This is a genomic window from Microbacterium sp. ZW T6_19, assembly GCF_044987465.1.
GTDB lineage: Bacteria > Actinomycetota > Actinomycetes > Actinomycetales > Microbacteriaceae > Microbacterium > Microbacterium natoriense_A.
Window position 1 is genome coordinate 112952 of record NZ_JBJDRH010000003.1, and the last position, 111130, is coordinate 224081.

111 protein-coding genes (1 of these 111 only partly in view) are annotated in these 111130 nt (G+C 67.9%); 51 read left to right on the forward strand and 60 right to left on the reverse strand.

Annotation, left to right across the window (positions count from 1 at the left end; translation table 11 throughout):
* The 6 genes from ACI3KT_RS05555 to ACI3KT_RS05580 form a co-directional block, all read right to left on the reverse strand.
* Positions 1-1665 carry the 5' portion of a glycoside hydrolase family 3 N-terminal domain-containing protein gene (locus ACI3KT_RS05555; RefSeq protein WP_404902971.1) on the reverse strand. The gene continues 564 nt to the left of window position 1, outside the view, so only the first 1665 of its 2229 coding nucleotides appear in the window; its start codon is at positions 1663-1665; its stop codon lies beyond the left edge, outside the window.
* Positions 1662-2735: an ABC transporter permease gene (locus ACI3KT_RS05560; RefSeq protein WP_404902973.1), complete on the reverse strand. Its 1074-nt coding sequence runs from the start codon at positions 2733-2735 to the stop codon at positions 1662-1664. Before ACI3KT_RS05560 ends, ACI3KT_RS05555 begins: the two co-directional genes overlap by 4 nt.
* A gap of 2 nt (positions 2736-2737) precedes the next feature.
* On the reverse strand, positions 2738-3808 hold the full coding sequence (locus ACI3KT_RS05565) for an ABC transporter permease (RefSeq protein WP_373426317.1): 1071 nt from the start codon (positions 3806-3808) through the stop codon (positions 2738-2740).
* Positions 3809-3813: 5 nt separating this feature from the next.
* On the reverse strand, positions 3814-4665 hold the full coding sequence (locus ACI3KT_RS05570) for an ABC transporter ATP-binding protein (RefSeq protein ID WP_404902975.1): 852 nt from the start codon (positions 4663-4665) through the stop codon (positions 3814-3816).
* Positions 4662-5486 (reverse strand): ABC transporter ATP-binding protein, encoded by an 825-nt coding sequence (locus tag ACI3KT_RS05575; RefSeq protein ID WP_404902977.1) that lies wholly within the window; start codon positions 5484-5486, stop codon positions 4662-4664. The genes ACI3KT_RS05570 and ACI3KT_RS05575 overlap by 4 nt, the downstream gene beginning before the upstream one ends.
* A gap of 117 nt (positions 5487-5603) precedes the next feature.
* On the reverse strand, positions 5604-7265 hold the full coding sequence (locus tag ACI3KT_RS05580) for an ABC transporter substrate-binding protein (RefSeq protein ID WP_292910689.1): 1662 nt from the start codon (positions 7263-7265) through the stop codon (positions 5604-5606).
* A 142-nt stretch (positions 7266-7407) separates the two neighbouring features.
* Here ACI3KT_RS05580 and ACI3KT_RS05585 point away from each other — a divergent pair, with 142 nt between their 5' ends.
* Positions 7408-8067 carry a TetR/AcrR family transcriptional regulator gene (locus ACI3KT_RS05585; protein ID WP_292910687.1) on the forward strand — a complete coding sequence of 220 codons (660 nt, stop codon included), beginning with the start codon at positions 7408-7410 and terminating at the stop codon, positions 8065-8067.
* A 33-nt stretch (positions 8068-8100) separates the two neighbouring features.
* Complete coding sequence (locus tag ACI3KT_RS05590) at positions 8101-9333, forward strand: amidohydrolase (RefSeq protein WP_404902978.1); 1233 nt, start codon at positions 8101-8103, stop codon at positions 9331-9333.
* A 6-nt stretch (positions 9334-9339) separates the two neighbouring features.
* Here the strand turns inward: ACI3KT_RS05590 and ACI3KT_RS05595 are convergent, their stop codons facing one another.
* Positions 9340-10038: a GTP pyrophosphokinase family protein gene (locus ACI3KT_RS05595; RefSeq protein WP_292910683.1), complete on the reverse strand. Its 699-nt coding sequence runs from the start codon at positions 10036-10038 to the stop codon at positions 9340-9342.
* Positions 10039-10096: 58 nt separating this feature from the next.
* Positions 10097-11170, reverse strand: a complete 1074-nt coding sequence (locus ACI3KT_RS05600; RefSeq protein WP_404902979.1) for a VanZ family protein — start codon at positions 11168-11170, stop codon at positions 10097-10099.
* 229 nt (positions 11171-11399) lie between these two features.
* On the opposite strand from ACI3KT_RS05600, the gene ACI3KT_RS05605 reads away from it, so the two are divergent.
* Positions 11400-13367, forward strand: coding sequence for an APC family permease (locus ACI3KT_RS05605; protein WP_307299356.1), 1968 nt, complete (start codon positions 11400-11402; stop codon positions 13365-13367).
* A gap of 98 nt (positions 13368-13465) precedes the next feature.
* On the opposite strand, the gene ACI3KT_RS05610 is transcribed toward ACI3KT_RS05605, so the two are convergent.
* Entirely contained in the window at positions 13466-14872 is a 1407-nt protein-coding gene (locus tag ACI3KT_RS05610; protein ID WP_404902981.1) for a PLP-dependent aminotransferase family protein, read from the reverse strand.
* Between ACI3KT_RS05610 and ACI3KT_RS05615 the strand changes: the two genes are divergently transcribed.
* The 9 genes from ACI3KT_RS05615 (at position 14871) to ACI3KT_RS05655 (ending at position 24725) form a co-directional block, all read left to right on the forward strand.
* Complete coding sequence (locus tag ACI3KT_RS05615; protein WP_404902983.1) at positions 14871-15836, forward strand: DMT family transporter; 966 nt, start codon at positions 14871-14873, stop codon at positions 15834-15836. The genes ACI3KT_RS05610 and ACI3KT_RS05615 overlap by 2 nt on opposite strands.
* Positions 15836-16435 (forward strand): FMN-binding negative transcriptional regulator, encoded by a 600-nt coding sequence (locus ACI3KT_RS05620; protein WP_404902985.1) that lies wholly within the window; start codon positions 15836-15838, stop codon positions 16433-16435. Before ACI3KT_RS05615 ends, ACI3KT_RS05620 begins: the two co-directional genes overlap by 1 nt.
* A 56-nt stretch (positions 16436-16491) precedes the next feature.
* Positions 16492-16659 (forward strand): hypothetical protein, encoded by a 168-nt coding sequence (locus ACI3KT_RS05625; RefSeq protein WP_292910673.1) that lies wholly within the window; start codon positions 16492-16494, stop codon positions 16657-16659.
* A 259-nt stretch (positions 16660-16918) separates the two neighbouring features.
* The gene (locus tag ACI3KT_RS05630) at positions 16919-17005 is read left to right on the forward strand and encodes a potassium-transporting ATPase subunit F (protein WP_292910737.1); all 87 of its coding nucleotides are present in this window, start codon (positions 16919-16921) and stop codon (positions 17003-17005) included.
* Positions 17005-18684, forward strand: a complete 1680-nt coding sequence (gene kdpA, locus ACI3KT_RS05635) for a potassium-transporting ATPase subunit KdpA (RefSeq protein ID WP_404902987.1) — start codon at positions 17005-17007, stop codon at positions 18682-18684. The genes ACI3KT_RS05630 and kdpA overlap by 1 nt, the downstream gene beginning before the upstream one ends.
* Before the next feature lies 1 nt (position 18685).
* Positions 18686-20845 (forward strand): potassium-transporting ATPase subunit KdpB, encoded by a 2160-nt coding sequence (gene kdpB / locus ACI3KT_RS05640; RefSeq protein ID WP_404902989.1) that lies wholly within the window; start codon positions 18686-18688, stop codon positions 20843-20845.
* Between the two features lie 39 nt (positions 20846-20884).
* Complete coding sequence (gene kdpC / locus ACI3KT_RS05645; protein WP_404902991.1) at positions 20885-21487, forward strand: potassium-transporting ATPase subunit KdpC; 603 nt, start codon at positions 20885-20887, stop codon at positions 21485-21487.
* Entirely contained in the window at positions 21484-24057 is a 2574-nt protein-coding gene (locus ACI3KT_RS05650; RefSeq protein ID WP_404902993.1) for an ATP-binding protein, read from the forward strand. The genes kdpC and ACI3KT_RS05650 overlap by 4 nt, the downstream gene beginning before the upstream one ends.
* The gene (locus tag ACI3KT_RS05655; RefSeq protein ID WP_292910665.1) at positions 24054-24725 is read left to right on the forward strand and encodes a response regulator; all 672 of its coding nucleotides are present in this window, start codon (positions 24054-24056) and stop codon (positions 24723-24725) included. Before ACI3KT_RS05650 ends, ACI3KT_RS05655 begins: the two co-directional genes overlap by 4 nt.
* Before the next feature lie 135 nt (positions 24726-24860).
* Here the strand turns inward: ACI3KT_RS05655 and ACI3KT_RS05660 are convergent, their stop codons facing one another.
* Positions 24861-25421, reverse strand: a complete 561-nt coding sequence (locus ACI3KT_RS05660) for a TetR/AcrR family transcriptional regulator (protein ID WP_404902995.1) — start codon at positions 25419-25421, stop codon at positions 24861-24863.
* Between the two features lie 96 nt (positions 25422-25517).
* Between ACI3KT_RS05660 and ACI3KT_RS05665 the strand changes: the two genes are divergently transcribed.
* The gene (locus ACI3KT_RS05665) at positions 25518-26360 is read left to right on the forward strand and encodes an alpha/beta fold hydrolase (protein WP_404902996.1); all 843 of its coding nucleotides are present in this window, start codon (positions 25518-25520) and stop codon (positions 26358-26360) included.
* Between the two features lie 168 nt (positions 26361-26528).
* On the opposite strand, the gene ACI3KT_RS05670 is transcribed toward ACI3KT_RS05665, so the two are convergent.
* The 9 genes from ACI3KT_RS05670 to ACI3KT_RS05710 form a co-directional block, all read right to left on the reverse strand.
* Positions 26529-27482 (reverse strand): siderophore-interacting protein, encoded by a 954-nt coding sequence (locus tag ACI3KT_RS05670; RefSeq protein WP_404902997.1) that lies wholly within the window; start codon positions 27480-27482, stop codon positions 26529-26531.
* Positions 27472-28272 (reverse strand): ABC transporter ATP-binding protein, encoded by an 801-nt coding sequence (locus tag ACI3KT_RS05675; RefSeq protein ID WP_404902999.1) that lies wholly within the window; start codon positions 28270-28272, stop codon positions 27472-27474. The genes ACI3KT_RS05670 and ACI3KT_RS05675 overlap by 11 nt, the downstream gene beginning before the upstream one ends.
* A complete protein-coding gene (locus tag ACI3KT_RS05680) occupies positions 28269-29279 on the reverse strand; it encodes a FecCD family ABC transporter permease (RefSeq protein WP_404903321.1) in 1011 nt (336 codons plus the stop codon). Before ACI3KT_RS05680 ends, ACI3KT_RS05675 begins: the two co-directional genes overlap by 4 nt.
* A 140-nt stretch (positions 29280-29419) precedes the next feature.
* Positions 29420-30463: a FecCD family ABC transporter permease gene (locus tag ACI3KT_RS05685; protein WP_404903001.1), complete on the reverse strand. Its 1044-nt coding sequence runs from the start codon at positions 30461-30463 to the stop codon at positions 29420-29422.
* 8 nt (positions 30464-30471) lie between these two features.
* Positions 30472-31518 carry an ABC transporter substrate-binding protein gene (locus ACI3KT_RS05690; RefSeq protein WP_292910653.1) on the reverse strand — a complete coding sequence of 349 codons (1047 nt, stop codon included), beginning with the start codon at positions 31516-31518 and terminating at the stop codon, positions 30472-30474.
* A 255-nt stretch (positions 31519-31773) separates the two neighbouring features.
* Positions 31774-31977, reverse strand: coding sequence for a cold-shock protein (locus ACI3KT_RS05695; RefSeq protein ID WP_017831237.1), 204 nt, complete (start codon positions 31975-31977; stop codon positions 31774-31776).
* A gap of 116 nt (positions 31978-32093) precedes the next feature.
* Positions 32094-35162: an AAA family ATPase gene (locus ACI3KT_RS05700; protein WP_404903002.1), complete on the reverse strand. Its 3069-nt coding sequence runs from the start codon at positions 35160-35162 to the stop codon at positions 32094-32096.
* An 11-nt stretch (positions 35163-35173) separates the two neighbouring features.
* Positions 35174-35395, reverse strand: coding sequence for a hypothetical protein (locus ACI3KT_RS05705; protein ID WP_404903003.1), 222 nt, complete (start codon positions 35393-35395; stop codon positions 35174-35176).
* Between the two features lie 201 nt (positions 35396-35596).
* Positions 35597-36661 carry a DUF998 domain-containing protein gene (locus ACI3KT_RS05710; RefSeq protein WP_404903005.1) on the reverse strand — a complete coding sequence of 355 codons (1065 nt, stop codon included), beginning with the start codon at positions 36659-36661 and terminating at the stop codon, positions 35597-35599.
* A gap of 173 nt (positions 36662-36834) precedes the next feature.
* On the opposite strand from ACI3KT_RS05710, the gene ACI3KT_RS05715 reads away from it, so the two are divergent.
* A complete protein-coding gene (locus tag ACI3KT_RS05715; RefSeq protein ID WP_404903006.1) occupies positions 36835-37869 on the forward strand; it encodes an FUSC family protein in 1035 nt (344 codons plus the stop codon).
* 12 nt (positions 37870-37881) lie between these two features.
* Here the strand turns inward: ACI3KT_RS05715 and ACI3KT_RS05720 are convergent, their stop codons facing one another.
* A complete protein-coding gene (locus ACI3KT_RS05720; RefSeq protein WP_292910533.1) occupies positions 37882-38886 on the reverse strand; it encodes a diguanylate cyclase in 1005 nt (334 codons plus the stop codon).
* A gap of 72 nt (positions 38887-38958) precedes the next feature.
* Between ACI3KT_RS05720 and ACI3KT_RS05725 the strand changes: the two genes are divergently transcribed.
* Positions 38959-39708 carry an EAL domain-containing protein gene (locus ACI3KT_RS05725; protein WP_404903008.1) on the forward strand — a complete coding sequence of 250 codons (750 nt, stop codon included), beginning with the start codon at positions 38959-38961 and terminating at the stop codon, positions 39706-39708.
* Here ACI3KT_RS05725 and ACI3KT_RS05730 read toward each other — a convergent pair.
* Together ACI3KT_RS05730 and ACI3KT_RS05735 are read right to left on the reverse strand one after the other, a co-directional pair.
* Entirely contained in the window at positions 39670-39879 is a 210-nt protein-coding gene (locus ACI3KT_RS05730) for a hypothetical protein (protein ID WP_292910537.1), read from the reverse strand. The two genes, ACI3KT_RS05725 and ACI3KT_RS05730, sit on opposite strands and share 39 nt — an antisense overlap.
* Complete coding sequence (locus tag ACI3KT_RS05735) at positions 39876-41321, reverse strand: glycosyltransferase (RefSeq protein WP_404903009.1); 1446 nt, start codon at positions 41319-41321, stop codon at positions 39876-39878. Before ACI3KT_RS05735 ends, ACI3KT_RS05730 begins: the two co-directional genes overlap by 4 nt.
* Positions 41322-41469: 148 nt before the next feature.
* Here ACI3KT_RS05735 and ACI3KT_RS05740 point away from each other — a divergent pair, with 148 nt between their 5' ends.
* On the forward strand, positions 41470-42126 hold the full coding sequence (locus tag ACI3KT_RS05740) for a DNA alkylation repair protein (protein ID WP_404903011.1): 657 nt from the start codon (positions 41470-41472) through the stop codon (positions 42124-42126).
* Positions 42127-42136: 10 nt separating this feature from the next.
* On the opposite strand, the gene putP is transcribed toward ACI3KT_RS05740, so the two are convergent.
* Positions 42137-43651: a sodium/proline symporter PutP gene (gene putP, locus ACI3KT_RS05745; RefSeq protein ID WP_307293877.1), complete on the reverse strand. Its 1515-nt coding sequence runs from the start codon at positions 43649-43651 to the stop codon at positions 42137-42139.
* A 119-nt stretch (positions 43652-43770) separates the two neighbouring features.
* Between putP and deoD the strand changes: the two genes are divergently transcribed.
* From deoD to ACI3KT_RS05760, 3 genes are all read left to right on the forward strand, one after another.
* The gene (gene deoD, locus ACI3KT_RS05750; RefSeq protein WP_292910545.1) at positions 43771-44484 is read left to right on the forward strand and encodes a purine-nucleoside phosphorylase; all 714 of its coding nucleotides are present in this window, start codon (positions 43771-43773) and stop codon (positions 44482-44484) included.
* Between the two features lie 85 nt (positions 44485-44569).
* On the forward strand, positions 44570-47074 hold the full coding sequence (locus ACI3KT_RS05755) for a DEAD/DEAH box helicase (RefSeq protein WP_404903012.1): 2505 nt from the start codon (positions 44570-44572) through the stop codon (positions 47072-47074).
* Positions 47075-47176: 102 nt separating this feature from the next.
* Complete coding sequence (locus tag ACI3KT_RS05760) at positions 47177-47767, forward strand: nucleoside deaminase (protein ID WP_307293871.1); 591 nt, start codon at positions 47177-47179, stop codon at positions 47765-47767.
* A gap of 9 nt (positions 47768-47776) precedes the next feature.
* Here the strand turns inward: ACI3KT_RS05760 and ACI3KT_RS05765 are convergent, their stop codons facing one another.
* From ACI3KT_RS05765 to ACI3KT_RS05800, 8 genes are all read right to left on the reverse strand, one after another.
* Positions 47777-48661, reverse strand: a complete 885-nt coding sequence (locus tag ACI3KT_RS05765) for an ABC transporter permease (protein WP_292910549.1) — start codon at positions 48659-48661, stop codon at positions 47777-47779.
* A complete protein-coding gene (locus tag ACI3KT_RS05770; RefSeq protein ID WP_292910551.1) occupies positions 48658-49539 on the reverse strand; it encodes an ABC transporter permease in 882 nt (293 codons plus the stop codon). Before ACI3KT_RS05770 ends, ACI3KT_RS05765 begins: the two co-directional genes overlap by 4 nt.
* Positions 49526-50368, reverse strand: a complete 843-nt coding sequence (locus ACI3KT_RS05775; RefSeq protein ID WP_292910553.1) for an ABC transporter ATP-binding protein — start codon at positions 50366-50368, stop codon at positions 49526-49528. Before ACI3KT_RS05775 ends, ACI3KT_RS05770 begins: the two co-directional genes overlap by 14 nt.
* A 13-nt stretch (positions 50369-50381) precedes the next feature.
* On the reverse strand, positions 50382-51461 hold the full coding sequence (locus ACI3KT_RS05780) for an ABC transporter substrate-binding protein (RefSeq protein ID WP_404903014.1): 1080 nt from the start codon (positions 51459-51461) through the stop codon (positions 50382-50384).
* A 179-nt stretch (positions 51462-51640) separates the two neighbouring features.
* A complete protein-coding gene (locus ACI3KT_RS05785) occupies positions 51641-52696 on the reverse strand; it encodes an acyltransferase family protein (protein ID WP_404903015.1) in 1056 nt (351 codons plus the stop codon).
* On the reverse strand, positions 52693-53721 hold the full coding sequence (locus ACI3KT_RS05790; RefSeq protein WP_404903017.1) for a D-alanine--D-alanine ligase: 1029 nt from the start codon (positions 53719-53721) through the stop codon (positions 52693-52695). The genes ACI3KT_RS05785 and ACI3KT_RS05790 overlap by 4 nt, the downstream gene beginning before the upstream one ends.
* Positions 53718-54833, reverse strand: a complete 1116-nt coding sequence (gene alr / locus ACI3KT_RS05795; RefSeq protein WP_404903019.1) for an alanine racemase — start codon at positions 54831-54833, stop codon at positions 53718-53720. The genes ACI3KT_RS05790 and alr overlap by 4 nt, the downstream gene beginning before the upstream one ends.
* On the reverse strand, positions 54830-55444 hold the full coding sequence (locus ACI3KT_RS05800; protein WP_404903020.1) for a M15 family metallopeptidase: 615 nt from the start codon (positions 55442-55444) through the stop codon (positions 54830-54832). Before ACI3KT_RS05800 ends, alr begins: the two co-directional genes overlap by 4 nt.
* A gap of 88 nt (positions 55445-55532) precedes the next feature.
* Between ACI3KT_RS05800 and ACI3KT_RS05805 the strand changes: the two genes are divergently transcribed.
* The 3 genes from ACI3KT_RS05805 to arr are packed head-to-tail and all read left to right on the forward strand — an operon-like array spanning position 55533 to position 57747.
* Positions 55533-56204: a response regulator transcription factor gene (locus ACI3KT_RS05805; RefSeq protein ID WP_404903022.1), complete on the forward strand. Its 672-nt coding sequence runs from the start codon at positions 55533-55535 to the stop codon at positions 56202-56204.
* Positions 56205-56214: 10 nt separating this feature from the next.
* On the forward strand, positions 56215-57315 hold the full coding sequence (locus ACI3KT_RS05810; protein ID WP_404903023.1) for a sensor histidine kinase: 1101 nt from the start codon (positions 56215-56217) through the stop codon (positions 57313-57315).
* Between the two features lie 21 nt (positions 57316-57336).
* Complete coding sequence (gene arr / locus ACI3KT_RS05815) at positions 57337-57747, forward strand: NAD(+)--rifampin ADP-ribosyltransferase (protein WP_404903323.1); 411 nt, start codon at positions 57337-57339, stop codon at positions 57745-57747.
* Between the two features lie 22 nt (positions 57748-57769).
* Here arr and ACI3KT_RS05820 read toward each other — a convergent pair whose 3' ends face one another.
* Positions 57770-58426: an FMN-dependent NADH-azoreductase gene (locus tag ACI3KT_RS05820; RefSeq protein WP_292910575.1), complete on the reverse strand. Its 657-nt coding sequence runs from the start codon at positions 58424-58426 to the stop codon at positions 57770-57772.
* A gap of 75 nt (positions 58427-58501) precedes the next feature.
* Here ACI3KT_RS05820 and ACI3KT_RS05825 point away from each other — a divergent pair, with 75 nt between their 5' ends.
* Complete coding sequence (locus ACI3KT_RS05825) at positions 58502-58840, forward strand: helix-turn-helix domain-containing protein (protein WP_292910577.1); 339 nt, start codon at positions 58502-58504, stop codon at positions 58838-58840.
* Complete coding sequence (locus tag ACI3KT_RS05830; RefSeq protein ID WP_404903025.1) at positions 58837-59334, forward strand: hypothetical protein; 498 nt, start codon at positions 58837-58839, stop codon at positions 59332-59334. The genes ACI3KT_RS05825 and ACI3KT_RS05830 overlap by 4 nt, the downstream gene beginning before the upstream one ends.
* A 49-nt stretch (positions 59335-59383) precedes the next feature.
* Here the strand turns inward: ACI3KT_RS05830 and ACI3KT_RS05835 are convergent, their stop codons facing one another.
* Positions 59384-60922: an SDR family NAD(P)-dependent oxidoreductase gene (locus ACI3KT_RS05835; RefSeq protein WP_292910581.1), complete on the reverse strand. Its 1539-nt coding sequence runs from the start codon at positions 60920-60922 to the stop codon at positions 59384-59386.
* A gap of 192 nt (positions 60923-61114) precedes the next feature.
* Between ACI3KT_RS05835 and ACI3KT_RS05840 the strand changes: the two genes are divergently transcribed.
* The gene (locus tag ACI3KT_RS05840) at positions 61115-61552 is read left to right on the forward strand and encodes a hypothetical protein (protein WP_404903027.1); all 438 of its coding nucleotides are present in this window, start codon (positions 61115-61117) and stop codon (positions 61550-61552) included.
* A 269-nt stretch (positions 61553-61821) separates the two neighbouring features.
* Here the strand turns inward: ACI3KT_RS05840 and ACI3KT_RS05845 are convergent, their stop codons facing one another.
* A complete protein-coding gene (locus tag ACI3KT_RS05845; RefSeq protein ID WP_404903028.1) occupies positions 61822-63033 on the reverse strand; it encodes a hypothetical protein in 1212 nt (403 codons plus the stop codon).
* A gap of 57 nt (positions 63034-63090) precedes the next feature.
* Positions 63091-64272, reverse strand: coding sequence for a hypothetical protein (locus ACI3KT_RS05850; RefSeq protein WP_404903030.1), 1182 nt, complete (start codon positions 64270-64272; stop codon positions 63091-63093).
* Between the two features lie 147 nt (positions 64273-64419).
* On the opposite strand from ACI3KT_RS05850, the gene ACI3KT_RS05855 reads away from it, so the two are divergent.
* The 5 genes from ACI3KT_RS05855 (at position 64420) to ACI3KT_RS05875 (ending at position 67667) form a co-directional block, all read left to right on the forward strand.
* Positions 64420-65505 (forward strand): M4 family metallopeptidase, encoded by a 1086-nt coding sequence (locus ACI3KT_RS05855; RefSeq protein WP_404903032.1) that lies wholly within the window; start codon positions 64420-64422, stop codon positions 65503-65505.
* On the forward strand, positions 65474-65788 hold the full coding sequence (locus ACI3KT_RS05860; RefSeq protein ID WP_404903034.1) for a protealysin inhibitor emfourin: 315 nt from the start codon (positions 65474-65476) through the stop codon (positions 65786-65788). Before ACI3KT_RS05855 ends, ACI3KT_RS05860 begins: the two co-directional genes overlap by 32 nt.
* Positions 65789-65840: 52 nt before the next feature.
* Positions 65841-66056 carry a hypothetical protein gene (locus ACI3KT_RS05865; protein WP_292910593.1) on the forward strand — a complete coding sequence of 72 codons (216 nt, stop codon included), beginning with the start codon at positions 65841-65843 and terminating at the stop codon, positions 66054-66056.
* A 10-nt stretch (positions 66057-66066) separates the two neighbouring features.
* Positions 66067-66666 (forward strand): hypothetical protein, encoded by a 600-nt coding sequence (locus ACI3KT_RS05870; RefSeq protein ID WP_404903036.1) that lies wholly within the window; start codon positions 66067-66069, stop codon positions 66664-66666.
* A gap of 173 nt (positions 66667-66839) precedes the next feature.
* On the forward strand, positions 66840-67667 hold the full coding sequence (locus ACI3KT_RS05875; protein ID WP_404903037.1) for a ribonuclease H: 828 nt from the start codon (positions 66840-66842) through the stop codon (positions 67665-67667).
* Between the two features lie 81 nt (positions 67668-67748).
* Here the strand turns inward: ACI3KT_RS05875 and ACI3KT_RS05880 are convergent, their stop codons facing one another.
* The 5 genes from ACI3KT_RS05880 to ACI3KT_RS05900 all read right to left on the reverse strand — a co-directional run bounded on the left by ACI3KT_RS05880 (position 67749) and on the right by ACI3KT_RS05900 (position 72663).
* Entirely contained in the window at positions 67749-68729 is a 981-nt protein-coding gene (locus tag ACI3KT_RS05880; RefSeq protein WP_404903039.1) for an SRPBCC domain-containing protein, read from the reverse strand.
* A 1-nt stretch (position 68730) separates the two neighbouring features.
* A complete protein-coding gene (locus tag ACI3KT_RS05885; protein WP_404903041.1) occupies positions 68731-69111 on the reverse strand; it encodes an ArsR/SmtB family transcription factor in 381 nt (126 codons plus the stop codon).
* A gap of 195 nt (positions 69112-69306) precedes the next feature.
* Entirely contained in the window at positions 69307-69489 is a 183-nt protein-coding gene (locus ACI3KT_RS05890; protein WP_404903043.1) for a hypothetical protein, read from the reverse strand.
* Between the two features lie 31 nt (positions 69490-69520).
* Positions 69521-71989, reverse strand: a complete 2469-nt coding sequence (locus tag ACI3KT_RS05895; RefSeq protein WP_404903044.1) for a carbohydrate-binding protein — start codon at positions 71987-71989, stop codon at positions 69521-69523.
* A 353-nt stretch (positions 71990-72342) separates the two neighbouring features.
* Positions 72343-72663, reverse strand: coding sequence for an L-rhamnose mutarotase (locus ACI3KT_RS05900; RefSeq protein WP_404903046.1), 321 nt, complete (start codon positions 72661-72663; stop codon positions 72343-72345).
* Between the two features lie 76 nt (positions 72664-72739).
* On the opposite strand from ACI3KT_RS05900, the gene ACI3KT_RS05905 reads away from it, so the two are divergent.
* The 7 genes from ACI3KT_RS05905 (at position 72740) to ACI3KT_RS05935 (ending at position 80110) form a co-directional block, all read left to right on the forward strand.
* Positions 72740-73375 (forward strand): GntR family transcriptional regulator, encoded by a 636-nt coding sequence (locus ACI3KT_RS05905; protein WP_404903325.1) that lies wholly within the window; start codon positions 72740-72742, stop codon positions 73373-73375.
* Positions 73376-73450: 75 nt separating this feature from the next.
* Positions 73451-74698: an ABC transporter substrate-binding protein gene (locus ACI3KT_RS05910; protein WP_404903047.1), complete on the forward strand. Its 1248-nt coding sequence runs from the start codon at positions 73451-73453 to the stop codon at positions 74696-74698.
* A gap of 94 nt (positions 74699-74792) precedes the next feature.
* Positions 74793-75635, forward strand: a complete 843-nt coding sequence (locus ACI3KT_RS05915; RefSeq protein WP_404903049.1) for a carbohydrate ABC transporter permease — start codon at positions 74793-74795, stop codon at positions 75633-75635.
* On the forward strand, positions 75632-76462 hold the full coding sequence (locus ACI3KT_RS05920; protein WP_404903051.1) for a carbohydrate ABC transporter permease: 831 nt from the start codon (positions 75632-75634) through the stop codon (positions 76460-76462). The genes ACI3KT_RS05915 and ACI3KT_RS05920 overlap by 4 nt, the downstream gene beginning before the upstream one ends.
* On the forward strand, positions 76459-78384 hold the full coding sequence (locus tag ACI3KT_RS05925; RefSeq protein ID WP_404903053.1) for a hypothetical protein: 1926 nt from the start codon (positions 76459-76461) through the stop codon (positions 78382-78384). Before ACI3KT_RS05920 ends, ACI3KT_RS05925 begins: the two co-directional genes overlap by 4 nt.
* Positions 78381-79172 carry a ribonuclease activity regulator RraA gene (locus ACI3KT_RS05930; RefSeq protein ID WP_404903054.1) on the forward strand — a complete coding sequence of 264 codons (792 nt, stop codon included), beginning with the start codon at positions 78381-78383 and terminating at the stop codon, positions 79170-79172. The genes ACI3KT_RS05925 and ACI3KT_RS05930 overlap by 4 nt, the downstream gene beginning before the upstream one ends.
* Before the next feature lie 59 nt (positions 79173-79231).
* Positions 79232-80110: an aldo/keto reductase gene (locus ACI3KT_RS05935; protein WP_404903055.1), complete on the forward strand. Its 879-nt coding sequence runs from the start codon at positions 79232-79234 to the stop codon at positions 80108-80110.
* A 177-nt stretch (positions 80111-80287) separates the two neighbouring features.
* Here the strand turns inward: ACI3KT_RS05935 and ACI3KT_RS05940 are convergent, their stop codons facing one another.
* On the reverse strand, positions 80288-81043 hold the full coding sequence (locus ACI3KT_RS05940; protein WP_404903057.1) for an SDR family oxidoreductase: 756 nt from the start codon (positions 81041-81043) through the stop codon (positions 80288-80290).
* An 82-nt stretch (positions 81044-81125) separates the two neighbouring features.
* The gene (locus tag ACI3KT_RS05945) at positions 81126-81872 is read right to left on the reverse strand and encodes an SDR family oxidoreductase (protein ID WP_404903059.1); all 747 of its coding nucleotides are present in this window, start codon (positions 81870-81872) and stop codon (positions 81126-81128) included.
* 209 nt (positions 81873-82081) lie between these two features.
* Here ACI3KT_RS05945 and ACI3KT_RS05950 point away from each other — a divergent pair, with 209 nt between their 5' ends.
* From ACI3KT_RS05950 to ACI3KT_RS05960, 3 genes are all read left to right on the forward strand, one after another.
* Complete coding sequence (locus tag ACI3KT_RS05950) at positions 82082-83032, forward strand: alpha/beta hydrolase (protein WP_404903061.1); 951 nt, start codon at positions 82082-82084, stop codon at positions 83030-83032.
* A gap of 59 nt (positions 83033-83091) precedes the next feature.
* Positions 83092-83835 carry an alpha/beta fold hydrolase gene (locus ACI3KT_RS05955; protein WP_404903063.1) on the forward strand — a complete coding sequence of 248 codons (744 nt, stop codon included), beginning with the start codon at positions 83092-83094 and terminating at the stop codon, positions 83833-83835.
* Positions 83836-83903: 68 nt separating this feature from the next.
* A complete protein-coding gene (locus tag ACI3KT_RS05960; RefSeq protein ID WP_404903065.1) occupies positions 83904-84842 on the forward strand; it encodes an alpha/beta fold hydrolase in 939 nt (312 codons plus the stop codon).
* 46 nt (positions 84843-84888) lie between these two features.
* On the opposite strand, the gene ACI3KT_RS05965 is transcribed toward ACI3KT_RS05960, so the two are convergent.
* A complete protein-coding gene (locus ACI3KT_RS05965) occupies positions 84889-85626 on the reverse strand; it encodes an SDR family oxidoreductase (protein ID WP_404903067.1) in 738 nt (245 codons plus the stop codon).
* A gap of 217 nt (positions 85627-85843) precedes the next feature.
* On the opposite strand from ACI3KT_RS05965, the gene ACI3KT_RS05970 reads away from it, so the two are divergent.
* The 7 genes from ACI3KT_RS05970 (at position 85844) to ACI3KT_RS06000 (ending at position 92413) form a co-directional block, all read left to right on the forward strand.
* Positions 85844-86374 carry a carboxymuconolactone decarboxylase family protein gene (locus ACI3KT_RS05970; protein WP_307299352.1) on the forward strand — a complete coding sequence of 177 codons (531 nt, stop codon included), beginning with the start codon at positions 85844-85846 and terminating at the stop codon, positions 86372-86374.
* On the forward strand, positions 86374-86970 hold the full coding sequence (locus ACI3KT_RS05975) for a hypothetical protein (RefSeq protein WP_404903069.1): 597 nt from the start codon (positions 86374-86376) through the stop codon (positions 86968-86970). The genes ACI3KT_RS05970 and ACI3KT_RS05975 overlap by 1 nt, the downstream gene beginning before the upstream one ends.
* Positions 86971-87148: 178 nt before the next feature.
* On the forward strand, positions 87149-88084 hold the full coding sequence (locus ACI3KT_RS05980; RefSeq protein ID WP_404903070.1) for an RNA polymerase sigma-70 factor: 936 nt from the start codon (positions 87149-87151) through the stop codon (positions 88082-88084).
* 80 nt (positions 88085-88164) lie between these two features.
* Positions 88165-88476, forward strand: a complete 312-nt coding sequence (locus ACI3KT_RS05985; RefSeq protein ID WP_404903072.1) for a hypothetical protein — start codon at positions 88165-88167, stop codon at positions 88474-88476.
* Positions 88477-88556: 80 nt separating this feature from the next.
* Positions 88557-89312, forward strand: coding sequence for an SDR family oxidoreductase (locus ACI3KT_RS05990; protein WP_307293793.1), 756 nt, complete (start codon positions 88557-88559; stop codon positions 89310-89312).
* Positions 89313-89439: 127 nt separating this feature from the next.
* Positions 89440-90801, forward strand: coding sequence for an NAD(P)/FAD-dependent oxidoreductase (locus tag ACI3KT_RS05995; RefSeq protein WP_307293792.1), 1362 nt, complete (start codon positions 89440-89442; stop codon positions 90799-90801).
* Positions 90802-90832: 31 nt separating this feature from the next.
* The gene (locus ACI3KT_RS06000; protein WP_404903074.1) at positions 90833-92413 is read left to right on the forward strand and encodes a cytochrome bc complex cytochrome b subunit; all 1581 of its coding nucleotides are present in this window, start codon (positions 90833-90835) and stop codon (positions 92411-92413) included.
* Positions 92414-92545: 132 nt separating this feature from the next.
* Here ACI3KT_RS06000 and ACI3KT_RS06005 read toward each other — a convergent pair whose 3' ends face one another.
* Complete coding sequence (locus ACI3KT_RS06005; protein WP_404903076.1) at positions 92546-92974, reverse strand: cupin domain-containing protein; 429 nt, start codon at positions 92972-92974, stop codon at positions 92546-92548.
* Between the two features lie 164 nt (positions 92975-93138).
* Here ACI3KT_RS06005 and ACI3KT_RS06010 point away from each other — a divergent pair, with 164 nt between their 5' ends.
* Positions 93139-93738, forward strand: a complete 600-nt coding sequence (locus ACI3KT_RS06010) for a TetR/AcrR family transcriptional regulator (RefSeq protein WP_404903078.1) — start codon at positions 93139-93141, stop codon at positions 93736-93738.
* The gene (locus ACI3KT_RS06015; protein ID WP_404903080.1) at positions 93735-95528 is read left to right on the forward strand and encodes an alpha/beta fold hydrolase; all 1794 of its coding nucleotides are present in this window, start codon (positions 93735-93737) and stop codon (positions 95526-95528) included. The genes ACI3KT_RS06010 and ACI3KT_RS06015 overlap by 4 nt, the downstream gene beginning before the upstream one ends.
* A 69-nt stretch (positions 95529-95597) precedes the next feature.
* On the opposite strand, the gene ACI3KT_RS06020 is transcribed toward ACI3KT_RS06015, so the two are convergent.
* From ACI3KT_RS06020 to ACI3KT_RS06090, 15 genes are all read right to left on the reverse strand, one after another.
* The gene (locus ACI3KT_RS06020) at positions 95598-96542 is read right to left on the reverse strand and encodes an FAD-dependent oxidoreductase (protein ID WP_404903082.1); all 945 of its coding nucleotides are present in this window, start codon (positions 96540-96542) and stop codon (positions 95598-95600) included.
* 49 nt (positions 96543-96591) lie between these two features.
* Positions 96592-96783, reverse strand: coding sequence for a hypothetical protein (locus ACI3KT_RS06025; RefSeq protein WP_307293772.1), 192 nt, complete (start codon positions 96781-96783; stop codon positions 96592-96594).
* A gap of 139 nt (positions 96784-96922) precedes the next feature.
* A complete protein-coding gene (locus tag ACI3KT_RS06030; RefSeq protein WP_307293770.1) occupies positions 96923-97147 on the reverse strand; it encodes a DUF4190 domain-containing protein in 225 nt (74 codons plus the stop codon).
* Positions 97148-97226: 79 nt separating this feature from the next.
* Entirely contained in the window at positions 97227-97640 is a 414-nt protein-coding gene (locus ACI3KT_RS06035) for a hypothetical protein (protein ID WP_404903083.1), read from the reverse strand.
* Positions 97641-97909: 269 nt separating this feature from the next.
* Positions 97910-99217: an RNA polymerase sigma factor gene (locus ACI3KT_RS06040; protein WP_404903085.1), complete on the reverse strand. Its 1308-nt coding sequence runs from the start codon at positions 99215-99217 to the stop codon at positions 97910-97912.
* A gap of 101 nt (positions 99218-99318) precedes the next feature.
* On the reverse strand, positions 99319-101013 hold the full coding sequence (locus ACI3KT_RS06045; RefSeq protein WP_404903087.1) for a putative Ig domain-containing protein: 1695 nt from the start codon (positions 101011-101013) through the stop codon (positions 99319-99321).
* A gap of 369 nt (positions 101014-101382) precedes the next feature.
* A complete protein-coding gene (locus ACI3KT_RS06050) occupies positions 101383-101910 on the reverse strand; it encodes an SRPBCC family protein (RefSeq protein WP_404903088.1) in 528 nt (175 codons plus the stop codon).
* Positions 101911-102067: 157 nt separating this feature from the next.
* Positions 102068-102385 carry an ArsR/SmtB family transcription factor gene (locus tag ACI3KT_RS06055; RefSeq protein WP_404903090.1) on the reverse strand — a complete coding sequence of 106 codons (318 nt, stop codon included), beginning with the start codon at positions 102383-102385 and terminating at the stop codon, positions 102068-102070.
* Entirely contained in the window at positions 102382-102864 is a 483-nt protein-coding gene (locus ACI3KT_RS06060; protein WP_404903091.1) for an SRPBCC family protein, read from the reverse strand. Before ACI3KT_RS06060 ends, ACI3KT_RS06055 begins: the two co-directional genes overlap by 4 nt.
* Before the next feature lie 91 nt (positions 102865-102955).
* A complete protein-coding gene (locus tag ACI3KT_RS06065; RefSeq protein ID WP_404903092.1) occupies positions 102956-104686 on the reverse strand; it encodes a histidine-type phosphatase in 1731 nt (576 codons plus the stop codon).
* 70 nt (positions 104687-104756) lie between these two features.
* Positions 104757-106418 (reverse strand): ABC1 kinase family protein, encoded by a 1662-nt coding sequence (locus ACI3KT_RS06070; RefSeq protein ID WP_404903326.1) that lies wholly within the window; start codon positions 106416-106418, stop codon positions 104757-104759.
* 339 nt (positions 106419-106757) lie between these two features.
* The gene (locus tag ACI3KT_RS06075) at positions 106758-107312 is read right to left on the reverse strand and encodes a PadR family transcriptional regulator (protein ID WP_307293732.1); all 555 of its coding nucleotides are present in this window, start codon (positions 107310-107312) and stop codon (positions 106758-106760) included.
* Between the two features lie 68 nt (positions 107313-107380).
* Positions 107381-107863 carry a hypothetical protein gene (locus ACI3KT_RS06080; RefSeq protein WP_404903094.1) on the reverse strand — a complete coding sequence of 161 codons (483 nt, stop codon included), beginning with the start codon at positions 107861-107863 and terminating at the stop codon, positions 107381-107383.
* A 79-nt stretch (positions 107864-107942) separates the two neighbouring features.
* Positions 107943-108713: an SDR family oxidoreductase gene (locus ACI3KT_RS06085; RefSeq protein WP_404903096.1), complete on the reverse strand. Its 771-nt coding sequence runs from the start codon at positions 108711-108713 to the stop codon at positions 107943-107945.
* An 89-nt stretch (positions 108714-108802) separates the two neighbouring features.
* Entirely contained in the window at positions 108803-109141 is a 339-nt protein-coding gene (locus ACI3KT_RS06090) for a nuclear transport factor 2 family protein (RefSeq protein ID WP_404903098.1), read from the reverse strand.
* Between the two features lie 148 nt (positions 109142-109289).
* Between ACI3KT_RS06090 and ACI3KT_RS06095 the strand changes: the two genes are divergently transcribed.
* Positions 109290-109820 (forward strand): MarR family winged helix-turn-helix transcriptional regulator, encoded by a 531-nt coding sequence (locus ACI3KT_RS06095; RefSeq protein WP_404903100.1) that lies wholly within the window; start codon positions 109290-109292, stop codon positions 109818-109820.
* A gap of 64 nt (positions 109821-109884) precedes the next feature.
* Here the strand turns inward: ACI3KT_RS06095 and map are convergent, their stop codons facing one another.
* A complete protein-coding gene (gene map, locus ACI3KT_RS06100) occupies positions 109885-110661 on the reverse strand; it encodes a type I methionyl aminopeptidase (RefSeq protein WP_404903102.1) in 777 nt (258 codons plus the stop codon).
* Positions 110662-110750: 89 nt separating this feature from the next.
* Here map and ACI3KT_RS06105 point away from each other — a divergent pair, with 89 nt between their 5' ends.
* The gene (locus ACI3KT_RS06105; RefSeq protein WP_307299350.1) at positions 110751-111029 is read left to right on the forward strand and encodes a helix-turn-helix transcriptional regulator; all 279 of its coding nucleotides are present in this window, start codon (positions 110751-110753) and stop codon (positions 111027-111029) included.
* Positions 111030-111130 lie beyond the last annotated feature (101 nt).

A 111130-nucleotide genomic window follows, 5' to 3' on the forward strand; every position in this document is an offset into this window, starting at 1 on the left:
GGCCCAGATCACGGCGGCTGCCTTCGAGACGGATGCCGGCAGTACGAGCGGCTTCGAGGCCAGCAGCACCACGACGACGGGCGTGCCGGTCGCGATCACCGCGTCGAGCAGAGCGTTCTGCCCTCCGAGGAGCTCGAGCGTCGCGGTCGAGCGACCCTCGCCGTTGAGCTCGATGCGGTCGCCCACCACGGCCACGACGACGTCGGATGCCGCGGCGAGCGCGACCGCATCGGCGATCTGCTCGGGGTCCGGCTCTGCCGGAACGAACTTCCGATCCCACGGGACGGGGTCGAGGTCGTCGGGGCCGTTCTCGAACGTGAGGATGTCGGCGCCGGCGGCAGAGCGCACCGACCAGCGGTCGACGGCCTTCAGCCCGTCGAGAACGGTCGTGATCATCTCGCGCGGCTGCGCGTCGAGCCACCCGGCCTGACCCGAGCCTCCCGCCCAGTCACCGAGCTGCGTCTGCGCGTCGTCGGCCAGCGGCCCCACGACGGCGATCCGCAGCGGTGCGTCCGGCCGAAGAGGCAATGTCCCGTCGTTCTCGAGCAGCACGATCGATCGCCGCGCGATCTCGAGGTTGAGTTCGGCGTGCGCGGCGCTGCCGACCACGGCATCCACCTGGTCCATCGGCAGCCGAGGATTCTCGAACAGTCCCAGCTCGAACTTCAGGGTGAGGATGCGGGCGACCGCAGCGTCGAAGTCCGCCGACGACAGCATGCCCTTCTCGACCGCGTCCAACGCCCCCTCGAAGAAGAGAGGGGTGTTCATGACCATGTCGTTGCCGGCCCTCACGGCGGCGGCCGCCGCGTGCGTGTAGTCGGGCTGCACGTGCTGCTCCCACACCATGCGGCCGATGTTGTCCCAGTCGGTGATGAGGGTGCCTGTGTACCCCCACTCGCCGCGCAGCACATCGCTGAGCAACCAGTCGTTCACCGTGATCGGCACGCCGTCGGTGGTCTGGTAGCCCAGCATGAAGGTGCGGCATCCCTCGCGGGCGACCCGCTCGAACGGCGGCAGGAACCACGAGCGGAGCTTGCGGCGGGAGATGTCGGCCTCGCTGGCGTCGCGTCCGCCCTGTGTCTCGGAGTAGCCGGCGAAGTGCTTCGCCGTCGCAAGGATCGCGGTGGGGTCGGCGAGGCCGTCGCCCTGATAGCCGCGCACCATCGCCGAGGCGAGCTCTCCGATCAGGAAGGGGTCTTCGCCGAAGGTCTCGCTGATGCGCCCCCAGCGCAGGTCGCGGGCGATGCACAGCACGGGCGAGAAAGTCCAGTGGATGCCGGTGACGGCGACCTCCTCGGCGGTGGCGCGCGCCACCCTCTCGACCAGCTCGGCATCCCACGACGCCGCCATCCCGAGCTGGGTCGGGTAGATCGTCGCGCCGGGCCAGAACGAGTGCCCGTGGATGCAGTCCTCGCCGACGATCAGCGGAATCCGCAGTCGGGTCTGCGCGGTGAGCTCGTTCGCCCTGATCAGCCGCTCGGGAGAGGTGTGCAGGATCGAGCCCACCATGCGCCGCATGACGTGGTCGTCGAGGTCGTCACGGGCGTCGAGCTGCAGCATCTGCCCGACCTTCTCCTCGACGGTCATACGCGAGAGCAGGTCGGCGACCCGCTCGGGGATCGAGAGGGCGGAGTCCTGGAAGGGAAGGGTGGTCGCGAGTGTCATCGTTCCTGGTTCGCTGCGGTGTCGTCGGTGGTCGTGGTGCGGATGCTGCGGACGGCCGTGACCGCGTCGTTCACGTCGAGTCCCTTCTTGCGCATGGCTCGTGCACGCTCGCCGGCCGAACGCAGGCGCGGATTCACGTACTCGTCGATGCCGAAGTTCACGAGGGCGAGAGCGACGCCGATCAGGGCGATGCAGAGCCCAGGGGGCAGATACCACCACCACTGATTCTGCCGGAACGCGCCCTGCGCCGAAGCCCAGTTCAGGATCGTCCCCCAGTTGTAGGTCGTCACCGGGATCACACCGATGTACGACAGCGTGGTGAGGCCGAGGATGGCGGCCGTCACGGTGCCGACGAAGCTCGCGGCGATCAGGGCCATCAGGTTCGGCAGCATCTCGATCGCGATGATCCGCCGCAGCGGCTCGCCGTTGGCCCGGGCCGCCTGGATGAAGTCGCGGTTGCGCAGCGACATCGTCTGGGCGCGTAGCACCCGGGCGCCCCACGCCCAGCCGGTGATGCCGAGGACGGCCGCGATCACCCACAGCGGCGGCTCCTCGAACATCGACGCCACGATGATGATCAGCGGCAGTCCCGGGATCACGAGGAACACGTTCGTCAGCGCCGAGAGCGATTCGCTCTTCCAACCGCGCAGGTACCCGGCGATGACGCCGACCGCGATCGCGATGACGGTCGCGATCGCGGCGGCGAGGAAGCCGACGACGATCACGCCTCGCGTGCCGTGGATCACCTGACTCAGCACGTCCTCGCCGATGTGCGTGGTCCCCAGCCAGTGGTCCGCCGAGGGCGGCTCGAAACGGCGTGTGTTGTCGACCTTGGTCGGCGGGTAGGGAGCGAGGAGATCGGCGAAGATCGCGATCAGCACGAAGACGCCGATGATCACGAGCCCGGTGATGGATTTGCCGTTGCGGAACATCGCGAAGGCGCTTCCCAGCCGGCTCCAGAACGTGGGCGCATGCGCGGATGCCGCGGCCGCGACGCGCGTGCGGACCACGAGCGTCTCGGGAGAGCCGACACCGGACACGGTCGAGGACTCGGGGGCGGGGGTGTTCATGATCAGGCCTCCGTCTGGCGTGTGCGCGGGTCGAGGAATGCGTAGGCGATGTCGGCGATGATGTTCGCCACGAGGACCGACACCGTGAGGATCAGGAACACGCCCTGCATGAGCGCATAATCCTTTGCGTTGGTCGCGTCGAGGAGGAGCTTGCCGACGCCCGGGTAACTGAACACCATCTCCATGACGATCGTGCCGCCCACGATGAAGCCGATCGAGAGCGCGAAGCTCTGGATCTGCGGCAGCACGGCGTTGCGCGCGGCATAACCCCAGAGCACGCGGCGGTTCGGCATGCCCTTCGCCTGCGCGACGGTGATGTAGTCCTCGTCGAGGACTGTGAGCATCATGTTGCGCATGCCCAGCATCCATCCCCCGAGCGAGGCGATGATGATAGTGAGGGCCGGGAGCGTGCCGTGCACGAGGACCTCGCCGACGAACTCGAAGGACCACTCCGGAGTGACGCCGACGCCGTAGGCCTTGCCGATGGGGAACCAGCCGAGGTTCACCGAGAAGACGGCGATCGCGAGCAGGCCCAGCCAGAAATAGGGGATCGTGCCGAGGAACGTCGTGATCGGCACGAGCACGTCGAGCCTGCTGCCGCGTCGCCAGCCGACGACCGCGCCGCCGATGGTGCCGATCGCGAAGGAGACGATGGTCGCGAATCCGACGAGGCCGATCGTCCACGGCAGCGCCTGCGCGATCACCTCGGTGACCGGGCGCAGGCCGTGCAGCAGCGAGATGCCGAGATCGCCTCGGAGCAGCAGGCCCCAGTAGTCGAGGTACTGCTGCAGGAGCGACTTGTCGGTGTCGAGGCCGAGCAGGGCGCGCAGCGCCTCGGCCGCCTCGGGCGTCACGTTGCGATTGCGGGCGAGGTACTGGTCGACCGCGTCGCCCTTCATCATGCGGGGCAGGAAGAAGTTGATCGTGAGCGCCGCCCACAGCGTGAAGAGGTAGAACAGCGCGCGGCTGCCGAGGAACCGCCAGGGCACACGCCCCCGTCCCTTGACCGCGCGGGTCGCCGTCGTGCCTGCCGCGAGGGCGTCGGGCTGCGGTGTGCCGAGCTCTGGAGTCATGACGCTCACAGCGCACCTCCACGTGCGTTCGTGCTCTTCGACTCGCTCGGCCCGCTCGGTGACCAGGCGGCGGAGTCGAGTGCGAAGTGCTTCTCTGGATCAGGGGATGCGGCGCGCAACTGCTGCGTGTAGGGATCCTGCGGTCGCAGGATGACGTCGTCCGCGGTTCCGCGTTCGACGATGCGTCCCTGGTTCAGCACGATGATCTCGTCGCTGAAATGTCGAGCGGTGGCGAGGTCGTGCGTGATGTAGAGCACGCCCAGGCCCTCTTCGCGCTGGAGGTCGGCGAGCAGGTTCAGCACCCCGAGACGGATCGAGACGTCGAGCATCGAGACCGGCTCGTCGGCCACCAGCAGACTCGGACGCGATGCCAGCGCACGGGCGATCGCGACGCGCTGACGCTGCCCTCCGGAGAGCTCATGCGGACGGCGATCGATCACGGCATCCGCCTTCAGCTGCACCCGTTCGAGCAGGCGGCGCACCTCTGCGTTGATCTCGTCTTTGGGCACCACGCCGTCCAGGCGCAGCGGTCGTTCGACGTGGTAGCCGATCGAGTGGTACGGGTTGAGCGAGGCGAACGGGTCCTGGAACACCATGCGCAGGCGTTGACGGTAATCGCGAAGCCCCCGACCGCGGCGCGGGACGGGCTTGCCGTCGAGCAGCACCTCGCCCGTCGTGGGGCTCTCGAGCTGCGTGAGGATCTTCGCGATCGTCGATTTTCCGCTGCCGGACTGGCCGACGAGGCCGATCGTCTGCCCCGACTCGAGCGTGAAGTCGACGTCGTCGAGCGCCTTGATCTGACCTGCGCCGCGGACGTTGTAGATCTTGGTGACGTGGGAGAAGTCGAGAACGGTCATCGCGTCACCACCCCCTTCTCTCCGGTGAGGCGCGGGAACGACGACAGCAGGGTGCGGGTGTAGTCGTTCTGCGGGCGGGTCCAGATGCCCTCCGCCGAGTCGAGCTCCACGATCTCCCCCTCGCGCATGATCGCGATGCGGTCGCTGATCTCGAGCAGCAGCGGAAGGTCATGGGTGATGAAGATGACCGAGAAGCCGAACTCGTGACGCAGCTGCGAGATCTGCTTGAGGATCTCGCGCTGCACGAGCACGTCGAGCGCCGTGGTCGGCTCGTCCATCACCATGAGCTGCGGCCGCAGGGCGAGCGCCATCGCGATCATCACGCGCTGCCGCATGCCGCCCGAAAGCTCGTGCGGGTACGACCGGGCGCGATCGGCGCCGACCTTGACGATCTCGAGCAGATCGTCCACTTCTGCCCGCCGACGGCGGCGACCGAAATCGGGGCGGTGGATCTCGAAGACGTCTTCGAGCTGCGAGCCGATGGTCGCGACCGGGTTGAGAGCGTTCATCGCACCTTGGAACACCATCGAGATCTTGTCCCAGCGGAAGCGCCGCATCTGCTCGGCGTCGAGGACGTTGATGTCGATGTCGGTCCCGCCGGCGTCGTGAAAGGTCACGTCGCCGCTCGTGATCACCGCGGGAGCTTTGAGCAGGCGCTGGATGCCGTAGGCGAGCGTGGTCTTGCCGCATCCCGATTCGCCGGCGAGTCCGAGGATCTCGCCGCGTGCGAGTTCGAGGCTGACGTTCTTCACCGCCTCGACGGGAGGATCGACGTCGTACACGACAGAGAAGTCGCGCACGCTGAGGAGAGGAACAGGCATGGGGTGTCTTTCGTATGGGGCGTTTCGTCTCGTCGCTCCGCTCCTCGCTCAACGACCGGGCAGGTCGTACCCGGTCGTTGAGCGAGCGAAGCGAGACGAAACGCCCTCGGATGCGGACTACTTGGCCTTCAGCTGCGACAGGATCTGCACGACGCCGGGCTGGGTCGGGTCTGCGGACGCGTACTGGTCGTCCTCGGTCGGGAAGCCGGTGTAGCTGCGGGTGTTGTACTCGCCCAGCAGCGGATGCGCGCCGAGAGGGATCGCCGGCACGTTCTCGACGAACGCGGTCTCGAGCACTGCGGCGGCGGCGTCGCGCTCATCCTGCGATGCGGCGTTCTGATACGTGCGCAGCGCCTCGGTCACCTTCGGGTCGTCGAAACGGCCGAAGTTGAACTGAGCCTTGCCGTCGACGATCCACTTCGGGTCCATGGTCGAGGTGTACAGGCCGTAGGCGTTGCCGGTGTCCTCGAGCCAGTGGATGATGGCCTGGAACGACCCTTCCTGACGCGCGGCGTCCCAGCCGCCCCAGTCGGGCTGATCGACCTTGACCTCGATGCCCAGGCCCTCATCGAGCTCTTCGGCCAGAAGGGCCTGCTCGGTGTTCCAGTCGCTCCAGCCGGCAGGGACCGAGATCGAGAAGGTCACCTGCTCGCCGTCGGGGTCGGTGAGCTTCTCGTCCTTCCAGGTGTACCCGGCCTCCGTGAGGATGCTGCGCGCCTTGTCGATGTCGACCGAGTAGACGTCGTCCTGGTATTCGGGGATGATCTCGTCGGCGAGCAGCTCGCTGAGCCCGGTCTTGTTCCAGATCGGCTCGCTCGCGCCCTCGCGGGCGATGTCGACGTACGCCTGACGGTCGATCGTCCAGGCCAGCGCCTCGCGCAGAGCCACGTCGTTGAACGGCTTGGTCTGCAGGTTCATGAACAGCGTTCCCGACCCCGCGGTGGGCGAGACGAGGAAGTGGTTGTCCTCATCGGCGGCGAGGTAGCTGTCCTCGATCTGCGGGATGAACGCCTGTGCCCAGTCGGCCTCGCCTGAGACGAGTGCCGTGGTCAGGGCCGCGTTGTCTCCGTAGGAGACGTAATGCAGTTCGGGTACCGCGAGCTCGCCGCCCCAGTAGTCGTCGTTCGCCGTCAGAGTGACCGACTCGGTGGTCCAGCTGTCGAGAACGTAGGGTCCGGTGCCGACGGCGAGGCCGTCGTCGGTGAGCGGGTCGGTGTTGGGGTCGGCGATGCCCTCCCAGACGTGCTTCGGGACGATCGGGGTGTGCAGCACTCGGGCCTGCGCGGTGTACTTCGAGTCGCCGAACTTCAGGGTGATCGCGTCGCCGTCGACGGTCGCGCCCTGGTAGTTGAGTCCAGAGGTGTCGCTGAGCTTGCCGCTCAGGTACTGGTCGAACGTGAAGACGATGTCGTCGCCCGTGAAGTCTTCGCCGTCGCTCCACTTCACGCCCTTGCGGGGCACGACGGTCACCTCGGTGTAGTCGTCGTTCCACTCGACCGATTCGGCCAGCCACGGTGTGGTCTTCAGGTCGCCGGTCGGGTTCACGAGCGCGAGAGGCTCGAAGATGACCTTGCCGTAGCCGTACTTCGAGGCGGAGGAGTCGCCGAGGTAGGGGTTGTGCGACTCGGTCGTGATCGCGCCGTCTGGCTTGGCGATCGTGAGGGCCGCACCGGCGGCGGGCTTGTCGCCGCCGGAACCACCGGCGGAGCATCCGGCGAGCGCCGAGATTCCGAGGGCGGTGATCGCGGTGAACGCGATCAGTGATCTGTTGAGCTTCATTGCTTCTCCTTGAACACAGGACGTTGTGCGAGGGCGATTGCTTTACTTACTGTCGAGAAAGTAAGTTGTTGGTGAGGTTACCGACTGGTAAGCGTGATCGCAAGTACGATCAAGTCACGATCGAGTAAACGAAGGAAGCGCGATGAGCAACGGCGCAGGCTCCGCACCAGAGTCGTCCCGCGTGCGTCCGGCGACCCGCGCGAAGCGCGAGCAGATCCTCAAGGCCGCGGTCGAGATCTTCGGCAACAAGGGATTCGCCAACGGCACGCTCGCCGACGTCGCCGAACAGGTCGGCATCACCCACGCGGGGGTGCTCCACCATTTCGGCTCCAAACAGAAGCTGCTGCTCGAAGTCCTCGACTACCGCGATCAGGCCGACGTCCAGGATCTCGAAAGCAAACGAATCCCGTACGGCCCCGAACTCTTCGTCCATCTGGTGAAGACCGCGTTCGTGAACGAGAAGCGGCCGGGCATCGTGCAGGCGTACACCGTGCTGTCGGCCGAGTCGGTCACCGACGATCATCCCGGGCGCGCGTACTTCGAGCACCGCTACACGGTGCTGCGCAAAGACGTGTCGGACGCCTTCGCCGATCTCTGCGCGCAGGAGGGCGTGACCGAACCCGCGACCGTCGCCGCGGCATCCGCCGCCATCCTTGCGGTGATGGACGGCCTGCAGCTGCAGTGGCTGCTGCACCCCGACGTCGTCGAGCTGGCGCACGCCAGCGAATTCGCGATCCGTGCGATCGTGAACGCCGTGCTGCACCCGGGCCCCGAGCTCGCATCATACGTGCACGATTCCTGATTCCGCGCCCGCTCCCGCGGGTAGGCTCAGGCCATGACGATCGATCTCGAAGCGCTCTACATCGACCTGCACCAGCATCCCGAGCTGTCATTCCAGGAGCACCGCACGGCCGCGATCGCCGCCGGCCACCTCCGGGATCTCGGGCTCGAGGTCGAGGAGGGCGTTGGAGGCACAGGAGTCGTCGCTCTGCTCTCCAACCCGTCGACCGACTCAGGGACTCAGGGTCCTGTCGTCTGGCTGCGCGCAGACATGGACGGCCTGCCCGTCGAGGAGGCGACCGGCCTGCCGTACGCCAGCACCGCCCGCGGCGTCGATCCGGCAGGGCACGACGTGCCGGTGATGCACGCATGCGGCCACGACATGCACGTGACCGCGATGATCGGCGCCGTCGAGAGGCTGCTCGCGACGCGCGACGAGTGGTCGGGAACGGTCGTGGTGCTGATCCAGCCCGCTGAGGAGTTCGGCGCCGGAGCCAGAGCGATGCTCGACGCCGGCATCCTCGACCGCTACCCCCGGCCCGACATCGTGCTCGGGCAGCACGTCACCCCCTTCCCCGCCGGGATCATCGGCGTACGCAGCGGCACGCAGATGTCGGCATCCGACGGGCTGACCGTGACCATGCACGGTCGCGGCGGGCATGGTTCGCGCCCCCACACGACCATCGACCCCGTCGTGATGGCGGCCGCCACGGTGATGCGGCTGCAGACGATCACCTCGCGCGAGATCGACCCGAAGGACGTCGCGGTCGTCACGGTCGGCTCGATCCACGCTGGTCTCAAGAACAACATCATCCCCACCGAGGCCACGCTCGAGCTCAGCCTGCGCTACCCCACCGACACGATGCGCGACAAGGTGCTCGCGAGCGTCGAGCGGATCGTGAAGGCCGAGGCTCTCGCGTCAGGGGCCGAGCGCGAGCCCGACATCGAGACCCTGCACACGCTGCCCGCGACCATCAACGACGAGGAGGCGACCACCCGCGTGGCCGCCGCGCTGCGTGCGAAGCTCGGCGACGAGGCCGTGATCGACCCCGGCCTGTTCACCGGCAGCGAGGACGTCTCGTGGTTCGCTCGGGATGCGGGAGCGCCTCTGGTGTTCTGGTTCTGGGGCGGCTTCGATCCCGCGGTTTTCGCGGAGGCCGTGGCGAAGGGCCGCGTCGAGAGCGACATCCCGACGAACCACTCGCCTTACTTCGCGCCAGAGATCCACCCGACCATCGAGGTCGGCGTGACCGCGATGGAGACGGCTGCGCGGGAGTTCCTCGCCTGAGCGTTCCTACACTCCGATGATGTGCGGAGGGGGCGGGGGCGCGAGCTCGCGCTGCGGAACCCCGTGCGCCTCGCGGTGCAATCGCTCCATGCGCAGGTCGAGCTCGGCGGCGGCCTCGGCCGCATCCGTCAGACTGTCGACGAGGTGCGCCGGCACCTGATTGGCGAACTTGTAGTAGATCTTGTGCTCGAGACTCGCCCAGAAGTCCATCGCGATCGTGCGGAACTGCACCTCGACCGGCACCGAGAGCGCTCCGGTCGACAGGAACACAGGCACCTCGAGGATCGCGTGCAGGCTCTTGTAGCCGTTGGGCTTCGGGTTCTTGATGTAGTCCTTCACGACCCGCACGGTGATGTCATCCTGCGCGGTGAGCAGATCAAACAGCCGGTACACGTCGGCGGTGAAGCTGCAGGTCACGCGGACGCCCGCGATGTCGGTGATCTCCTCGCGGATGCGATCGAAGTCGGGATCCTCGATGCCCTTGCGAGCGATCTTCTCGACGATGCTGTCCGGCGACTTCACCCGACTCTTCACGTGCTCGATCGGGTTGTACGCGTGGTGGTGAGTGAACTCGTCCTTCAGGATCGAGATCTTCGTCTCGACCTCGCGCATGCCGAACTCGTACTCGTGCAGGAATCGCTGGAACCGATCGCGGAGCTCCTTCGCCTCGCTGATCGCGTTCTCATCGACCGACACCGTGCTCATGACTTCGACGCTATCGATTCGCGATCTGAATCGCCTGTGCATCTCCGATGGACGATGCTCAGACGCGGCGCCCCGCCGCAGCATCCGCTCTGGCGTCGACCAGCTCCTGACCCGTGACGAGTCCGGGCAGGCCTCGTCCGAGCCTGGTCGTGAACAGCAGCACGACCGACGCCAGGATCAGCAACGAGGAGATCCCGTCGAACACCTCGCCGAGCAGCGGCAGGGCGCCGATTCCCCCGATGCCGGCGGCCCAGCGCAGCACGCGCACGACGGGAACCGGCATCCGCGCCCCGGCGTAGCGCAGCTGCACCGCGATATCGCCTACCGAGCGACCGGTGAGAAGCACGATCAGCAGCCACAGGCCGGATGCCGTCGCGATGCCGACCACCTCGGCGAGCCGCCCGTCGAGCACGACCTCACGCTCGCGCACGACGTACTCGAACCACAGCTGCGTGACGATGCCCGCGCCGTACATCACGAAACCGTAGGCCAGAGCGTCGCAGACCATCGCGACAGCACGCCGTCCCCTGGTCACGGGTCGCGGCTCGTCGGCATCCGTCCGCGCGGCCATACCGCGCTTCGCGCGCGGAACGACGAGGCCGAAGACCGACCCCAGCACGGCGCCGGTCGTGTTGGTCATGAGGTCGCCGACGTCGAAGAAGCGATAGGCGCAGGGATACAGACCCCACACGCCGGTGAGCTGAGTGGTCTCGATCAGGAGCGAGAGGCCGAAGCCCACCACGAGCGCCGTGACGATTCCGCGGGCGCCGAGCACCCGCAGGAACACGCCGAGCGGCACGAACAGCAGGACGTTGAAGACGAGCTGCAGGAGCGCGGGGTGGCGGAGCGGGTTCCCCGACTCGGAGAACGCCTTCTGCAGATCGCGGACGATCTCGGTCGGATCGGTGATCACGCCCACGCAGCGTATGCTGTCGGGATCGGGCAGCGGCAGGAGCGTGTACGTCCAGATCGCCCAGAAGTACACGAGGGCGGCAAACCACAGCAGAGCTCGGCCGAGGCTCAGCCCGCCACGACGGCGATAGCTGACGGCGACGAACGGGACGAACAGCAGGATGCCGGCACCGATGCCGATCGCGATCGCGATGAACGCCAGAATGACCTGTTCCCCCACGGGATCCCAGTTTATTCCTTCGCGGCCGTAAGGATTCCGTTAGGGCGGTGCGAGGCGGGTGTAGGGATTCCGTGAGGATGTTGTGAGGAGCGCTCCCGCGGGCGTAGGCTCGCGGCTCGTGTCAGACCAATACGGGGACAGTCCCGACGCACCGCAGATCGCCAAGCGCATCCTCATCGGCGACCCGCTGACCAGCGAGCAGGTCGAGGATCAATTGCTCCCGAAGAAGATGGCGTTGCCCATCTTCGCCTCGGACGCGCTGAGCTCGGTGGCGTACGCACCGCAGGAGCTGGTGATGATCCTCCTGATCGGCGGGCTCACCTTCCTGTCCTTCACCCCCATGGTCGCGGTAGCGGTGGTCGTGCTGCTCATCGTGGTGGTGCTCAGCTATCGACAGCTCATCAAGGCGTATCCGTCCGGTGGCGGCGACTATGAGGTTGCCTTCAAGAATCTCGGCGAGATACCTGGCGTCATCGTGGCCGCTGCGCTCCTCGTCGACTACGTCCTCACGGTCGCAGTGTCAGTCGCCTCCGGCGTGGACAACATCATCTCCGCGGTACCAGGACTCGATCCGTTCCGGGTCGAGCTCGCGGTGGGCTTCGTGATCCTCATCATCATCGTGAACCTCCGCGGCGTGCGCGAGGCCTCCCTCGTCTTCGCCATCCCGACCTACGTCTTCATCGGTTCGGTCGGGTTCATGATCGTGACCGGCCTCATCCGGACGTTCCTCGGCGACGCGCCGGTCGCCTCGAGCGCCGAGTTCGCCGTGCACGCTGAAGATCTCGGACAGGCCGCCGTCATCCTTCTCGTGCTGCGTGCCTTCTCCAGCGGATGCTCCGCCCTCACCGGCGTCGAAGCCGTCTCGAACGGCGTGCCCGCGTTCCGCACCCCGAAGATCCGTAACGCCCAATCGACCCTCGTGCTGATGGGCTCGATAGCGATCTGCCTGTTCGCCGGCCTCACTGCGCTCGCCCTCATCACCGGGGTGCACTACGCCGAGAACCCCTGCGATCTCGTCGGCTTCGACTGCACGAACCCGCAACCGAGCCTCATGGCCCAGGTGGCCGCCGCGACCTTCGGCGGCGGCAGCATCCTGTTCTTCATCGTGCAGGCAGCAACCGCCTGCGTGCTGTTGCTCGCTGCGAACACGGCCTTCAACGGCTTTCCGCTGCTCGGCTCGGTGCTCGCCCGCGACGGCTACGCGCCGAAGTCGCTCAACACACGCGGGGATCGTCTCGTGTTCTCCAACGGGATGATCGCGCTGGGCATCGCCGCGATCATCGTGCTGGTCGTGTTCCAGGCCAAACTGACAACACTCATCCAGCTCTACATCATCGGCGTCTTCGTGTCGTTCTCGCTCGGCCAGATCGGCATGGTCCGGCACTGGAGGCGAGTTCTTCGCGGGCCCGCCGAGAACAGCGCGGATGCCGGGATCGACGGCGCCTCGGCATCCGACCGCCGTTCGGCCAAGGTGGGTCTGATCATCAACGCCATCGGCGCGGTCTTCACCGTGCTGGTGCTGCTGATCGTGACGATCACGAAGTTCACGCACGGGGCCTATCTCGTGTTCTTCGCGATCCCGGTCCTTGCGTTCCTGATGATGGGTGTGAAGCGGTACTACCGCGATGTCGAGCACGAGATCGCAATCGACGACACCACGCACTTCGGCGCGAAGGGCGACATCGCCCTGGTGCTCGTGAACCGGCTGCAGAAGCCGGTCGTGAAGGCTGTCGAGTACGCCGTCGCGGCGAAGCACGGAAAAACCTTGGCGGTGCATGTCGGCGTCTCAGCCGAGGAAGCCGAGGACCTGCAGAAAGAATGGGCCGATCATCTGATGCCGATCCCCTTGGTGATCATCGAATCGCCATACCGGTCCTTCGCGCAGCCGGTGGCGCAGTTCATCAAGCAGTACCGCGAGAAGCACGGTTCGTCGGTCGTCACCGTCTACCTGCCGCAGTACATCGTCGGACACTGGTGGGAGACCTTCCTGCACAACCGTCGCGCCCGCCGGATGGCGAACCAGCTCATGCTCGTGCACGGAGTGTCGATCACGCTCGTGCCGTGGCTGCTCGATTCGTCGGAGCTCATCTACGGCCGCCGCTCGCGCCCGCTGCCCGGTCAGGAGCGCGCCGGCCGCCCCGTCGTCGTGAACGGACGCCGCGCGCACCGTCCCGAGGGCCCGCCGACCGAGGACTGAACCGCGCCGGCGGGCGTGACCTCCTCGCGCCGGAATACGCGGCCGAAAGTGACACCAGGTGCCACACGAAGGCCGGATGCCGGGTTGCGGAGCGGCGGTCAGGATGCCTCCAGCACGCTGCCCAGGATGCCTGCGGCCTCGGCGAAGCGCGACGGATCGGCGCTCGCGTAGTTGAGTCGCAGGTACGGGCCAGACGGCTCCGCAGGGAACCACTCCGAGCCCGGCGCGACGATCAGCCCTCTCAGTTCGCAGTCCCGGACCACCTGCACGACGTCGGCCCCCTCGGGGAGGCGCACCCACAGGTTCAGGCCACCGACCGGCATGGTCTCGAGCGTCGTGAGCGGGGCGCTCCGCGCCAGGCACGACACCATGAGGTCGCGGCGAGATCGCAGCTGCTCGCGGAATCCGCGCAGATGCGTTCGCCACCCTGGTTGGGTCACCACGTCGAGCGCAGCCGCCTGCAGCAGGCCGCTCACGTACATCGACTCCGCGGCGCGATCGGCGAGGATCCGCTCACGGGCCGGACCCCTGGCGATCACCGCGGCGACCCGCAGCGCCGGCGACACGCTCTTGGTCAGCGAGCGCAGATACACCACGTGCCCGTCGTCGTCGACGGCGGCGATCGGATGCGGTTCTCCGTCGATCCCGAGATCGTGCGCCCAGTCGTCCTCGATCAGGAAGGCGCCGTGGCGGCGCACGGTCTCGAGTACGGCGTGCGAGGTGGATGCGGGCCACTGCGCCCCAGTCGGGTTCGCGAAGGTCGGCTGCGCGTAGAACGCGCGGGCTCCGGTCTGCGCGAAGGCGCGCTCGACATCGTCGGGGTCGGGCCCTCGCGGGCCCGAGGGGATCGGCACGAGCACGACCCCCGCTTGCTCCGCGGCCAGCATCGCGCCCCAGTAGGTCGGCGACTCGATGAGCAGCGGACGCCCCTGCCCGACGACGGCGCGGAAGATCGAGCTCAGCCCGCTCTGACTTCCGGAGATGATCAGGGCGTCCCTCGCGCTCGCGGGAACCACGCCGGCAGGGGATGACGCCCCGAGCTCGGCGGCGAACCAGGCCTGCAGCTCCGGCATCCCCGCCGCCGGCGCCCTGGTCAACGCGATCTCCGTGCGGGCGGCGCGAGCGAGCGCCTGCCGCACGAGCCGCTCGGGCAGCAACTCGACGGCGGGATAGCCGGAGTGCAGTCCGATGGCGTCGGGCGCCACGGTGCGCTGAGTCGAGGAGAGCACCGAGGTGCGGGTCGGCGGCGCCCCCAGCGCCCCGGTCTGCCATCCGTAGTCGACGGGGCCGGCCACGCGCACGGCGCGGACGAACGTGCCGACTCCGGGGCGGGACTCGATGAGGCCCAAGGCGACGAGTCGGCGCATGGCCTTCTGCACGGTGACCGGACTCGCACCGTACTCGGCGGTCAGCGCGCGATTCGAGGGCACGCGGGCTCCGGCAGGAGCGGATGCGATCCACCCGCGCAGTCCCGCGATGATCCGCTCAGTGCTATCCTGACTCATGAAAGAACAGAGTAGCGTTATCCTCGAAGGATCGAAAGCGCTATCCCCTCGTGCGGGGCTCTGGTGGGGCCTGCTGGGCATCGTCGCATTCTCGTTCACGGTTCCGTTCACCCGTATCGCGGTCAGCGGACTCTCGCCTCTCTTCATCGGCGCCGGGCGCGCGGTCATCGCCGCGGCACTCGCGACAATCGCCCTCACGGCGACCCGCCAGCATCCGCCCTCCCGCGCGCAGTGGGTCCGCCTGGCGGTCGTCGCCGCCGGTGTCGTCGCCGGCTTCCCCCTGCTCACCTCCTTCGCACTGACCACGGCGCCCGCCGGGCACAGCGCGGTCGTGATCGGGCTGCTCCCCGCAGCGACCGCCGTCGAGGTCGTCCTGCGCACGAGGGAGAGGCCCGCGGCATCGTTCTGGGTGTTCGCCGGTCTCGGAGCCGCCGCGGCGATCATGTTCGCGGCGCTGCAGAACGGCGGCCTCGCCACGCTGCACTGGTCAGATCTGCTGCTGTTCTGCGCCGTGCTCGCCGCAGCCGTCGGCTATGCCGAGGGAGGACTGCTCGCACGCGAGCTCGGAGCATGGCAGACCGTCTCGTGGGCACTTGTCGTCGCGGCCCCCGTCATGCTCGCGCTGACCCTGGTGTCGGTGTCGATCGAGCCGCCCACGGCGTCGCCCGTCGAGTGGCTGGCCTTCGGTTACCTCGCCGTGGTCAGCATGTTCCTCGGCTTCTTCGCCTGGTATCGAGGACTCGCCATCGGCCCGATGGCCCAGGTCAGTCAGGTCCAGCTCGTGCAGCCGGTGATCACGATCCTCTGGGCCGGCCTCCTGCTGCACGAGCAGATCGGGGTCCCGACCGTTCTCGGCGGCCTCGCCGTGATCGCCTGCGCGACCCTCGCCGTACGCACTCGCCTGACCCGCACGATCACCGCCCCGAAGACCACGACCCCCATCCGCACCCCCGAGGAGCCCTGATGCGACACACGCCCCGTTACCTGATGACCGACGCCGACGAGGTCAAGCGCCTCATCCGGCAGAACCCCTGGGCGACGTTCGTGTCCCCCGCGAACACGGGGCTCGTCGCCTCGCACTATCCGGTGTTGCTCGAGGAGGACGACGACGGCATCGTCATCGTGAGCCACTTCGGCAGGCCCGACGAGCAGCTGCACGAACTCGGCGCTCATGAGGTCCTCGTGATCATCCAGGGCCCGCACGACTACGTCTCGCCGTCGCTGTACGCGCCCGGCGATCTCGTGCCGACCTGGAACCACGTCACGGCTCACCTGTACGGTACCCCCGAGATACTCGACGAGCAGGAGAACTACGCCATGCTCTCGCGACTCACCGACCACTTCGAAGCGCATCAGGAGCACGGTCGCAGCCTCGCAGAAGACGAGGAGGGCACCCGTCGCGCCGCGAAGGGGACGGTCGGCCTGCGCATCCGCATCGCCCGCTTCGACGCCAGAGCGAAGCTCAGCCAGAACAAGACGCCCGAGGTGCGCGAGGCGATCACGCACCGGTTCGCGCAGACCAACGCGCCGCTGGCCGAGGAGATGCGCCGTGTGGAGGGATGAGGCGCGCCCCCACCGCCACGCTAAAGGAGGCCTCTTCGAGGGTGTACGTTCTGGCCATGGTGAAGAAGGAGACGTTCAGGCCCGGCGACGAAGTCCAGACCACCCGCACCCGCGGGGTGATCATCGACATCGCCGCCACGCCCTCGGGGCAGTTCATCTTCGGTGTCGAGGACGCGGACGGCGAGGTGACCTACTTCACGCCGAAGGCACTGCGGCATGTGTGAACCATAGGCCGGACGCAGCGGCCTCGCGATCGGATCCGCACCGGTCCGGTGCGGATCCGTACGAGAACGCCTCCTCGGTCCGCGTCCGTGAGCATCGCGCATGTGTCGCGGTCCCCGCCGTAGGGGAACCGTGAGGATCACCATCGGACGGTGATGACCGGAGTTTGATCGACTCCGTGCTCGACATCATCTACATCGCGCTGACTCTCGCGCTCTTCGCCCTGGTCTCCTTCGTGGCCAAGGGGGTGGAACGGCTTTGATGGTCTTCGAGATCGCCGCCGCAGCTCTCGCCGTGGCGGCCGTCGTCTACCTCGTCGTCGCCCTCGTCGCCCCGGAGAAGTTCTGATGGGCGCCGAGATCTGGTTCGGCGTCCTGCAGGCGGTCTCCGTGATCGTCGTCCTCGTGCTCGTGTACCGACCGCTCGGCGACTACATGGCGCACGTGTTCAGCACGCCCAAGGACCTGCGCGCCGAACGCGCCCTCTACCGCGTCATCGGGGTCGACCCCGCATCCGAGCAGACTTCACGCGCCTACGCCCGCAGCATCCTCGCGTTCTCGGTCGTCGGGCTCCTGCTCGTCTACGGCCTGCAGCGCCTGCAGGCTTTCCTGCCCGAGTCGCTCGGCCTGCCCGCGGTCCCGGAGGGCCTGGCGTTCAACACCGCCGCCTCGTTCGTGGCGAACACGAACTGGCAGTCGTACTCGCCCGAGCAGACCATGGGCTACACCGTGCAGCTCGCCGGCCTCACCGTGCAGAACTTCGTCTCCGCAGCGGTCGGTCTCGCCGTGGCCGTCGCCCTCATCCGCGGCTTCGCGCGCCGCGGGTCGACGACGCTCGGCAACTTCTGGGTCGACCTGATCCGCGGGCTCGGCCGCATCCTGCTGCCGATCGCCGCACTCAGCGCTATCGCCCTGATCGCCGGCGGCGTCATTCAGAACTTCGCCGGCTTCACCGACATCACCACCGTGGCTGGCGGCACCCAGTCGATCCCGGGCGGCCCCGTCGCCTCGCAGGAGGCGATCAAGCTCCTCGGAACGAACGGCGGCGGCTTCTTCAACGCGAACTCCGCGCACCCGTTCGAGAACCCGACCGGATGGACGAATCTGCTGCAGATCCTGCTCATCCTCGCCATCCCGTTCGCCCTTCCCCGCACCTTCGGCCGGCTCGTCGGCGACGATCGCCAGGGCTACGCGATCGTCGCCGTCATGGGCACGATCTTCCTCGTCTCGCTCTTCGCTCTCTCGGCACTGGAGCTGGCCGGCCAGGGCACGGCGCCACAGCTCGCGGGCGGCGCCATGGAGGGCAAGGAGCAGCGGTTCGGCATCCTCGGATCCACCTTGTTCGCAACCTCGAGCACCCTCACGTCGACCGGCGCCGTCAATTCGATGCACGACTCGTACACGGCTCTCGGCGGCATGATGCCGATGCTCAACATGATGCTGGGCGAGGTCGCACCAGGCGGGGTCGGCTCCGGATTGTACGGAATGCTCGTGCTCGCCATCATCGCCGTGTTCGTCGGCGGGCTGCTCGTCGGCCGCACCCCGGAGTACCTCGGCAAGCGGATCGGCCCCAGGGAGATCAAGCTCGCCAGCCTGTACATCCTGGTCACCCCGATCCTGGTGCTGACCGGCACGGCGCTGAGCTTCGCGATCCCCGGCGTACGCGAGGACGTGGAGTCGACCAGCATCCTGAACCCCGGTGTGCACGGCATGAGCGAGGTGCTCTACGCCTTCACTTCGGCCGCGAACAACAACGGCTCGGCGTTCGCCGGACTCACCGCGAACACCCCATGGTTCAACACGGCACTGGGCATCGCGATGCTGCTCGGCCGGTTCCTGCCGATCGTGCTCGTGCTGGCTCTGGCCGGTTCGTTCGCCGCGCAGCAGCACGTACCGCAGACCTCGGGCACCCTGCCCACCCACCGTCCGCAGTTCGTCGGCCTCCTCATCGCCGTGACGGTCGTCGTCACCGCGCTCACCTACTTCCCGGTGCTCACCCTGGGCCCGCTCGCCGAAGGACTCTTCTGACATGACCATCACGACCACTCGCACTTCTGACCCCTCGGTCCCCGAGCCCGTCGAAGGGTCCTCGTTGTCTCCGTCGCCGCGTTCCTTCGGCTGGTCGCAGCTCGTGGGGGCGATGCCGGGCGCTCTGCGCAAGCTGAACCCCGCGACCCTCGTCCGCAATCCCGTGATGCTGCTCGTCTGGGTCGGCGCGGCGTTCACGACCGCGCTGGCGATCGCCGAGCCGTTCCTCGGCGGCCCCGCCGAGTCCGGCGGCACGGCTGTCCCGCCGATCTTCACGTGGGGCATCGCCATCTGGCTGTGGTTCACCGTGCTTTTCGCGAACGTCGCGGAATCGATCGCGGAGGGACGCGGCAAGGCACAGGCCGCCAGCCTGCGCAAGACCCGCACGAGCACGATGGCCCGCAAGGTGGTCGGCTACGACCAGACGGCGGATGCCGCGGCCGAGCGCGCCGAGACCGTCGACGTGTCGTCTGCCGGGCTGCAGCGCGACGACGTCGTCATCGTCACGGCCGGAGAGCTCATCCCCGGCGACGGAGACATCGTCGCCGGCATCGCGACCGTGGACGAGTCGGCCATCACCGGTGAGAGCGCCCCCGTCATCCGCGAATCGGGGGGCGACCGCAGCGCCGTCACCGGCGGCACGCGCGTGCTCTCGGACCGCATCGTGGTGCGCATCACGTCGAAGCCGGGCGAGACCTTCGTCGACCGCATGATCGCGCTCGTCGAGGGCGCCAGCCGCCAGCGCACGCCTAACGAGATCGCCCTGAACATCCTGCTCGCGAGCCTGTCGATCGTGTTCGTCGTGGTCGTGCTGGCACTCAACCCGATCGCCTCGTACGCGGCGTCGCCCGTCAGCATCCCGGTGCTGATCGCCCTGTTGGTCTGCCTCATCCCGACCACGATCGGCGCCCTGCTCTCGGCGATCGGCATCGCGGGCATGGACCGCCTGGTGCAGCGAAACGTGCTGGCGATGTCGGGGCGCGCGGTCGAGGCCGCCGGAGATGTCACGACCCTGCTGCTCGACAAGACCGGCACCATCACCTACGGCAACCGCCGTGCGCACGAAGTGCTGCCTCTGCCGGGTGTCGACGGCGACGAGCTGCTGCGCATCGCGGCGCTCTCCTCTCTCGCCGACCCCACACCCGAGGGCGCATCGATCGTCGAGCTGGCGGCTGTGGCCGGCATCCGCGTCGCGGAACCGGCGGATGCCGTGGTCGTGCCGTTCACGGCGCAGACGCGCATGTCGGGGCTCGACCTCGCCGACGGCTCGCAGATCCGCAAGGGAGCGGGCTCCGCCGTGAGCGCGTGGCTCGCGCTCGGACCCTCGGATGCCGAACTCACCACCCGCACGGACGCGGTCGCCCGCAGCGGCGGCACGCCCCTCGTGGTCGCGGTCAAGGACGTCGCCGGCGCCGGCGCCGGCCGCATCCTCGGCGTCGTGCATCTGAAGGACATCGTGAAGGACGGACTCCGCGAGCGCTTCGACGAACTGCGCAGCATGGGAATCCGCACGGTCATGATCACTGGAGACAACCCGCTCACCGCGGCGGCCATCGCGGAGGAGGCGGGCGTCGACGACTTCCTCGCCGAGGCCACGCCCGAGGACAAGCTCGAACTCATCCGCAAGGAGCAGGAGGGCGGACGCCTCGTCGCCATGACCGGCGACGGCACCAACGATGCTCCCGCGCTCGCACAGGCGGACGTCGGCGTCGCGATGAACACGGGCACCTCGGCTGCGAAGGAGGCCGGCAACATGGTCGACCTCGACTCGGATCCGACCAAGCTCATCGACATCGTGCGCATCGGCAAGCAGCTGCTCATCACTCGAGGAGCGCTCACGACCTTCTCGCTCGCGAACGACATCGCGAAGTACTTCGCCATCATTCCGGCGATGTTCATGGGCGTCTTCCCCGGACTCGCGGTCCTCAACGTCATGCAGCTGCACTCGCCGGCCTCGGCCGTGACCAGCGCGATCGTGTTCAACGCCATCGTGATCGTGTTCCTCATCCCGCTCGCCCTCCGCGGCGTGACGTACCGACCGGCGAGCGCGTCGCAGATACTGCAGCGCAACCTGCTGATCTACGGTCTCGGCGGAGTGATCGCGCCGTTCATCGGCATCAAGATCATCGATCTCGTCGTCACCCTCATCCCGGGCTTCTGACGCTTCGACGAGCTCAGCGACCCAGAAAGAAGAATCACGATGTCCTCCACCCGCACCACACTTCGCACCACGGGTGTCGCGATCCGCGCGATGCTCGTGCTCACGCTCGTCCTGGGGGTCGGCTACACGCTGCTCGTCACCGGTATCGGCCAGCTGCTGCTGCCGTGGCAGGCGAACGGATCGCCTCTGGCCGACGAGAAGGGAAGCTCTCTTATCGGGCAGTCGTTCACGGATGCCGACGGGCACGCGTTGCCGCAGTACTTCCAGTCCCGCCCGTCGGCGGCCGGAGACGGCTACGACGGTACGAGCTCGGGCGGCAGCAATCTGGGACCCGAGAACCCTGACCTCACCACCGCGATCCAGGAGCGCACGGCGGCCATCGCCGAGCGAGAGGGCGTCGACCCCTCGCAGGTGCCTGCCGATGCCGTGACGGCATCCGCCTCCGGCCTCGACCCGCACATCAGCGTCGCCTACGCGCTGCTGCAGGTGCCGCGCGTCGCCGAGGCCCGAGGCCTGTCGGAGCAGGAGGTGCGCGACCTGGTGGAGTCTAGGATTCAAGGGCGGGATCTGGGATTCCTCGGCGAGGAGCGCATCAACGTCGCCGAACTCAACCTCGCACTCGATGACCGGGAGGGCGAATGACCCCAGAGCGGACGGGCCAGGAGCAGACCCTCCGATCGGCTCAGGGACCCAGGCGCCGCGGGCGCCTGCGTGTGCTGCTCGGGGCGGCGCCGGGAGTCGGCAAGACCTTCGAGATGCTCGCAGAGGGCCGCCGACTGCTGCAGGAGGGCCGCGACGTCGTGATCGCCGTCGTCGAGACGCACGGCCGCGCCGCGACCCTGGCTCAGACGATCGGCGTTCCCGAGGTCCCTCGACGCCTCTCCGTGCACAGGGGCGTCGAGTTGAGCGAGCTCGACCCGGACGCCGTGCTCGAGCGATCGCCCGAGATCGCCCTCGTCGACGAGCTCGCCCACACCAACATCCCCGGCTCACGGCATCCGAAGCGCTGGCAGGACGTCGACGAGCTCCTCGAGGCGGGCATCGACGTCATCACGACCGTGAACGTGCAGCACATCGAGTCGCTGCACGCCGTCGTCGAGAAGATCACCGGCATCGCACAGCAGGAGACGCTGCCGGATGCCGTGGTCAGAGGCGCCGACGAGATCGAGGTGGTCGATCTCGCTCCGCAGTCGCTCAGAGACCGCCTCTCCGCGGGTCTCGTGTACCCGGCCGAGCGCATCGACGCGGCGCTGTCGAACTACTTCCGTCTGGGAAACCTCACCGCCCTCCGCGAGCTCGCCCTGCTCTGGCTCGCCGACGAGGTCGACAGCGCCCTGCGCACCTACCGGGCGGAACAGGGCATCGAAGGAACCTGGCAGGCGCGCGAGCGCGTGGTCGTCGCGCTCACCGGCGGTCCGGAGGGCGAGACGCTGCTGCGCCGCGGAGCCCGGATCGCCGCACGATCGGCGGGCGGCGAACTGCTCGCCGTGCACGTCAGCGCGCAGGACGGTCTGCGCGATGAGACACCGGGAGCCCTCGCGGCTCAGCGATCGCTCGTCGAATCGCTCGGCGGCAGTTTCCACCAGATCATCGGCGACGACATCCCGGGCACCCTGGTCGAGTTCGCGCAGGGGGCAGACGCCACCCAGCTCGTGATCGGAGTGAGCCGCCGCAGCCGCCTCACCGCCGCCCTCACCGGTCCCGGCATCGGCTCGGAGATCATCCGACGCTCCGGCGACATCGACGTGCACATCGTGACGCACGCGGCCGCAGGCGGACGCGTCGTCCTACCCCGCCTCAAGGGGGGCGCGCTCGGATGGCGGCGCGAAGTCCTCGGGTTCGCGACCGCGCTGATCTTCGGGCCGCTCCTGTCGTGGCTGATGTTCACATACCGCAGTCCGGAGTCCATCACCGCAGAGGTGCTCGCGTACCAGCTGCTCGTGGTCGTCGTGTCGCTGGTCGGCGGACTGCGCCCTGCCGTGTTCGCCGCGGTGCTCTCGGGCATCACGCTGGATTTCCTCTTCGTCGCTCCGCTGTTCACGATCACCGTGGCTCACCCGCTGCACGCCCTCGCGCTCGCACTCTACGTCGTCATCGCGATCCTCGTGAGCCTCATCGTCGACCAGGCGGCCCGCAGGGCCCGCACAGCGCAGAGAGCGGCGGCGGAGGCCGAGCTGCTGGCCGCGGTGGCCGGCAACGTTCTGCGAGGCGACAACGCCGTGCTGGCCCTGGTCAGTCGCACGCGCGAGGCGTTCAGCCTCAGCGGCGTCCGCCTGCTGTCGCCGGAAGGAGAGATGCTCGCGAGCGACGGCGAACCCGTCGCCGACGGGCGCGCCACCACTGTGCCGGTCGGCGTCTCGCTCACCGGCGCTCCCCGCGCCCTGCTCGAGCTGAACGGCGAACCTCTCGACGGCCCGGAACGCCGCCTGCTCGACGCGATCGTCGCGCAGCTCTCCGCCGCGCTGGAGCACACCGATCTGCGCGCGACGGCGCTGGAAGCCGAAGCGCTGGCCGAGACCGATCAGGTGCGCAGCGCCCTCCTCTCGGCTGTCAGCCACGACCTGCGTCGCCCTCTGGCCTCGGCCGTCGCGGCGATCGGCGGGCTGCGCGCCGCGCACGGGCTGTCGGCATCCGACCGCGACGAACTCCTCGCGACCGCCGACGAGAGCCTGGCCACCCTGTCGACCCTGGTCACGGATCTGCTCGACGTCAGTCGCGTGCAGGCCGGCGTGCTCGCGGTGTCGGCCGTGCGGATGGATGCCGCGGGCACGATCCTCGCAGCCGTCGACGAGCTGGGTCTCGGCCCGGCGGACGTCGATCTCGTGTTCGATCCCGATCTGCCCTCCGTCCACGCCGACCCGGTCCTGCTGCAGCGGGTGATCGTGAACGTGCTGGCCAACGCCCACCGGCACGCGCCTGAAGGATCGCGCGTGATCATCTCGACGAGCGCGCTCGGCGACCACGCGGAGATCAGGATCATCGACCGAGGCGAAGGCGTTCCTGTGGAGCGGCACGACGAGATGTTCCAGCCCTTCCAGCGGTACGGCGACACCGACAACACGACCGGTCTGGGACTGGGGCTGGCTCTGTCGCGCGGGTTCACCGTCGGCATGGGCGGTAGCCTGACACCCGAGGACACGCCTGGCGGCGGACTCACGATGGTCATATCCCTGCCCCTTGCCACAGGGTCCACCGAGCCGGAGGCGGAATGAAGCTCCTGATCGCCGACGACGATCCTCAGATGGTGCGCGCCCTGCGCATCACCCTGTCGGCGCACGGCTACGACGTCGTGGTCGCGCCGGATGGCGCGGCGGCCATCGCGACAGCCGCGCAGACCCATCCCGACATCATCATGCTCGACCTCGGAATGCCCCGACTCGACGGCATCGAGGTGATCCAGGCCCTGCGCGGATGGACCACCGTGCCGATCATCGTGGTCTCCGGTCGCACGGGGTCGGCAGACAAGGTCGAAGCGCTGGATGCCGGCGCCGACGACTTCGTCACGAAGCCCTTCCAGGTCGACGAGCTGCTCGCACGCCTTCGCGCCCTGTCGCGTCGTTCCGTGCCGGCGGGAGGAGAGTCGACCGTCGCCTTCGGCGACGTGCTCGTCGATCTGGCCGCGAAGACCGTGACGCGCGGCGGATCCCGGGTTCATCTGACTCCGACGGAGTGGCGCATGCTCGAGCATCTCTCACGGCATCCCGGCGCCCTGGTCACCCGACAGGACCTGCTGAAGGAGATCTGGGGCAGCGAGCAGGTGTCGGACTCGGGTTACCTGCGGCTGTACATGTCGCAGCTGCGGAAGAAGCTCGAACAGTCGCCGAGCGAACCGGTTCACCTGCTCACCGAGTCGGGGATGGGCTACCGGCTCGTCCTCTGAGCCGTTCCGCCCTCCTCGCGATAGGTCAACCACGCGAGAGCAGGAGGGAATCCGCCGAATCGTCCTCACCTGGCGCGGTTGACCTGTTCTCGTGCTGAGAGGGAGCGGGGCGGAGGCCGCGAGCGGATGCCTCGGCTACGCCATCGCAGCGTCGATGAGCACCTCGGCGGCGCTGCGCGCCTGCACCGCGACCTGCGGGTCGGCGGAGATGGCTGCTGTGCTCTGCGCTCCCTCCGCGAGGATCGAGAGTTGCGCGGCGAGCGACGTCGGCGCTCCGATCTCGGCGACGAGGCCCGCCATGTACTTCTGGAAAGACGCCTTGTGCTCGCGCACGATCGCCGCGACCTCGGGGTTCGTGCCGCCGAGCTCGCCGAACGCGTTGATGAAGGCGCAGCCGCGGAAGTCGCCGGCGCAGAACCAGTCCTCGAGGTAGCGGTACACGGCCAGCAGCCGGTCGCGGGGATCGGCTCCGGCATCCGCCACCGCTGCCGACAGTGCAGACTCCCACTGCTGGTGCCTGCGCTGCAGCACGGCAGCCACGATGTCGTTCTTCGCGGGGAACAGGGCGTACAGCCTGCGCAGCGACACGCCGGCGGCCGTCCGCAGCTCATCCATGCCCACGGCCGCGAAACCCTTGCGGTAGTAGAGCTCCTCGGCGGCGGCGAGCACCCGCTCCCGTGCATCTTCCTCGGTCATGTCATCAGTGTACTTGACATGAGAACGATCGTTCTCTAGATTGGGATTCATCGCAGCGAGAACGATCGTTCTCGCCGAATCGAGAGGATCGGTATCATGGGTTACATCACCGTCGGAAACGAGAACAGCACCGCCATCGAGCTGTACTACGAAGACCAGGGCGCCGGCCAGCCCGTCGTGCTGATCCACGGCTACCCGCTCAACGGCCACAGCTGGGAGCGCCAGACCCGCGAGCTGCTCGCCCAGGGTTATCGCGTCATCACGTACGACCGCCGCGGGTTCGGCCAGTCCTCGAAGGTGAACGGCGGATACGACTACGACACCTTCGCCGCCGACCTGAACACGGTGCTCGAGACGCTCGACCTGCGCGACGTCGTGCTCGTCGGATTCTCGATGGGCACGGGCGAGCTCGCCCGCTACGTCGCCCGCTACGGCCACGACCGGGTCGCGAAGCTCGCCTTCCTCGCGTCGCTCGAGCCGTTCCTCGTACAGCGCGACGACAACCCCGAGGGGGTTCCCCAGGAGGTCTTCGACGGCATCGAAGCAGCCGCGAAGGGCGATCGCTATGCCTGGTTCACGCAGTTCTACAAGGACTTCTACAACCTCGACGAGAACCTCGGAACGCGCATCAGCCCGGAGGTCGTCGCCGCGAACTGGAACCTCTCGGTCACCAGCGCGCCGGTCGCCGCCTACGCCGTCGTCCCCTCCTGGATCGAAGACTTCCGCGGCGACGTCGAGGCCGTGCGCGCCGCCGGCAAGCCGACCCTCATCCTGCACGGCACGAAGGACAACATCCTGCCGATCGACGCGACCGCCCGCCGGTTCCACCAGGCGGTTCCGGAGGCCGAGTACGTCGAGGTCGAGGGCGCGCCGCACGGTCTCCTCTGGACGCACGCCGACGAGGTCAACGCCGCGCTGACGGGGTTCCTCGCACGCTGACACGCTGACATCCCGTCGCGAGAACAGGTCAACCGCGCGAGATCAGGATGAATCTGCGGATTCCGTCCTGATCTCGTGCGGTTGACCTGTTTTCAGGTCGGGAGGCGCGGGGCCGGAGGCGTCAACAGCTGCGACGCGAGCGAGCGCGCCCGTCGAGATCGCCGACGTTCAGCCGCGCATGGCGACGCCGCGGCGCCAGTACCCCATGAACGCGACCTGCGCGCGGTCGATGCCGAGATCCTTCACGAGGTGCCGACGCAGAGTCGTCACGACGCCGCTCTCCCCCGCGATCCAGAAGTACCGCTCCACCGACGCCGATGCGGGCGCGATCTCCTCGCCGAGTCCCGAGTAGTCGGGAGTCTCCCAGAGCAGATCCTCGCCCTCGAGATCGCGCACCTCGATCGCCGCATCGACGTCACCGAGGTAGGCGAGCACGGCCGGGATGAGTGCGGAGCCGTGCGGGGCACCGGCGAGGCGCGGCAGCCAGGTCACCTCGACTCCGGCGGGCGCCTCGATGTCGAGGACGTCGGATGCTGTCGGCACCTCGATGAACGCGGTGCCGCGCAGGTCGCGCGGAGCATCTTCGAGGATGCGAGCGATGGCCGGAGCCGCCGTCTCATCTCCCGCCAGCAGCACCGATCGGGCCGCGCCCGGTGCGTACTCGGCGCCTCCGTGCTCAGCGGCGGGGACTCCTCGGCGAGGTCCCACGATGAACACGGGCTGGCCGACCTGGGCGGTGCTCGCCCACAGCGACGCGGGTCCGGTGAGGCCCGGCTGCAGGTGCAGCACGAAGTCGACGACCAGTTCGGTGCCGGCATCCACCGTTCTGAGCTCGCGCACCGAGTAGGTGCGCATCGATCCGCGCTCCTCCTCGGGCACCGCGAGATACGAGCCCCACCAGTCGTCGGACTCCCGATCGATCGCGGGGATCGCGTAGGGCTCGGGCGGGAAGACGATCTTGATGCGGGCGTCGAAGACGTCGCCGACAGTGCCGAACTCGTCGAGGTCTTCTCCGCCGAAAGTGACGCGGACGAAGTTCGGCGACAGCCTCTCGACGGCCCGGACCTCGGTGAGCGCGAGCACGTAGGTCGGGCGGGCCTTGGTGGTGGTCTCAGCGGACATGGTGCCTCCCGATAGGTGTGACCAGCGGCTTTCCTGAGACCGGGTCTGTGGTGACGTGGTTGGCGAGGCCGAAGACCTCCTCGACCAGTTCTGCGGTGACGACGTCGCTCGGGGCGCCGGCGGCGTGCACCCGGCCGTTCTTCATCGCGACGATCTCGTCGGCATAGCGCGCGGCCAGGTTCAGATCGTGCAGCACCATCACGATCGTGGTGCCGCGGGCGACGCTGAGGTCGGTGAGAAGATCGAGGACCTCGACCTGGTGTGCGACGTCGAGGAACGTGGTCGGTTCGTCGAGCAGCAGGATGTCGGTCTCCTGCGCCAGGGCCATCGCGATCCAGACCCGCTGACGCTGCCCTCCCGAGAGCTCGTCGACGCTGCGATCGGCCAGATCCGTCGTGCCGGTCGCGGCGAGTGCGTCGGCGACCACCTCGTAGTCGTGCGCCGTCCAGCGCGAGAGCATCTTCTGGTGCGGATGCCGCCCCCGGCCCACCAGATCGGCGACCGCGATGCCCTCCGGGGCGACCGGCGACTGCGGCAGCAGGCCGAGCACGCGCGCGACCTCCTTGCTCGGACGCGCATGCACCGACTTGCCGTCGAGCACGATCTGACCGGCGGTCGGCGACAGCAGGCGAGCCAGCGACCTCAGCAGCGTCGACTTGCCGCATCCGTTCGCGCCCACGATCGTCGTGATGCGGCCGGGCGCGATCTTCAGGTCGAGCCCGTCGATGACCGTGCGGTCGCCGTAGGCGAGAGTGACGGCCTCGGCCGTCAGAGTATGCGCCTCGGTCACAGAGAGCCTCCCGAGCGATTGGTGCGGATGAGCAGGTAGATGAGATACGGGGCGCCGAGCACCCCGGTGATGACGCCGACCGGGTAGCGCTCACCGAACGCGAACTGGCCGATCAGGTCGCCCCCGAGCACGAGCACCGCGCCGACGAGGGCGCTCGGCAGCAGCAGGTTCGCGCCGGGGCCGGTGAGGCGGGCGGCGATGGGCCCCGCCATGAAGGCGACGAACGCGATCGGTCCGGTCGCGGCGGTCGCGAAGGCGAGCAGCGCGACGGCGCCCAGGATGAACAGGATGCGGGTGAGGTTCACCCTCACCCCGAGACCGGATGCCGAGTCGTCGCCGAGCTGCATGGCTCCGAGCCCTCGCCCCTGCAGCAGCATCACGGGCACGACGACCCCGGCCGCGATCGCGAGAGGGATCACCCGCTCCCATGACGCGTTGTTGAGGCTTCCGGTGAGCCACTGCATCGCCGTCTGGATGTCCCAGTTCGCGGCGCGGGAGAGCACGTAGGAGATCACGCTCTGCAGCATCGCCGCGATCCCGATGCCGATCAGGATCAGACGCGTGCCGGCGAAACCGTTCTTGCTCGAGAGGATGTAAATGAGGGCGGCCGTCACCAGCGCGCCGACCAGGGCGAGCGCAGAGACGACGGGGCCGTTCAGCGACAGCACGACGATGCCGATCACGGCCGCGGCGCCCGCGCCGTCGGATATCCCGATGATGTCAGGCGAGGCCAGCGGGTTGCGCAGCAGCGTCTGGAAGCAGACACCCGCGATGCCGAACGCGAGGCCTGCGAGCACGGCGAGCACGGCTCGCGGCAGTCGCAGCTCGCCGACGGTGAAGGAGGCCCCGGGAACGGTCTGGCCTGCGATCACGCGGAACACCTCGTCGGGTGCGTAGAAGGTGTTGCCGAACATGAGCGCACGGAGGAAGAGGATCACCAGCACGACGCCGAGCATGATCGAGGCGATCGCGTGACGGCGGTGCCGTGCCCTGCGACCGGCGATGATGGCCGCGACGCGGTCACGGTCACGGACGCCGCCGGTGCCCTGGGCCTCTCGACCCCTGGGTCCCTGAGTCGGGCCCACGCGCCCCGGAGGCTCCGGGTAGCGCGGAGCGATGCCTGGAGTGGTGCGCGGGGAGCGAAGGGTCACAGCTCACGCACCTTCTGCCGACGCACGATCCAGATGAAGAACGGAGCGCCGATCACCGCGGTCACGATGCCGACCTGGATCTCCTCGGAGGACGGCGCGATGGTCCGGCCCACGATGTCGCTCGCCAACAGCAGCGCGGCGCCTGCGAGAGCCGAGAAGGGCAGCAGCCAGCGGTGATCGGTTCCGATCAGCATCCGGCATACGTGCGGGATGACGAGTCCGACGAACCCGATCGGTCCGGCGACGGCGGTCGCGGCGCCCGCCAGGATGACCGCTCCGAGCGCGGAGACGAGACGGGTGCGGAACACATGCTCGCCGAGGCCGGCGGCCATGTCGTCGCCGAGGGCGAGGGAGTTCATGCCGCGAGCGCTCGCGAAGCAGATGAGCGCGCCGATCGCGAGAACCGGTGCGGTGACGGCGATGCGCGGCCATTCCGCGCCACCCACCCCGCCGACCTGCCACGACTGGAACGACTGCAGCAGATCGACTCGAGGCAGCATGATCGCGCTGATGAGAGAGGCGAAGGCGGCGGAGGTCGCCGCCCCCGCGAGCGCCAGCTTCAGCGGAGTCGCACCCCCGCGTCCGAGAGAGCCGACCGTGTAGACGAAGGTGGCGGCGAGCGCGGCGCCGCCGATGGCGAGCGCCATCTGCCCGTAGGCGTCGGTGAGGCCCAGGAAGGCGATGCCGGCGGCCACCGCGAGAGCGGCGCCGCTGGAGACACCGAGGATTCCGGGGTCGGCGATGGGGTTGCGGGTGACCGCCTGCATGGTCGCACCGGCGAGAGCGAGCGCCGAGCCGACGAGGATCGCGAGCACCGTGCGGGGGACGCGCTTGATGATCGCCGCCTGCGCGATCGTGTCGTCATGCCCGGAGAGCGCCGAGACGATGTCGGCGAGCGACACGGCGCGCACGCCGAAGGACACCGAGAGGATGCTCAGCAGGGCGATCAGGCCGACCCCTGCGAGAAGCCAGAGGGTGCGCACCGCGACCGGGCGCCGCAGACGTGCGACGCCCGGTGCGAATGCTGTCGCAGCGGTCACTGCCCGGTTCAGCCGGCGAGCGGAGCGGCCAGCGCAGCCAGGTAGTCGTCGAGGCCCCAGCCGATCGACAGCGGCGAAGGGTTGGCGGAGGCCGCGAGCGGGGTGGCTTCGCCCAGTGTCGCGATGCGGCCCTCGGCGATCGCGGGGATCTTCGACAGCAGCGGGTCGGCCTGCAGCACGGGGATGACCGACTCGTCGCCGTACACCACGAAGACGTCGACGTCGCTGAACTTGTCGGCCTCCTCCGAGCTCACCGCCTGGTAGAACTCGGTGCTGTCGGCGCTCTCCTCCACGATCGCGGGGAAAGGCAGGCCGAGGTTGTCGTGCAGGTAACCGGGACGGGTGTCGATCGCGTTGTAGAAGCCGATCTGGCTGAGGTCGGACGGGTCGATGTACGAGAACAGCAGCTTCTTGTCGGCCAGCACGCTGTGCGCGGCGAGCGCGGCATCCGCCTCTGCCTGCAGGTCGTCGATCAGCTTCTCACCCGACGTCGACAGGCCGATCGCCTTCGAGTTCATCGCGATCATGTCGTCGATCGACGTTCCCCACTTGACATCTGGATAGGCCACGACCGGTGCGATCTTGGACAGCGTGTCGTACTCCTCCTGCGAGAGGCCGGAGTAGGAGGCGAGGATCACGTCGGGCTTGGTGTCGGCGACGGCCTCGAAGTCGATTCCGTCGGTCTCATCGAACAGCACTGGAGTGTCACCGCCGAGTTCGTCGAGCTTGTCCTCGACCCAGGGCAGGATTCCGTCGCCGTCGTCGTCTCCCCAGGTGACCTTCGCCATGCCGACCGGCACGATCCCGAGAGCGAGCGGCACTTCCTGGTTGGACCAGGCGACGGTCGCGACCCGCTCGGGCTGCTTCTGGATCGTGGTCTCGCCGTAGACGTGCTCGATCGTGACGGGGAAGGTGCCGTCGGGCACGACGCCTGCGGTCTCGGAGGCCGATGCCGCACCGGCTGCATCGCTGTCGGCGGACGGGGTCGCGCAGGCGCTGAGGCTGAGGGCGAGAGCTGCGGCTGCGCCGAGCGCGAGGACACGGGAGATACGCACGAGCGTTCCCTTCGGGTTCTTGAGTCAGGGGGACGTGGCGCGACGCTGCACCGAGGCTTTGGTAAGCCTGGCCTAACCTAACACATCGCCTTAGGCGACCCTAACCCAGTTGCTCGACCCTCTGGAGATCGCGGGCGGATGGCGCCCGAGCCGACCGGGCGTTCGCACACGATTCGGATCGTGCGACATCCCTCCCGGAAACGCAGAACCGGCCGGACCCCGAAGGGTCCGGCCGGTCAGGAAGTCAGCGCGCGCTCAGAGAGCGCGGATGTTCGCCGCCTGCATGCCCTTGGGGCCACGCTCAGCGTCGAATTCGACCTTCTGGTTCTCGCGGAGCTCCTTGAAACCGGAGCCGGCGATTGCCGAGTAGTGGGCGAAGAGGTCGTCCGAGCCGTCATCAGGAGCGATGAAGCCGAAGCCCTTCTCCGCGTTGAACCATTTCACAGTGCCAGTGGCCATGTGTTTCTACTTTCTGTTGAAATGACCGCTTTCGCGATCTGCACCGTGTCGGAACTTTCGACACGCGTACTCGGTCACCGTACCACGGCTGGCTGACAACGAGAACATCGGTGTCCTCATCCGACGAGACGAACGCCGTCGTCGGCCCGAGGAGCACTCCGCTCGACAGCTGTTCGCTGCGCCGCGACGGCGGCTTCGGTGCGCGTGCTGACACCGAGTTTGCGCAGCACGGCGGAGACGTGCACGCTCACGGTCTTCACGCTGATGAACAGCCGCTCGCCGATCTGCCGATTGCTGAGGCCCTCGGCGATCAGATCCAGCACCTGGCGTTCGCGGGCGGTGAGCGCATCGGCATCCGACGATTCGTGCGCGCCGAGCCCGGCGGATGCCATGAACCCGCTGACTTCGCGACGGAGCTGCTCGTGACCGATGCGCTCCGCGTGCGCGGCAGCCTCTGCCAGCAGCCGACCCGCCGTCGCCCTGTCGCCCTCCCGCACCCGCAAACGGGCGAGTTCCAGGCGCAGGACCGAGCGGAACGTGACCGGTACGTCGTCGCCGTCGGCGACGGACAGCGCCGCTTCGAGCCGCTGCGCGGTCGGGTCGAGCAGTGCGAAGAGGATGCCCTCCCAAGCGTCGCCCTGAAGCTGCGGATGCTGGGCCCGCCATGCGGCGCGGATCGCCTCGACCGCCTGAGCGACCTCGACCCCCTGCGCGCGCAGCTGGGCGATGATCCATCCCGACTGCAGCAGCAGCCGGCGCTGGTGGAGCAGCCGCGGGCCTTCGTCGGCGAGCATCTGCACGATCGCTGCGAGCGCGCCCTCGAGATCGCCACTGCTCTCGGCCACCGCCACCGTCATCACGACGATGTCGTACCAGATCTGACGTTCGACGGTCCCCGTCTCACGGAATGCCGGCAGCGATTCCCGCAGGAGCTCGGCGGCCTCCTCGTGCCTCCCGCGCCACGACAGCAGCCGCACGCGCGTCATGGTCGTGTACATGCGGAACACCCGCAGCGTGTTCTGCGAGAGCTCGCGTGCGAGCATCTCCTCCACGCGCTCGATCTCGCCGAGTTCGAGCAGCGGGACCGCCATGTTCTGAGTCATCACCGACCCCGAGGTGCGCTCGACGCCGAAACGACGCGAGCGCGCCAGCCCGTCTTCCGCGAGCGCGACGGCCTCGCGGTAGCGGCCGAGCAGGGTCAGCAGGTCGGAGTAGTTGACGCGATACCGCAGATCGGCCGTCGACCCTCTGGCGAGTGCGCGCGCCTGCTCATACTCTCGGATGCCCTCGGCGAGGTCTCCCCGGTGCGCGCGAGAGGCCGCACGCACGTTGGCCGCGATGGACGACTCGTCGTCCGAACCGGCGCGAGCGGCGAAGGCACCTGCTTCGACGCCCAGCTCATAGGACCGATCGAGCTCGCCGGCGATCATGTATCGGCTTGCGAGGTTGTTGAGAACAGTGGCGCGCAGGCGGTCGTCGTCGACGCGTTCGTCGAGGATCGCCAGAGACTCGTGCAGCAGCGGGATGGCGCCTGGACGGCCGAGGTTCATCGTGTAGTAGGCCTTGTCGCGCAGCAGGCGGGCGTGCAGGCGCGGGTCGACGGTCGTCGGGTCGAGTTCGGACAGAGCGAGAGTCACCACGGCGAGCGCACGTTCGCCGTCGCCGGCGTTGCGCAGAATCGACCCCAGGACGAGCAGCAGATCGAGTCGGGCGATGCCGGCGGACTGCTCGGGATCGGACACCTGCGACCACACTCCGAGCGCAAGTTCGCCGAAGCGCGCGGCGCTGGCGAACGCGAAGCGCGCCTTCGCATGGAGCATCGCGTCGACCGCCGCGGACAGGGCCTTGCGGTCGTCCTGTGCGAGCTGCCAGTGATAGGCGAGGGCTGCCGCGTCGGCGGAGTCGCTGCCGTCGCATTGCGCTTCGAGGGTCTCGGCGTACGTGCGGTGCAGGCGAGAGCGCTCGCCTGGCAGCAGGTCGTCGTGAACCGCCTCTCGCAGCAGCGCGTGCCGGAACCGGTAGCCGTCGTCGATGACGACAAGGATGCCGCTGCGCGTAGCCTCACGCACGGCTTCGTCGAGCCGCTCATCCGCGAAGCCGACGAGCCGCTCGAGCAGCGGATGCGTGAGCGGACGCTCTGCGCCCGACGCGACCTGCACGACCCTTCGGGCGTCGTCGCCGAGTCGATCGAACCGGGCGAGCAGGAGATCGCGGAGCCCGTCGGGGATCGGAGCCGTGGAGCAGCAGGCGATCTCCTCGACGAAGAACGGCACCCCTTCGGCACGGTCGTAGATGCGCTCGAGCGCGCCCTGGCTGAGGGCGTGCCCGGTCACCTGCTCGGCGATCTCGCGCACGGCGTCGATGTCGAGCCGCTCGAGGGCCTCGCGCTCGAGCAGGCGCGCCCGAGTGGCCTCGCCGATGAAGCGGCTCACGGCGTCGCCGCGGCGCACATCGTCGGATCGAGAGGTCAGCAGCAGCATGATGCGCCCCCGGCCCAGTGCACGGAGCAGGAAAGACAGGATGGCCAGCGTGGACTCGTCGGCCCAGTGCAGGTCTTCGACCACGAGGACCTGCGGAGCACGCTCGGCGGCGCACTCGATCAGGCTCGCAATCGCGTCGCGCAGGCGCTCGGGACTGGTGCTCGCACGATCGGCCTGAGGGGCGAGATCGGGAAGCAGCATGGCCAGCGCATCGACACCCGAACCGACGGCGTCGCGGACTCTATCGTCGCCGAGGGTCTGCACGATCGAGCGCAGGATGCCGGTGAGGGGACCGTAGGGCGAACGAGCCGCGCCGAGGTCGAGGCACCAGCCGACATGGATGTCGGCGCGAGTCGCGATGTCGTCGGCGAACTCGCGCAGCAATCGGGACTTGCCGATGCCCGCCTCGCCCTCGATCAACAGCGCAGTGGGCGTTCCTTCGCTCGCACGCTCGAACAGCGCGTGCGCGCGAGCGAGGTCGGAGTCGCGACCGACCATCGGAGCGCTGGGCGCGAACGGAGGCATGCTCTCATCGTGCCACCCCGCGCCGACATCGGGGGTCTGCGGCGTGGTCGGTCCCGTGGCGACGGATGCTGCGGCTCGCGTCGACCGCGCGACAGCGGTCCCGCGAACGGCGTCGGTCGCGGGAACGATGTCGGTCGCGGGAACGATGTCGGTCGCGGGAACGACCCCGTTCGCGGGCAAGGCAGCCAGGGTCAACGGGCGACGGCCGGTTCGCACGGTGTCTGCCGCTGCGCGGCACGACCGCTGCGGCGTCCGAACGCGGCGCCGATGCGGCGCAGCATCCGTCCGATCGGACCCTCCGGCCTGGCCACGATCTGATCCGAGTGCTCGGCGATGAAGCGGTGCAGCTCGGCTCGGCGCGCCAGCTCTTCCTGCTCGAAACGGGTGTACTGGTAATACGGGTGCTCGTACATGGGGTTCTCCTTCTCCGGTACCCCTACATTCCGCTCTGAGGCGGCCCGCCGGCATCCGACACCTTCCCTATCTCTCGCGCGCTGGCTCCCTATCTGCGCGTCGACTGCACGTGAACTCGCCGAGTGCACGGCAGATCGGTGCCGACGTGTCGTGCACTCGGCGACAGGCCGTGCACTCGACCCCGCACGCTGGTGCAGCGATCAGAGACGCAGGACATTCATGCGGGCGGAGGGACGCGATTGCGACGGCGCGAGCACCGCGAGCACGCGCACGAGCGTCAGCATCCACAGCATCCCGAGTCCGATCACGATCGCCTCGAGCGCCGTGACCCCGAACAGCCCGATGGCGAAGCACAGCATGACCGAGACTCCGACGAGGGCGATCAGCCCGATCGTCGTGATCACCAGCGCTCGGGGCGAACCGGGGAACACCCGTGCCGTCGTGACGGCCGCCAGCACGAAGAGCGCGAGCGCGCCGAGGGCGACGATGTTGTGCGCGACAGGCACCCGCTCGAGCGGCAGGAGGCCGATCGCGGCGAGCGCTGCGCCCGTGAGCGCCCAGAGCACGACGATCGGCGCGATACGGGGCAGAGCGTCGTCGCCCAGCATCCGGTGCAGATCTCGGCCGACGTACGAGCCCACGGTGGCGATGATGAGACCGGCGACGACGAGCGTGCCGTTGAACGCCCACGCGCCCGCTCCTCCACCGAGTGTCGAGAAGTTGTGCTCCCACCAACGGGGGTCGGCGGCCGTCGACATCGCGAACAGCGTGCCGAGGGCGAGGAATCCGAACAGGATGCCGGCGAGATCCGCCGTACGCAGGCCGATCCCTGCACCGTATGCGAAGCGCCCTCCCACGGCGGCGACGACCCCCGCCAACACGCCGCCGCCCACCGCTCCCAGCTGCAACCCCTGCAGACCGATGGCGAGGATCTGCAGGGCGAGCAGCGCTCCCATCGCGGTGATCGCGGCGAACACGACCGTCAGAGCGATCGCCGACAGGTTCGAGATCACGCTCTGCCACCGGGGCATCGGCACGGTCTCGCCCCTGTGATGCCGCACGGTGCTGACGACGAAGGCGGATGCCGCGACCACCCCACCCACGGCGGCCACCGGGATGGCGAGCGACTGCGGCCCCGTCAGCGGGCGCGGGTCGCCGATGAGCAGCACGATGCCGGTCACTGCACCCAGGACGAACGACCCGACCGTCGCCCAGACGGCCTCGGTCTCGTTCTGCAGCCGCCACTGCTGCTCCCGGTCGTCCATGCCTCCCATCGAAGCATGCCCGGAGTCCTCCGACCAGCGCGCTCTCTCCGTCCCGCCTGCAGGCTCAGATCCCGTCCGCAGGTCGAAAGCCGGCTTCTGGGCGTGCAGACGGAATCTGAGCCGACGGACGGGACGCGCCAGAGCGGATGCCGCCGCCCGAGTACCGTTGAGCCATGCGCATCCCCGCCGCGATCCGCGCCACCAGGCGCTCTCCGCTGCTCCAGGTCGTGAAGTCGGCTGCAGCGACGATCGCGGCCTGGCTGCTCGCCGGCTGGGTGGTGCCGGGCCAGCTCCCGGTGTTCGCGGCGATCGCCGCCCTGCTCGTGGTGCAGCCGAGCGTGAACCAGTCTCTGTCGAAGGCGCTCGAACGCAGCATCGGCGTGATCGTCGGGGTCGTCATCGCGGTGTCGCTGGGGCTCCTGCTCGGCACGCCGAGCTGGATCGTGCTGCTCGCGATCGTGGTGGCGATGCTCATCGCCTGGGCGTTCCGCGCGACCCCGGGCACCGGCAACCAGGTCGCGATCTCGGCGATGCTGGTGCTGGCGCTGGGCTCGACACCCGACTACGCCTTGGCGCGCATCGTCGAGACCCTGATCGGCGTCGTGATCGGCATCGTCGTGAACGCGCTGATCGTGCCGCCGGTTCTCACCGGCCCCGCCCGGCGCGACCTCGGGCTGCTCGGCGCCGAACTGGCCGCGAGCCTCGATCGTCTCGCCGCCGCGCTCCCCGAACCGCAGACGCCGCAGCGCCTGCAGGAGCTGATGGTCGAGGTGCGTCTGCTGCGCCCGATGAAGGATGCCGCCGCGGCATCCATCGCGGCCGGAGAGGAGTCGCTCACCCTCAACCCTCGGCGCTCGGCGCACCGCGAAGATCTGCGCGAGATGCGCGCGCTCCTCGAGCGGCTGTCGCCGATCGTCACGCAGACGATCGGCATGACCCGCGCCTATTTCGACCACTACGACGACTCGATCGGGCTGGAGCCCGCCGTCACCGCGATCGCCGAGCAGCTTCGCCGCGCCGGCCACGACGTCCGCCTCGCGGTGCAGATCGCCGACGTCGCCCCCGAACCCGACACTCTCACCTCGGTGATCCCGGCCCTGACCGCGCCGCTCGTGGTGAAACCTCCGGCATCCGGTCATTGGATCCTGATCGGATCGCTCATGGAGGATCTGCGGCGCATCCGCGGTGAGCTCGTCGACGAAGACTGAGCCCGACAGCGCTCAGCGGCGCTTGTCGTCGTACATGGCCGCGTCGGCGCGGGCGATGACGGACGCGGCCGTGTCATCCGGGCGCACCTGGGCGACACCCCACGACCACGGATGCGGCGTGAACTCGCGCAGCCTGATCATCAATGCGCGCGCCTCGTCGGCATCCGTCTCGGGCATGAGCATGGCGAACTCGTCGCCGCCCAGCCGCCCGACGAGGTCGGTCGAGCGAGACAGCGACATCCAGTGCGACGACACCGCGCGCAGCACGTAGTCGCCGGCGGCGTGGCCGGCCTCGTCGTTCACGTCCTTGAACTTGTCGAGATCGAGCACCGCGACGCTGAGCGGGCGATCGTGACGCACCGCGCGACGGATCTCGGCCGTGATCTTCGCCTCGAAACCGCGGCGGTTGAGCACACCGGTCAGCTCGTCGGAGTGCGATTCGAGACGGATGCGGTGACGCATGAAGATCCCCGCCTCGAGACACATCCACGTGAACAGTCCGGCGGCGAGCATGTTGACCGGTCCGAGAAGGGCGCCCACACCGGTGAAGGGCCCGAACCAGGTGGCGGCGCCCACCACGACGATGATCGACAGAACACCGACGCGGGCGGTCTTGGCGCCGTAGAACCAGGAGAAGTACATGGCCATGATCGGCAGCTCCTGGAACGCCGCGATCGCGTTCTGCCGCTCATCCGAGAAGCCGAGGTAGTAGACCGAGACGAGAGCGTGAGCGGCGATCAGCGCGACACCGACCCACGGTCGCAGCTCGACACCGAAGAACGCGACCATCGCGAACACCGCGAAGCACGCGAGGGTGGTACCCCCCGACAGCGCTCGTTCGAACAGTGTCAGGTCGTCTTCGAAAATCTCGAAGATTCCGAGCGCTCCGAAGTAGAGCAGCAGAGTCGCCGTGACGACCGAGAACGTCGAAGTCCGCTCCCTGATCGAGCGAAGCCAGCCGAAGCGCAACCAGCGGAGATCCTCCGCGTCGGATGCTCTGATGTCCTGAACGACCATGCATCCTCCCCAGGTGCGCGCCTCTCGTCCAGCCTACTCGGAGCGCTCACACCGCGGGGTATAAGGTGAACCGTGACAAGTCGCGGGCGCGCAGACGCTGCAGGGATCCTCGCCGAGTTCCCCCGCGCGAACATCGTCTTCCAGACGATCGTGAACCTCCGAGAATGGCGCGTCGTGGGGTTCGAGGCGCTCGCCCGCTTCGAAGACGGGGCGCCTCCGCCCCTCCACCTCGACCGGGCCGGATCGATGGGCATCAGAGCAGAGCTCGAGCTTCTCCTGATCGAGCAGGCGATCGAGGCGATGAGCGAGCTTCCCGCCGGGATGTCGGTCACCTTCAACGCCTCCGGGGGGACGATGCTGCGCCCGGAGCTGGCCGACATGCTGCGGGATCTCACCCGCCCGTGGGGGCTGGAGATCTACGAGGGCGCCACGACAGCCGACCTGAGCGCCGTCCGCGAGAGGGTGACCAGCCTCGGCGGCAGCCTTCTCGTCGACGACGCGGGCGCTGTGTGCGCTGACGAGGGACGGATCGCGGTTCTCCAACCGGACGTCGTGAAGATCGATCGCGCACTGTTCTGGCAGGTCGCCGACGACGACGACGCGAAGACCCGGCTCGCCGCCCTTCTGGCCGCGGCCCGCTCCGCCGGAGCGAGCGTGCTGGTCGAGGGTGTGTCCGATGCGGAGCAGGTAGAGCGTGCACGCGAGCTCGGCTCGGACTACGCCCAGGGCTACCATCTCGGCTACCCCGCCTCGGCCTCTCAGATCGGCGAGCTGCTCGCCGATCTACACCGGAGCATCGGGGTGGATGCTCCTGGTCTCTGACCTCCTGCTCGCGCCGCTGTACGAGCGGCGCAGGCGGAACTTCGGGATGATCTTGATCACACCGAGCACGACGTAGATCAGGGTGTTGATCGCGACGAACGTCGCCAGCACGCTGAACCACTCGGTCTGCAGCCATTCCTCGGGCAGCAGGATGCCGGTTCCGACCATCATGAGGAGACCTCCTTCGCGGCGTCGGCTGGCGCCCCGCCGTGATCCACGTGCTTCCAGGTGGCCCTGCGGCCGAAGGCGATCTCGAACACGCCCTTGAGGAATGCGAGGTTCAGGAAGCAGTCGTAGATCAGCTCGGGGAAGATGAGCACGGCGACGAGGCGCGCCCGCCAGCCGCCCTTCCACGCCGTCACGGTGCGCTCGATCGCGAACAGCACACCGATGCCGAGCCAGAACGGGAACCACACCCAGGTGTCCATCGCGAGGATCATGAGCAGGATCAGCGCGAAGTAGCTGAACAGCGCCAGTACGCCGTAGCCGATCGCGATCTGCTGCGCCCAGTACCGCAGCGTCTGCGGGGTCAACCCGTACTCGCCGAGATTCTCGAGAGCGCCCCGCTGCCAGCGCAGGCGCTGAGCCCACAGCATCCGCCACCCCGGCATCAGCTCGGTGACGACCGTGCACGCGACAGGTGAGATCGTCAGGGCCCCGAGCGACTTGAGCGCGATCGTGAGCTCGTTGTCCTCGGTGAGGGCGAAGGTGTCGTACACCTCGCCTTTGATGCCCGGGAGTTGGCTGCCGCGCGCCTCGGCGACCGCGCGCAGGGCTGAGGCGCGGAAGACCGACGCCGTGCCGGTGAGCACGAACACGCGCCCCTTCCTGCGGCGGATCTCCCGCTGGTAGCGGATGTACTCGTTGCGCTGGAACTGACCGAGCAGCCCGTGCCCGTCTTCGCCCTCGAACAGTCCGCCCACGGCCATCAGCGCGCGGTCTTCGGTGAACCGCCGGATCGCCTCGGTGAGGAAGTCGTCGCCGATCTGGCTGTCGGCGTCCATCACCATCACGGTGTCGTTGTCGCCGAGCGTCGGCAGCAGGTTCTGCAGCGCCTGGTTGAGCGCGCCGCCCTTCTTGTGCGTGTTGCCGACCGTCTCGAAGACGTCGACGCCGTGTTCCTTGGCGACCTGCACCGTGCGGTCGGTGCAGTTGTCTGCCACTACGAGGATGCGGTCGGGCGGTGTGCTCTGCTGCATGAGCGAGACGAGGGTCGCGGGGATCGACTTCTCCTCGTTGTGAGCCGGGATCAGGACCGTCACGGTCACCTCTCCCGCGAACACGCCGCGCGTGCGCTCCATCACCGTGCGCGGCGCGAGGGTCAGTTTCGTGACCTCGGTGCCGGCCTTGCGGTAGCGGCTGGCGACCACGCGTTCGCTGATCACCACGAAGAGCACCATCAGCAGCGCAAGCCCGAGGGCTGCCGCCATGACCCCGAGGTTCGGCAGCTCGGCGCTGTACATCAGCTGCCAGATGCCGGCGAGCGTCAGATGCACCGGGTCCCACAGGGCCGGCGGATCGGTGACGACGATGCCCCAGACCAGCAGCCCCGCACCAAGAAGCACGACGAAGATCACCGCCAGTCCGACGGACCTCTGAAAGAACCTGCTCACTGCGAACCCCTCCACATGACGCGTCTGCGCCCTCCCTCACACGCAACCCTCCCACGTCTCGTGCGGGCGGCCGTTCGAATCGCACAGATCGGGCCATTCATGCGCAGGAAACGCCGTCCACGCGACCCGAGGCGAATAGCCTGGACGGATGACGCTCGAAGAAGCCCTGGCCGAGCTCGCCGCGCTCGAGGACCCGAAGGTGCGGGCGGCGAACGAGAAGCGCGGCGACGATCACGGCATGAACCTCGCCAGGCTGCGAACGCTGGCGAAGAAGATCAAGACCTCACCTGAGCTGGCTCGAGAGCTGTGGGCGACCGGCGAGACACCGGCACGGCTGCTGGCTCTGCTGATCTGCTCTCCGCGGCAGTTCGAGGCATCCGATCTCGACGAGATGCTTCGCGAACCGCAGCCGCCCAAGGTCAACGACTGGTTCGTGAACTACGTACTGAAGAAGACGCCGCTCGCCGAAGAGCTGCGCGAGGGATGGATGGGCGATCGGGACGACACCGTCGCCGCGGCGGGCTGGTCGCTGACGTCGGTGCGCGTCGCGAAGTCTCCCACGGGGCTCGACCTCGACGCCCTTCTCGACGAGATCGAGCGGGACATGAAAGATGCTCCATCGCGCAAGCAGTGGGCCATGAACGAGACGCTCGCGACCATCGGCATCCACCACCCGAGCCTGAGAGCCAGGGCTCTCGACATCGGCGAGCGCCTGCAGGTGCTCGCCGACTACCCGACCGCGCCCGGCTGCACCTCGCCGTTCGCACCCGCGTGGATCGGCGAGATCGTGCGTCGCCAGGGCTGAGTCGAGGCGCTCACGGGGTGTCGCCGACCGCGTGCGGCCGGGGCACGGCGAGCATCGCTCCGGTGTCGGTGAACTCCTGCTGGATCTCTTCGTTGTGCTTGTAGGTGAGCAGGCTGACCACGATCGCCGCGACGAACGCGAGCACGAATGCGGGGAGCAGCTCGTACAGCCCGGTGTTCAGCGCCTTCCAGATGAACACCGTCGCAGCGCCCACGAACATGCCGGCGAGCGCGCCCCAGTTGGTGAGCTTGCGCCAGAACAGGCTCAGCAGGATGATCGGGCCGAACGCGGCGCCGAAGCCCGCCCAGGCGAACGACACGAGTCCGAGGATCGAGTCGTTCGGGCTGATCGCGAGGACGATCGCCACGATCGCGACGACGAGCACCGCGAGCCGCCCCATCAGCACGAGCCGCTTCTGCGAGGGAGGCGTCTTGCGCGCCACCTTGTAGAGGTCTTCGACGAGGGCGGACGAGCACACCACGAGCTGGCTCGAGACCGTGCTCATGATCGCCGCGAGCACAGCGGCGAGAACGAGGCCGGCCACGAACGGATGCAGGAGAGTCTGCGACATCAGCAGCACGACCGTCTCGGGATTGTCGAGCTCGATGCCGCGCTGCGCCATGTACGCGATGCCGACGAGGCCCGACACCACGGCGCCCAGCATCGACACCACCATCCACGAGATGCCGATGCGGCGAGCGCTCTTCGCCTCCTGCGGGGTGCGCAACGCCATGAAGCGCACGATGATGTGCGGCTGACCGAAGTAGCCGAGCCCCCAGGCCAGCGCCGACACGATCGCGAGGATCGTCCCGCCGGTGACGGCGGTGCCCCCGAGCAGCGAGAGGTGTCCGGCACCCGCGGTGTCGGCGATGAGCGTGCTCGTCTCGCCCAGTCCGCCGATCGCGATCACGGCCGCGACCGGGACCACGACGAGCGCGATGACCATCATCAGGCCCTGGACGACATCCGTGAGAGACGCACCGAGGAAGCCGCCGAACAGCGTGTACAGCAGCGTGATCGCGCCGACCAGGAGCATCCCGAACATGTAGTCGCCGTTGAAGGAGCTCTCGAAGAAGACACCGGCGGCGACCATGCCCGAGGAGATGTAGAGCGTGAAGAAGACCAGGATGATGAGGCCTGAGGCCACCCGGAGCGAGCGGGTCGAGTCGCGGAGGCGGTTCTCGAAGTAGCTCGGAATCGTGATCGAGTTGCGCGAGACCTCGGTGTACGCCCGCAGGCGGGGCGCGACCAGACGCCAGTTCAGGTAGGCGCCGATCGTGAGACCGATCGCGATCCACGCCTCGATGAGACCTGCGGCGTAGATGGCGCCGGGAAGGCCCATCACCAGCCACCCCGACATGTCGGCCGCACCCGCGCTGATCGCCGCGACCCACGGCGGCAGGTTGCGCCCGCCGAGCATGTAGTCCTCGTGATCGTCCGTGCGCTTGAACGCGATGTAGCCGATGAGGAGCATCCCGGCGAAGTACACGCCGAGCGCCACGTACATGAAGATCTGATCGGACATCGTCGTCCCTCCTGTGCGGCGCAGGTCACCGCATCCGTGCTCCGATGGTGTCAGAGACGGATGCCGGCGCCAACCCTCTGCGCGGCGCGGCGTGCACAGGCGCTGGCTACGCTGAGGCCATGAGCACGCACATCGCCGCAGAGCCCGGCCAGATCGCCCCCATCGTCCTCTTCCCAGGTGACCCGCTGCGGGCCCGGTGGATCGCGGAGACGTTCCTCGAGGACGCCGAGCTGTACACGCAGACACGGGGGATGCTGGGCTTCACCGGCACCTGGAACGGCCACCGGGTCTCGGTGCAGGGCTCTGGCATGGGCCAGCCGTCGATGGCGATCTACGCGAACGAGCTGTTCGACTCCTACGATGTGCAGACCATCGTCAGGGTCGGCTCATGCGGCGCGCTGACGGAGAAGCTGAAGGTGCGCGACATCATCATCGCCAACGGCGCATGCACCGACTCGGGCATCAACCGCGTGCGGTTCCACGGACTCGACTACGCCCCCGTCGCCGACTTCCCGCTGCTGCGGGCCGCGGTCGAGGCGAGCGAGTCCGAACCGCTCGAGTCCGCCGTGCACGTGGGACTGCTGTTCTCGAGCGACCAGTTCTACAGCACACGACCCGAGCTGACCGAGCCGTTCGTGCAGCACGGGGTGCTCGGCGTCGAGATGGAGACGAGCGGGCTCTACACACTCGCGGCGTACTACGGCCGACGGGCGCTGAGCATCTGCACCGTCTCCGATCACATCATCACCGGCGAGGAGACGACCGCGCAGGAGCGCGAGCAGACCTTCGGCGACATGATCCGCATCGCCCTGCAGGCGGCGACAGCGGTCTGAGCGGCACACCCCTTCCGCTCTCGCGGTTCACGCCGAGGTCAGGACGGATGCCGGCACGGAACCGGGCATAAGGGATGATCGAAGGATGCTCCTCGACCACACCTCCCTGCCTGACGGCTCCGATGCGGATGCCGTCTATCTGGCGTTCGTCGAGTGGGCGGAGGCCACGGGCATCAGCCTGTACCCGGCACAGGACGAAGCGGTCATCGAGATCGTCTCGGGCAACAACCTCATCCTGTCGACCCCCACCGGCACCGGAAAGTCGCTGGTCGCGGTCGCCGCGCACTTCGCCGCGATGATCGACGGCCGCCGCAGCTACTACACCGCTCCGATCAAGGCGCTCGTGAGCGAGAAGTTCTTCGCGCTCGTCGACATCTTCGGAGCGGCGAACGTGGGCATGATCACGGGGGATTCGTCCGTGAACGCCGACGCTCCGATCATCTGCTGCACCGCCGAGATCCTCGCGAACCTGGCGCTGCGCAAGGGCGCGGATGCCGAGGTGGGCCAGGTCGTGATGGACGAGTTCCACTTCTACGCCGACCCCGATCGCGGCTGGGCGTGGCAGGTGCCGCTGCTCGAGCTGACGCGGGCGCAGTTCATCCTCATGTCGGCCACACTCGGCGACGTCACCGAACTCGCCGCCGACCTCACGCGGCGCACCGGGCGGGACACGGCATCCGTCACGGGCGTCGAACGCCCGGTGCCGCTGCACTACTTCTACGAGCTCACGCCGATCCACGAGACCGTCGAAGACCTGCTGAGCACCGGCCAGGCGCCGATCTACGTCGTGCACTTCTCGCAGGCCGCCGCCATGGAGCGCGCGCAGGCGCTGTCGAGCACGAAGATCGCCACGCGCGAGCAGCGCGATCAGATCGCGGCGCTGATCGCAGAGTTCCGGTTCACCACCGCCTTCGGCAAGACGCTCTCGCGATTCCTGCGCGCGGGCATCGGCGTGCATCACGCGGGCATGCTGCCGAAGTACCGGCGACTGGTCGAACAGCTCGCCCAGCGCGGGCTGCTGCGGGTCATCTGCGGCACCGACACGCTCGGCGTCGGCATCAACGTGCCGATCCGCACGGTGCTGCTCACGGCGCTGACGAAGTTCGACGGCACGCGGATGCGTCAGCTCAACGCGCGGGAGTTCCACCAGATCGCCGGGCGAGCGGGCCGCGCGGGCTACGACACCGCCGGCACCGTGGTCGCGCAGGCTCCAGAGCACGAGACCGAGAACGCGGCGGCCATCAAGAAGGCCGGCGACGACCCCAAGAAGAAGCGCAAACTGATCCGCAAGAAGGCCCCTGACGGCTTCGTGTCGTGGGGCGAGCCGTCGTTCCGCAAGCTGATCGATGCGGTGCCCGAGACCCTCACCTCGCACATGCAGATCACCAGCGCGATGATGCTCAACGTGATCGCCCGCGGCGGCGACGTGTTCGGCAACATGCGCTCGCTCATCTACGACAACCACGAGCCGCGTGCGCGTCAGCGCGAACTCGCCCTGCGGGCGCTCGGCATCTACCGCACTCTTCTCGAATCCGGGGTCGTGGAGCAGACGGATGCCGGGGACATCCGCCTCACGGTCGACTTGCAGCCGAACTTCGCGCTGAACCAGCCTTTGTCGCCGTTCGCTCTGGCGGCCTTCGATCTGCTCGATCCCGACTCGGCCGGATTCGCTCTCGACATGATCTCGATCGTCGAGTCGACCCTCGACGATCCGCGCGCGGTGCTGGGGCAGCAGGAGTTCCTCGCCCGTGGCGAGGCAGTGGCCGAGATGAAGCGCGAGGGCATCGAGTACGACGAGCGCATGGAGCTGCTCGAGCAGATCACCTATCCGAAACCCCTCGACGAGCTGCTCGGCGCGGCGTTCGAGACCTTCAGCGCCGCCCAGCCCTGGATCCGCGACTTCGAACTGCACCCCAAGTCGGTCGTGCGCGACATGTACGAGCGGGCCATGTCGTTCGGGGAATATGTCGCGTACTACAAGATCGCCCGCTCCGAGGGCGTGGTGCTGCGCTACCTCTCCGACGCGTATCGGGCAGCCTCGCAGACGATCCCTGAAGAACTCAAGAACGACGATCTGCGCGACCTCATCGAATGGTTGGGCGAACTCGTGCGGCAGGTCGACTCGAGCCTCCTCGACGAATGGGAGGAGCTCGTGGCGGGAGCTGGGTCCCTGAGCCTGTCGAAGGGTCATGACGACGAGCCGATCGTCCCGCCCGCCCCCAAGCGCCTCACGTCCAACGTGCGCGCGTTCCGCATCCTGGTGCGCAACGAGCTGTTCCGCCGCGTGCAGCTCGCCGCCCGCGAGGACGTGGATGCTCTCGCCGATCTCGATCCGTCGTTCGGGGCCGCGGGGTGGGATGCCGCGCTCGACGCGTACTTCGCCGAGCACGACGAGATCCTCACAGGTCCCGACGCCCGCAGCTCGCAGCTGCTGCTGATCACCCAGGGCGCCACCGCGTGGACCGTGCATCAGATCATCGACGACCCCGCCGGCGATCACGACTGGCGCATCTCGGCGACCGTCGACCTCGCTGCATCCGATGAGGAGGGTGCCGCGATCGTCACCGTGACGGGAGTCGGGCAGCTGTGACCCTCCGGCTCGCGTAGCGGTCCGGGCCGAGCGAGCGCGTAGCACTGCCGAAACACGGCGGGACTAGCGTGAAGGCCAGCCCCGACCAGGAGGAGTCCGACAATGCAACTCGCCACCGCTTTCGCGGCTTCCTTGCCTGACTGGCTGATCGACGAGCTTCCCGATGTGCCTCGGCGGCTGCCCTCCGTCGAAGAGCGGATGCGGCTCGTCAACGACCTCGCCGATCGCAACTGGCGAGCCGGCAACGGCGGGCCGTTCGCCGCGATCGTCGTCGACGAGGCGAGCGGAGAGCTCGTGTCGGTCGGGGTCAACGTCGTGCTGAGCTCCGGCCTGACCGCCGCTCACGCCGAGGTCACGGCATTGAGCCTGGCGCAGCGGGCGCTCGGCCGCTGGGATCTCGGCGCCGATGGTGCCGACCTCTCGCTGATCGTCAACTGGCGGCCGTGCGTGCAGTGCTACGGCGCGACGATGTGGAGCGGCGTCCGCTCGCTCGTCGTCGCCGGCGAGGGCGCTCTGCTCGAAGAACTCACCGGATTCGACGAGGGACCGGTCGTCGAGGACTGGGCGCAGCAGTTCGAGGACCGCGGCATCCGCGTGACCATCGGCGTCGGTCATGACGATGCCGTCGCGGTGTACCGCGCCTACGGCGCGAGCGATTCCGTCGTCTACAACGCGCGGGGAGCAGTCGAGTAGACGCCCCCTCTACACGCTCTTCTGCGAATGCATGCCCATGCGCGCGAGCACGACGTCTTCAGCGATCTGGACGACGTTGTAGAGGACGAGAGAAGCCGCTGTGACGGCGACGACCGACGCCCAGAGGGCGGTGAACTGCGCCTGCGGCACGAATCCACCGATGGATCCGCCGATGCCGCCGCCGACGGCGAGCCACTCTGCGAGCAGCGCCCCCGTGATGGCGCCGGGAACCGAGATGCGCACGGCGGCGAAGAACGCCGGCAGCGAGGAGGGCATCGCGACCTTGCGGAGCTTCGACCAGGCTCCGCCGCCGTAGACCTCGACGAGGTCGTTCATCTGCGGCGGGGCCGACCTGAACCCCAGGGAGATGTTCACGAGCGCCGGGAACAGCACGACGATGCCTCCGATGACCGCGATCGTCAGCCAGCCGCGCTGAAAGATCATGATGATGACCGGCGCCATCGCGATGAGCGGCACCGACCGCAGCAGCATCGCGAGCGGCATCAGCGCGTGCTCGATCCCCCTGCTGAGCTGGAACACTCCTGCGCCGATGACGGCGACCACCAAGCCTGCGACGAACCCGATGAACGCATGACCGAGAGTCACGGCGAGGTTGCCCGCGATGAGCGCGCGATTGGCCTCCGCGGCCGGCACGGTGACGAAGAAGTTCCACACGTCGACAGGCCCTTTGGCGATGAGCGGCGAGATGCGGAAGATCGCCAGCACACCCACCCAGAGCACGACGACGGTCACGAGAGTGAGCGCGAACGTCAGCAGACTCCCGCCCAGGGCGCTGAGCACCCCGCGCGCAGCCGCGCGGCGGACGTCTCGGCTCAGATCGCTGCGATCCGGCGAGGCCCGCTGCTGTTCCTGAGCTGCGGTCAGCGTGGTCATGCTGCTCCTTTCGACCACGGCGCGACGGCGCGCGCAATGGCTCCGACCAGGGCGAAGCCGACAAGCGCGACAGCCCCGCTGGCGAGCGCGAGAGCCCACACCACGGGGGCGTTCGAACCCTGCTGAGCCAGAGTCATGGCGATGCCGACGCCGGTCTCGATCTTGCCGAAGAACTCCCCGAGCACAGCACCGAGGAAGGCGGCGGGGACGGCGATCTGCAGGGCGCCGAGAATCGCCGGCAGCGCCGCGATGAGACGCACTTTGACCAGCTGCGCGAGACGGCCCCCGCCGTACACTGCGATCAGGTCGAGGCTCGTGCGATCAGCTGATTTCAGTCCCAGAAGCGCACCCACGACCGTGGTGAAGAACACCGAGAGCGCCGCGAGCAGCACGGCCGTACCGCTCGGCTCGCCAGGCTTGGGGAACGGGATCATGACGATGGCCAGCATCCCCACCGCGACGATCGGGATGCAGTAGGTGATGATCGCGAGCTGCATGGCGACGCCCTCGAGGCGGGGGACGACGAGCACGATGCCCGCGAGGATCAACGCGATGCCGTTGCCCCAGAGGTACCCGATCCCGGCCTCTGCCAACGTGACCGAGAAGTTGCGCCAGTAGAACTCCCAGCCGCTCTCGGCGTAGCTCGCCACGACCTCGAACGGTGTGGGGATCGGGCGCGCACCGGTCGGCGCAACGTACACGGCAGCGATCACCCACCACAGGATGACGATCCCGACGCCGCCGATGAGTCCGGCGAGCCAGGCGGGAAGCGCGATGCTCTGCCACCGCACCGGCCGGCCTCGCCGAAGCGCGCCAGGCGCACCCCCGGACTGCGACTCGGGCGAGCCGTCCGCCTGCACCCTCTCAGTGGTGGTCATCCGCGGCGGCTCCTCCCTCGCCGAACAGCAGGTCGGACGCCTCGTCCACATACGCGTGGAACTCGGGGGTCCGCAGCATCTCGGGTGTCCGCGGACGCGGCAGGTCGATCTTGAGCACCTTCTTGACGCGACCGGGTCGCGGGCTCATCACCGCTACGTAGTCCGAGAGGAAGATCGCCTCCGAGATGCCGTGCGTGACGAGTAGGGTCGTCGCGGGCTTCTCGGTCCAGATGCGCAGCAGTTCGAGATTGAGCTTCTGCCTGGTCATGTCGTCCAGCGCGCCGAACGGCTCGTCGAACAGCAGCACCTCCGGCTTGAGGATCAGCGATCGGGCGATCGAGACGCGCTGTCGCATACCGCCCGAGAGCTGCGAGGGCTTGGCCTTCTCGAAGCCCTGAAGACCTACGAGCGCGATCATCTCCGCGACGTAGTCCTTGTCGACCGGGAGCCCCGCGATCTCGAACGGCAACCGGATGTTGCTGACCACGCTGCGCCACGGAAGCAGCGCCGAGTCCTGGAACGCGATGCCGAGCCCGCTCTCGGCGCGGAGCTCCTTCGGGCTCTTGCCGTCGACGCGGGTCGTGCCGCTGGTCGGGGTCTCGAGGCCCGCGAGGATCCGCAGGATCGTGGACTTGCCGCATCCCGACGGTCCCAGCAGCGACAGGAACGAACCCTGCTCGGTGTGCAGATTCGCGTCGGCCAGCGCGGCGACGCTCTTGCGCCCTGAGGCGAACACCTTGTTCAATCCCGAGATCTGCAGTCCGGTTCCCAGGACATCGCCCTGAGAACCGGACTGCACGGCATCCGTCGTGAGGATCGGCTGCGTCATGGTCGAGCTCCGATCAGCCCGCGTATGCGATCAGCTCGGGGTTCTCCTTGTAGACCTCGTCCAGGAGCGAGATGTCGAACAGATCCGACGCCTTCAGCGTGATGCCGGCACCGGCCAGGCTCTTGATCGTCTCCTTCTGGAGGGCGTCCGAGATCGTGAACAGGCCGTTCTCGGCCGTCTCGTCCGAGACCACGAGCTGCTCGGCCTGCACGGTCGCGCCGGCGATGGAGTTGTCGAGGTTGAGGTCGAGGTCCTTGCCGTATTCGCTCACGGCGAGGTTCGCCCCGGCAGCGGGATCGTTCACGGCGTCCGTCCAGCCCTTGATCTCTGCGACCAGGAAGGCCTTGAGCTTCTCGCGGTCGTTCTTGATCGCGTCATCCGTCACCGTCACGGTCTCGGCGACGAACGGCAGGCCGTTGTCGGCGAACGGGAGGTTCGTGACCTCGGTGCCGGAGGCTGCGACCGTGATCGACTCGTTCGTGAGATAGGCGATGAAACCGTCGACCTCGCCGCTGATCAGGGGCGCCGGGTCGTACTGGACCGGCACGATGGTCAGCTCGGACTCGTCGATGCCGTTGGCTGCGAGCAGAGCCTTGAACAGCGCGCTGTTGGAGTCCTGCACGCCGATCTTCTTGCCGATCAGATCCTTCGGCGTGGCGATGTCGGCGCCGCCCGCCAGCGACAGCACGGTGAACGGGTTCTTCTGATAGGTCGTGGCGATGATCTTGAGCGGAGCGCCTTCTGATGCCACGACCGAACCGATCGAGACGGCATCCGAGAGCGCGACATCCGCACTGCCGGAGATGAGCTCCGCCGCGCCGGTCGAAGGTCCGGGCACCAGAGTCACCGTGCCGAGTCCAGCGTCGGTGTAATAGCCCTTCGAGTCCGCGAAGAACTCACCCGAGAACTCCTCGTTCTTCACCCAGCTGAGCTGGACGGTCAGGTCTCCGAGACCGGCATCCGAGTCCGCCGAGGAGCCGGCCGTAGCCGGGTCTGCGCCTGATGCGCACCCCGCGAGCGCAGTGGCGGCGATGGTCGCAGCAAAGGCCGCGGAGAGGACGCGCAACGCGCGCCGAGAGAGAAGTGAGGTCATGTGCTGTGCTCCAGGGTGCAGACGATCGGGTGGACAGGCGCAGCATGATGCCTCGTGAACTGCGCTGTTCCAGACGGTAGGCGATGGAGATTTCGGTCGCAGGGGTCTCGTGTTTCGGCCCGATTACGTTTCTGCCGATGGCCGCTGAGCCTGCCACGCGGGACATCCGTGCCCCGTCGTCACGTCTGGATCGCTCTCACCGCTCGTCGTCGTCCGCGCAGGCGGTCGGCCAGCGGCAGAGGATCGAACAGCACACCGAGGCCGCAACGCCGCAGCACCGCGTGCACGCCCAGGCAGATCGCGATCACGATCGACGTCAGCACCAGCGGCTGCACCGCCTCGATCACCGGTGTCGTGCGGATGCCCGTCGCACGGATACCCGCGTCGATCAGTGCGAGCGGGATCATGTGCAGCACATAGATCGGCAGCGTTCGCCGTCCGACCCACCTCAAGGGTCGGGCGATCGCTCCGGCGCGCCGATCGAGCACGGCGCACGTCGCCACTCCGAAGGCCACTGCGACCACCGACAGCATCGGCCACACGCCCGGCCATTGCCTCATGCCGAGTACGCCGACGGCGGCGGCGCACACGGTATATGCCGCTCCGAGCATGAACGGGTGCAATGGCCGCGAGCTCCTCGCGAACGCCTCGACCGTGCCTCGAAGACGCATCCCCGCGAGGAAGAAGAACAGGTTCTGCACCACCTGCCAGAGGTTGCCGAGGTCGGGCAGGACTCCGGATGCCGCGGCCGCCGACGCGACGAAGGCGATGGGCAGCAGCACCGGCGTCGGCACCTGCCGTGTCAGCCGGGCGATGAGGAGGTACGCGGCGAGGGCGAGGAGGTACCAGAGGTTCGTCGGGCTGACGGTCAGCTGCGCCAGCAGTTCGCCGGCATCCGACGCCCTGGCAGTGTCGAAGTCGGGGGTCAGTGCGAGCACGAAGGTCTGGATGAGCACCCAGATGACGTACACCGAAGCGAGACGCGCTGCTCGGCGCCGCCAGCTCGCTCCGTCGATCGCGGTCACGGCGCGTCCGGCGAACATTCCCGAGATCAGGAAGAACAACGGCATCCGCAACGGAAGCAGCTGCGCGTTCACCGTCGACCAGACATCTGTGACCGCACCGGCGCCCGGCATGTCGATCGCCTGCTTCGTGACGACGTGCCACAGCACCACGAGGATGATGCACACGCCCTTCGCGACGTCGGGCCAGCCCTCGCGAACCTTCGTTGTCACCGCCGCGCACCGGCTGCGTGCGCGCGGGCACCGCGTCTCGTCTCGCTCGCCGGCACCCGCCCGCTCGACGACCGGAGCTCCCCGGTCGTCGAGACCGCCGCGCGCACGAGCCTGTCCATGAGCTCGGGGTACGACACCCCGGCCGCGGCGAACATGCGCGGCGCCTGCGACGCCGCGGTGAGTCCCGGCATCGTGTTGACCTCGTTCAGCACCGGCCCCGCGTCGGCGAGGAAGAAATCCATGCGTGCGACACCGGCGCAGCCGAGGGCATCGAACATCGTCACCGCGGCGCGCGACAGCATCCCGGTCTCGGCCGCCGTCAACGCAGCGGGCACGGTGAAGCGCGCGCTGCCGTCGTACTTCATCGCCGTGTCGAACAGGCCAGCCGCGTGGATCTCCAACGGCGGAGCCGCCCAGCGCACGCCGCCCGCTTCGCGGATCACCGCCACGTCGATCTCCCTCCCCCGCATGACCTCCTCGATCAGGATCCGGTCGTCGAATCGGGCGGCGGTGCGCAGGGCATCGAGAAGTTCTCCCGGCTCGCGCACCAGGCTCACGCCGTAGCTCGATCCTGCCGAGACGGGCTTGACGACGACCGGCGCCTCGAACTCCACGTCGCCGATCGCCGAGGAGGAGATCACGAAGCCCGGCGCAGTCGCGATGCCCGCGTCTCTCGCGACGAGCTTCGTCGCGTGCTTGTCCATCCCGATCGCGCCAGCCCGAGGCCCCGACCCCACCACGGGCACGTCCGCCAATGCGCACAGCGCGGCGAGCGCGCCGTCCTCCCCGAGTGCGCCGTGCACGGCGGGGAACACGACGTCGGCCCAGGCCAGCAGCGGCATCGCCGCAGCCAGCGACCCGGCCGGGGAGGCGTCCGGCGCGGCATCCCACACCCCGTCCCTCCCGATCGTCACCGTCCGCACATCGTGATCGGTTGCACGCAACGCCTCCGAGACAGCCGCGGCCGAGGCGAGAGAGACCTCGTGCTCCGAGTTCCGTCCTCCGCCGATGACCAGCACCCTCATGCTCTGCTCCTCTGCACGCGCGGGCCGATGCCCGTCACGATCGTGTGCGGGATCGTCTGCGCCCAGCGTGCCCATTCCTGCACGCTGGGCACGGCGCCGCCCTCCGGCCCGAACAAGGTCGCGGTCGCTCCCCGCGGGAACGCCCGGTCTCCGGTGTCGACGACGATCTGATCCATCGACACCCTTCCGACGATCGGATGCCGAGACCCCCCGATCTCGACACCCGCCCCCTCCGACAGCTCCCGCGGGATCCCGTCCGCGTAGCCGACGCCGATCACGCTGAGATTGGTCTCATGCCGCGTGACGTATGTTTCCCCGTACCCGACTGAGGTGCCCGCCCGCACCAGCGACGAGTGCACGACGGATGCCGTCAGTCTCGACGCCCCGTCGAGCGAGACCGTGCCGGATGGGTCGATCCCCACGAGCCCCGCCCCCACCCGGACGAGGTCGAAGTGCGTCGACGGGTCGGTGAGCGCGCCGGCGGTCGCCCCCAGATGCACGAGCAGCGGCCCGAAGCCTGCACGCAGCACGGCGTCGCGCGCATGCCGCATCCTCAGCACCGCCGCCGTGTTCGCGCGGGGATCGGCCTCGTCGGCACGGGGCAGATGCCCCATCACTCCGACGGCCTCGATGCGTCCCTGAGCCGCGCGCGCCACCCTCAGCAGCTCGGCCCAGTCTTCGACCGGGCACCCGCCGCGCGACATCCCGGTGTCCATGTGCAGGTGCACGCGGACGGGCGTCATCGCGTCGGCCGCGAGCTGTCGCAGCTCCTCGACCGAACCCACGGCGACGTCGACACGATCGCGGGAGACCTGCACCGCGTCGACACCGGCCGGGTTCAACCAGGCCAGGATCGGCACGTCGAGGCCCGCGTCTCGCAGCTCTGCCGCGTCCGCCGCATCCGTCACCCCCAGCCATTCGGCGCCTGCGGCGACGGCCGCGGTCGCGACGACCACCGCCCCGTGGCCGTAACCGTCGGCTTTCACGACGGCCATGATGCGCGCGTCGGTGGTCGAGCGCACGCGCTCGACGTTGGCCGCGATCGCCGAGGGGAGCGTGGTGAGCGTGGGCGCGTGCAGGCGTGACAGGCGCGGGGCGAGCAGAAGGGTCATCGCTGGGTCCTCGGGTCGGCAGTGGGGTCGTCGTACATGGGCGGACAGCCGTTCGCGGGTGCGCTCGGACGCAGCTCGAAGTGCCAGGGCTCGTTGCCGTAGATCTGGCAGAGGCCGTACTCGGCGCCGTTGCGCGAGAGCCAGTCCTGCCCGGCCACGGGGCCGAGGTCGACCGCGTCTCCCGAGACGTGCTCCGAGCGCTCGGGCGTCGCGACCCAGCGCGACGCCTCCTCCGCCGAGCCGTACCGTTCGACGGCGTCCGCCAGCAGCTCCTCCTGATACTCGGCCGACCGCCAGCCGCTGTTGACGTGCAGGCGCACGCCGTCCTGCTCGGCAGCGGTCGCGGCGTTCCGCACGGCGGCGAGCAGCGCGGGGTCGAGGTTCGAGACCGCCGGGGTGTCGGCGAACACCGAGATCTGGTCGGCTTCGTCGATCTTGCCGTCGTCTTCGCCGACCTGCCCGTCACTGAGCGGGGCTCCGACGGTCGCGGAGGCGGGCGATGACGTCTGCTGGCCGATCAGGATGATCGAAGTGATCACGATCGCGGCGAGCAGCGAGACACCGATCGTGGCGGTGACGCGTCGCTGTCTGAGTGCGCGGCTGTTGTTCATGCTTCCAGTGAAGAAGGGAGCATGTTGCGACGGCGTATGCGCTTTTTCATACACTCCCGATATGCCCGGGTGCGTATGCTCGGAACCCATGAGAGTGCTGATCGTCGAGGACGAGCCTTACCTCGCCGAGGCGGTTCGCGATGGACTGCGTCTCGAGGCGATCGCTGCCGACATCGCCGGCGACGGCGACACCGCCCTGGAGCTGCTGAGCGTCAACTCCTACGATCTCGCGGTGCTAGATCGCGACATCCCCGGCCCCTCCGGCGACGACGTCGCCCGTTGGATCGTCGCCTCCGGCAGCGGCATCCCGATCCTCATGCTCACCGCCGCCGATCGTCTGGATGACAAGGAGACCGGTTTCGAGATCGGCGCCGACGACTACCTCACCAAGCCCTTCGAGCTCCGCGAGCTCGTGCTGCGTCTGAGGGCGCTCGACCGGCGCCGTCAGCATGCACGCCCTCCCGTACTCGAGGTCGCCGGTCTGACCCTCGATCCCTTCCGTCGCGAGGTCTTCCGCGACGGGCGCTACGTCGCGCTGACACGCAAGCAGTTCGCTGTGCTCGAGGTGCTCGTGGGAGCCGACGGCGGAGTCGTCAGCGCCGAGGAGCTGCTCGAGCGCGCCTGGGACGAGAACGCCGACCCGTTCACGAACGCCGTCCGCATCACCGTCTCATCGCTGCGCAAACGTCTCGGCGAGCCCTGGCTGATCCTCACGGTTCCCGGTGTCGGGTACCGCATCGGAACGGATGCCGATGCCTAGGCGCCGCGGCATGACCGCACGCATGAAGCTCACCCTGAGCTATGCGGGCATCGTGGTGGTGTCGGGAGTGCTGCTTCTCGCGGTGGTCGGCTTCTTCCTGTTGCGCTACGTGCCCGACGTCCAGATCCCTCAGCTCCTCCCCGACACGTTCATCCCCAATCGCTCCGACCTGTTGCGGGCGTTCGGACCCGTGGCAGCCATGGTGCTGATCGTGCTCATCGTCATTGGCTGGGCGGGCGGATGGTGGCTCGCGGGGCGGATGCTGGCGCCGCTCAACCGCATCGGCTACGCCGCCCAGCTCGCCGCCCAGGGTTCGCTCTCGCACCGCGTCGCGCTGGAGGGACCACGCGACGAGTTCCGCGACCTCGCCGACGTGTTCGACTCGATGCTCGACCAGCTCGAGCAGAACATGGCCGAGCAGCAGCGGTTCGCGGCGAACGCCTCGCACGAGCTGCGCACACCCCTGGCCATCTCGCAGACCGTGCTCGAGGTCGCCCGCGTCGATCCCGAGCGCGACGTGGACGCGCTGATCGATCGCCTGCAGGAGGTGAACGCCCGGGCGATCGAGCTCACCGAGGCGCTGCTGCTGCTCAGCCGCGCCGATCGCAGGGCGTTCACGCGCGAGAGCGTCGACCTGTCTCTGCTCGCGGAGGAGGCCGTGGAGTCCCTGCTCCCGCTCGCCGACAAGTGGGCGGTGACGATCGACGTCGGCGGAGACGCGGCTCACGCGGTCGGCAACGCATCACTGCTCCAGCAGTTGATCACCAACCTCGTGCACAACGCGATCGTGCACAACGTGTCCGAGGGCGGCGCCGTGACGGTGCGCACCCACTCCCTCGATCAGGCCGTGGCGGTCGTGGTCGAGAACACCGGCCCCACGCTCTCCCCCGCGCTCGTCGCCACCCTCGCCGAGCCCTTCCAGCGGGGTGTCGCCCGCACCCACGACGACGACCACGCCGGCGCCGGGCTGGGCCTCGCGATCGTGCAGCGCATCGCGCAGGCGCACGAGGGGTCGCTCGTGCTCACACCCCGGGTCGGCGGCGGTCTCAACGTCACGGTGTGGCTGCCGCATCCGCACCCGGGTCTGTACGCGCCCGCCGCCTCGGCCTAGGCTGTCGCGGTGAGCGATGCACTGGATGATGCACTGGACGAAGGACCGTTCTTCCACGGCACGAAGGCCGAACTCGCACCGGGCGACCTGCTGACAGCGGGCTTCCGGTCGAACTACCGGCCCGAGGTCGTCATGAACCACATCTACTTCACGGCTCTGCGCGACGGCGCGGGGCTCGCGGCCGAACTCGCCGCCGGCGACGGTGAACCCCGGGTGTATCTCCTGGAGCCGACCGGGCCGTTCGAGAACGATCCGAACGTGACCGACAAGAAGTTCCCCGGTAATCCCACCCGGTCGTATCGCAGCGCCAACCCTCTGCGCATCGTCGAGGAGGTCACCGACTGGACCCGCCTCACGCCGGAGGCGCTGCAGACGTGGCGCGATCGGCTGGCCGCGATCCGCGACGACAAGCACGCCGAGATCATCAACTGAGGCGCGCCGTCCTCGGCTGAGGTCAGGCCACCTGCGAACCGCGCAGGGCCGCGATCTCGCGACCGTAGGCGACGGCGTCGTTCTCGGCGGCCGCCTTGAGCTCCTGTGCGGTGTCGGTGAAGGCGTCGAGAGCCGGGTTCACGCCCACCAGCGTGAACGGTCGCTGCACGACGCGCAGGTCGAGCCCCCAGACGTCTTCGAGGACGCGGCGGAGCCACCCGGTCGAGTGGTCCCACCCTTCTTTCGGCGTGCCCGGGGCGTAGTTGCCGCCGAGCACGGTCACCAGCGTCGCCGGCTTGCCGCGCAACGCGGTGCCGCCTGGGCCGAGACGAGGGTCGGTGGCCGTGAGGTCGAACCAGGTCTTGAAGTGCTGCGAGACGCCGTAGTTGTAGAGCGGCACGGCGAACAGCAGGGCGTCTGCGCCGATGAGCTCATCCGCGAAGGCGGTCGCGAGGGCTCGCGCGTCGTTCTGCGCGGGCGTGCGGTGCTCGGCCTCGACGAAGCCTCCGGTGACGGCATCCGCCCATGCCGTGGCCGGCACCGGGTCGGCGGCGAGGTCGCGGCGGGTGACGGTCGAGTCGGGGTGGGATGCCGTCCACTCGGCCTCGACGAGGTCGGCGAGTGCGCGGCTGGCGGACGACGCGGGAAGGATGCTGGCATCCAGGCGGAACAGGGTCATGTCAACCTTTCGATTTCGTAGTCGCTCTGTTTTTCTTAGCAACAGCGGTTAACGTAGCACAGGTAGAATGGAGGCATGGCCGAGATCGACGAAGAAGTGCATGTGTGCGACGCCGCAGTCACACTCGCCTTCAGCGTGCTCGGCAAACGCTGGAACGGCATGATCATCTCGTCGCTCGGCGGAGGCCCTTCGACCTTCGTCGCGCTGCGCCGCGCGGTCGCCGGAATCAGCGACACCGTGCTGTCTGATCGGCTCGCCGAGCTCGCTGATGCCGGACTCGTGGCCCGCACGGTCGACGCCGGGCCTCCTGTCGCGGTCTCCTACTCCCTCACGGCGAGCGGCCGGGGACTGCTGCCGATCCTCGACCAGCTCGGCACCTGGGCTGCCGAGAACCTCGAGATCCGCGCGCGATGACGATCCCCCGGGCACGACGACCACGCCGCGCCTGGTGGATTCTGCTCGCGCTCGGCGCGCTCGTCCTGCTCAGCGCGGCCGCGGTCGCGTTCAGCCCCGGATTCCGGCTCGCTCCGCCCGCCGCCTTCGGCGAGGATCTCACCGTCGAGCTGACGGAGGGCGACCACGCGATCTACGTCACGCCCTCCGATCAGTGGAGTGAGATCGAGTGCTCCGGAACGTTCCCCGGGGGTGGTGTGCTGCAGCTGAGGCCCGACATGACGCAGCAAGGCCTGGTGCTGCCCGAGGCGTGGGACTCCCAGGGAAGCTTCTCGGTGGGGGTTGCCGGCCCCGGCACGATCACGTGCAACGGGCCCGTCACCGACGGCCGGTTCACGGTCGGACCGGTGGTGACGTTCTTCACGGTCGTCGGCGCCGTCCTCCTCGCGATCCCCGGTCTTCTTCTCGTGATCGCCGGAGTCACCGTGCGCGTCGTGCAGTCACGGCATCCGTAGCTCGTCCCTGGGATGCGCCGCCGGATGCGCCGCGGTTAGACGGCCGGACTCACCAGGGGCTGGGCTCGTAGTCCTTCAGGAACACGCCGTGCACGTCTTCACCGGCCTCGCCGCGCACGATCGGGTCGTACACGCGGGCCGCGCCGTCGACGAGGTCGAGCGGGGCGTGGAAACCCTCCTCGGCCAGGCGCACCTTGGTGAAGTGCGGACGCTCGTCGGTGATCCAGCCGGTGTCGACAGCGGTCATCAGGATGCCGTCGGTCTCGAGCATCTCGCCGGCACTGGTGCGCGTGAGCATGTTCAGCGCGGCCTTCGCCATGTTCGTGTGCGGGTGGCCGGGGCCCTTGTACCGGCGGGAGAACTGCCCCTCCATCGCCGAGACGTTGACCACGTACTTGCGGTGCGATGCGGATGCCGCCATCGACGGACGCAAGCGGCTGATGAGCAGGAAGGGGGCCGTGGTGTTGCACAGCTGCACCTCGAGCATCTCGAGCGGGTCGACCTGGTCGACCGATTGCACCCAGCTGTTCACGCGGTTGACGTCGGGCACGAGACCTCCGGCGTCGATCGCAGTGCCGTCGGCGTGCTTCTCGAGCGACGACGACCCCGGTGCCATGGCGAGCCGGGCGAGGTCTTCGGCCGTGAGCGCCTGCCCGCCCTGCTCGGCGACCGTGCCGCCGAGGGCTGCGACCGACAGCAGCGGATGCGCGTCGACCGACGCCTGCAGCGCCTGCGGATGCTGGTCGTTCGTGTGCCCGAAGGTCTCCATCTCGGGAAGAGGTCCGTCGGGAAGCGGCTGCAGCTCAGCATCCGCCAGCAGCGAGTACGCACCCGGCGAGCGCCGAACGGTCTGCGCGGCGTTGTTGATGAGGATGTCGAGCGGCCCCTGGGCCGCGACGGAGTCGGCGAGGCCGATCACCTGCGCAGGGTCCCGCAGGTCGATGCCGACCACGCGCAGGCGGTGCAGCCAGTCGCCCGAGTCGGGCAGCGCCGAGAAACGGCGGACGGCATCCCGCGGGAAGCGCGTCGTGATCGTGGTGTGCGCGCCGTCACGGAGCAGGCGGAGCGCGATGTGCATGCCGATCTTCGCGCGGCCGCCCGTGAGCAGGGCGCGCTTGCCGGTGAGGTCGGTGCGGGCGTTGCGCTTGCCGTGGCTGAACCGGGCGCAGTCGGGGCAGAGCTGGTGGTAGAACGCGTCGACGAGCGTGTACGGCTGCTTGCAGATGTAGCAGTTGCGCGGTTTGATCAGCTCGCCCGCGATCGGTGCGTCGACGACGCTCGAGGCGAGGTCGTTTCCGCGGGTCTCGTCGTCGATGCGGTCGGGCGCCCCTGTCGCCGTGCGGGCGACGACGGCCTTGTCGGCCTCGGCGATCGCGTCGCGGATCTCCTTGCGACGCACGCGCTTGACAGCCTTGAACATCGCGGCGGTGGCGTGGCGGACGGCGATGAAGTCGGGATGCTCGTTGTCGATCTCGTGCAGTTCGGAGAGGACGCGCAGGGTGGTGGCGAGATCGTCGGGGTCGACGCCGGCACCCAGATCGGCCCCCTCTGGGCCTCTGAGCTCGTCGAAGGGTGCGGTGTCGGTCATTGTGCCGATTTTACGCGAGAGTCCTGAGGGTCGGCCCGCGTCGGCTGCAGGCGCCGTCGCCTGACGCACGCGCTCGGGCGGCGAACGCTCGCTCGGGCTGAGGAATGCCTCGCGAGCCTCCTCCCGAACGCGAGAACTCCTCCCGAACATGCAGGGAGCAGGGTCGCGCGGGCGCGGGTGGACAATGGTCGCATGATCGACCCGCACATCCTCGGCCCGGGGCTTCTGCCGACTCCGTTCACGGCAGCCGAGATCCGCGATGCGACCGGACGAGGCAAGACCATCAGCATCCGCATCGACCTCCCTGATGGAACGGCATCGTCCCGATACAACAGGTTCAGCGAGACGGATGCCGAGGGCGCCACGCTCGAGCGCTGGTCGAACGACGACCGGTCCGACCTGTCGGCGAACCGGGTGACCTGGCTCGAGCTGCAGCAGCACGCAGCCTTCGACGCCGAGACGACCTCGGTCTCGAGCGAGACCCTGTCGACTCCGCTCGGCGAGGTCGAGTGCCTTCGCTACGACACCGAGGGCGGCACCTTCTGGTTCTCGGTCGCCCACCCCGGGATGCCGGTGCAATACGAGTCGGGCGGAGTCCGCACGACCGTGGTCGGTGTCGAGTACGACTGACCCGGCCGCATCCGCGGCCGGCCGCAGGCTCCCGCCCGAGCATCCGCCGTCCCGTTCCGGTTGCAGTTCGCGCTGCCTCCGGCATCCGTCGTTCGCTTCCGGTCGCGATTCGTGCCGCCTCGGATCGATTCCGGCGGCACCAAGTGCGACCGGAACGCCGCGCGCAGCCGCCCACCCGGCACGAACTGCGACCGGAATGCTCGGCGAGCAGCGCCCCCGGCACGTCGAAGGCGGGCCCGGGCAAACCGGACCCGCCTCATGCGCTCGCCTCAGTGCTCGACCGCTCCGACTACGACGAACTCGCCGGGCACCTCGTCGAGCTCCTGCGAGGCGATGATCTCGCCGGAGTGCAGGTCGACGGCGTGGATGCTGTTCGCCGCCGGCTCGCTCACGTACGCGATGTCGCCGACGACCTTCAGCCCAGGGTGCGGGTTCTGCCACTCCACCGGGCTCTCCCACGGCTCGATGACAGGCCAGGAATCCTGCACGGCGCCGGTCTCGTCGAGCGAATACAGCGAGCCGTCGGCGCTGAGCAGCACGATGCCGTCGTGCTCATCGCGGCCGACTCCGCGCCAGGTGTACTCGACGCCCTCGGGGAGCTGGACGACCGACAGGGTCTGCGCCTCGGTGTCGACGAGCGTCAGCGCTGAGAGCAGGTAGCCCTCGGCGTCGGGGTCGGTCTTGTAGTCGCCGACCGCGATGGGGCTCGTGTCGGTCACGTAGGCGTTGCCGGTGCGGCCGAACTCGTCGGGGGCGTCGAGCTTGGTGAACGCTCCGTCCGAGAACAGCAGCACGCCGTCTTCGCAGCCGAACACGACGGCCTCGTCCTTCACCGCGCCCTCGCCGTGCACGGCGGGGCAGGTCTCGTTGCGCGCGACCTCGGTGCCGTCGGCGTCGAGGTGGCGCACACCGCTGCGCGACTCGGAGGTGCCGATGGTCGACAGGCTGGTGCCGTCGGACAGCTCGATCGCGACACCGTGATGCGCTGCGTCAGAGGACAGGGTGTCGAACGGGGGGAGTTCGCCGGTGCCGATCGCGTCGGTGTCGAAGATGCGCACGTCGCCGGTGGCGTCGTCGAAGAGCGCGGTGCGCCCGGCGTGGGGGGTGACGTGTCCGGGCGTCGCAGCGTCGAACACCTCGCCGGTGAACGCGACCTCTCCCGACGCGATACCCGTGTCGAGCACGTGGAATCCGCCGTCGGTGGTGACGAAGACGTGTCCGTCGGCATCGCCCGCAGTGCTCACGCGGAGGTAGCCGGGCAGGTCGGCCTCACCCACCGGCTCGAGGGTCTCGCCGTCGAGCACGAGGACTCCGCCGTCGTAGGCGATCGCGACTCGAGTGCCGCCGTCTAGGGCGGCGCTCTCGGATTCAGGGGCGGGCGCGGATGCCGGGGCGCTGGCGCCCGCGCATCCTGCGAGGGTCACCGCAGTGAGCGCGGCGGCGGCGCCGGCCGCGAGACGATGTCGGACAGGACGGAACATGATGTTCTCTCTTTCTCTTGGTGCTTTCGGGGATGCTTCAGGGGATGCGTGTGTCCGTCAGCCGACGAGCTCGACGGCCCAGGGGCGCAGGTCTGCGAACGTGCGGGTGACCAAGCCGTCGTCGAGGTCGATCTCGTGCACGGACCCCGTGGCGGGATCGGAGACGTAGGCGTGGTCGCCGTCGACGAGCAGCTGCGGCCGCTCGCTCAGCGCGGGATTCGCGAGGGCATCGGCGAGGAGCGGATCGGTGCGGGCGAGCACGGCCCCGTCGGCGGCGAGAATCCGCACGGACCCGTCGGATGCGATCACGGCGGTGCGCGCGTCGTCGTCGCCGATCGCGGCAGCATCGACGAGGGGCACGTCCGAGGGGAGAAGAGTCCAGGTGCGCTCGCGCACATCGAGCCGCCAGGCGCCGCCATCGACCGAGACGCCGGCGAGATCGGGCCGGTCGGGTCTCCCTGACAGCGTGAGCGCAGGGGCGGCGACACCTGCCGGGTAGGGGATCGACTCGGATGACACAGTGCCGTCGACCTCGCGGCTGACGAGCACGGCGCCTTCGGCGCACGCGAACACCGTCCCTACGCGCGTGAGGTCGACGTCGCTCGCCGCCTGGCACGGAACAGCGGAGGCGTCGACCCCTGCGATTCCGGCATCCGTCGCGGTGAGAAGGTGACCGGCGACGACGATCGCCGGTCCCCCGCCGTCGATCGCGGAGCGTGCCGGATCGACGGCGCCCTCGCCCAGCGGCTCGTGCTCGAGGACGGCCGCCTCGTCCTCGAAGCGGATGACGGTCGCATCCGCACCGACCCCGATGAGCGCCTGACCGTCGCCGTCGACCGCCCCGACCGTTCGCGGTTCACCGCGGAAGTAGTGCGAATGATCGCCGTGCGGCATGGTCCACCGCCCCGAGTCGACGACCTCGACGGCGCCCTCACGCACGACGTAGACGAAGCGTCCGGTCCCCTCGACGCCTGCGACCCGCTCGGCCTGCGGTTCGGCGATGACCTGGCGATCTTCGGTGGCGAGGTCGAGGAGGGTGAGCCCGCCACGCTCGTCGGCGATGATCAGCGCTCGCGCCGGCTCGGCGACCTCTGCCGCTCCGCCGCCGTCAACGCCGTCGCCGTCGAGTGCGGTCGCGGCGATCTCCGGCCTTTCGGATGCCGCGCACCCGACGACGGCGCAGGCGAGGAACGTGGTCGCGAGGAGCGCCGCGGCGCGGCGGCGGAAGGTCGTGGTCACAGGACGCCACTTTATTGATAACGATTCTCAATATCAAATCGGAAGAATGTTCTTGCCTCTTTCGCCGGGGTCTGAGGTCGCTGCGCGTCGAGGGATGCCCGCGTGGCCGCAGGCGCGAACGTCGGCGGCCCGGCGTATCGTCGAGGCATGAGCAGCCACGCAGGATCCCCCGGAATCATCCCCTCCTATCTGCTTGCGCGCCTGGCCGAATCGGGAAGGTTCCCGGGAGCCGCGGCCGCCGCTCGGCAGACGCTGACGGCAGGGCGACCGCCGTTCCGCGCGCGCCTCGATCTGTCCATCGACGAGAACGGCGACCTGGTCGCGCAGCTGTCCGACGCGCCCAATCGCACGATCAGCGACGCGGGCAACACACAGAAGCTTCCGGGGATCGTCGTGCGCTCCGAAGACGACGGCCCCGTCGCCGACGACGCGGTGAACCAGGCGTTCGACGGTCTCGGCGCCACGTTCGAGATGCTGCTCTCCGCCTTCCACCGCAACTCCCTCGACGACGCCGGCGCCCCGCTCAACGCCTCCGTGCACTACGGCGTCGACTATGACAACGCCTTCTGGGACGGCGAGCGCATGGTGTTCGGCGATGGCGACGGCGAGGTCTTCACCGGCTTCACCGCCTCGACAACGGTCATCGGGCACGAGCTCGCGCACGGCGTCGTGCAGCACACCGCGAACCTCGAGTATCAGGGCCAGCCCGGCGCTCTGAACGAGTCGATCGCCGACGTGTTCGGCGCGCTCACCGAGCAGTACCTGCTCGGGCAGTCGGCGACCGAGGCGAGCTGGCTGATCGGGGCCGAGATCTTCACGGATGCCGTTCAGGGCGAGGCCCTGCGCTCGATGCTGCATCCGGGCACCGCCTATGACGACGACGAGCTCGGCAAGGATCCGCAGCCCGATCACATGGACGGGTTCGTCCGCACCACGGAAGACAACGGCGGAGTGCACATCAACTCCGGCATCCCGAACCGCGCTTTCGCCCTGTTCGCGACAGACCTCGGCGGCAACGCCTGGGAACGCCCCGGGCTGGTCTGGTACCGCGCTCTCACCGGCGGCCTGTCGAGCACCGCCACGTTCGCGGAGTTCGCCGAGGCGACGATCGTCGCGGCATCCGCTCTCGATCGCGAGACCGACGCGACGGTCGTCGAAGCAGCCGCTCGACGCGCGTGGACGACCGTGGGACTCTTGAAGGATGAGCGAGGCCCGTCCACCCGAACGCGATGATGCGCATGTCGTGATCGCGGTGGTGCGCACCGGCGGCATCGCGGGCATCCGGCGACGCTGGCGGGTCGAGGCACCCCCCGAAGAGGCCGGCGACTGGATCGCGCTGATCGACTCATGCCCGTGGGATGACCCGACGCCCGACGGCACGGGTGCAGACCGATTCGTGTGGAGCATCCGCGCTCGCACTCCCGCAGAGCGCCGAGAGCACGAACTGCCCGACGGCGCCCTCGACGGCCCCTGGCGCGAGCTGGTCGACGCCGTGCGGGCCGCCTCCCGCGCCTGACAGCTTCCGATGAGTCTCGCCCCTGACGCCCCGACCGGCGCACAATGGGGACATGGGACTTTTCCAGCAGCGCTCCGAAGAAGAGGAGAACCAGTGGGTTCTGCCCTCCGAGCCGCTCGCTCGCAGTGAGGCCGACCTTCTCGACGAGGTGCCGAGCGTCGACTCGCTCGATCTCGCCTTCGGCAATCCGGTCACGTCGATCGTGTTCCCGGTCGCGCCGGTGCTGCAGGACGCCGAAGGCACGGAAACCGGCGAGCCCGAAGAGTGATCCGACCCTGATGCCGCTCGTCATCGCGCTCGGCGCGGATGCTGATCACCGCGCCGCCGAACAGGCTCACCTCGCCGCGGGCTGGACTCCGTGCGGGGCGGGCGATTGGGCGATCGCTCTCCGCTCCCCCGACGGGTCGGCGGTCGCGCGGATCAGCCCGTTCGACCCCACCGGCCCGTACACGGCCGAGCTGTACCGTCGCGCCGCACCCACGCGCCAGGTGCCGGTGCTCTTCGCGCACCGGCGTCTCGACGGAGGAGGTGACGTTCTCGTCATGGAGTGGCTGAGTCCGACGCAAGAGACGGATGCCGTGGCCTTCCTCGAGGCGATCGACGCGAGCGCCCCGGAGGTGGCGGTTCTCGCGGAGAGCGTGCGCAGCATCCACACCCGAGCGATCGAGGAGCTGCCGTGGTGCGGCCCTCTCGATGCGAACCCGGCGAATGTGATGCGCGGTTCTGATGGCCGGCTCGTGCTCACCGACCCCTACTACGCCGACGGGCCCAGTCTCTATGCGACTGCCGGCTCGGACCCGGATGCCGTGGTCGCGCGTATTCCCGAAGACCGGCGGCGCTTCATGACCGAGATCCCGCTGGCGTACTCCGGTCCGTGACCCGAGGGGGAGCGCGCGGAGATGCGCCGCGGTCTGGCTGCGGCCGATGCGCGGTTGGCGGGCTGAGCACGGCGCCTTCTCCGTGGATTCTCGCCGAGGGAAGCGCACGTCGCCGAGTTTGAAGCGCGCATGAGGCGACGGATGGCGTCGCTGGCCCCGGCTACGGTGGAGGGATGACGATCACCGCCGCCGCAGACGGCTCCGCCCTGGGCAATCCCGGTCCCAACGGCTGGGCTTGGTACATCGACGACGAGAACTGGGCGGCAGGCGGATCTCCGCACGGCACGAACAACCAAGGAGAGCTGCAGGCCGTGCTCGAGCTGCTGCGGGCGACCGCGGGCACAGACGAGAAGCTCCTGATCGAGTGCGACAGCAAGTACGTGATCGACTCGATCACCAAGTGGATGCCGGGTTGGAAACGCAAGGGCTGGCGCAAGTCCGACGGCGGGCCGGTGCTCAATCGCGACCTCATGGAGGCGCTCGATGAGGCGATGCGAGGGCGCGATGTCGAGTTCTCCTGGGTCAAGGGTCATGCCGGTCACCCGCTCAACGAGGCCGCCGACCAGCGCGCCAACGCCGCCGCGAAGGCGTATCAGGCGAAGCAGGAGCCGCGGCGGGGTCCCGGTTTCACGCAGGCGACGGATGCCGGGGCCGCGGTCGCCGGTTCGGCGCCGATCGCAGCGGGCGCCCGCGGGGACGATGCCTGGGGCGCAGCGCCCGCCGACGGGCCCGGCACTCCCTGGGTCCCTGAGCCTGTCGAAGGGCCCACCGCAGGACGCTTCGACAAGCTCAGCGACCCATCGGCATCCGCCGCGGCGGCATCGCTCGCCGAGCCGCTGTGGGCCGAGGCATCCGACTTGTTCGACGGTCTCGACGACGCACCCGCCGACGACCCGATCGAACTGCGCATCACGCTGAGCGGGGACGAGCATGCGCGTCTCACCGACCTCGCCGAGGCCCAGGGCGTCACCCTCGAAGAGGCTCTGCGTCGCTTGATCTGACGGTCGAGCCCACTTCCCCGATCGACGCAGAACGGGCCGGATCCCGCAGGATCCGGCCCGTTCTTCAGGAGCGGTGAACGCTCAGACCTTGAGCAACGTGCTCTCCATTCGGGCGTACGATGCCTCCATACCCTCGGCCATGCCGGTTGCGAGGATCATGTCGCGGGTCTCCTTGTCGGGGTACTCGATGAGCAGCGTGATGAGGGTCGCGCCGTCCTCCTCGTAGAGGTTGAGGTCGTTCAGCGTCTCCGGGCCCTCGGTGCCGATCATCCGCTCGGTGGTGACGGCGCGGCGCGGCGCATCGACCAGCAGCACCTCACCCTCGAAGCCGAACGGCTCGCCCTCGGTGTCTCCGACCGGCGCCCACGAGGTGCGGTGCGAACCGCCAGGCTCGATGGCTACGACGCACTCGGTCATCTCCCATCCGTCGGGACCGAGCATCCACTGCCGCATCAGCGCCTCCTCGTTGTACGCGCGCCACACAAGCTCGCGCGGGCCGTCGACGAGACGCGTGATGCGCACGTGGATGTCGTCGAGAAGCTCGACCCGCGTGCCCTTGCCCTGCGCGAACTCGCGGAGGTCCTGCAGCACGGCGTCGAGCTGAGCCATCGCCATCTTGGTGCCCTCGACGACGCCCATCGCGACGACCTGTTCGAGCGCCTCAGCAGAGTCGAAGTGGCTCTCGCCGATCATCCGCGTGCCGTCGGCCGTCGGCTCGAACGACAGCTTCATCCGCATCGGTGCAAAGCCCTCGAGCGGCTTGCCCTCGGCGTCGACGAACGAATCGAGCACCTCGAAGCTGTGCGGCCCGTCGATCGAGAGGAACTCCCACGAACCAGAAGAGCTCTCTCCGCGAGGGCCGGTGAGCGTGTAGTACGCCCGCCCGCCGACCGTGTGGTCCCAGGCGGTGAACGTCGCCGGCCACCCGGGAGGACCCCAGAAGCGCTCGAGCTGGCGCGGATCGCTGTACGCGCTCCACACGCGCTCCACGGGTGCGGCGAACTCGGCGACGATGGTCATCGTCAGGTTCTCGGGGTCGGTAGTGACGTCGGTGACGGGCATGTCAGTCTCCCTGTTCGTTCGGTTCGTTGTTCTTGTTCTGGGTGGATGCCGGCTCGGCCAGCAGATCGTCGAGCCGGGCGATGCGCGACCGCCACAGCTCTTCGTATCGGGCGAGGAGCGCCCTGGCGCGGGCGATCATCTCGGGGTTCGCGCGGACGAGCCGCTCGCGTCCCTCGGCGCGCTTGATGATGAGGTCCGCAGCCTCGAGCACTGCCACGTGCTTCTGCACAGCCGCGAACGACATGTCGTATTCGGAGGCGAGGTCCGAGACGGACTGCTCACGCTCGATCGTCCGGCGCAGGATGTCGCGCCGGGTCGACGTCGCCAGTGCGTGAAAGACACGGTCGACCTCCGCTTCGCTGAGTTCTCTTTGTACAACCATTTGGTTGTACGTTATGCCCGATCGGATGCCGTGTCAAGAGGTTCATGCGGGAGCACTGTGAAGCGACACGGACCGGCGCTGCGGCTAGACCTCAACGAGAAAGCTCGGCCCTCGACGATCTACCTCCGTGAGGAGCGTGGATCGTAGAGGGCCGAGCGGCGTCAGGGAGACGGGGTGAGGTGACGTCCCGTCTCGCTACTTGCGGGGCGGGTTGAGCGGCAGCCAGTCCTCGAAGCGCGTCTCGAAGATCTGAGCGCCCTCGACAGGGAGAAGAGTGCGCTCTTCGATCTGCGCGCCGTAGTACGGAGCGCTGTCGTCGCGCACGACGACTCGAGGGTCCTTGCGGAAGGTGAGGCCGCGACGAATGAACTCGTCCATGCCGAAGGACTCGGGTCCCCACGGACGACAATCAGTGCAGCGCGATCCAATCGAGTGAACCGAGTTTTCGCCCTCCCGAAGGGACGAGATACACGTCGTGGACTCCAGAGGTTGCGGTCACCGCGACTGTCTGCGTTTCGAATCGGGCGATCGACCCGGTGGGTGTCACGCTCAGCGTGCCGATCTTCGTCCCGACAGGAGAGCCGAGCCGGATCGCATACTTCGCCTCCGCGGCCTCCGAGGCGAGCGACGCAGCGAACTGGGTGCGCCCGGCCCCGAAGTCGACGGCGCGGAACAGCATCACGTTCGCGCGGTCGATCCGTGTGACTACCGTGCCGCTTCCGCCATCGGCCGTGGACGTCCCGATCTTGAGGGCCGCATCCTCCGCTTCCAGCTGCGTGCCCGTGGTGAGGAATGAGAATGCGTCGAGATCGCCGATTCCCGCCCAGCCGACGGAGCGGATGTACACGTCGTGCACCCCAGCGGTCGGGACGATGCTCGCGTACTGTTCCGAGAAGCGGTCGAACCCGCCTGTCGAGTCGACGCGGAAGTCCGCGATGACCGGACCGTCCGCAGCGTCGATGCGGATTTCGAACGTCTGGTTCTCGTAGGGGTCGTCTGTGGCGACGTTCATGCGCACGAGGTCGCGCCCGGCGCCGAAGTCGATGCCGCTGTATGACACCCAGTCTCCGCCGTCGAAACTTCCGACAACCGTTCCGGTTGCACCTGCCCTGGTCGACGTGCCAGAGGTCGCGGTATAGGACTCAGCCTCCACGGTCTCGCCCACCAGCGTCGCGCCCGAACGCCAGGTCGGAGCGCCGTACTGGTAGGCGCCGACCGTCGGGGTGGCATCGGTGGAGCCGTCCGAGTGAGGCGGACGAGGAGTCGCCGCGTTGCGGGCCGGCGAGCCTTCGCCGACCGTGAAGTCGTGCGTTGCCGGGTTCGTGAAGGCGGCCCCATCATTCGGCAGATTGGTCGTCAGCGTCACGCCCGCCGCGCTGTCGACGTCGCCGAGGTTGTTCGTGACCTCGATGCCCTCGTACGTGCCGCCGAAGAGGCTCAGCGCCTTGCGGTCGGTGCCGCTGGTGTTGTTGATGACTTTCGTGCCTGAGGCGTGGCCGCCGTTGGGGTTGATCAGCACGACGCCGTAGGTGGTGCGGTTCCAGGTGACGTTGTCGGCCACGACCCCGTTGATGGTCTCCAGATCGAGATAGACCCCGGGGGCCGGAGCGACTGTCGACACCGGAGCGGCATCGCGCATGGTGTTGTGGTCGATGAGGGTGTCGCCGAGGTCCACTCGGCAGCAGACGTAGACCGCTCCGACGTCGTGCACCAGCTTCCCGTAGTGGCTCATGTCGTTGTACGCGATGCGGTGGCCGGAAGCGTCATAGCCCGCGACCTTGTTGTCGATGTTGATGCTGCTGCGTCCGGTGCCGGTGATGGTGTTGTGCATGACCGTGTTGTCGGTGCCCAACAGGTTGACGCCGCCTGCGTAGCTGCCCATGTAGTCGGTGTCCGTGATGACGTTGTTCACCACGCTGTTACGCTGCCCGGTCACGAGAACACCGTTGCCGGCGCTGTACGCGATGGATGAGTTGCGCAGGACGTTGTCGGAGCCGTGCAGCTGAATCCCACTGGTCGTCTCGCCAGCCGTCAACACATCGCAGGGGTCGGACGGCGTGACCGTGTTGGGGTCGATCTCTAGGTCAGCGTATTCCGACACGTAGCGGGCGGAAAGACCGTCAAGGACGACGCGCGTCGTGGTGGACGAGGTGAGGATGCTTGCGCCCTTCAGCCCGAGCCCGACAACGTTGATGTGAGAGCGTGCCGAGAGGTCGAAGCCGAACTCACGCTGCTTGGCCTCGATCGTGACGGCTGCGGGGTCTCCCCCGGGGACACGCACGTAGAGTGCGCCGGACTGATCGTCGTAGTGCCATTCGCGGTCTCGGCCGATGAGGGCGAGCTTGCCGGAGAGTGCGTAGTAGTTCGTGGTGTTCGGGCTCAGGCCCACGCAGGAGGGCAGACCGTCCACGGTCACCGATCCGGGTGAGGAGGAGCTCACTCGGCCGGTCTCGCTGACGAACCAGTTGTGAGACAGCAACCGTGCGCCGACCCAGTAGCCCTCGGGCTGCGACAGAGCGTCATCACCGAGCTGCGTCTGCGTGCCCCAGTCGGCATGCGCCTTGGTGGCGTGTGCCGGATCGTCGCCTGCGTGCGGCCAGGCAGCTTCGGGCGCCATGGCATCGTCGACGAAGATCTGCTGACCCGGGAGGGTGTCGGGCAGAGTGACGTCGGCACGGAACACCGTGCCGTCTCCGACGGACTCGGCGAACTCCGATCCGCTGAGTGTCGGATCAGCCGCAGTGAGATCGGCGAGGTCGGTTGCCGTCACCGGCTCCCAGTCGGTGAGCGGGTCGGATCCATCGATCACGACTCGGGCTCCGTCCGCAGCCTGGAAGGTGATGGGCAGAAGCGCGGTGCCGCTCCGTTGTGGGGTCACTGTCTCGCGGTAGGTGCCCGCGTGGATGACGCAGGTGTCGCCGGGACGGGCCACATCGGCGCAGTGCTGGATCGTAAGGAATGGCGAGGACGATGAGCCGCTCCCCGCATCATCGCCCGTTGTAGAGACATGGAGTGAGCTCCCGAGCACCCCAGCGGTGGCTGGAGCCCCTGCTGCGGCGAGGAACGTGCCGGCTGCAACAGCGCCCGCGACCGCAAACGCGGCAAATCTCCGGATCTTCATTGATCATTCCAATCGATAGTCGATTATCGTCGATCGAATGCAACCACTCCAGCACCGCTGACGTCAAGAGCGCAGCGCGATCGGAGGCGGGCCGGAGCCAGCCCGAGCACTCAGTCGAGAATCGAATCCCAGACGAGCGGGAGCGGTGCGGAGCTGCCGGAGGCGTCGTCCACGAACCCGGCTATCGCGGCGTCCCATGCCGCGTCCACCTGGGGAAGTGTGTTCATCCGCTCGACCATTCGCTCACGGCCATCGCGGGTCTCGATCACGTGGAACAAGGTCTCTCCGTCAACCCAGATGCGCCAACGCACGAGGCCGCATCGAGTGAGAGCAGCGTGCAGATCCTCAGGGATCCGGGAATGGGTGCGAGCGTACGCCTCCGCGGCTCCCGGCCGTAGGCGTGTGCGATAGCCCTCCACCACTGTGCTCATCTCTTCCCCTCGAATCGATTATCGCTAGTCTGGCAAGAATCCGCGCACGACGAGAGGGAGCCACATGCCCGACGCAATGATCAGCAGAGGACTGCTGTCCGACCAGGTCTACGAGGTCATCCTCGCCTCGATCCTCGATGGAACTCGCGCCCCGGGGACCCGCGTCGTGGAATCCGAGATCGCGCGACAATTGGGCATCAGCCAAGCGCCGGTGCGCGAAGCCGTCAAGCGGCTCGTGCATGCAGGGCTCGTCGAATCCGTGCCACGCCACGGCAGCTATGTGACGGAGATCTCGCCGGAGGAGTTCGCGGTCGCGCGTACGATGCGCGCCTCGATCGAGCGGGAAGCCGCGAGGATCGCCGCCGAGGAGGCGACGGAATCGAACCTCGAACAGCTCCGCGCCGTCGTCTCTCGCATGCAGAAGGCCATCGACGCCGATGACCGGGCAGCGTTTCGCGCATTGGATGTGGAGTTCCATCGCAGCGTCATCGCCTTGACCGGCAGGGCAGTGCTGGCCCGCCTCTGGGACACGTTGGAGCCGATGCTGGTCAGTCAGCGGGCAATCGGTGACCCCGGATACCTGGGCGATCGCAGCCGCGTCGTCTCGTGGCACAGCGACCTGATTCAGTCCCTGGCCGACGGAGATCCGTACGCCGCAGCCGACGCATTCGCCGAGCACGCGTCCGGCGCACTGGACCACCCCTCGACGTAGTTGCTAATCAGAGGAGTTTCGCGTTACAGTGCAATCGCCTATCGATAGGCGATTGCACTTGATCAAGGAGGATTCATGCGACACAACACCCGACGCGTCGTCGCGGTGATCGCCACCTCAGCTCTCGGAGCGGGGATCTTGGCGGGCTGCTCGACGGGAGGAGGCGAGGAAGGCGCGGAGACCGAGTTGCGCATCCTGGCCAACATCACGCCCGTTCTCACGAAGGAGTACTACGAGGAGCTCGTTCAGCCCTGGGTCGACGACCACGAGGGAGTGACCGTCACCATCGAAGTTCCGAGCGGCGAGAATGTGCAGGCGACGCTGCAGCAGGAGCTGGCCTCCGGCGACATACCCGACATCGTCGCCAGCAACCTCGACCCCGTAGTCGCTCCGCAGTTGCTTGCGTTCCCCGCTGAGTCGTGGGTGCAGGACACTCCGCTCGCGAAGGAGAACGCGCTCGACGGCAAGATCTGGCAGGTCGCGACAGGCGCCCAGATTCAATCACTCGTCTACTACAACAAGGATCTCTTCGCAGCCGCCGGGGTCACCGAGGCACCCACGAGCATCGAGGAGTTCACTGCCGCGCTCGAGGCAGTCAAGGCCGCAGGAGGGGCGGTCCCGTTGGGCACCGCCGGCGAGTGGGTCACCGGCGCGCAGTTCGCCATGATGGCGAATCCCGCCCTGCTGGAATCCGGCGACTTCTACACCGACGTCACCGACGGCAGCGCGTCATTCGCCGACAGCCCCTACGCCGACTACCTCGAGGCGTACGCCGGTTGGATCTCCGACGGCCTGGTCGACCCCGCAGCCCTTGGCCTGAAGTACCAGGACTCGATCGACGCGTTCACGGCCGGAACCTCCGCCTCGATCGTGATGGGCAACTGGCTTGTGCCCTCGATCGACGAGGCCGGCGTCGACTTCGAGGTCGGCGTGTTCGCCACACCATCACTCACGGGAGAGGCGGCACCACAGATGAGCGGCCCGGCGCAACCGTACTCGATTCTTTCAGCATCGAAGAACCAGGACCTCGCGCTCTCACTCGTCGAGTACCTTGTCACCGACAAGAAGGCAGTCACGACCTCGCTCGAGTCGGAAGGCAACTTCCGTCAGGGATATACGTATGAAGGAAGCCCGCTCAATCAGGAAGTGGGTGCAATCCTCGATGCCGCTCCCGGTCTCGTGATCGGAACCTCCGGCCCCGGAATCCCCGGCGGATTCGGTGACGAGCTGAACAAGCAGATCCAGGCGCTGTACGTGGGCACGACACCCGCCGACGCTGCAGCAGCCCTCGACGCGTGGTGGGGCCTCAATGCCGCGCAGTAACGCATTGGCCGGGGTCGACGGGGAACTCTCCTCGTCGGCTTCGGCCGCACGGCGCCGACGCCGAGGGCGCGCGGAGTTCCTCACGGATACCGTGATGATCGGACCGGCCCTCGCACTGGTCGCACTCTTTGTGCTCATTCCGATCGCCATTGCCGCTTACCTGAGCTTCACGAACTGGGACGGCTTCACGATCCCGCCGTCCTGGGTGGGCACCCGGAACTACGAGCGTCTGTTCCAGGATCCAGAGGTGTTCCGCGCCGCGTCCTACACGGGCGTGATCGCGGTGGTCGGCACGTTCGCATGCAACGCGCTGGGCCTCGGCATCGCGCTGCTGCTCAATCGCAACTCGCGAGTGAACACGGTCATGCGCGTCCTTGTCTTCTCGCCCTATGTGATCGGCCCGGTCATCCTCGGGTTTCTCTGGGCCACGATCCTCGGCACGAATGGAGCTGTCAACTCCTTGCTGACATCTCTCGGAGTCGAGCGCGTGCCCTTCCTCGCCGATCCGGCGTGGGCGATGGTCACCACCGTTCTCGTCGTCATCTGGGCGAGCTTCGGACTCAACGTGATCCTGTATCTCGCGGGATTGCAGACGCTTGACGCCTCGCTGCTCGAGGCTGCCAAGATCGACGGGGCCGGCCCCTGGGCGACGTTCTGGCAGGTGAAGCTTCCGGTGCTCGCGCCCACCGTGACGCTCAACATCGTGTTGGCAGCCATCGGTCTCCTGCGCGTCTACGAGATCGTGCTCGCTCTCACCGCCGGCGGTCCCGCCGGGACGACCCAGACCGTCGTGTTCACAATTCTCACGACATCGTTCAGTCGCTCCCAGCTCGGCTACGGCGCAGCGCAGTCCGTCGTGCTCATGATCGTCATCGTCGTGATCACCGTGGCGTTGACGCAGTTGCGGCGACGGAGCGAAGAGGCGGTGTCCGCATGATCGCACGACGTATCGGCTGGTTCGCCGGCATCCTCGCCCTCGTAGCACTCATGGGCGCCCCCCTTTATCTGCTCGTGACGAACGCGTTCAAGACCGAGGACGACATCCTCGGCGCTCCGTTCGCACCTCCGGCGCAGGGTTTCACGCTCGACAACATCATCGCGGCCGCGACATCGACCGACTTCAACGTGATCGCCGCATACGGTACGACCGCGCTCCTCGTCGTGATCGTGAACGTGCTGTCGATCCTCGTCACCGGGCCCGCTGCCTACGCGATCGCGCGCGGAACGCGACGCATCCACCGCGCCGTCATGCTCGTGATGCTCGCGGGGCTCTTCATCCCCAGTCAGACAATCGTGATCCCGGTCATCTATGTCTTGAAGACAGTGGGGCTCATGGGCACGATGCCTGGACTCATCCTTTTCCAGACCGCGCTGACGATCCCTACGACGCTCTTCCTGTTCACGGCATACGTACAGAGCATCCCGCGTGAGCTCGACGAAGCTGCACGGATCGACGGGGCGTCAAGGATCGGGACGTTCTGGCGGGTGATCTTTCCGCTCATGGCACCCGCAATCGCCACGGCGGTCGTGCTCAACGCTGTCGGCGTGTGGGCGGACTTCGTCAACCCGCGCATCATTCTCGGCCCGGGATCAGGGCTGTACACCGTCACGACAGGCGTGTTCGCGGCGATCAGCAAGTACTCCACCGACTACGCCCTCGTGTATTCGAACATGCTGCTTGCCGTGGTGCCGGTCATCGTGTTCTACGTGCTTCTGCAAAAGCGCATCATCGGCGGACTTACATCGGGAGCCGTGAAGGGATGACACGCATCACCGCATCCGTCTCGCTCCGCGACATACCGCGATGGGCGTTGCTCGAGCGCGAGCTCCTGCGGCTGCTCGACCGCGGCTGGCGCCGGTTCGAGGAGCGTTTCTGCCAGCCCGACGGCAGTCTTCGCTACGACGGGCGAATGTACGGCCGGGATGGCGTAGACGACTTCTACGAGCCGTTCTTCAATTGGCCCGCACTGTATCGCCTCGGCGGTGCGGACGACCTTCTGCCGGCGGCCAAACGTCACTGGGAAGGGGTCACCCGGCAGATGACCGCGTTCGGCTTCGTCCACGACGAGTACGAGGTCGGCTACGACTGGTTCCACCAAGGAGAGTCGCTCCCCCTGTTCCTCGGCATCTGCGCCGCCGACCCCGCCGACATGGCGTTTCGAGAGCGCGCGCGTCGGTTCGCTGGGTTCTACCTGGCCGACTCCCCGACGGGCAACTACGACCCCACCTCACGGACCATCGTCGCTCCACACACCGGGTCTCTCGGACCGCGCTGGGGGGTGGGAGAGGACTGGACCGAGTACAGCGCCGACCAGCCCGGCATGGAGATCTACGGGCTGCCGCTGCGCGACATCGATGGCATCGAGACCTGGGACGACCTCCGCGCACCAGGCGCCGCAGCCCGGATGGGTGCCGCCATGCAGGAGCGGATGGGGCGGGGCGACACGGTCGTGAACCTCGCCGCCACGACGCTCGCCACCAACGCGTGGCTCTACGACCATGAGGACCGGTATCGCGACTGGGCGCTCGAGTACATCGATGCGTGGCGTGAGCGCGCAGCGGCGAACGAGGGCGTGCTTCCCGACAACGTCGGGCCGGGCGGGCGAGTCGGCGAGCTCCACGGCGGCGCCTGGTATGGCGGACACTACGGCTGGACCTGGCCACATGGTCTGCACACCATCGCGGCCGCCGCGACCGTGGCCGCGCTCAACAGCGTGGTGCTCACGGGTGGCATCGAACGGCTGGACCTTGCCAGCGGATTGCTGGATGCCGTGCTGGAGCACGCCCAGACGCTCGATCGCATCAGCACCCGCGGCAGCCTCGGCCCGGGATGGGCGGAGCGCCTGGGTGCCGACGAAGACACCGTCGAGCTCCTCGTGCCCTACCGCTTCGGCCCGGACGGGTGGTTCGATCTGCACCCCGTGCCGATCGAACCGGCCATGTGGCTCGACTGGGTCGATCACTCACCCGACGCCCGTGACCTGCTCGGCCGCATCCGCACCGCCTCCAGCACTGATTGGCGCGAGGTTCGATGGTTCCACGACAAGGAAGAACAGGGACACGAGGCCCCCTGGCTCGAGTTCCTCGACGGCCGCAACGACGACTATCCCGAGCGTGCGCTCGACATGGCCATCGGGCAGGTGCTGCGCCGGCTCTCTCTCATGGACGAGGCGGACGACATCCCCGCCGACGGCGACATCCACTTCTGGCAACGGCTGAATCCGGTGGTCACTGAGGTCCTCGCCCAGCTCGTCACCGGCGCCCCGCCTGCTGTCTACTACGGCGGACTCTCGTTCGCCCGGGTGCTCATCGCCGATGCCCTCCGCGGGCGCCCCGGACTCCCCGAGGACGTCGCGGCACTCGTGCGCAGAGCAGACGAGAACGCGGTGTCAGTGGAGCTCGTCAATCTCGGCGACGCTCACCGCGAAGTCGTCATCACAGCCGGATCGTTCAGCGAGGACCGGATCAGGTCCGCGGTGTTCGACCGCGGGACGGGATACCCCGGCAGTCCGCGCGACTATACGATCCCGGCACCCGCGGTCACCTATGACGCTGTCGATGTCGCCGCCCCGAAGGTCACCGTGGCCCTACCGCCACGCACCCGCATCGCGCTCGAACTGGCGATCGAGCGCCGCGCCTACCCCGCCACCCACCAGCTCATCTCATCGACTCAGGAGAACCCATGAACACCGCAACCGAGAGCCTCTCGAACGTCTGGCCGTTGCCTGTGCGCGGAGACGCGTTCGACCGCGCCGATGCGGACATCATCGACCGCATGGACATCATCAGCGCGGCGACCGCCTGCGCCAAGCTCAACGGCATGGGCATCACCCGCACCGCCGTGCAGGGACCCACGCCGCTGGAACGCGGCAGCCGCATCGTGGGTTCTGCGCTGACGCTGCAGTTCATGCCGCAGCGAGAAGACATCGCCAGCGGAGTGAACCAGGAGTACATCGAACGCCACACAGCGCTGTGGGAAGTGCTGGAGACCGTGCAAGAAGGCGATGTCCTCGTCGTTCAGGCCTACGGCAGCGCCTTCACCGGATGCTTCGGCGACATGCTCGTGCGCTACTTCAAGCGCCGCGGCGGCGCGGGAATCGTCGTCGACGGCCGAATCCGCGACGCGGCACGAGTTCGTGAGCTCGGCGTGCCGATCTGGTGCACCGGCACGACACCCCACTACGCGTCGCAGACGGACCTGTTCCCTTGGGCGTACGACGTGCCGGTCGCGGTCGGTGGCGTGCTGGCACTCCCCGGTGACGTCGTCGTGGCCGATGACGACGGCGCGGTCATCGTGCCGCAGGGGAAGGCGCTGGAACTCGTGCAGTCGGCGGAGGACCACGAGAACTGGGAGGTCTTCAGCCGAATGCGTCTGGAGGAAGGCGCCCGTCTCTCCGACTACTACCCGCTGTCCACGAACAGCCGCGCGGAGTACGAGGCGTGGCGTGACGCACAGATCGCTTCGAACGGGTGAGTGCTTCGACAGCCGCGGGTCACGCGAACATCGGCAGGACCGATGTTCGCGTGACGCGGATGGGCCTGGGGACCGCCCAGTTGGGAGACCTCTTCACACCGATCGATCAGGCGGATGCGAACGCCATCGTCGAGGCTGCCTTGGAGCGCGGAGTCCGGCACTTCGACACTGCTCCGCACTATGGCCTTGGTCTTGCCGAACAGCGTCTCGGGATCGCCCTCGGCACGCGTGATCGTGACGACGTCACCATCAGCACCAAGGTCGGACGCATTATCGAAGGAACCGGGGTTGGTGCCCGCCGACGGTGGGACTTCACCCGAGAAGGGGTCGAAGAATCGCTCTCGTCGTCACGGCAGCGACTGGGCACAGAGCGTGTCGACATCGCGTTCATCCACGACCCCGACGAGCACGTGGACGACGCGATAACTCATGCCGCTCCAGCGCTCATGCGGATGCGCGACCAGGGAGACGTCGGTGCTGTCGGCGTTGCCACGCGCGACATCACAGCGCTCCAGCGGTTCGTGGAGGAGGTCGACATCGATGTGGTCATGATCGCGGGACGGTTGACGCTTCTCGACCACACGGCGCTCCGAGAGCTTGTTCCGGCGTGCGTAGCGCGCGGGGTATCGGTCATGAACGCCGGAGTCTTCAACAGCGGTGTGCTCGCGACTGACACCCCTGACCCACAGGGGCATTACGAGTACCGCCCACCGTCTGACGAGATCCTGCGGCGAGCTCGCGAACTCGCCGCAGCAGCCGGCCGGCACGGTTACACCTTGCCGGAAGCAGCCGTCGCGTTCGCGATGAGGCCGGCACCGCCAGTGATCTCGGTCGTGATCGGAGCAGAGTCTCCCGCGCAGGTAGCGCGCAACGCGACGCTGTTCGATGCACATGGAGACGCTATTGGGCTTATCGAAGAAGTCCTCGCAATGGCGTAACCGCTACGAGTGACGTGTAGCACTTGAAGGTTCCTTGCTGCACCGGGGTCCCTTGGATGGATGAGTCCTCGCTCAACGAGAAAGCTCGGCCCTCGACGATCCGCACTCCGTGAGGAGCGTGGATCGTAGAGGGCCGAGCGGCGTCAGGGAGACGGGGTGAGGTGACGTCCCGTCTCGCTACTTGCGGGGCGGGTTGAGCGGCAGCCAGTCCTCGAAGCGCGTCTCGAAGATCTGAGCGCCCTCGACAGGGAGAAGAGTGCGCTCTTCGATCTGCGCGCCGTAGTACGGAGCGCTGTCGTCGCGCACGACGACTCGAGGGTCCTTGCGGAAGGTGAGGCCGCGACGAATGAACTCGTCCATGCCGAAGGACTCGGGTCCCGCGATCTCGATGTCGCCCTGGGGCGCGCCCGCAGCCGTGCGCGCGACGGCCGTCGCGACGTCTTCCGCGGCGATGGGCTGAACCAGGCCGCCGGGAAGCCGGACTGTGTCGTCTTCGGTCGAGATGTCGGCGATGCTGCCGACGAACTCGAAGAACTGCGTGGCGTGGACCAGTGAGTATCCGACTCCCGAGTCGCGGATCAGCTTTTCCTGAGCGACCTTCGCCGCGAAGTACGGGATGCTCTGGGGCCTGTTCGTGCCGACGATCGTGAGAGCGACGTGGTGCCTCACGCCGGCCGCTGCCTCAGCGCGGAGCAGATTGCTCGTCGACGTGGTGAAGAACTCCATGACGTCGTCCGGCGCGAAGGACGGCGAGTTGGACACGTCGACGACCGTGTCGGCGCCCGTGAGGACTTCCGCGACGCCCTCTCCGGTCAGCGTGTTGACGCCGGTGTTCGGTGACGCCGCGATGGCCTCGTGGCCGTGCGCGTTCAGCTTCGAGACGACCTTGGATCCGATGAGGCCTGTGCCTCCGATGACGACGATCTTTGCCATTTCATGCCTTCCTCTCGTAGGCACAGGTAGGTGTGCCCATAAGTAGTGACCAGACAGGGGTGTTGGATGTGACAGACGTTCGTCAGTTGCTCCGCCAGTCGTGGTACCTCGTCGGAGCGATCCTCGCCGTCGCCTCGGGGAGCAGGTCGCGGCTCTGAAGATGTGCCCCGAAATAGGTGCCGAGAGGGTCTGCAGTCACCTCCCGCTCATCCTGGCGGAAACGCAGATCTTGAACCGCCAGCTGCTCGAGGCTGAAGACCTCCGGGCCCGCGAACTCGACCATGCCGTACAGCGGTCGACCGAGGGCGACCTCGGCGACGGCACCGGCGACGTCTGCTGCCGCCATGGGCTGTAGGAGCACGTCCGCGACACGAACTTTCCCGCCGTGCGTGGCGTTGTCGGTGATGTTTCGGATGAACTCGAAGAACTGCGTTGCGTGCACCAGTGAGTACGGCTGCTGAGACTCGATGATCAACCGCTCCTGCTGCTCCTTCGCTGCGAAGTACCCTCCTTCAGCGCGCGCGAGCCTGTCCGTTCCGACGACCGAGAGCGCGACGTGATGCGCGACTCCGACCGCTCGGCCGTAACTGAGCAGATTCATGGTCGAGGTGTAGAAGAAGTCACGGGCGGCCTCTTCGTCGGTGTACGAGGAGTTCGACACGTCGACGAGCACGTCTGCACCGGTCAGCGCCTCCTCCAGCCCTTCGCCGGTGTACGAGTTCACGCCGGTCGCGCGTGCCCCGACGAGAACTTCGTGGCCGGCATCGTCGAGAGCGCGGGTGAGCTTGGCGCCGATCAGTCCGGTTCCACCGATGACCGTGATTTTCATGATGCTCCTTCGTCAGCTGAGGCCGTCGCGTATGGCCGCCCGTACATGAATTGACCGGGCACACACGGAGGTTGTGACGCAAAACGGCGAGAAGACCGCTCATCCGCAGGGTTGTCACAATCACTGATTTCATCTGGTCCTTTCTTGCATGGGCTGCAGAACCGGTGACGGTCGAGAACGGCTCACCGCACATCTGAAAGGACCCTGTCATGACCGACCACGTTCTGGAGCCGGAGGCGCAAGCCTTCGCCGACGCGACTTCGACGCCTCCGTTCCTCGCCGACCTCGGTGTCGAGGGCGCGCGAAAGCTCCTCGACGACGTCCAGGCGGCGCCGGTCGCAGAGTCCGATGTCGTCGACGAGTGGATCACTGTCCCGGCGGAGGTCGGAGACGTGCGGGTCCGCATCGTGAAGCCTGCGGGTTCCAGCGGCGAGCTGCCGGTCGTGCTCTACGTCCACGGTGGCGGCTGGGTGCTGGGTGACGCCGGCACGCACGACCGTCTCGTGCGCGAGCTTGCGGCCGGCGCCGATGCGGCAGTCGTCTTCGTCGAGTACGACCGCTCGCCGGAAGCCCATCACCCCGTGGCTGTCGAACAGGTGTACGCGACGGCACGCTGGATCACGAACGACGGCGCGTCGAAAGGTCTGGACGCTTCTCGTCTCGCCATCGCCGGTGATTCCGTCGGCGGGAACATGGCAGCCGTCGTCGCGATTCTCGCGAAGCGTCGCGGCGACGTCACCTTCGTCCACCAGTCGCTGTACTACCCGGTGACCGACGCCGGTCAGGACACGGAGAGCTACCGGGAGTTCGCAGAAGGGTTCCACCTTCGCGCCGACGCGATGGCCTGGTTCTGGGACAGCTACCTTCCTGACGTCGACGCTCGCACCGATGTCAGCGCGTCCCCGCTCAGAGCGTCGATCGACGAGCTGGCGGGTCTGCCGGAGACGTTCCTCGTCGTCGACGAGAACGACGTCCTTCGCGACGAGGGCGAAGCGTACGGGCGGAAGCTCATCGAAGCAGGCGTGCGCACGACGCTCGTCCGCTACGACGGCACCATCCACGACTTCATGATGCTCAACCCGCTGCGCAGCTCCGCTGCCAGCACTGCCGCGATCGAACAGGCGATCCACATTCTCCGCAAGGCACTCGCAGCCGCGTAGTCGCCCGTCCTCGCATCCGAAGCCCCCCAGCAGCACAACATCTAGAGAGAAGAGACATCATGACCCCCGAGAAACCCACCATCGTCCTCGTCCACGGAGCGTTTGCAGAGTCTGCATCCTGGAATGCCGTCATCGCGCAGCTGCAGACCCACGGTGTGAAGGTGGTCGCCGTCGCCAACCCGCTGCGCAGCCTGACCGGCGATGCCGCGTACGTGCGCGACGTCACCTCCTCCATCGCGGGGCCCGTCGTACTCGTCGGGCACTCCTACGGCGGTCTCGTGATCACGGAGGCAGCGTCCGCCAACACGGCTGTCGTCGGCCTCGTCTACGTATCAGCGTTCGTCCCCGAGACCGGCGAGAGCGCCTTCGATCTGTCGAACAGCGCCCCCGGGAGCACACTCGGCGAGACGCTGCTGGTGCACCCCGTCTCCACAGGCGGAAACGAGTTCGCCATCCGTCCGGACGCATTCCACCACCAGTTCGCTGCGGACGTGACTGAGGAGACCGTCGCCCTCATGGCCGCGACTCAGCGACCGGTCACCGAGGCCGCACTCACAGACGGGCTGCCCACCACGCGGCCGGCGTGGAAGGACATCCCGTCATGGCACGTCTTCGGCGACCATGACCTGAACATCCCGGTGGCGGTGTTCCGCGCGGGCGCAGAGCGCGCCGCTTCCCGCGGAACGCGGGAGATCGAGGGTGCCTCCCACGCCGCCCTGGTGTCGCACCCCGAGGTCGTCGCCGAAGTAATCGCGTCCGCCGGCAAGGCGTACGTCGCCGGCGTCACGTCAACCATGGCCTGACCCAGACCGTGGCGTCCCGCACTGCTCGCGCGGTGCGGGGCGCCACACCATCGACGTGAAGGATCATCATGACCTCTGCATCCTCGCCCTTCCTCACTGCCCAGCAGATCGACGCGGGCGACCTGTCCGTCGCCTACTTCGATCTCGGCGACCCGTCTGCAGACCCCGTCGTGCTCCTGCACGGCTATCCCTACGACGTGCACAGCTACGCCGAGGTCGCGCCGATGCTCGTCGACGCCGGCTATCGAGTCGTCGTGCCGTATCTGCGCGGGCACGGCCCCACGCGGTTCCGGGATGACCGAACCGCTCGCACGGGTCAGCAAGCCGCATTGGGATCGGACCTTCTGACGTTCATCGACGCTCTGGATCTGGACCAGCCGGTCCTCGCCGGATACGACTGGGGCGGGCGGGCGGCATGCGTCGTCGCCGCCCTGTGGCCGGAGCGGATCTCCGGACTCGTCTCGGTCAACGGCTACCTCATCCAGAACATCGCCGACTCGCAATCACCGATACGCCCTGACCTGGAGGCCGGGTTCTGGTACTTCTGGTACTTCGCCACCGACCGAGGTCGTCGCGGCCTCGATGCCAACAGGCGAGACATCGCCGAGGTGATCTGGCGGAGGAACTCGCCGGAATGGGCGTTCAGCGACGCGCAACTGAACCGCGTCGCCCGCGCATTCGACAATCCCGACTACGTCGAGGTCGTCATCCACTCGTACCGTCACCGACTGGGCCTGGCGCCAGGAGCGGAGATCTACGACGAACTCGAGGAGCGTCTGGCTCTTGCCCCGACGATCAGCGTTCCCACGATCACGCTCGACGGCACGGCGGATGGGAACTTCCCGGCGACGGACGGGTCACAGCATGCGCATCTGTTCTCAGGCCCCCGCGAGCATCGTCAGGTCCGCCATGCGGGTCACCATCTGCCGGCCGAGGCACCGCACGCCTTCGCCCAGGCTGTCGCGGATGTCGCGGAACCTCCAGGGGACGGAGCCGGCACGCCGTGACACGGTGGTGCACCGTCGAACACCTCGACGGTGCACCACCGAGCGATCAGTGGACCTGATCGGTCGGGCGAACCAAGAGCTCGTTGATGGAGACGTGCTCCGGCTGGGTGAGCGCGAAGACGATCGCGTCCGCGATGTCCTCCGGCTGCAGTGTGCGCATCGACTGCCCGATCTGATCGGCGGCATCCCTCATGACGGGGTCTGTGGTGTGGTCGGTGAGCTCCGTCTCGACGAAGCCCGGCTCCACCACGACGACTCGGACGCCGCGACTCGTGACCTCCTGTCGGACCGCTTCCGCGAATGCGGTGATCCCGAACTTGGTCGCCGAGTACACGGCGGCGCCCGCAGACGCGATTCGCCCCGAGGTGGATGACACCTGAACGAACGCGCCGTGCGTTTCGACGAGGTGAGGGAGAGCGGCGTGGGCCACGAACATCGATCCCAACAGGTTCGTCTCCACCATGCGCACCCATTCGTCCGTGTTCGCGCCCACGACCATTCCTGCCAACATCAGCCCGGCGTTGTTCACGAGTGCGTCGAGCCGACCGAAACGTTCGACGGCTGCCGCCACCGCCCGGTCCACGGATTCGCGGTCGGTGACATCGAGCTCCACCGCCAGCATCTCGCCGGGAGCTTCCTCGACCAGATCCTGCAGATTCTCCGTTCGGCGTCCCGCGGCGACGACGAGTGCACCAGCTGTGGAGAGGGCCAGAGCGGTGGCGCGTCCGATTCCGGATGACGCTCCGGTGACGAATACGACTTTGCTTTCCAGTTTCCGATTCATGCGCTTTCCCCTGATCATGGCGCCGCGACCGGAGGTGGCTCCACCGGAGCTCGTAGGGCGCCACCAATGTGACAGCGAGAACCGGTGCGGTGTGACAGGCCGATCGAGCGGCAGCCCCCTGTTGCGCCTGACGCTCGTCACAACGGGGGCTTCCTCCCGGTCAACGAAGTGAACGGCGCTGAGAATGTCAGGCGCGCCTCAGATTCGAAAGGTGAACATGTCGACCATCGGGCAGCAGGAAACGATCGCGGATCTCCCGGCCGAGCCCGGGCTCCCTCCCGCGCACCTCGACCACGCCGCACCCGCCGTGTACAAGGCGCTCCTGTCAGCAGGCAAGGAGGCCACTGCTGCGGCAGTGCAGGCGGGCCTCGACCAGCGCATCATCGAGCTGATTCGCGTCCGCGCGTCTCAGCTGAACGGCTGCGCGTTCTGCCTGCGGATGCACACGCGCGACGCTCTCCTCGCGGGGGAGACATCCGACCGCCTCGCCGTTCTGAGCGCGTGGCGGGACACCGACTACTTCACCCCGGTGGAGAAGGCCGCGCTCGCGGTCACCGAGCACGTGACGCTCATCGCCGACGAACAGGCCGGGCGCGCAGCGCAGCGCGACGCAACCGGCGCACTCTCGGTCGAGCAGCACGCCGCGGTGAGGTGGCTGGCCATCATCATCAACGCCTTCAACCGAGTCGCCATCACCAGTCACTACGAGGTGGCCCCGGAGCGTCGAAGCGGAAACGAGGCCCGCTGATGGCCGATGCGGAACCCGGCGCGGCCGCATTGAACAGTGCGATCGGGACCGAGCTGTTCGTGCTGCAATCGGTCGCGAGCTCGACGATCGCAGAGGCGGGAACGCGCAGCACGATCTACCTGTCGACGCTGTCAAGCGGACTGGTGGCCATCGGCTTCGCGGGCAAGTCGCCCGCACTGCTGGCGGTCCTCACGGTCACGGTCTTCCCTACGATCTTCATGCTCGGCTGGTTCACCGTCGTGCGCCTGGTCGACACCAGCGTCGAGAACATCACGGTGCGCCGGCGCATGGTGCGGATCCGGGAGCACTTCGTCAGCCTGCATCCGTCAGGTCCGGATCTGATCTCCCTCGACAACCCGCGCACCGGGGAGCTGGGTGTGCGCTACTCGCGTTCGTCATTCCTGTTCACGATGGCGAGCATGATCGGAACGGTGAACTCGGTGCTCGGGGGAGCGCTCGTCGCGCTCCTCCTGATCTTCGGAGGGGGCGCGCAGCCACTCCTCGCCCAGATCGCCGGGGTGGTCGTCGGAGCGGCGCTGCTGACCGCGACTCTGATGTACGAACGACGCCGCATACGGGCGGCCTACCCGGACTGACGAAGAAGCTGCTCGCCGTCAGACGTCTTCGCCTGGACCCGTCACAGATCGGGCTCCTGCGCGGTCACCCTTAGAGGACGGCATCTGCGTGGACCGAAGTCGTTCAGAACGGAGCGGGCGACGATGCGGATCGTGGTGTCGGATGGGACGGGTCAGGAAGACGGAAGCAGGGTCTCCCGTGGGCGCTGAAGACGTCGACGTGGACGAACGCGAGAAGACCGACGAACATAGTGGTGTGTGCACCGAGCTGGAGGACGCGCTGACGACATTCGACGCGCACCGCCGACGTCTGTTCGGCATCGCCTATCGGATGCTCGGCACCGTTGCCGATGCCGAGGACATCGTCCAGGAGACCTGGATCCGCTGGCAGAACACGGATCGCTCGAAGGTACAGGAACCGATCGCCTTTCTCACCACGATCGTGACGCGGCTGTCGATCAACGTCCTCCAGTCTTCCCGCGTGCGCCGTGAGACGTACATCGGCCCGTGGCTCCCTGAGCCTGTGAACACGGAGGACGACCCCGCTCTCGGAGCGGAGCGCGCCGAAGCTCTGCATTTCGCCATCCTGCTCACGCTGGAGAAGCTGACACCGACCGAGCGGGCGGCGTACATCCTTCGCGAGGCATTCGACTACCCCTACCCGCGCATCGCCGAGGTGGTCTCATCCAGCCCGGCCAGCGCACGACAGCTGGTCAGCCGAGCACGCGCACACCTCGCGTCCGCAAAGCAGGCGACGGTGGATCCCGCAGCGCAAAGACGTCTTCTGGCGGCTTTCCTGACTGCTGCCCAGAAGGGGGATGTCCGCGAGCTCGAGTCGCTCTTCGCTGCCGACGTCGTGAGCTACACGGATGGCAACGGGGTGAAGCAGGCCGCACGCATCCCGGTGAGCGGGCGCGGGCGGGTGGCGAAGTTCGTCTCCGCGTTCGCGCACCACTTCTGGACGAACAAGAGAATCGACTGGGTCGAGGTCAACGGGCAGCCCGCCGCAACCCTCACGGAAGACGGGCAGGTCACCACCGTGGTGACCGTGACACCGTCGAGTGACGGCATCCTGCAACTTCTCTGGGTGATGAGCCCCGAGAAATTGCGGAACGTCGCCGCGGTCAGCGCATGACCTCCAGGCGTTACCCGGCGTGGTCGCGCCGGGCACATCGTGGTGCCGACGAGGAGATCATCGCAGAGCTCTCGAAGGCGATGGCGACGAAGGACGACGAAGCGATTCGTGGCCTCCTTCATCGGGCCGTGACATTGGTCATAGACAGCGGAGGGCACGTGGACACCGCATCGATCCCTCTCAGCGGGCGCTCTGCCGCGTCGTCGGAACTGGTGGCGTTGATGACTGAAGGAACCACCGCGGCGTTGGCCTCTATCAACAGCGTCCCCGGCATCACCCTGGTTCGGGATGACCGGGTCGTCGGAGTCATCACGGCCGACTTCCGCTCAGGACGAATGGCCACCGTGTGGGTGGTGTGCAACCCGGAGAAACTCCGCCACTGGAATCGATGACACCGTCACACCCGACCTCGGTCACCGGTCACCCCTTCGGGACGTCACGTCGACGTCTCAAAGACGGAAGGTATCCGAAAATGGCAAAGATCGTAGTTATCGGCGGCACCGGACATGTCGGCTCCCGCGTCGTGGAGAAGCTCATCGCGCACGGACACGATGCGGTAGCCGCGTCGCGCAAGACCGGCGTCGACACGATGACCGGTGAGGGACTCGCGAAGGCGCTCGTGGGAGCCGACGTGGTCGTCGACACGACACAGGCGCCCTCGTATGCTCCGGACGTGGTGATGGACTTCTTCACGACGTCCACGAAGAACCAGCTCGCTGCGGAGAAGGAAGCGGGAGTCAAGCATCACGTGGCGCTCACCGTGGTCGGAACCAACCGGCCGCAGGACATCAGCTACTTCCACGGCAAGGCTGCTCAGGAGAAACTGATCGCGGATTCCGGTGTGCCCTACACCCTGCTTCACGCCACGCAGTTCTTCGAGTTCGCTCCGGCGATCGTCTTCACTTCCATGCAGGGGGAGGAGATCCGCGTCGCCGACGCCCTGATCCAGCCGATCGCGGCGGAGGATGTCGCGACCGCTGTGGGCCGCGCTGCAGCCGGGGAACCCGCCAACGGCCCCGTCGAGGTCGCCGGGCCGGAGACATTCTCGATCGAGGAGTTCATCAAGCGGACGTTCGCCGCAGCAGGCGATCAGCGCTCGGTGACGACCACCCCCGACGCGCAGTACTTCGGCGCGAAGATCGAGCAGTCGACGCTTCTCCCGGTCGAAGGCGCGCAGCTCGCGTCGACGACGCTCGACGAGTGGCTCGCCTCGCAGGCCAAGAAGTAAGAGTCAGGGTGTGAGGAGTGATCACTCCTCACACCCTCCATTCTCGACGAGGTCGACGAACTCACGACACCTGTCACAATCCACACCGCTACGGGGTCTTATTGGTGAGGGAATGGAGACGGAACTGATGAAGAACATCCTCATCGTCGGTGGCGGTTACGCCGGTTTCTATACGGCGTGGAACCTGGAGAAGCGGCTTCGCGACAAGCAGGCTCGCATCACTCTCGTCGAGCCGCGGCCGTATATGACCTATCAGCCGTTCCTTCCCGAGGTGGTGGCAGGATCTGTCGAAGCGCGGCACGTCGCCGTCTCTCTACGCAGCCATCTGAGGCGGACCACAGTGATTCCGGGCCGTGTCACGTCGATCTCGCACGCCGAGAAGCACGTGCTCGTCGAGATGCCGGATGGCTCCTCACAGAGGCGGGACTACGACATCATCGTGGTGACAGCGGGGGCCGTGTCCCGGGTCTTCCCGATCGACGGCATCTCGGAGCATGCCATCGGATTGAAGACCGTCGAGGAAGCCGTCGCAGTGCGCGACCAGTTGCTGACCGCGTTCGAAGCAGCAGCGGCTCTCCCTCCTGGGCCCGAGCGCCGGCGACTCCTCACGGCTACGGTCGTCGGCGGCGGATTCTCCGGGGTGGAGGCTTTCGGCGAGATGCTGGCTCTCGCGTCGTCGCTGCTGAAGTCCTATCCAGAACTCCGCTTCTCTGAGCTGAGCTTCCATCTGGTCGAAGCCAACGAGCGGATCCTTCCCGAGGTGACGGACGAGCCCGGCCGGTGGGTCGTCGAGCATCTGACGCAGCGCGGTGGGATCGTGCATCTCAACACTCAGCTCGTGTCGGCCACCGGTGGCGAGGTGAGGCTGTCCACCGGTGAGCGGTACGCCTCGAACATCTTGGTCTGGGCTGCCGGCAACGCGTCGAACCCGGTCGTCGCCTCGCACACGGACCTGCCGATCGACGCCCGGGGACTTCTGATCACCCGACCGGATCTCCGGATCGGCACCGCCGACAGGATCGTCGAAGACGCGTGGGCCGCCGGCGACAACGCGGCCATCCCCGACCTGACCTCGCCGATCGCGGGAGCGCGCACGGTACCGAACGCGCAGCATGCCGTCCGGCAGGGTCGCCTGCTCGCCAAGAACATCGCCGCGGCCCTCCGGGGAGAGCTGCCCCGCGAGTATGCGCACCACAGCCTGGGCGTCGTCGCTACCCTCGGTCTCGGACACGGCGTCTTCCAGTACAAGGGCATCGTCATCAAGGGACTCCTGGCGTGGCTGATGCACCGCGGCTATCACGTTCTTGCTGTTCCTACGTGGGAGCGCAAGTCCCGTGTGCTGGCGCTGTGGGTCGTCGCGTTCCTCTTCGGCCGTGACATCGTCTCTCTCCAATCGGTTCAGCAGCCTCGGGCAGCATTCCTCGAGGCCGTTCCGCCGATCATCCGCCTTTCGGATCGTGTACCTGACGAGGCACGGCATGCCAGTTGATCGACGCCGCACGGGATCGTTCACGGATCGCGTGTCGGATCGTCTCCGCAGTACCCGCATGGGTGCTGCGGTGGCGTCCGTGCGGCAAGAACTGCGTGGGCGCTCCATCCCGCTGCACTGGACGAACCTCTTCGGCGTCATCACGATCGCCGGCGTCGCGGTGCTCTTCGTCACCGGCGTCGTGCTCATGGTCGTCTACGTGCCGTCCAGCGAGGCTGTCGTGTACCGCGGCCCGCACGTGCCCTTAGGCGGCGTCACGGTCTCGCGGGCCTTCGATTCCGTCATGCGGGTGTCGTTCGAGGTGCCCGGCGGACTGCTTCTTCGGCAGCTCCATCACTGGGCCGCCTTGATGGTTCCCGCATCTGTCCTGATCCAATTGCTGGTCATGTACTTCACCGGTGGATTCCGCCGTCCACGACGAGGCAGCTGGCTGATGCTTTTCCTCCTGCTCATCGTCGTGCTCGCCGGCGGGTGGAGCGGATACGCACTCCCTGACGACATGCTCTCCGGATCGGGGCTCCGCATCGTGGAGGGCATCACCCTCGGCATCCCCGTGATCGGAACCTGGCTGTCGACGGCCCTCTTCGGAGGCGAGTTCCCGGGAAGGATCATCGAGAATCTCTACCTGGTTCACATCCTCGTGGTCCCTGTCGGAATGCTCGTGCTCATCGCCGGTCGCGCTCGATCCGCCTACAAGAACAAGCCTCCCCAGTTCGCCGCCGGCGGTCGGGAGGAGAACAACATCGTCGGCATTCCGCTGCTCCCTCACGCCGCTGTACGGGCAGGAGGACTGTTCGCCGTCGTCGTCGGTCTTCTGGTTCTCATGTCGACCCTCGTCACCGTGAATCCGATATGGAACTACGGCCCGGCCGATCCTGGCAACGCATCCGCAGGAAGTCAGCCGGACTGGTACACCGGGTTCCTTGACGGTGCGCTGCGTCTGGTACCCCCCGGCTGGGAGTTCGAGTTCCTCGACCGCACGTGGACACTCGCTGTGCTTGTTCCGTTGACGGTCGTCGGCGCGTTCCTCGTCGTTGTCGCCCTCTACCCGTTCCTCGAGGGGTGGATCATGCACGACAGCGTGGATCATCACATCCTCGACCGCCCCCGCAACACGACCATCCGCACGTCGATCGGAGTCGCCGGCGTGATCTTCTACGGCATCCTCTGGACAGCAGGCAGCGCCGACATCATCGCGCTCCTCTTCCACGTGTCGTTCGAGACGGTGATCCTCACGCTGCAGGTGGCGCTTCTCGTCGGACCTCTGGCAGCCTTCTTCGTCACCCAGCGCGTCTGCATCGCGCTGCAGCGCAAGGACCGCGACCTCGTGCTGCACGGATACGAGACAGGGCGCATCGTCCGAATGCCCGGTGGAGAGTACATAGAGGTGCATCAACCGCTCGACGAGTATGAGAGATGGAGGCTCGCCGCCCACAAGCCGGCGCAGGCCGTCGAGGCACGCCCCGATGAAGATGGACGGCTACGACGAGCCGAGCGACTTCGCGGCTGGTTGGCGGTGCGCCTGCTCGGCGATCGAATCTCATCGGCAGGCACGAGGAAAGACGACGGGATGTCACCTACCGCGTCACTTCCGCCACTGGAAGAAGCCTGAACCACACGGCACGAGGACGTGACGCCGACCGGACGTCTCATCGCAGTCGACGCTGATGAGACCCACCGCGGCGCCGGAGATGGCGGACGGCGGGTCTCATTCGACGGCCGGACTTTCAGACGGCCGACGAAGTCACGACGATGCGGGCACGCGGCGGGAGCTTCGGCTGCTCAGCTCCTGCTCCGAAACGAGAGTGAGCATGGGCTCGCCCGGGACGCACAGCATGGTGACCACGAAGGTGGTGGACTCGTCAGCGAGGTTGTTGGCGTCCTGGTAGTGGATCACGTCTCCGCCCGGCTCCCAGAAGGTCTCCCCTGCTTTCACGACCCGCGGGGCTTCACCCTCCAGCTCGAAGAGCAGTTCGCCTTCGAGCACATAGCCGAACGCCGGACCCGAATGGCGGTGCGGCCTCGTTCCCGGGCTCGCCGGGGGCAGGGTGACGTGGATCGTCATCGCGTCACGTGCACCGTCGATCGCTGCGAGGTCGACCGATGACAGGACGTGAACTGCCGGTCGCTGGGCTGGCTCGAGGTTGTCGTAGATGGAATTGTGGTCGTGCATGTCTGGCACTCCTGATCTCTTTGCTCCATATCGGGGACAGGCGTACCCCTATGAGGAGGACCGCCGAGCGGCCTGATTCGTGACGGACGGCGCGCAGCGAGGACTGACCCACGCCCGCTCTCCGGTCGATTTGCAAAATATATAGACCGGTCTATTATTGAGCTATGGCATCCAAAGGAGACCTGACCAAGGCACGGCTCGCTGAGTCCATGCTCGAGCTCATCCAGACCAGCGGCTACAGCGGCACGGGCCTGAACGCCGTGATCGAACACGCTGGCGCGCCGAAGGGGTCGATCTACTTCCACTTCCCCGAGGGGAAAGAGGGACTGGGAGTCGCCGCCGTCGACCTCGCCGCGAAGCAGTTCGAGGCGCTGATCGCCGAGGCGGCAGCATCGGCAGGAAGCGCGGCCGGGGCCGCCCGCGCTGCTGTCGAGGCGCTGGCGACCATCGTCGGCGAGAGCGACTTCCGGCTGGGCTGCCCGGTCTCCGTCGTCACCCTCGAAATGGGCGCAGAGAGCGAGCGACTGCGGCAGGCGTGCGCGACCGCGTTCGAGTCGTGGATCACGCCGACCACCGCTCTTCTCGAAGCCAACGGCCTGGAGGCGGCAGAGGCCCGCTCTCTGGCGACCGTCGTCGTGTCGATGATCGAGGGAGCTGTGATCGTCTCCCGGGCCATGAAGAGCACCCAGCCCCTGCTCTCCGCCGCCGACGTCGTGGCCGAGCTCATCGACCAGCGCTGCCAGACCGCGGAGAAGACGCGATGACGTCGCACGAAGCCTCCCGGCACGCCCTGGTCTTCGGGGCCTCCGGGCTCGTCGGCCGACACCTCGTCCTGACTCTTGCCGAGGCCGGCGCAGACGTCACGGTCGCAGTCCGGACCGCCGCGTCGGGGGCTCGTGTCGAGCGATGGCTCACAGAGCACGGCCTGAGTCGGAGTATCCGCACGACGATCGTCGACTTCGACGCTCCCGAGATCATCGCCGGTGGTCCGGCCGCGCTCTCTTCCGTCACCGAGATCCACAACTGCGCCGGGTCCTACCGGTTCGGGATGAACGCCCAGGAGGCGCGCACCGCGAACGTCGGCATCGTCGAGAAGGTCATGGACTTCGCCGAGGGCCTCCCCCATCTGCAGCGCGTCGTCCACGTGTCGGGTTACCGGGTCGGCGGGCAGGACCCCGCGACCGTTCCCTGGTCACATGACCACCGCACCGCGCTCTACAAGGAACTCGGCGCCTACGAAGCGTCCAAGATGGAATCCGACGCCATCTTCCAGGCCCGCGCCTTCGAGCGCGGCATCCCCTGGACCATCGTGAATCCGTCCAGCGTGATCGGCGACAGCGTCACCGGGGAATCCGACCAGCACATCGGGCTGGCCACCACGATCGAGCAGATGTGGAACGGCACTGCGGCCGCCCTGCCCGGAGATGAGACGACGTTCCTCCCGGTCGTGACTGTCGACTATCTGGCGGCCTTCATGTCGGCAGCGGCGATCGATCCGGATGCCGCGGGCAAGGCCTACTGGATCCTCGACGACGCCACGCCGCCGCTGGCCGACCTTCTCACGCACGTCGGCCGGCATCTCGGCGCCAGGGTTCCGCGGGTGCGGATGCCGGTCGGTGTCATCAAGCGGCTCCCGCAGTGGATCACCAAGGCCGATCCGGAGACGCTCACCTTCATGTCGGCCGATCGCTATCCGACAGACTCCGCCGTCGAGCTGGCCTCCAGACACGGCATCCGGATGCCCGATGTGCGGGTGTCTCTCGAACGGTGGGTCGACCACCTGGCCGCGCACCGATTCGGCGCCGACACGACTGACGGACGTCGATTCGTCGACGTCGGCGGTCTGAGGACTTTCGAACTCGGCGCCTCCGGATCGAGCCGAGTGATCTTTCCCGGCCTGCCGGTCAACGCCGACACCTGGGCCGAGGTGGCGTCGGGCATCCGTGCGCGAGCCGTCGACCTTCCCGGACTCGGCCTCAGCGGCGGAACAGGCGTTCACGACTGGGAGCAGTGGCTGCCTGCCGTGCTGGGCGACGGGCCTGTCGACCTGATCGGCCACTCCATCGGGGCGGCCGCGGCAGTGGTCGCGGCCGATCGGCTCCCGACGCAGGTCAGATCCCTCACGCTGATCGCACCGTTCTTCCTGCAGGCCCCGGCGGGAGCCTCGGCGGGACTGCGGCCGCTCGTGCGCACCTACTTGAGGCACACCGACCCGGCACGGTTGTCACGCCGACTGACCGGATCAGAAGCGAGCGCGGCCGCCCTCGAATCCAGCGTCGGCGACCTCCAGCGACGCACCGCCACGAGGGCGGCCGAGCATCTCGCGCGCGCCGGCTCCACGCAGTGGCGAGCCCAGCTGCGGGAAGCGCTCGAGCGATTCCGCGGCCCGATCCGCATCATCACGGGAAGCGACGATCCCCTGTCCACCGCTGCGTTCGCACAGCTCGCATCACGTCAGAACGTCGAGCTGGTCTCCGTGGCAGGGGCTGGACACCATCCGCAGCTGACCCACAGCGACGCTCTTGTCGATCTGCTCACGGGGTCCGTCGAGTGAGGACCACCGCGGTGAGCCCGGCGCTCACCGCGGCACCGGCTCTTTGAGCGAGGTTCATCGACCCCGCAATCAGACGAGCGTCAAGACCTGCTCAGCGGTACCCCAGGAGAGGGTGACCCCGGCGCCACCATGCCCGTAGGCGCTGATCACGCGGCGGCCATCGACAGTCGTCGCATCGATCCGGATGACGGGACGACGCGGCCGGAGCCCGACACCTCGCGACACCACTTCTCGACCTCTGATCTGCGGGAAGTAGTCGGCGCAGCGATCGATGATCCCGCGCTCGACGGCGGCGTCGGGCGTGAGATCGGTTTCTCCGGCCTCGGCAGTGCCCCCGAGCACCAGACAGTCCCGGCGGGGGATCACATATGTCAGACCAGCCGGATTGTGCTCGTCGAGCAACCACTCCTGCACGCTGTCAGGCCCAGTGTTGTCGATCCGAACGACCTGCCCTCGCACCGGATCGACCGGGGACTCGTCGTCGATGAGTCGCGTGCTGCGCAACCCGGCAGCGATCACGACGAGCTCATCCGCGACTTCCGCCTCGTCGACGCTGTGGATCGTGCGCGACTCGAAACGCACACCCCGCGCCTCCGTCGCCGCGCGCAGCCACGGCAGGTAGACGCTCATCGTGATCACCGGAACGGTAGCGCGGACCCCGGTCGTGCCCGGCGGGACGAGCGTCGTCTTCTTCCAGCCGGGGACCACCCGCGTCCACTCCCGGTCAACCACGGTCGAGCGCTCGACCACCGTACCCCGACGGAAATCCACGCCTGCGTCCACGTGCTGGTCGTGGATGGACTCGAACCGTTCCAGCGTCGACCGAAGCATCACCTCGGTGTCTGCTCCGCCATCGACTTCGAACGGGAACCAGATCGCGCCGGCTGTCGCGGAGCAGGTCTGCTCCCACGGCTGATCGCTGCACACGGTGACCGCATGACCTGCACCAGCGAGCTCGTGGGCGATCGACAGGCCGACGACTCCCGCGCCGATGACCGTGACACTTCGCTTCATGTCTCCCACCTTCCATGCAATGCGCGAACGCTCGACGAACGTGTACGGGCTACGGTGCGACGCGAGGGCGCCGAAGGCGTTCGGCGGCGGCGAGGACTGTACTGGTCGTCGTGAGCTCGCGGGGTGTCGTGTCGAGTGCCTGCGCGAGGCGGGCGACGTCACTCAGTCCGAAGCCTTCTCCGCGGATCCGCTCACGGAACTCCGGCGCATCGATCCCGGCGTCGATCAGCACTTGCGCCACAGACTTTCCGGCCCGTCGACGAAATACCTCCAACGCACGCGGATGAATGACGACGTACCTGCCTGCGTTCATCTCACCTCGATCTTGTGGAGTCATCTCATGGACAACCGGCGCTCGCACCCTGGCGAACCGCTGCCCGTCAGCGCCAGATGACGAACAGGATGATGACGATGCATGCGATGACGAGTCCTATCCAGCCGAGCGCGATTCCGGCTGTCGCCCGCCTGCGTCCGTGCTGGCGGTGGGCGGCGATCTGCCTCCGTGCGGTGTACCCCGCCCCCAGGGCGGCAACCGGGCCCAGCACCGGCACCAGACACAGCCCGGCTATTCCGCAGATCAGAGAGAAGGTGGCAAGGGAGTTCATACGGGCGGGCAGGAACGTCGTTTCAGCTGTGTGAGTCGATCTCGCCGATCGCGGCCGCGTCTCCATCGATGCGCGCGGCTCAGGCCCGCGCGTCGGATGGTGCACCCAACGAGGCCAGCTCGACGTCGGGAAGCGCGACCTTACGCGTCCGCACCGACGGCCGAGCCGACTCGGCCCCCCGCCGCACGACAGGATTCCGGACCGCACCAGGGCGTCGCCTGAGCAGCCGTCGGCAAGCCAGGCCCGCAGCGACAGCAACGACGAGGGCGACCGCCACCGCGACCGGCGCCAACAGATCACCCGAGTACCACAGCCCCAGGCTCAGCATCGCACCGGTCAGCCACAGCACGCCCCCACCGCCGACGAGCCCCGCAGCATCGACCGCCAGCGCGATCGCGAGGGCGATCGCGCCGACCATCGCCACCCATAGACCGATCTGGCCCAGCGGGATGAGCAGCGCGGTGAGTACGCGGAACAAAGGAAGGATGGTCATGATTAGAGAGACGCCGCCGCTGCGCGTTCATTACGCGAACACGGCTGCGACTTCGACTCGGCGAGCCGTTCGCGTCAGATATCGGGCTGACTCTCGTCTTCCTTATTGCCGGGCTTGTCAGGCGCGTCTCACGGATCGGGGGTCCGTGTCGCAGGCGGGCGGTGTAGATCCCCACCTCACCTCAATTCCGCAAGCAAGAACCTGGCTGCGGCGGGCTTCCCTCCCCGGACCCGCCGCAGTCAGGTGGTTCTCGCCCTGTGATGACGGCGTCACTGTTCGAGCGGTCCGCTTTCGAATGCGGTGAGTGTGCGTCCGTCGGCATGCGCGACAAGATCCACCCGGTACGCGGCGCCGCGAAGTAGGAGCCCCGGACCATCGATGACGAAGTCTCCTCCAAGAGGGCTCGGACCGTCGACGACGCACTGGGTCTCGCTCAGCTCGATCGGCGTGCAATCCCATCCCGGCGGAGCCTCGTCGACGAACAGGCCCGAAGGCAGGGAGATGACCATGCGCTCTACGGTCCACGGTCGGTCGATCAGGATGCCGACATTCAGAACGACGCGCTCACCGACCGCCGTCGCCGTGACGTCGAACGCCGCATCCGGAGGGGGCGGCATGAGTGCCGGCGCGATCGATCCCACGACTATGGCGATGCCGACCGCAAGGGCCGTCACACCGACCCGCGTCGGGGTGACGGCCCACGACCCGACTCGACCCCCTATCCGACGCACGCTGCGCACCGTCGCATGGCGCCCATGCGCAGACGGAGAATGCGTCTCTGCAGCCTCCGCGCTCCCCGAGGGGAACAGCACGCCGCTGACGGCGAGGAGGGTGACGACCCCGAGAGAGAGGGATATCGCCGCGAAGCGTGACCACGCCCCGCGGCAGCGCGCGCACGTACGGATATGGTGCATGCCGTGGGATTCACCCGAGTCCTCGGGCGACGCGGCTACCTTCTCTGGCAGTTCGGCGGACGCGGCGCGACATTTCTGCGGCGCTCCGTCTTCCAGGACCACTCGCAGCGTCGCGCGCCGAAGGTTCAGACGCGCTCGTCGCGACAGCGAATAGATCGCAGACGCCGGACGCCCCAACTCTTCCTCGAGGTCTGCGGGCTTGCGCCCTTCCAAGACGGTGGCTACGAGGACCGCTCGTTGGTCCTCAGGAAGCAGGCCGAGCGCTCTGCGCACGATCGCGTATTCGCGGTGCATGTCCGCAGAGTGCTGCTCCGTGCTGTCGTCATGCAGCGGCGCATTGGTCTCGGTGATCTCTCCCACCCGCGACCGTGGAGATCTCAACTCGTCCTTCACCCGATTCCGCATCGTCTGGATCACGTACGCGTTCGCATAGCGTTCGGGGCCCGTCCCTTGTGACCACTTCGTCAAGACCGTGATCATCGCTTCGCTCAGAAGGTCGTCAGGATCGAGAACGCCACCACTGATGCGGTGGGCCATAGCCATGAGCAACCGCTGGTTCTTCTGGAAGTAGGCGCCCGCCGCCGCTCGATCTCCTTCGGCAGCGAGAGCGACGAGTTCGAAGCCGTCGTCGCTTTCGACCGAAGTGTTCGTGACTGTTCCCATCGTCCCCACGTCCCCGGGCTGAACCCTCACCCCGGGACCAGCTGCTTCAGCGATACGTGGGCCCATCCGAGATCCGGATGGGCCCACGATCGTTCACGCGCTCAGGCGAATCGGCGACGCAGACGCGCCCACAGGATCGTCGAGGCTCCGAGAAGAATCAACAAACCTCCGCCGATCATCCAAGGCAGAGGCGTCTCTGCGCCGGTCCACGCCAAGTTGCCATCCGAGGGTGTGCGCACCGAAGTGCCCGTGGAATCCGTCGAAGTCGCCGGTACCGATCGCGCAGCAATGGCGATGGTGTATTCGTGAGTATCGTCACCGACGGCGTTCGATGCGGTCACGGTGAACGGGAAGGACCCGTTCTGCGTGGGCGTGCCTGAAATGACACCTGTCGTCGGATCAAGGCTCAGCCCCGGCGGCAGCGACCCGGCCGTGACGGCGAACGTGATCGGGCCGGTGCCGGTCGCCGCGATCGTCTCGCGGTACGGCGCTGCAATCGTTCCATCGGGCAGAGACATGGTCGTGATGATCGGCCGCTCCCGGATCACCACGGTGTACTCCTGCTCATCCGAACCGCCCGCGTTCGACGCCGAGACCGTGAACGCGAACGTCCCCGCAGTCGTCGGGGTCCCGCTCACGACACCTGTGGCAGGATCGAGGACCAGTCCTGCGGGCAGTGTGCCGGCGCTCACCTGGAAGGTGATGGGGCCGGTTCCGATCGCGTTGACGGGCACACTGTACGCGTCGGTGACGACTCCATCCGGGAGTGACAGGGTCGTGATCTCCGGAGCGTCGAGCGCGACGCTGTTCCACTGGGCGGTGAATGTCACCGGGGCGATCGTCGGGTCACCCGGCGAGGTTCCGGCGACAGACGATGCCCACCCGGCAAAGGTGTACCCCGGGCGCACGGGGTCAGCCGGCACGGATGCGGCGTGCCCCCAGTCGACGATCTGCGTCGAGTCGCTCGTGACTCCGTCGGCGAAAGCGAACGTCACTCGGTAGTGGAACGCGAGCGTCAGCCGGCCTTGATCCGGGATGCTGCCGGTTGCGTCTCCCGTCACCAGCACTCCAGAGGTCGGATCCGTGTAAGACACAGGTGCCACTTCGTTGTCCGGGCCTCCGCGGCCCGCGACAGTCGGAAGTCCGGTGGCGTCCTCGGGACCGATCACCGTGACCGAACCTCGATAGAGCGGATTGAAGACCAGGTACCCCGAGCCCACGGAAGCGGCCAACGACCCGCTCTGCGCGACGAGCGAACCGCCCGTCATGGTGACCGATCCCCCACCAGCGAAGCGCGAACCGCCGATGCCGGCCGCGTACATCCCGCCTTGAGCGGTGATCGCGCCACCCTTGATGGTCACGGCGCCGGCCGTGAGATCGGTCGTGTCCGTACCGATGCCAGGGAAATACGGCCACGGATCGGCCGGGTTGGCGCTGCCGATCGCCTCGAGTCGGCCGGTCCCGACCGAGTCATCGATCGTGAGCGACGACGTGCTGCCGACGTGGATGCCCGGACCCGTCGTGGGCGCCAGCTTCAGCGAGTGACCGTTCAGGTCGAGCGTGATGCCCGCGCCCGCTGGGACACCGAGATAGTCCGCCGTTCCCGAGGCGTCGATGTCTGCGTCGAGCATCACCACGTCGCCGTCGACCGCGTTCTCGAAGGACTGGTCCAACGTGGTCCAGTCGGTGACGGCCGTCGTCACCGCGTGAGCAGGAGCCGCCGCGGCGACGGACAGTAATACCGCGAAGGTGATCGTTGCCGCGCTCGCAGGCGCGGAGAATTTGAAGTTGCGCACTTTCCATCCCCAGATAGGTAAGCAGTCGGGTGCGGAGCGGTGATCGGACACCACCCCTCTAATGAGACGAGCGAGGTGCGCTTTTATGACGGCATATCGTGAACTGCGCCTCTCGCGTCTCGCGTGCTGACGTCGACGGCGATATCTCCACGCATCGTTCAGCACGCGCGATCGACAGATCAGGACGCGTGGGGCGTCACGTTCTGTGACCTCGCTCAGCGAGGCGCGTGGCTGTATCCCCGGCCCACGTCGCCGACACCACCCAGGTCGGCCGGGACGGAGGCTCCCCCTCCGTCCCCTTCCTGCTCCTCAACTGCGTCTCGCGTTGCGCTCGTGGCCGGATCGGCTCTGAACCGAGCGAGCACGAACTCACCTCAGTTCGGACGCCCCTTCGGGACCGGCCGCGGTCTCGACGACCCGCGCACCGAAACGCGACCTGCGCGACACGATGTACTCCGAGGGCGCCGCACGCCCCTCGGAAAGGTACGCGAGCCGGTGCAGGGTCTCGTCGTTGCGCCAGTGCAGCAACATGTCCATCAGGGCACGCGGAACGAACCGCCCGGGCCCGGCGACCGCTTCTTCGCGGATGCGCACGACGCAGTCGCCTCCGCGCTCCTTCACCTCGAGGAAGACCCTCGCCTCTCCGACCGGCCAGCCGCGAGCACGCATGACCATGCGGCGCGGCGGGTCGTACTCCTCCACCACGGTCTTGTCGTCGATCAGGGCGGGCCAGACACCGAACGAGTGATGCAGCTCCGCCCCGGGTGCCGGCCACGACGCGTCGACGTCGCGCATACGCGAGGCCCCCACGACCCAAGACGGATAAAGCCAGCCGTCGCCCAGCACGTCGAACACGTCTTCAGGTGTGCAATGAAGCACCCTCACATTGCGGGACACGAATCCCTCCTCACCGTCGACAACTCGTCTCGCCGAGGTTAGAGGGGCATCGCCCTGCACAGCAGTGGGTTGCGGTCAGCGGCACGAATGTGCAGTGCGGTGCCGTCTGCACGCCGACGAACGGCACCAGTCCGCCGATCCGGCTGGTCGCCGACCCTCAGAGCCCTTCTGCGATCTCCTTGATCGCGGCGAGACGACGATCCCACTCGCGGCCGATCGCGTCGAGCCTCGCGGCGGTGGCGGAGAGCTCGGCGCCGATCACCCGGAAGCGCACCTCGCGCCCGACCCGGATCGGCTCGACCAGACCGACCTCCTGCAGCACGGAGAGGTGCTTGGCGATGGCCTGACGGCTGACCGGCAAGCGGCCCGCGAGAGCGGATGCCGAAGCATCCGCTTCTCCGAGCGCCTGCAGAATGCTCCATCGCGTCTCGTCGGCGAGCGCCGAGAACACGGGAAGCAGGGTGTCGGTGGTCACGCTTCGCCCTCGACCAGGGCGACGAGCTTGTCGAGCTCCTCGTTCCATCCGGTGCGGTGGCTTTCGAGATTCGCGAGGGGAGCCGAGGTGCGCTCGAAGCCCGACTCGACGACCGTGAGCTGGGTTCCGCCGTCGACGGGCTCGAGCGTGAACGTGAAGACGGTAGACGTCTCGGGATCGAGCGCATCGGGGCGCTCGCCCTGCGCATCGTCGTTGCCCCATCGGTACGTGATGAGGTTCGGCTCGTCGAAAGCCTCGACGCGCAACGGAATCGCCCCGTAGTCGGGGAAGGTCATCGTGCCGGTGGCGCCGGCTCCGGAGCCGTCGAGGGCGACGTGTCCGAACCACCGTGAGACATGCTCGGGTTCGGCGACGGCGCGCCACACCTTGTCGATGGATGCGGCGATGCGGATGGTCCGCCGCACCGAGAACGTCTCCTCATCGACGACGGCTGCGGGGTTCGAGATCTCGTTCACCATGATGCCTCCTTCTCCATATGCAACCGCTCTGATTGCAATCCCAGAGTTGCACATCATCTCACGACATGCAACCCTTAGATTGCAAAAGGAGTCAGTCGCGCAATGCGCGGCGCCGCGACGCAGCCCCCGCGCCCACCACGAGCAGCAGGATGCCGAGAACCCAGGTCGCGGCATCCGCTCCGCCACCCGTCGCAGCGAGCTCCGGCCCCGGGACCGTGTCGTCGACGGGCGCTGTGTCGCCGATCAGGGGGCTCTCGGCCATCGCGGCGCCGGTGAGGCAGCGCTTGAGCTCGGTGACCTTGACCCAATGCGACCCCACGGCGACCGGACGGCATCCGTCGGCGAAGGCGATCTCGCGCTCGTTGTAGAGCATGCGCACGAGCGGCGTGTACGAGGTGCCCGTCGCGGGGTCGACGCCCGTTCGGGACACCACGTCCCACTGCACGTTCGCGGCCATCGGCGTCACCTGAGCCCCGCGCCACGGATTCGACGCGTAGTCGAAGACATCCGAGACGGATGCCGGTGCCGCCACGTCGGGAGCGGGCACGGTCGAACCCGGAAGCTTCAGGAGCGCCGCGAACGGAACGATCGTCTCCGCATGCGCGAAGCGGAACGTCGCCGCCACATCACCGCCCGCAGCGCGGTCGTCGATCACCCGGAAGAAGTCGTCCAGCAGGGGCTGGGCGACCGTGTAGGTCTCGTCGTGTCCGGCGAGGCTCGGCCCCTTCTCGTAGAAGTCCTCGGTGTCGAGCAGATAGGCGAACCACTCGGCATCGGCCTCTCGCCCGTCGAAGTACTGGGCGAAGTCGAACTCGTGTGGGGATACGTTCTCCTGCTCCATGTCGGCGGCGATGATGTACAGGTTGTAGAGGGTCATCGCGGCATCCACAGCGCTCTTGATCGACTTCTTCGGGTCGCTGCACGCGTCGGGATCGGCGGCCGGGTCGGCACCGGGAGCGCACGCGGGGGCACCGTCCTTCGTGCCGTCGACTGTCGCGTACCAGGTGTGCGCGTCATCCGCTCCCATCGCCGCGATGAACGCCGGGGTGAAGATACCCGAGAGCAGCTCCTCCGACACCCGCACCGACTCAGGGCGCTCCTCGATGAACTCGGTGGCTGCTGCGATCGTGCCCCCGTCGTCGGTCTGCGCCTCGATGTACGCCTCGTAGGCCTCGGCGCCCTCGCGTTCGGGAGTGCCAGGCGCCTTCTCGGTGCCGTCGGGGTTCTCGACCTTGTGGAAGTACAGCAGATCGGGTCGCGGCTCGAGCGCGAGCCCCGCGTCGCCGAGTCCGAGGAGGAAGTTCTCGCCCGACTCCGTCGCTCGCGGCTCACCCGAGGTCTCCGCGACGATGCGATTGCCGGCATCCGCGAAGAGCGCCGCGTTGCGGGCGGCGGCCCGCTCGCCGATGCCCTGGTGCTGCGTCTCGCCCTGACCGGTGAGCATGCCGTAGCCGTTCTCGACGTTGGCCGCGGTGATCGCGTCGAGGTTCGTGAGGAACTCGGTTCCGATCTCGGGCGTGAGGAACCCGCCCTCCGCCTGGGCGGTCTCGGCGAGCCTGTGCAGCAGCAGATCGTACTTGTAGCCCGACAGACCACGCGAGCCGTGCCGCGCCACGGTCTCGGTCGCGAGCGGCGCGTATCCGGCGGGTGCCTGCTGATAGGCGGCGATGTCCGCATCTGTCGGCGGGACGTAGGGCTGCTTGCTGCTGTAGAAATCGCCCGGGTCGGCCGGGGCCTCGGCGGCCTGCGAGGGAGCGGCGACCGCGAGGGACATGACGGCGGCGACGACGGCCGCGCACGAGAGAGAGGAACGGAGAGTCACGTGTTCCACAGGTAGTGGTCGCAGATGAACGTCGGATGGACGGATGCTGTCGCCCACCCGCGCGGTGCGATCAGCGCGGCGGTCGCGCGAACACGGCGTGCAGCAGCGGCAGGACCGAAACGCCCATCAGCACGATGCCGAGGGGCGGCGCGGGGGCCAGCAGGATCGCGCCGCCGACGAGCAGCGCTGCGAACAGCACACCGGAGGCGATGCGCCGCGCGACGTGCTCGAGTCTGTCGAGGCGGTGCTCGAGCCGCGAGGTGTCGAAGCTGACCTCACCCGCGTCGACGCGGGTGAGGAGCGAATCGAGGCGCTGCGGCATCCGCCACAGGATGCCGGCGCTGGCGGCCGCCTGCTTGGCCATGTCCTGCACCAGCCCCGCGCTCTCCTCGCCGAGCAGTTGGGTGGCGTAGGGTTCGACGGCGTCCCACACGTTGAAGTCGGGGTCGAGCGCGCTGCACATGCCCGACGTCAGCGAGACGGCGCGGATGAGCAGCAGCAGACGCTCGGGCAGCTGGAACGGCAGCGAGCGCATCACGTGTCCGAACTGGTCGCCGAAGTCTTGGAACTCACGCGGGTCGACGTCTTTCAACTGCCCGAAGCCCATGCCGCCGAATCGATCGAACAGCGCCGTGAGCGCCCGTTCGAGGTCGGCGGTGTCAGTGGTCGGCATGAGGACGCCGATCGTGCGGGCGGCCTCGATCATGGCTCGGCCGTCGCGCGTCGCGATGGCGATCACGAGGCTGCGCAGGCCGCCGCGGAGGGATGCCGGCACCTCGGCCATCATCCCGAAGTCGATGAAGGTGAGTCGGAACTCTCGGTCGTTGAGCGAGGACGGCGAAGCCGACCGTGCCGAAACGCCGACCGGCTCGACGAACACGTTCCCCGGGTGCGGATCGGCGTGCACGAAACCGTGGGCGAACACCTGGTCGAACATCGCGCGGGCGAAGGCGTCGGCCACGCGTCCCGGGTCGATGCCCGCAGCTCGCAGCGCGTCGGTGTCGTTGATCTTGATCGCGGTGACGTCTTCCAGGGTGAGCACACGGCGCGTGCTGCGCGCCCACACGACGGCGGGCGTGCGGATGCTGTCGTCGTCGGCGAAGTCGGCGGCGAACCGCTCGGCGCTCGCGGCCTCGTGCAGATAGTCGATCTCTTCGAGGCTGGTGTGCGCGAACTCCTCGACCAGCGCGGGGGCGTCGACGCGGCTCGACACCGCGCGCACGCGGCTCAACCAGCGGCCGACACGGCGGAGCGCGGCGAGATCGGTCGCCACCACCCGGTCGATGCCGGGGCGCTGCACCTTGACGACGACCTCGCCGAGCCCGGTGTCGAGGGCATCGGCGGCCGAGAGCCGGGCGCGATGCACCTGGCCGAGGGATGCCGCGGCCACGGGCACCTCGTCGAACCACGCGTAGATCTGCTGCAGCGGGGCGCCGAGCTCGGCTTCGGCGATCTCCCTGATCTGCGCGAAAGGAACGGCAGGCACCTCGTCTTGAAGACCCGCGAGCTCATCGGTGATCTCGGGCGGCAGCACGTCGAGGCGCGACGAGAGGAACTGCCCGACCTTGATCATAAGTCCGCCGAGCTCGACCGCGAGCGCATGGAACCGTCGAGCCAGCATCTGCAGGCGGTGCGTGCGCGTGCGGTCGGAGATCCGGCCGAAGCCGATGCGGGGCAGGAACAGCTCGAACCACCACAGCTGGATCAACTGGCGAGACGCGAAGCCGAGGATGCGCCGGTATCGCGCCTGGTCGGCCGGACCGCGCGCCGCATCGGCCGTCGAGCGAGACGAAACGCCGTCAGCGCCGCCGGTCGTTGAGCGAACGGAGGGAGACGAAACGCCGTCGCCATCCCCGGTCGTTGAGCGAGCGAAGCGAGACGAAACGCCGTCAGCCGAACTCGACGCAGGAGAATCGCGTTTCGTCTCGTCGCTGCGCTCCTCGCTCAACGAGCGGGACGGAACAGGTCTCGTCTCGGGCGCCGGCGCTCCCTCGCTCAACGAACGGGGCGCGCGACCGGGCTCGGCATCCGTCATCTCGTTCCTCCCGCCGGCTGTCGCGCCGGCATCCGATCAGTCCTGGGCGAGGATCGAGTACAGCCTACGGCGAGCCTCATCGAGCACGTCGATGGCCTGCTGCACCTGCTCGGGCGAGCCGGTGCGGCCGACCTGAGCTGCGGCGGCAGCGAGGTCGACGCCTGCCTTCGGCAGTGCGCTGAAGCGCGTGTGATCGCGCGGACCGGAGGCCTCCCACGGGGCGGGGGTCTCGGTCGCCTCGGCGGCGACCGCTGCTCCGGCATCCGTCAGCGAGTAGGTCTTGCGGCCGTTCTGCTCTTCGGCGGTGATGAGACCCTCGTCGGCGAGGAGCTGCAGGGTCGGGTAGACCGAACCGGCACTCGGCTTCCAGCTGCCGCCGCTGCGCTCGGCGATCTCGGTGATGATCTGGTAGCCGTGCATGGGCTTCTCGGCGAGGAGCGACAGGACGGCGGTGCGGACGTCGCCGCGCGCCATGCGCGAACCGCCGCTGGGACGCGGATCGAAGGACTTGCGGAGCTGCTCCATGGCGTCGAAGAGAGCGGATGCCGGATTCGCTCCACCGAACGGACCTGAGGGGAATGCGTTGTTCATGATGACCTCCCGATATAGGTAGCGATAGCTAACGATATGTCGTTGAGGCTGTGAGTGGGATGGGAATCTCAGCCGTCGAGGCGGCCGTGGATGACGCCCCACGACTTCGTCGCCCTGTCGAGGAGCGCGGGCACCTCGGCGCCCGGAGCCCCACCGGCAGCGTCGATGCATTGGCCCTGACTGCACTGGTGCTGCACGACCACGAGTTCGTCCACGGGCACACGGAGCAGCAGGCGATAGATGACGCCGTCATCGGCGACCAATTCCGCCGACAGCACCCGGAGAGCGGCCTGCGTGCCCGACTCACGCAGCGCGACCGTCGCCGCCGCGTTCGCCCCGGCGTTGAACCAGAGGCTGATGCCGATGACCACGATGAACAGGCTCACGAGGCCCAGGGAGATGACCGCCCACCACTCGGGCTCCATGAAGAAGCTGAGCACCAGGCCGACGACGCCGGCGAGCGCCAGCACCGCCGCGACCCAGCGCTGACCGACCGCGCTGCGGTGACTGGTCAGCTCGACCTCGATCCACTCCGGAGGCTCGATGGGCATGGCGCCACTCTATGGCTCGCCCGCGCCGATCGGCCAGCGGCGCCGGTCACCGCCCGGTGCGTCAACCCGACGGCATCCGTTATCGGGTCGGAACGGTTCCTCCGTCGACATTGACATCGACACCGACGATGCCGGAGGCCGCGGCGGAGACGAGGAAGGCGACGGCATTCGCGACTTCTTCGGATTCGACAGGGCGACCGAGCGGGATGCCCCCGAGCGAATCCATCAGCGACTGCCGCGCGGCGTCGCGGTCGGTGCCGCGGGCTGTCGCGAGGCGGCTGATGAGCGCTTCAGCCGAGGGCGTGCGGATGAATCCCGGCGAGACGGTGTTGACGCGCACGCCGAGCGGCGCGCATTCGTTCGCGAGCGCCTTGCTGTACGTGCTGAGAGCAGCTTTCGCCGCGGCATACGCCAGCGTTCCGTCAAACAGGGGCATCTGCGCCTGGATCGAGGACACATGGACCACCGCGCCGCCACCGCGGGAGATCATGCCGGGGATGATCTCCCGATCGAGACGAACCGCTCCGAGGAGGTTGAGTCGGAGCGCATGATCCCAGTGCTCGTCGCCGAGGGCACGAAACCCGCCGCCGGGCTCGTCGGATCCTCCGGCCACGTGAACGAGGATGTCGACCTCGCCGACGCGCTGAGCCACAGCGCTGAGCTCCGCGGCGTCGGTGACGTCGACCATCTGCGCGTCATGCGCGGGGTGGGAGGGATCCGGCCTGGAGCGCCCGAGGACGGTGACGTGGGCGCCCGCCGTGACGAGCGCCTGCGCGACTGCTCGCCCGGTGCCTTTCGTTCCTCCGGAGACGAGTGCACGCTTGCCGTTGAGGGTTGTGGAGTCGATCATGGTGTCCTTTCGCGGGCCCTCGCGGTCCCATCGTGCGGCCGCGAGATCAGCGACCGCGGTGCGCGGCGGAAGAGCCGCTCCAGTTGATGTCAGTGCGCGAGGCGGATGCCGAGTGCGATGACCCGGCCGCTCTCGAGGGTGAAATCGAAGGTGAACGGCAGCGGCCCGCCGGGGAAGTCGCCGTCCGCAGACGCCGTGAGCTCAGCGGTGCCGTCATCTGCTTCGTCGTAGGACGTCGGATCGAGGGTGATCTTCGGTGCGATCTGGTGCTCCTGAATCCACCGCCGGATCTCGGCCGACCCCGTGTAGTCGGAGCCGTCGTCTCGCACTGTCGCGGTCGGTGCGAATACGGCGAGCAGCGCGTCGGCGTCGTGTCGGTTCGTGGCGTCGATGAACTCGGCGACCGGGCCGTCGGGAATGGTGTTCATGTGCGTTCTCTCCCATCGAATGGCGCATGAATCCACGGTGGATCCATGCGGCGACGCCAGTAGTATTGCTGTCGTCTACGACAGCAATAACTGTCGTAGACGACAGCTTATTCCCGGGTTGAGAATGTTCCCGCGGTAGGGTCGCCGTATGGCAACTGCTGAGGATGGTCGGGATCCAGATGGCTCGACCAGCTACAGATCCGACCTCCTGACCGACCTGAGCCGGCTCATCTACCTGTGGGAATCCCCGCGCTTCCAATCCGAGGTGCTGACGCGGTCAGGCGAGCCGCTGGATCAGTCGTCTCATCAACTGCTCCGACTGCTCGGGTTCTCGGGTCCGCTGCGGCCGTCGCAGATCGCAGAGAGCCTGAAGACGGGCGCATCCAACGTCAGCAAGATGCTGCACCGCCTCGAAGCGAACGGTTGGCTGGAGCGCACGCCGGATCCGACGGATGCGCGAGCGACTCTCGTGGGCCTCACCGCCGCGGGGATCGAAGCGGCGCAGCACGTGTTCGACCTCGGAGACGACATGATCGCCCTGGTGCTCGACGGGTGGAGCAAGCGGGAGGTCGAGCACTACACCCGCCTCACACGGCGCTTCGTGGACGACGCGTACGTCGCCGCTGAGGCCATGCGCGCGCGCGGGTTGTCCCGCATGTGGTCCGCCCCGCCTTCTTGAGCAACGCGCTGCCCGGACGCTCGGACCGGATGCGAGCGCGGACTGTCGCCGCAGGACAGCGGTGTCAGGCGATCGGCGGCAGGGTCAAGATCTCCGCGCCCGTCTCGGTGATCGCGATCGTGTGCTCGGTATGGGCGGTGCGGCATCCGGTCGCGCTGCGCAGAGTCCAGCCGTCGTCGTCCGTCACCAGCTGATCGGTGTCGGCCATGACCCACGGCTCGAGCGCGAGCAGCAGCCCCGGACGCAGGATGTAGCCACGCCCCGGTCGCCCGTCGTTGGCCACATGCGGGTCCTGATGCATGGTCGAGCCGATGCCGTGACCTCCGAACTCACGGTTGATGGGATAGCCGGCTGCGCGCAGCACACTGCCGATCGCGCGAGAGAGATCGCCGACGCGGGCGCCCGGCCGCGCCGCCGCGATGCCGGCCTCCAGCGCACGCTCGGTCACCTCGATCATCGCGAGGTCGGCGGGATCCGCAGGCCGCCCGACGACGAAGCTGATCGCCGCATCGGCCGCGATGCCGCGGAGCGTGACGGCGAGGTCGAGCGTGAGGAGATCGCCTTCGGCCAGTGCGTAGTCGTGCGGCATCCCGTGGAGCACGGCATCGTTGACGGCTGTGCAGACGTAGTGACCGAAGGGGCCGCGCCCGAAGGAGGGCGCGTAGTCGACGTAGCAGGACTCGGCTCCGGCATCCTCGATCATCTCCTTCGTCCACGCGTCGAGATCGAGCAGGTTCACCCCGACCGTCGCGCGCTCCTTCAGGGACTGCAGGATGCTGCCGACGAGAGCGCCGGTGTCGCGCGCTCGGTCCAGCTCTTCGGGGTTCAGTATCTCGATCACGGTTCACGCCTTCCAATAACTATCCCGGTAATACTATCCCGGTAATACTATCCCGGTAATACTATCCCGGTATTAGAATCGTCATCATGATGGTCCGGATGCCGCTCACTCCCGCCGAGGTCGAACGCGGAGAACGACTCGGCGCCCTGCTGCGGCGAGCGCGCGGTGAGCGTTCGATGCTGAGCGTCGCCCTCGACGCCGGCGTCTCGCCCGAGACTCTGCGCAAGATCGAGTCGGGCCGCGTGGCGACGCCCGCGTTCTCGACGATCGCCGCCATCACGCACGTCCTCGGCCTCTCGCTCGACGCCGTCTGGGCCGAGGTCAGCCCGCAACCCGCGCAAGGGAGCCGCGCGCAGCTCGCGTCCTAGCCGCACGCCCGGTCGCCCTGGCCCGCCCGCTCCCGCTCTCACCCCTGCCCCACGGAAGGTCTTTCGCGCTTCGGAAGGATCGATCTCGGGCATCCTTCCTT

Excerpts from the sequence above, each read along its gene's own strand:
- ACI3KT_RS05970 (WP_307299352.1), top strand. The coding sequence starts at position 85,844 with ATGTCGACCATCGGGCAGCAGGAAACGATCGCGGATCTCCCGGCCGAG.
- ACI3KT_RS05860 (WP_404903034.1), top strand. The coding sequence starts at position 65,474 with ATGAGCGAGGCCCGTCCACCCGAACGCGATGATGCGCATGTCGTGATC.
- ACI3KT_RS05720 (WP_292910533.1), bottom strand. The coding sequence starts at position 38,886 with ATGGTCGTTCAGGACATCAGAGCATCCGACGCGGAGGATCTCCGCTGG.
- ACI3KT_RS06105 (WP_307299350.1), top strand. The coding sequence starts at position 110,751 with ATGGTCCGGATGCCGCTCACTCCCGCCGAGGTCGAACGCGGAGAACGA.
- putP (WP_307293877.1), bottom strand. The coding sequence starts at position 43,651 with ATGTCCGATCAGATCTTCATGTACGTGGCGCTCGGCGTGTACTTCGCC.
- ACI3KT_RS05995 (WP_307293792.1), top strand. The coding sequence starts at position 89,440 with ATGAAGAACATCCTCATCGTCGGTGGCGGTTACGCCGGTTTCTATACG.
- ACI3KT_RS05710 (WP_404903005.1), bottom strand. The coding sequence starts at position 36,661 with ATGGACGACCGGGAGCAGCAGTGGCGGCTGCAGAACGAGACCGAGGCC.
- ACI3KT_RS05960 (WP_404903065.1), top strand. The coding sequence starts at position 83,904 with ATGACCTCTGCATCCTCGCCCTTCCTCACTGCCCAGCAGATCGACGCG.
- ACI3KT_RS05570 (WP_404902975.1), bottom strand. The coding sequence starts at position 4,665 with ATGACCGTTCTCGACTTCTCCCACGTCACCAAGATCTACAACGTCCGC.
- ACI3KT_RS05810 (WP_404903023.1), top strand. The coding sequence starts at position 56,215 with ATGACCGCACGCATGAAGCTCACCCTGAGCTATGCGGGCATCGTGGTG.
- kdpB (WP_404902989.1), top strand. The coding sequence starts at position 18,686 with ATGACCATCACGACCACTCGCACTTCTGACCCCTCGGTCCCCGAGCCC.
- ACI3KT_RS05865 (WP_292910593.1), top strand. The coding sequence starts at position 65,841 with ATGGGACTTTTCCAGCAGCGCTCCGAAGAAGAGGAGAACCAGTGGGTT.
- ACI3KT_RS05835 (WP_292910581.1), bottom strand. The coding sequence starts at position 60,922 with ATGACCGACACCGCACCCTTCGACGAGCTCAGAGGCCCAGAGGGGGCC.
- ACI3KT_RS05765 (WP_292910549.1), bottom strand. The coding sequence starts at position 48,661 with ATGACCACGCTGACCGCAGCTCAGGAACAGCAGCGGGCCTCGCCGGAT.
- ACI3KT_RS05615 (WP_404902983.1), top strand. The coding sequence starts at position 14,871 with ATGAAAGAACAGAGTAGCGTTATCCTCGAAGGATCGAAAGCGCTATCC.
- deoD (WP_292910545.1), top strand. The coding sequence starts at position 43,771 with ATGAGCACGCACATCGCCGCAGAGCCCGGCCAGATCGCCCCCATCGTC.
- ACI3KT_RS05990 (WP_307293793.1), top strand. The coding sequence starts at position 88,557 with ATGGCAAAGATCGTAGTTATCGGCGGCACCGGACATGTCGGCTCCCGC.
- kdpC (WP_404902991.1), top strand. The coding sequence starts at position 20,885 with ATGTCCTCCACCCGCACCACACTTCGCACCACGGGTGTCGCGATCCGC.
- ACI3KT_RS05760 (WP_307293871.1), top strand. The coding sequence starts at position 47,177 with ATGCAACTCGCCACCGCTTTCGCGGCTTCCTTGCCTGACTGGCTGATC.
- ACI3KT_RS06020 (WP_404903082.1), bottom strand. The coding sequence starts at position 96,542 with ATGAAGCGAAGTGTCACGGTCATCGGCGCGGGAGTCGTCGGCCTGTCG.
- ACI3KT_RS05705 (WP_404903003.1), bottom strand. The coding sequence starts at position 35,395 with ATGTACGAGCACCCGTATTACCAGTACACCCGTTTCGAGCAGGAAGAG.
- ACI3KT_RS06080 (WP_404903094.1), bottom strand. The coding sequence starts at position 107,863 with ATGCCCATCGAGCCTCCGGAGTGGATCGAGGTCGAGCTGACCAGTCAC.
- ACI3KT_RS05775 (WP_292910553.1), bottom strand. The coding sequence starts at position 50,368 with ATGACGCAGCCGATCCTCACGACGGATGCCGTGCAGTCCGGTTCTCAG.
- ACI3KT_RS05875 (WP_404903037.1), top strand. The coding sequence starts at position 66,840 with ATGACGATCACCGCCGCCGCAGACGGCTCCGCCCTGGGCAATCCCGGT.
- ACI3KT_RS05880 (WP_404903039.1), bottom strand. The coding sequence starts at position 68,729 with ATGCCCGTCACCGACGTCACTACCGACCCCGAGAACCTGACGATGACC.
- ACI3KT_RS05845 (WP_404903028.1), bottom strand. The coding sequence starts at position 63,033 with ATGTTCCGTCCTGTCCGACATCGTCTCGCGGCCGGCGCCGCCGCCGCG.
- ACI3KT_RS05655 (WP_292910665.1), top strand. The coding sequence starts at position 24,054 with ATGAAGCTCCTGATCGCCGACGACGATCCTCAGATGGTGCGCGCCCTG.
- ACI3KT_RS05965 (WP_404903067.1), bottom strand. The coding sequence starts at position 85,626 with ATGAATCGGAAACTGGAAAGCAAAGTCGTATTCGTCACCGGAGCGTCA.
- ACI3KT_RS05950 (WP_404903061.1), top strand. The coding sequence starts at position 82,082 with ATGACCGACCACGTTCTGGAGCCGGAGGCGCAAGCCTTCGCCGACGCG.
- ACI3KT_RS05715 (WP_404903006.1), top strand. The coding sequence starts at position 36,835 with ATGCGCATCCCCGCCGCGATCCGCGCCACCAGGCGCTCTCCGCTGCTC.
- ACI3KT_RS05830 (WP_404903025.1), top strand. The coding sequence starts at position 58,837 with ATGACGATCCCCCGGGCACGACGACCACGCCGCGCCTGGTGGATTCTG.
- ACI3KT_RS05915 (WP_404903049.1), top strand. The coding sequence starts at position 74,793 with ATGATCGGACCGGCCCTCGCACTGGTCGCACTCTTTGTGCTCATTCCG.
- ACI3KT_RS05940 (WP_404903057.1), bottom strand. The coding sequence starts at position 81,043 with ATGGCAAAGATCGTCGTCATCGGAGGCACAGGCCTCATCGGATCCAAG.
- ACI3KT_RS05900 (WP_404903046.1), bottom strand. The coding sequence starts at position 72,663 with ATGAGCACAGTGGTGGAGGGCTATCGCACACGCCTACGGCCGGGAGCC.
- ACI3KT_RS06030 (WP_307293770.1), bottom strand. The coding sequence starts at position 97,147 with ATGAACTCCCTTGCCACCTTCTCTCTGATCTGCGGAATAGCCGGGCTG.
- ACI3KT_RS05920 (WP_404903051.1), top strand. The coding sequence starts at position 75,632 with ATGATCGCACGACGTATCGGCTGGTTCGCCGGCATCCTCGCCCTCGTA.
- ACI3KT_RS06015 (WP_404903080.1), top strand. The coding sequence starts at position 93,735 with ATGACGTCGCACGAAGCCTCCCGGCACGCCCTGGTCTTCGGGGCCTCC.
- ACI3KT_RS05945 (WP_404903059.1), bottom strand. The coding sequence starts at position 81,872 with ATGAAAATCACGGTCATCGGTGGAACCGGACTGATCGGCGCCAAGCTC.
- ACI3KT_RS06035 (WP_404903083.1), bottom strand. The coding sequence starts at position 97,640 with ATGACCATCCTTCCTTTGTTCCGCGTACTCACCGCGCTGCTCATCCCG.
- ACI3KT_RS05780 (WP_404903014.1), bottom strand. The coding sequence starts at position 51,461 with ATGACCTCACTTCTCTCTCGGCGCGCGTTGCGCGTCCTCTCCGCGGCC.
- ACI3KT_RS05740 (WP_404903011.1), top strand. The coding sequence starts at position 41,470 with ATGACGCTCGAAGAAGCCCTGGCCGAGCTCGCCGCGCTCGAGGACCCG.
- ACI3KT_RS05595 (WP_292910683.1), bottom strand. The coding sequence starts at position 10,038 with ATGAGCACGGTGTCGGTCGATGAGAACGCGATCAGCGAGGCGAAGGAG.
- ACI3KT_RS05870 (WP_404903036.1), top strand. The coding sequence starts at position 66,067 with ATGCCGCTCGTCATCGCGCTCGGCGCGGATGCTGATCACCGCGCCGCC.
- ACI3KT_RS06085 (WP_404903096.1), bottom strand. The coding sequence starts at position 108,713 with ATGATCGACTCCACAACCCTCAACGGCAAGCGTGCACTCGTCTCCGGA.
- ACI3KT_RS06010 (WP_404903078.1), top strand. The coding sequence starts at position 93,139 with ATGGCATCCAAAGGAGACCTGACCAAGGCACGGCTCGCTGAGTCCATG.
- ACI3KT_RS05885 (WP_404903041.1), bottom strand. The coding sequence starts at position 69,111 with ATGGTTGTACAAAGAGAACTCAGCGAAGCGGAGGTCGACCGTGTCTTT.
- ACI3KT_RS05985 (WP_404903072.1), top strand. The coding sequence starts at position 88,165 with ATGGCGACGAAGGACGACGAAGCGATTCGTGGCCTCCTTCATCGGGCC.
- ACI3KT_RS05660 (WP_404902995.1), bottom strand. The coding sequence starts at position 25,421 with ATGACCGAGGAAGATGCACGGGAGCGGGTGCTCGCCGCCGCCGAGGAG.
- ACI3KT_RS05565 (WP_373426317.1), bottom strand. The coding sequence starts at position 3,808 with ATGACTCCAGAGCTCGGCACACCGCAGCCCGACGCCCTCGCGGCAGGC.
- ACI3KT_RS05585 (WP_292910687.1), top strand. The coding sequence starts at position 7,408 with ATGAGCAACGGCGCAGGCTCCGCACCAGAGTCGTCCCGCGTGCGTCCG.
- ACI3KT_RS05610 (WP_404902981.1), bottom strand. The coding sequence starts at position 14,872 with ATGAGTCAGGATAGCACTGAGCGGATCATCGCGGGACTGCGCGGGTGG.
- ACI3KT_RS05855 (WP_404903032.1), top strand. The coding sequence starts at position 64,420 with ATGAGCAGCCACGCAGGATCCCCCGGAATCATCCCCTCCTATCTGCTT.
- ACI3KT_RS05730 (WP_292910537.1), bottom strand. The coding sequence starts at position 39,879 with ATGATGGTCGGAACCGGCATCCTGCTGCCCGAGGAATGGCTGCAGACC.
- ACI3KT_RS05605 (WP_307299356.1), top strand. The coding sequence starts at position 11,400 with ATGGCGTTGCCCATCTTCGCCTCGGACGCGCTGAGCTCGGTGGCGTAC.
- ACI3KT_RS05695 (WP_017831237.1), bottom strand. The coding sequence starts at position 31,977 with ATGGCCACTGGCACTGTGAAATGGTTCAACGCGGAGAAGGGCTTCGGC.
- ACI3KT_RS05670 (WP_404902997.1), bottom strand. The coding sequence starts at position 27,482 with ATGTCCGCTGAGACCACCACCAAGGCCCGCCCGACCTACGTGCTCGCG.
- ACI3KT_RS05930 (WP_404903054.1), top strand. The coding sequence starts at position 78,381 with ATGAACACCGCAACCGAGAGCCTCTCGAACGTCTGGCCGTTGCCTGTG.
- ACI3KT_RS05620 (WP_404902985.1), top strand. The coding sequence starts at position 15,836 with ATGCGACACACGCCCCGTTACCTGATGACCGACGCCGACGAGGTCAAG.
- ACI3KT_RS05825 (WP_292910577.1), top strand. The coding sequence starts at position 58,502 with ATGGCCGAGATCGACGAAGAAGTGCATGTGTGCGACGCCGCAGTCACA.
- ACI3KT_RS05820 (WP_292910575.1), bottom strand. The coding sequence starts at position 58,426 with ATGACCCTGTTCCGCCTGGATGCCAGCATCCTTCCCGCGTCGTCCGCC.
- ACI3KT_RS05800 (WP_404903020.1), bottom strand. The coding sequence starts at position 55,444 with ATGAACAACAGCCGCGCACTCAGACAGCGACGCGTCACCGCCACGATC.
- ACI3KT_RS05665 (WP_404902996.1), top strand. The coding sequence starts at position 25,518 with ATGGGTTACATCACCGTCGGAAACGAGAACAGCACCGCCATCGAGCTG.
- ACI3KT_RS06090 (WP_404903098.1), bottom strand. The coding sequence starts at position 109,141 with ATGAACACCATTCCCGACGGCCCGGTCGCCGAGTTCATCGACGCCACG.
- ACI3KT_RS05560 (WP_404902973.1), bottom strand. The coding sequence starts at position 2,735 with ATGAACACCCCCGCCCCCGAGTCCTCGACCGTGTCCGGTGTCGGCTCT.
- ACI3KT_RS05580 (WP_292910689.1), bottom strand. The coding sequence starts at position 7,265 with ATGAAGCTCAACAGATCACTGATCGCGTTCACCGCGATCACCGCCCTC.
- ACI3KT_RS05630 (WP_292910737.1), top strand. The coding sequence starts at position 16,919 with ATGGTCTTCGAGATCGCCGCCGCAGCTCTCGCCGTGGCGGCCGTCGTC.
- ACI3KT_RS05625 (WP_292910673.1), top strand. The coding sequence starts at position 16,492 with ATGGTGAAGAAGGAGACGTTCAGGCCCGGCGACGAAGTCCAGACCACC.
- ACI3KT_RS06095 (WP_404903100.1), top strand. The coding sequence starts at position 109,290 with ATGGCAACTGCTGAGGATGGTCGGGATCCAGATGGCTCGACCAGCTAC.
- ACI3KT_RS05805 (WP_404903022.1), top strand. The coding sequence starts at position 55,533 with ATGAGAGTGCTGATCGTCGAGGACGAGCCTTACCTCGCCGAGGCGGTT.
- ACI3KT_RS05840 (WP_404903027.1), top strand. The coding sequence starts at position 61,115 with ATGATCGACCCGCACATCCTCGGCCCGGGGCTTCTGCCGACTCCGTTC.
- ACI3KT_RS06005 (WP_404903076.1), bottom strand. The coding sequence starts at position 92,974 with ATGCACGACCACAATTCCATCTACGACAACCTCGAGCCAGCCCAGCGA.
- ACI3KT_RS06060 (WP_404903091.1), bottom strand. The coding sequence starts at position 102,864 with ATGGTGAACGAGATCTCGAACCCCGCAGCCGTCGTCGATGAGGAGACG.
- ACI3KT_RS05650 (WP_404902993.1), top strand. The coding sequence starts at position 21,484 with ATGACCCCAGAGCGGACGGGCCAGGAGCAGACCCTCCGATCGGCTCAG.
- kdpA (WP_404902987.1), top strand. The coding sequence starts at position 17,005 with ATGGGCGCCGAGATCTGGTTCGGCGTCCTGCAGGCGGTCTCCGTGATC.
- ACI3KT_RS05935 (WP_404903055.1), top strand. The coding sequence starts at position 79,232 with ATGGGCCTGGGGACCGCCCAGTTGGGAGACCTCTTCACACCGATCGAT.
- ACI3KT_RS05770 (WP_292910551.1), bottom strand. The coding sequence starts at position 49,539 with ATGACCACCACTGAGAGGGTGCAGGCGGACGGCTCGCCCGAGTCGCAG.
- alr (WP_404903019.1), bottom strand. The coding sequence starts at position 54,833 with ATGACCCTTCTGCTCGCCCCGCGCCTGTCACGCCTGCACGCGCCCACG.
- ACI3KT_RS05975 (WP_404903069.1), top strand. The coding sequence starts at position 86,374 with ATGGCCGATGCGGAACCCGGCGCGGCCGCATTGAACAGTGCGATCGGG.
- ACI3KT_RS05925 (WP_404903053.1), top strand. The coding sequence starts at position 76,459 with ATGACACGCATCACCGCATCCGTCTCGCTCCGCGACATACCGCGATGG.
- ACI3KT_RS06040 (WP_404903085.1), bottom strand. The coding sequence starts at position 99,217 with ATGGGAACAGTCACGAACACTTCGGTCGAAAGCGACGACGGCTTCGAA.
- ACI3KT_RS05955 (WP_404903063.1), top strand. The coding sequence starts at position 83,092 with ATGACCCCCGAGAAACCCACCATCGTCCTCGTCCACGGAGCGTTTGCA.
- ACI3KT_RS05575 (WP_404902977.1), bottom strand. The coding sequence starts at position 5,486 with ATGCCTGTTCCTCTCCTCAGCGTGCGCGACTTCTCTGTCGTGTACGAC.
- ACI3KT_RS06075 (WP_307293732.1), bottom strand. The coding sequence starts at position 107,312 with ATGAACAACGCATTCCCCTCAGGTCCGTTCGGTGGAGCGAATCCGGCA.
- ACI3KT_RS05890 (WP_404903043.1), bottom strand. The coding sequence starts at position 69,489 with ATGGACGAGTTCATTCGTCGCGGCCTCACCTTCCGCAAGGACCCTCGA.
- ACI3KT_RS05910 (WP_404903047.1), top strand. The coding sequence starts at position 73,451 with ATGCGACACAACACCCGACGCGTCGTCGCGGTGATCGCCACCTCAGCT.
- ACI3KT_RS05790 (WP_404903017.1), bottom strand. The coding sequence starts at position 53,721 with ATGAGGGTGCTGGTCATCGGCGGAGGACGGAACTCGGAGCACGAGGTC.
- ACI3KT_RS05590 (WP_404902978.1), top strand. The coding sequence starts at position 8,101 with ATGACGATCGATCTCGAAGCGCTCTACATCGACCTGCACCAGCATCCC.
- ACI3KT_RS05755 (WP_404903012.1), top strand. The coding sequence starts at position 44,570 with ATGCTCCTCGACCACACCTCCCTGCCTGACGGCTCCGATGCGGATGCC.
- ACI3KT_RS05905 (WP_404903325.1), top strand. The coding sequence starts at position 72,740 with ATGATCAGCAGAGGACTGCTGTCCGACCAGGTCTACGAGGTCATCCTC.